The organism is Bacillus sp. A260 (assembly GCF_009861435.1).
Taxonomy (GTDB): domain Bacteria; phylum Bacillota; class Bacilli; order Bacillales; family Bacillaceae_G; genus Bacillus_A; species Bacillus_A cereus.
Window position 1 is genome coordinate 4592766 of record NZ_CP046398.1, and the last position, 115343, is coordinate 4708108.

Sequence of the window (115343 nt, forward strand, 5' to 3'; positions counted from 1 at the left end):
AACAAAAAAAGACGTGCATTCATTGCACGTCTTTTTGTTATTCTCCTATATAATGGATGTAAACATTCTTAAAGGAGACGAAACAATGATCGGGATACTAGCAGGAATGGGACCAAAATCAACTGGGCCATTCGTCGATACAGTTGTAGCAAGGTGCCAAACAATATACGGAGCAAAGTATGATATGGACTTTCCTCATATGATGATCTATTCGTGCCCAACACCGTTTTACATGGATCGCCCTATTGATCACGAAGCGATGAAAAAGGCGATTATTGACGGAGCACAAAAACTTGAAAGTACTGGCGCAAGCTTTATCGCTATGCCGTGCAATACGGCGCATCTTTATTTTGAAGAATTACAGCGTTCGCTTTCTATCCCGATTTTAAATATAGTCGATGAAACGTTACAAGCAATTCCTGAAAATACAAAAAGAGTCGCTCTTCTCGCAACAGAAGCAACTGTTCAAGCTGGGATTTACCAAGATGGGATTGCAAAACGTAATATAGAGTACATTCATCATGAAAAATGGCAGGAAATGATTAATCAAATCATTACTTATATTAAATCTGGGGAGGTTGAAGAAGCTCGCGAATTGTGGAATGCGCTCGTTTTACAATTGAGAGAGGAAGTTGATACGGTAATTATCGCATGCACCGATTTGAATGTGGTGGCGAGTGAGGATTTTGTTGATTCCTCTCAATGTCTTGCTAATGCGGTTGTTAGGATGTATCTATCAAATACAAAGAAATCTTCATAAACATAGAAAACATCCCTTTTGAAATGTGTTTTATGTTTTATGAAAATCATCCTAAAAACTTTTAACTTTCTTCACAATTCTTTCAAAGTAATCACACTTAATCTCGCTATATTAAATAAGTAGTTATTCATATAGGGAAGGTTAGGGGAACTGAAAGTATGAAAGTAAATCGTTCGCTTCATTACATTCTTTGGCGTTGGCATTTTTATGCTGGGCTTTTTATTACGCCGCTTCTTATTACGTTGTCACTGAGCGGAATTGGGTATTTATTTCGGGAGGAAGTTGAAGATTTCATCTATAAAGATTTATATTTTGGGAAGAGTGCTCAAACAGAATCTATTTCGATGTCTGATTCTATTTCCTTAACAGAGAAAAAATATCCACATTATAGCGTGGCGAAAATTAGTGAGTTTAATGGGGATTATAATACGAGACTTACAATTGCAAATGAGTATACTGGGCAACAAAAATATGTGTATTTAGACAGCAATAATCAAATTGTTGGGGATCAAAACGCAAGTGAAACATTTGCCAATATAATGAGGGAATTACATAGTTCTCTTTTAGTTGGTGGCACTGTCGTAAACTATACTGTAGAACTCGCGGCATGCTGGACAATCTTTTTAATCGTAACCGGATTGTACATGAGTATACGACAATTCAAAAACACACCATCATCCAATAAGCGAGAAAAAGCAAAAAGACGTCATTCTATTATCGGTATTATATTTACAATTCCTCTCTTTCTGCTAGTCGCATCTGGATTGCCATGGTCAGGATTTATGGGGAACCAAATTTATAAAATCGCATCGTCAAATGAATCACTCGGATATCCAAAATTGTACATGGCTCCGCCTGAATCAAAGGTAAAAGAATTGCCGTGGGCAACAAGAAAAGAAGCTCCGCCTGAATCAAATTCAAATGAACCGAAAGCAATTTCTGTCGATGAATTACAAAAAGGAATTGAAATAAAGAAGCCATATGTTATTTCACTACCAGCTGATCCGAAAGGTGTATTCACTGTTTCGAAATCGAGCGGTTCTGGTATTACAGGTATGCATGTTGCACCAAATGAAGAGATAACAGCTTACTTTGACCAATATAGCGGGGAGCTCATTTCAAAAACGGACTATCGTGATTATGGATTACTTGCACAATGGTTCACTTACGGTATCCCGCTTCATGAAGGACATTTATTCGGATGGCCAAATAAAATATTATGCTTACTAACGACATTATCTCTACTACTTCTCATTTATTACGGAATAAAAATGTGGTTAGCAAGAAAGCCGAAAGGAAAATTAGCAGCACCTCCAAAACAAAGAGATAAGAAAAGTATATTCGTTTTCTTTATCATGATGGTGATACTAGGCGCTGTCATGCCTTTATTTGGACTATCTGTTTTAGTTATTTTTGCAATTGAACTTCTTATATATGTATTTTTAAAAATACGATCATAATGAAAAAGCATTTGTACCATCGTGTACAAATGCTTTTTATTTACTGTTCTCTTTTTTTCTACCACTTATTAAAAAAACAATATCTACTATAATAATCAATGCAATGATAATTTGAGCTACATAATCCATCGTTGTAGGACCGCCGGTTTTATTCATCATCATATACATTCCAGTTACAAATGAAATGGAAAGTAGCACAAGTAATGTTACTTCAATATTGTCATATAGCTTTTGAAACAATCGCTTCATTTCCACCACCACCTTTACCATATTATAACAAAAAACCACTCTACATGAGTGGTTTTCTTCATCACTGCGCTGTTTTCTTTCGGTACATCTTCCCGTTCCAATAGAAGAATCGTGAAGTGAGGCCTCCGTACTTTACAATGCGCCGTGCCATTTTGTGCATATTCTTTTGTGCTGATACTTTTTGATCTGATAAATAAATACCAAGTAACCCTCGGCTTATAAGGCGATGAAACTTCGCATGAGGCAAATCACCAATGCTCTTCTCCGCTTCTTCTACAAAGTGTTTCATCCGATCTAATATCGCTTGCTCGTTTTCATAATAACTACAGAAATTCAAATCTCCGCCTATACGGTCTTCTTCTTGATCAATGAAATAATCAAGTAAGATATGAAGTCCTTGTACGTAAGGGAAGTACCCTTGTCTAATTTTCGCAATATCTTCATCATGTAACTCATCATGAAATGCATATGCTACAAGACAGAAAATTCCAAGTGTAGAACCGGCACATGCTGAAAATTCAAACCAACTCATCTCAGGTAAGTTTTCTTTATGTGCTTCAAACCAATTTTTCAGGCGCGGCTCTCTTTCTTCTAACTTCACGTGTTTATGAATTTGCAAATCACAATAATAACAAGCAAGTTCATGAAGAACAGGAGCAATTTTGTCATAGTGCTTCGTTTTCTTTAAAACATCTTGGCATGTTTCAACAAGTTCATCTAAATAACCACCATCATCTTGATCATCACGATAACGATAATAATTACCGCCACCTTCTACTTCAGGTGATAATGCCATTAACATCGATTCATGCAGTGCGGCAAAATCATTTGGATCAAGTGATGTACTGCGATCACATAAATTATCTAAATAGTCGCTGATCGTTTGATACGCTACGATAAAACGAATACATTCTTCTCGGTGTTCATTTGCTAGCAGAGCTAAAATGCCACCGCCCTCACAATGAAACGTTTTATGCTCAATACTTGCGATTGCCTGACTATGAAGCTCATCATTCGGAATATGGTAGGCACGCTCTTTCCACATCGCTAGCTCATGGTGTACAACCGGAAACACATCACGGTATACTTTCGCCATGAGCGTTATGGGATTACTCGGTACGTTCACTTCTTCCTTCATCTCCTCTATTAAATGTACAAATAATGATTTATTTGTTTGTTTTTACTATATTATTGACATGCATTTCAGTAAATGACTGAATATAACTCAAAATTTCATCACGCTCATACTCATTTAATAACTCGTGATAACAATTCGGCCATTCTTTAAAAGCCTTATCACTTATTTTAACATTATCAAACCAAGTGCGGACACGTGTTTTATCTACAAGTTTATCCTCACAAGCTTGCATTAGCAAGAGCGGAACATCCGGAAAATTATCTATTTTTTTATGAGCAATTTCGATAGACTTAATCAATTCACTATACCAACGTACTGATACTTTGCGCAAGAACAAAGAATCATTCTCCATTGCATCTCTCACTTCGTGGTTACGTGTTGACATTTCCACCGTAAGATTCGTTGCAAATTGCAATTTTGGAGCCACAACATTTAATATTTTTGAAGCAAATTGAAGCGGAGCAGAGGGTCCAGTCACTACCCCTAAACAAGGCGAACTCAAAATAATACCCTCTACATCTTCTCTCTTCGTTTCTTGCATCATACGAATGACAATAAGACCACCCATACTATGACCGAATAGAAAAATAGGTAACCTATACTTTCTTGCTTCTTTCACCCATAGTTTAACTTCCTCTATGTATTCATCAAATGAATCAATATGTCCTCTATTTCTTGAAGTCGTTCCATGTGACGGAAGATCCCCCATCACGACGTGGTAGCCGATATGATTCCACATTTCCGCAACGGCTTCGTAACGTCCGTGATATTCCATTGCGCCGTGCACAATAACAATGACAGCCTTTGCTTCCTCCGCTTCATAATTCCACATACGGCTCTCCTCCATTTCACTCTTTCTCATAATTTGATACACTAAAACTAGTCTCTAGGAAAGGAAGACTTTACATGATATATCCTTACAAAGAAAAAAAACCGAAAATTGCGAGTAGTGCTTTTATCGCTGACTATGTTACGATTACAGGCGATGTTTACGTTGGCGAGGAATCAAGTATTTGGTTTAATACAGTCATCCGTGGTGATGTGTCACCAACAATCATTGGAGACCGAGTAAATATACAAGACCAATGTACACTCCACCAAAGCCCTCAGTATCCTCTTATCTTAGAAGATGATGTTACAGTTGGGCATCAAGTTATTTTACATAGTTGTCATATTAAAAAAGATGCTTTAATTGGAATGGGATCCATTATATTAGATGGTGCTGAAATTGGCGAAGGAGCTTTTATCGGCGCTGGAAGCCTCGTTTCACAAGGAAAGAAAATTCCACCAAACACGTTAGCTTTCGGTCGTCCCGCGAAAGTCATTCGTGAATTAACAGCAGAAGACCGTAAAGATATGGATCGTATTCGCACGCAATACGTTGAAAAAGGTCAATATTATAAATCATTACAGAAGTAAATTTCCGCTGCCATAAGATTGGCAGCTTTTTTTATATAAAAACTAACTTTTTCTTTACAAAACATTATTACTCCCTCAACAAAATCTTATTAAAATAAAAGCTAATATCTCCATATATATGTAAACGAGGGAGGAGAATTTTCATGAAGGTCAGTGGATTATATAAAATAGAATGTTACATTTTTAAAGGAATTAATCGCTACTTTGATCAAAAAACATTAAATATCTTTTTCAGCAATATTACTCATATCGGTGGCGCGACTTTCTCCATCGCACTCACACTTTTCTTTTTAATTTTTGCAAAAGGTACTTTACATCAAGCAGCAATTGCAACTGCTATTTCTTTAGCAATTAGCCATATTCCTGTACAAATATTAAAAAGATGGTATCCACGAAAACGTCCTTATTTAACAATTCAGGATGCAAAATATCCAGTCCATCCATTAAAAGACCACTCTTTCCCGTCTGGTCATACAACAGCCGTTTTCTCTGTCTTCATTCCATTTATTTGCTATAATCCAAGCTTACTTGCTTTCCTATTACCGTTAGCATTATGCGTTGGTATTTCACGTATTTATTTAGGACTTCACTATCCGTCAGATGTATTCGTCGGTATGTGCCTTGGCACTTGCTCTGGCATCATCTCTTTTTATCAATTCATCCCACTTTTCACATAAAGGAGTGATATGATGAGAGTCGCCATTTTTACCGATACTTTTACGCCACAAGTTAACGGGGTTGCGAAAACGTTAGAGCGATTAACACGATATTTTCAGAAAGAACAGATCGCCTATTCTGTTTTCGCCCCTCAGCATACAGCTGAAGATAATTTTGTAGCGAATGTGAATAAGATGAGAAGTATCCCGTTAACAATATTATATCCAGAATGTCGTTTTTCTTTTCCTACTCCGCGTATTAAACGGGAACTACTTTCCTTTAAACCTGACATTATTCACATTGCCACACCTTTCAACATGGGACTTTGTGGATTGTATTATGCAAAAAAGTTAAACATCCCAGTTGTCGGTTCTTATCATACTGATTTCGATGCCTATTTACGTTATTACAAAATCGAATTCCTCTCCAATATGCTGTGGAACTATTTAAAATGGTTTCATAGTCATATGCAAAAAAATTTTGTACCCTCTCCTGAAACATTACATCAATTAAAACATAAAGGCTTTCAGGCCCTCTCTATTTGGGGACGTGGTGTAGATTGCACACTCTTTCATCCAGCTTACAATACAGACCTATTCCGAAAAAAATATAATATTACAGCGAAGTACGTCCTTTCCTACGTTGGACGAATTGCTCCTGAGAAAGATATTGATACGTTGCAAAATCTTATCGTTAAATCAGCACATACTCGAAGCGACATTCATTGGCTTATAACAGGAGACGGTCCTCTAGCAACAAGTTTACGTGAAGCTGTTCCGAAAACAAATATCACTTTTACTGGCTATTTACAAAGTGCAGATTTAGCTGAAGCATATGCTTGTTCTAACATAATGGTATTTCCATCAGCTACTGAAACATTCGGAAATGTCGTACTTGAATCACTCGCATGCGGTACACCTGTTATTGGTGCAAATAGTGGCGGGGTTAAAAATATTATTACAGATGGAAAAACGGGAGTTCTTTGTCCGCCTAAAAATGAAGATGCATTTCTATCATCCATTTATTTTTTATTACAAAATGAAGAAAAACTTGAGCAGATGGGAATAGCAGCTTCCTCTTTTGCGAAATCAAAGAGCTGGGATGAGATTTTTCGTGGCTTGCTTAACCAATATGAAGAAGTCCTTCAGCATAACGCATCAGAGTTGCTTGCTTAAATAGAAAAACTCCCTTCAAAAAAACGAAGGGAGTTTATTACATGGTCATAAATTTTAGTTTAATAAATGATACATAAGGTTAAGCATTGTTTTATTTCTATATTAATTATATCAAAAATAAACATAACTAAACAGACTTGTAATAAAAACCCATAAAAATTAATATATGGTTATACAGTATTTTAACTGTATAATGATTTTAAGAATTCCCCTTAAAATCAACTTACTCACATACCTTTATACAGCAATTGTTCCCCAATTCTGTATATCAAAAAAACCTTTCATTCATTTGAAAGGTCTTTTTGAGCCTGCACATATTCTTCTTTCGTATTTACATTTATAAACCAATCCGCATTCGCTTGTACATCTTCTCCAGAAACATACTTCACATTACATTGTGATAAAAGCTGCCCCATACTTCTTTTTTCTTCCTGAAGTAAAGCATAAATCTTTTCTTTCACGCGGTTATGATACGCCGCAAGTAGCGGTTGTTTTCTTCCATTAATAATAGGTACAACCGCATCATATTCATTGTTCGTTTGCTCTAGTAAAATGGTAAACCATTCATGCGACACGTTTGGTGCATCGCAAGGCATAATAGCGTACCAATCTGCTTCTATGTATTCCATTCCTGATACAATGCCGGCCAGCGGTCCATTCCCTTTATAGTGCGGAATGTCTTCTATAACAGGTACTTGTACGAATTGCTCTACTCGCTCTTTTATATCAGTATGGCTAATTACTACAATGTCTTGCAAAGTATTTCCCATCACTTTCACAATATGCTCAACAAAAGTAGTTTCCTTCCAAATTGCTAACGCTTTCGGCTCACCGAATCTACTCGACATACCACCTGCTAATACAATTCCAGCATACTTACTCATTGGCGATGCAGCTCAAATGTAATATGACCTAATTCCGGTAAAATTAATTTATTCATCGCAAGGCGAACCGCTCCGCTAGACCCTGGCATTGAGAAGACTACTTTGCGCCCAATTGTACCACCAATCGCTCTACTTAACATTGCGCTGCTTCCGATATCTTCTAAATAACTAATCATACGGAACAGCTCACCAAATCCAACAATTTCTTTATCTAATAACGCTGATACTGCTTCAATTGTGACATCGCGTTTCGTAATACCAGTACCGCCATTTGTTAATACAACATCTACATCTTCCTTATGATAACCAGCTAACACTGCTTGCTGAATACTTTCTTTATCATCTTTTACAATTTCATAAGAAGTTACTTTATGTCCCGCTTCTTTTAACAATTCATGTAATAGTTGTCCGCTCTTATCTGTTTCTTCCGTACGTGTATCGGAAATCGTAACAATCTTGCAACGCACTTCTTTTGGAGCTTGTTTTTTATGTTCAGTTACACTCATTTTTTATCTTTCCTTTCTTAAAAACTTTTCTTCATTTTATCATACATATCTTTACACAATTATGTATGAAGCCAATAATGCGCCATGATACAATATAAGTATACTAACCCATAAAAAGGAAAGTTCCCTTTCTTATACTCCTAGACTACACTTCTTTAGCTACTCTTTATATTTTCTACATAATAGAATTCAATTTTAAAACTTGTACTAAAAAATAAATTGGAGGTCTACCTATTATGGAACTTTATAAAAAATTAACAACAACATTTATCCTCTTATTCATCGCTTCAATCACTATCGGCTTTTCCTTAAAAGGCGCAATTCCATACGCTACATTAGTAAGTATTATATTCGCGACACTATTTTTACTAAGTAGTGCCTTTTGCGCAGGTAAAGCACGTCAAATGAAAGGTTGATTACATATGTTCCAGAAGAAATCAATCCTTTGTAAATCATGTGAAAAGGAAATACAAAAGGAGGACTTACATTGTTTGAATCAAACCGTATCCAGTTACGAAAGTTTTCCGAAGATGATATTCTAACATATTATAAATGGCATAATGATATAGACGTTATGAGTTCAACTACGCTCACTCTTGATAAATATTCCCTTCAAGACACAGAAAAACTTTGCCAGCAATTTATTCATTCTTCGGACTCTAAGAGCTATATCATTGAAGAAAAATCTACGCATCTTTCAATTGGTATTACTTCTTTAATTCATATTGATTCGTATAACCGAAACGCTGAATGTATTATTGATATTGGTAACAAGGATTACTGGGGGCAAGGTTATGGGAAGGAAGCTTTCACCTTATTATTGGATTATGCAATTTTAGAATTAAATTTACATCGCCTTTCTTTACGAGTATTTTCTTTTAACGATAGAGCAATTAAATTATATAAATCACTCGGTTTTCAACATGAAGGAACTTGTAAAGAAGCTATATTCCGCAATGGCAATTGGCATGACATTGAACTCTTCGCTTTATTCCAACGTAATTATAAATAAAAAAAGCTTTGCGCTCACCGCGCAAAGCTTTTTTTCATATATTATAGACCAGCTTGCTCTTTTAAAGCTGCTGCTTTGTCTGTACGTTCCCATGATAGATCTACATCAGTACGTCCGAAGTGGCCGTAAGCTGCTGTTTGTTTGTAAATTGGGCGACGTAAGTCTAGCATTTTAATAATACCAGCTGGGCGAAGATCGAAGTTGTTACGAACTAGCTCTACTAGTACGTCTTCAGATACTTTACCAGTGCCGAATGTATCAACTGAAATTGATACTGGTTGTGCTACACCGATTGCGTATGCAAGTTGTACTTCTGCTTTTTCAGCAAGACCAGCTGCTACGATGTTTTTCGCAACATAACGAGCTGCATATGCTGCAGAACGGTCAACTTTCGTTGCATCTTTACCAGAGAATGCACCGCCACCATGGCGAGCGTATCCACCGTAAGTATCAACGATGATTTTACGTCCTGTTAAACCAGCATCACCTTGTGGTCCACCAATTACGAAGCGGCCAGTTGGATTAATGAAGAATTTCGTTTCTCCATCCATTAATTCTGCTGGTACTACAGCTTTAATTACGTGCTCTTTTAAGTCGCGATCGATTTCTTCCCATGTAACATCTGGGTGATGTTGTGTAGAAATTACGATAGTATCAACACGTACTGGTTTACCATTTTCATCATACTCAACTGTAACTTGCGTTTTTCCATCCGGACGTAAGTATGATAATGTATCATCTTTACGTACTTCAGTTAAACGGCGAGCTAATTTGTGAGCAAGCGAGATTGGAAGTGGCATTAACTCTTGTGTTTCATTACATGCGAAACCAAACATTAAACCTTGGTCTCCTGCACCAATTGCCTCAATCTCAGCGTCAGTCATTTGACCTTCGCGTGCTTCTAGCGCTTGGTCAACACCCATAGCGATGTCAGCAGATTGCTCATCGATAGATGTTAAAACTGCACAAGTTTCTGCATCGAATCCGTATTTTGCGCGTGTGTAACCAATGCCTTGAATTGTTTCACGAACGATTTTTGGAATATCTACGTAAGTAGAAGTCGTAATTTCCCCCGCTACCAATACTAAACCAGTTGTTACAGTTGTTTCACAAGCTACACGTGCATTTGCGTCTTTTGATAAGATCGCATCTAAAATTGAATCAGAAATTTGGTCACAAATTTTATCTGGATGTCCTTCAGTTACAGACTCAGATGTGAACAGATGACGTTTTTTTGTCATGTGGTAAACCTCCCTACAGTAATTGTATATATTGTACGGAACTCATCCTTAATTTGCCACAAACTGCGACATACATTTATTCTCCCACACAAGCATACAGAAAAACCTTTCCTACTTTACATAGAGGAAAGGTTTAATTTGCTACTTGCATACTGCTTTTTGCCCTTCGCTCTTATCGTTCGAGACCTGTAGCCTCGCACAGGTTTTAGCACCTATTCACCTGTATTTACCACTACAAGTGAGGTTGCTGGGCTTCATCGGGCCTGTCCCTCCGCCAGCTCGGGATAAGAGAGTATCCGTCCCAACCTATACTAAAGAAATGATATTCATTTGTCAATTAATATTCACATTTTCCTGAAAGTTTTTCTCAATACGCCTGAAATGAAATATTAATAGGGAAATAATGCATTCACACAAACAAAAAGAAATAAATAGTATACATTATTTATATAATTGTGTTATACTCTTGTTGGGGATTACGAGAAATATTTCATTAAATGAAAAGGATGGTATATAAATATGAGTACTGTGAATGTCCAAATTGGTTTACACGAATTATTGAACGGAAGCAATGCACAGATTCAACTAAGTGTTCCGCAATTAGTGGAAAAAGTATTAATGCGAAATGAAGGGAAATTAACTTCGACTGGTGCCGTTTCTGCTTCAACTGGAAAATATACAGGACGTTCTCCTAAAGATAAATTTATTGTGAAAGAAGCATCGGTTGCTGACAAAATTGCTTGGGGAGCTGTGAACCAACCGATTTCTGAAGAACATTTTAATAAATTATATACTAAAGTTTTAGAATACTTAAAAGAAAAAGAAGAGTTATTCGTCTTCAAAGGATTTGCAGGCGCTGACCGCAATTACCGCCTACCAATTCAAGTTATTAACGAATATGCATGGCACAATTTATTTGTACATCAATTATTCATTCGTCCAACTGAAGAAGAATTAACAACTCATGAATCAGAGTTCACAATTGTTTCTGCACCGAATTTCAAAGCTGATCCAGCTGTTGACGGTACAAACTCTGAAGCATTCATTATGGTTTCATTCGAAAAACGTATCGTACTAATTGGTGGTACAGAATACGCTGGAGAAATGAAAAAATCAATCTTCTCTATTATGAACTTCTTATTACCTGAACAAGATATTCTTTCTATGCATTGCTCTGCAAACGTAGGTGAAGAAGGCGACGTAGCACTATTCTTCGGTTTATCTGGAACAGGTAAAACAACATTATCTGCTGATCCAAACCGTAAACTAATCGGTGATGATGAGCACGGTTGGTCTGATAACGGTGTATTCAATATTGAAGGCGGTTGCTACGCGAAATGTGTAAACCTTTCTCACGAGAAAGAACCACAAATTTTCGATGCAATCACATTTGGATCTGTTTTAGAAAACGTTATCATTAATGACCAAACACGTATCGCCGACTACAACGATACTACTTTAACAGAAAATACTCGTGCTGCATACCCTATGCATGCGATCGACAATATCGTACTGCCAAGTGTTGCTGGACACCCAAATACAATTATTTTCTTAACTGCTGATGCATCTGGCGTATTGCCTCCAATCAGTAAGTTATCAAAAGAGCAAGCTATGTATCATTTCTTAAGTGGTTACACTAGTAAACTAGCAGGAACAGAGCGCGGCGTTACTTCTCCGCAAGCTACATTCTCAACTTGCTTCGGTTCACCATTCTTACCACTTGATGCATCTCGCTACGCTGAAATGCTTGGTGAAAAAATCGAGAAACACGATGCGAAAGTATTCTTAGTAAACACTGGCTGGACTGGTGGCGAATACGGCGTTGGTAAACGTATGAACTTAGGTTACACTCGTGCAATGATTCAAGCTGCATTAAACGGTGAACTTGCAAAAACTGAAACAGCTAAACATGATATCTTCGGTCTTGAAGTTCCACTTCACGTACCAGGTGTACCTGACGAAGTGTTAATGCCTGAACAAACTTGGGCTGATAAAGCTGCTTACAAAGCAAAAGCAATCGAACTTGCAAATGAATTCAAAGCTAACTTCAAAAAGTTCGACAGCGTATCTGAAGACATTATTAACTTAGGCGGTCCAATCGCTTAAATTAAAACTTTCTGTTGGAATAACCCTTTACTCATATGAATAAGTGTCGTGTAACCGTAAAGTTTCGCGTACTCACCGACAAAACCCAATGCGGCTTAACGGTTACACACACTTACATAAAAAAGAAGCTTACGTGAAAACGTAAGCTTCTTTCTATATCTTATATAAAGTGAAACGCTAATCTCTTCATCTGTGACCTAGATTATAAAATTACAGCTTCGAATATATACATTATATCCCTACTCACTACATCTCTCGGGTTTCACATCGTATGGGGCTAAAAAAGGCCCTGACCGCTTCTATTCGTGACTGGATCATCTATTCCATCTAAAAAGAAGTCTTTTATCTTTTTAGCTCTTTGTTAGTTCTTTCTCATCTTTCATGCTATAGTAACCTAAATTCACAACGATTAAGAAATACCCACCCATAATCCCTACTGCAAACGCCCACATAACCATGTGGTGCTCAATTTCGTACATAATAATAGCACCCAAAATGGCAGCTGCAAAACGGTTAAACATACCGAGTGTCGGTGCTTTCGTTTTCTTTACAATACTATCTCCAAGCTTCTCAATTCTTCTGCCTAAAAGCCAAACGCAATACATACTTACAATAAGCCCAATTCCAGCGCCTAAAAAGTGTGCTGAAAACGGTGTTAACATCCAACCTAGTAACAAAATACCTAGTATATAATACGATTGGATTTTAAATGATCTTAGTGACATACTAATCATGCTGTACCTCTCTTCATTCGTTCTTATCTATCCAACAAAAAATTTCTTTCAAATTCATATTCCTTACATTCATTTCATTCAAATTAAAAACAACATAAACAGTATGTTTATGTTGTTTAAATGTTTTTAGAAAATAATATTATACAAGATTTCAAACATCATATTCTCATATTTTGTGACGGTTTTTCAAACTTTTTTCGTCCATTTATGAAAAAAATGATATCAATCTATGAACATACGGATATGATGTAATAAGCACACAAATAAAGGGGGCGTCTAATGATTTATTTTTTAATGGCTCTCATTCACCTCATTATCCCTGCACTTATTGGACTTTCATTGTATTGGTACACGAAAAATCATAGCATTTTTTACGCTGTCCTCGGTGTTCTTCTTCCAGGTATTATTCTTATTACACTCTTCCGTATTCCATTTTTAAACTTAATTCCACTTATTACTGCTATCTTGTTTCTCATCTTCTTACCAAAAATAAAAAAATAGGAAAGCAGATCATAGGTGATCTGTTTTCCTATTTTGATATAGGTTCCTCTGCAATAGAATGAACTTTTACTTTCTCCGATTTCACAAACCATAGACCGACAAAAATGATAATTCCACCGATGATTTGTTGAAACGATACATATTCATTTGCCCAGACAGCTGCAAATAGAACCGCTACAAGCGGCGTTATATACATATATACCATCGTATGTGACGCCCCAATTTTTTGAACACCAACATACCATATTACTAGACCAAATACTGTTACAAAGAAAATAGAATATAGTAAAGCAAATAGTGTCATTCCGTGAGTAATGTAAAATGGCATGACAAACACATGTGGACCACTTAACAATAATAGCGGAATCGCACCCACTAATGCAGACCATGCAGTAACACGTAATGCTGAATATTTTTTAATTAATGGTCCTGCTAAAACAGGATAAAGCCCCCAGCATATTGATGTAATAAGTCCAATTCCATTGCCATAAAAAGAACTAGTAAGTGAATGTCCTGCTACTAAAACTAAGGCTGCACCAACAAAGGCAGTCATAGAACCGATTAACTTTCGAGAAGAAAACTTTTCTTGTTTCAAGAAAATCGCAAATGCAGTTGTAAAAATAGGTGAAATAGAAATGAGTAAAGAGGCATTTGTAGCGGATGTATATTTGACAGTTTCCATAAATAACGTTTGATACAGTACAATACCTACAACGCTAACGATAATTAATCTAGGTATATCCGTTCGCTCCATATAAACCGACTTTTCAATACAAAAGGTAAGGAGTAACAGAAGCGGTGCCGCCGCCATCATACGAAGTACAGTAAACTCAATTGCTGTAAATTCTAAAAGTCCATACTTCGCAATTGTATAGTTAATCCCCCAAATAATAACAACACTTAAAATTAATAACTCAATTCCCCATCTTCTCATGCGTATCCCCTCCGCAAAGAAGATTATACAGAAAATTCAATCACATGTACATTTCATTATGTGAAAAAATCTTTTTATTATATGAAACGTTTTGGTAAATGAAATTATATCGGCGATTTTCTGAATATATCGGCGCAACTCCATTTATATCGGCGATTTCCCAAATATATCAGCGCAACTCCATTTATATCAGCGATTTTTTCAATATATCGACTTATCGACAATAATAGCGACTTATAAAATAAAAAAGGTGAGTCCAAAATACATTTTGGACTCACCTTTACTATACTCGAACGTGTAATTTCATATTTGGATTATAAAACTGGCTTGGGCTCTTCAACTGAAAAGTTCCTCCACCTTCATGCCAATCAACCGTTAACTTATCGTCCATAAATACAAGCTTTGTACGATCAGCGATAAAATTCATTGTGCTTGATTCAATATCCACATCGCGCTCATCTTTCTCTGCTACAGCTACTAAATCGATGATTCCGCTCATAACACAACCGCAACCTTCATTATCATAAAATAACTTTATATATTTCGCTTCACTTGGAATCGTATCCATAATCTTTTTATATGCTGCTTCTGTTACAGTAACGTACATATGTTAATCTTCATCCTCTCTTCTCTTATCATTCATATATTGTATCACCATTTTTCTTAAAAGTTATATACAGAAAATTAAGACTAATATACAATGTATGTGATAAAGTTTCAGCAATCGAGCTTTTATGAGTAGTTCATGCAGGAGAAAGGATGTTTACTATCTGTGTTCAAACTACAACGATATCCCATGTTATTAGGTGTATTTAGTAGTTTCTTCATTTCTAGCGGAATGCTATTACAGCATGTACTTCCCTATTCTCCTTCTATTAGCTGGATTCTAGGTTTTATTTGTTTCCTATCCGCTTCTTATTTTGCTACGAAGAATACAAACAACTCATAAAGCAAGAATCATCTTAAGGAGGATTATCAAACATGCCAGCCTTAAAAAAAATAGAGCAATCACTCGATCACTTATTCCAAATTGAAAAATACGGAAAAGATAGTGCCTTTAGTCGATTTATCCCAGCCGTATATGATCCTATCAAATTTCCTTGGCAACAATTTTTCGAAGCAAATTTTGTAGATTTATTTAACGGCCTTATGATGCACGGATCTGAAAATGTAAACAAAGTATTTTTAGCTGTATTCCCTACAGATGACGTTCTTGAAACATTCATTTCACAATCCACACCCGGTGATTTACTCTTTATGCATCATCCCCTTGTAATGGAGTGCGGTGATCCGCTTGGAAGATCAGGCCGCGGTTTCTTACCAATTCCTGAAAAATATTTGCAAGGAATAAAAGAAAAACAACTTTCTATATATACATGTCACGTACCAATGGATTTTCATCAAACACATGGAACGAGTATTTCAATTGCAAAAGCATTAAACGCTACTGTAGTGGACGACTTTGCATATGGAGGTCCAGAACAAGAACCAGTTGGCCTTATTTGTGAAATAGATGAAACATCAACAGAAGCACTCCAAAAACATCTAAAACAACTCTTCCAGATTCCTTACACAGACTTCGAAGGTAAACGACATGATTCCATCAAAAAAATCGCAATTATCGCTGGATGTGGCGATGTCGTATCTTTAATGAAGGAAGCAGAAGAAAAAGGTGCTGAAGCATATATTACAGGAGAAATCCATTGCCATATCGATAATGATTACGGCAGACATAAATACTCGCTCATTATGGATTATGTAAAAGAAACGAATATGTCTCTGATTGGTGTGTCACACTCTGCCTCTGAATATTTAGTGAAAGAGACATTGATGTATGATTGGTTTAAAGAGAATTTTGATGTGGATGTTATTTTACTTCCTCAGGAAAAATGGTGGCTCTAACACTACTTAATTCTCCTCCCGCTATCTTTTGAAATCTAGACACAAAAGACGATCTGCCACACAAAATTATAGAATTCATAATATGTATATATATTAGTTCTATTTTAAAAACTAGATTTTGAAAATATAGAAAGGAGAACATATATGTACCCACGTAATTTTTTTAGTTGCGATGGCAGACGCAACAGCGGTTCTAACGGAAATACTGGACCCACGGGGAACACCGGACCTACGGGGAACACTGGACCCACGGGGAACACTGGACCCACGGGGAACACCGGACCCACGGGGAACACCGGACCCACGGGGAACACCGGACCCACGGGGAACACTGGACCCACGGGGAACACCGGACCTACGGGTAATGCTGGACCTTCCGGAGCTGGTTTCCAAAGTACTACCACCTTTAGTCTAGCAGCGGCTCCCAACTATAAAAAAGGACAAGTTGTCACTTATACGGGCAGTGGCTATGTTGTAAAAAAAGATGCACCTCAAGGGTTTCCTAATATATCTCCAGATTATATCGTATTAGTAGAAAGTGGACCTACCGGTAGTACCGGGCCTACCGGCATCACTGGGCCTACGGGGAACACTGGACCTACGGGCATTACTGGACCTACGGGATCTGCCGATAGTGCTTCAGCAAAAAGTATTGTTTTTCAAGGAACAAATGCTGGTTTTCAACGTATAGCGGGTTCTCCTGGAATTGACTCCAATGTTATTCCATATGTCACTGCTGGAGCCGGTAGTATTGTCGGCTTTTCTGCGTCTATAAATATAAATAATTTACCTGCTGCTATTTATACGATTAATATTTGCAGAAATGTCCCAACAAACCTCACAACCCCTTCTTCTAGCTACATCCTATCTACTATTACCTTAACTACTACTGACAAAATTACCGGAACTATGGTATTTTCCATTAAACCAACGGATAGCGGAGCAGGACAAATTCAAGTATTTAATCCTACTCCGGCAGTAGGTCCCGCTACTGTAACTTGGACTAGTATTACAACTGGAAACCCAGTTGCAAGAGGAGATGCTATATCCCTTTATATTACCCCTGGAATTACTGCAAGTGCTGTATATTCTATTTTTCTAATTACCGATATATAGCAATTCATTTCATAAAAAAAGACCCGAGATTCGGGTCAACAAATAGAAATATAAATGAACTACAACAAATAACAGACAAAGCCATTATATATTTTTCATAGTAAAACATCCATTATTTTCTTTTTACACTATCAATATATTATTTTTCGTTATCGTCCTCTTTTTTAGAACGTCTACCTAAGAAGAACACAAAAACATCACTTCCAAATAAGTGATGTTTTTTGTAGTTAATGCAGTGGTAACATAACTTCAACCGTCGTTCCAACCCCAACTTCACTTTCAAAACTTATTTTACCGTTGTGGTCTTTAATAATTTTTTCTGTAACTACTAAACCTAGACCAGTTCCTGTTTCTTTCGTTGTATAAAAGGCTTCATTTAACTTTGGAATTTTATCTTTCGGAATGCCGCATCCCTCATCTTTCACTTGAACGATGATTCCATCTTTTACAGTAACTTTAATCGTAATTGTTCCGCCAACTGACATTGCTTCAATTGCATTTTTGATTAAATTAAAAAAGACCTGTTTTAATCGTTTTTCATCACATGTAATTGATGGTAAGTCTTTACTGTAAATACCTTGTATGTAAACTCCTTGTTTTAAAGCTGGCTTTTCCATAACTCGAATAACATAAGAAATAATTTCTTGTATGTTATGAGTTTCTGATTCTAGTGATTTAGATTTCTCAAATCCACTAAGTTCTGTAGCAATTATATGAATCCGATCTACTTCTTGTTTCATAATATCACTATAAATTTTATCCTCTGGATGCTTGTCTGCTTGTTTATTCACAAGTTTTTTTAAGTTTGCTAAAGGTCTTCTAATCTTATAACCAATAACCGTTGCCATCTTTCCAACAGCTGCTAGTTTTTCTGTCTGTTTTATTTCTTTGTCCATCATCTCAAGCGTACGAACGTAAGACTGAACCCTTAAAAATATAATCCAACATATGATAGTAAATACGCTATATAATGCCATTGGGATTAAAACGAGAGAAGATTGAATAATGATTCCTGTAAGAGCATACTTTCCGATAAGTATCGCTGGAACTAACCAGAAATATCTTTTATTCACAAAGATTGGTGCAAACAAAATAAAAAATCCTTCTACTATATTTCCACCGTCAAATTCTGCATCGCTACCATAATAAATCATAATGTTATGGATACAATCTAATACATTATAGCCAATTAGAATAATATACTTTACCGCAAAAGCATTCTTCCATTTCATAAAGTATATTCCAATGCAAAACAATACCACCATCAAAAAGTAAAGCCATAAACCTAAACCATCTTCAAACTCTCCTACACCTTCTTGCTCTCCACCGATTAACGGTACGATAAATTCATAGGCAAGATCATATACGAAAAATATAATAAAAAATAAACTTGAAAATGCTTTCAGCGCCTTTATTTCTTCATTTTTAAATATATAGCCTTTATTCATATGGTAACTCCTAGCTTTTCTTCCACTTGGATTTCAGTATTTCCACACTTCCTTGGGAGAATGATGTCTATTCTCGTTCCAGTATCTTTTTCACTTGAAATATGCAACTCACCAAGGTGCTCGGCGACAATTCGATTCGCTACCGTCAGTCCCAGACCAATTTTATCTTGTTTCGTTGTATAAAAGGCCTCTGTAACACGGGGTAAGTTTTCTTGCTTAATACCATGACCATTATCGATCACACTGATCATTACATATTCTTTCCCTTTATTTTCTAATTGTAAATGTAATATACCACCTTGTCCCATTGCCTCTAAAGCATTTTTTATCGTATATAAAAAGACTCCTCTTATTTTTCGTTCATCACATTCAACTTCTATTGTTTTTTCTTCCACATTAGAAATAAACTGAATGTTTAATTCATCTATTTTTTCACGAAGACTTGTTATTACTTGTAATACAATTTTTCCTACATCATGTTTCTTATAAATAGAAGGTTTGCATGTAGCAACTTCCATTAACTCACTTATCATATTATTCATATTTTCTATTTCAAAAATCATACGTTTATAAATAGGATCCTCTTCATGCTTCTCTCGTTGTAATTGCGTAAATCCTTTTAATGAAGCAAGTGGATTTTTAATTTCATGTCCAACCGTCGCTGCCATTTTTCCGATTACTGCTAATTTCTGTGATTCACTAGCAATCGCAATACTTTCCTTTACAGCTGAAAGATATTGTAAAAATCGGTTTAAAATGATATATGCAGCTATTAACATAAGTGTATACATAATAAGGAACATAAATGCTTTTACTTCCTCTAATACAAATAAATAAATTAAATATTTTCCTACAATAGAGGAAAGTAACAACACATAGAATTTTTTATTTAAAAATATAGGTACAAAGAAAATGAGAATAATTTCTATTATATTTGTCGCATCAAACGCCGCCTTATTATAAAAAACATACGAAAATATATTAGCGAGTTCTATCCCTATGTATGCAAATATCCATGCATATTTAACAAGATTTGCCTTCTCTTTTTTCATTAAATATATATTCACGCACAGTATTGCTACTCCGCAAATAACTTGCCATATTATGTTGTATCCCTTATCCATTATTGATTTATCTTCTAATACGATTGCATAGAAAATTTGATATACAATAACAATGACATATAACACCCATAAAAGGATTTTTGCATTTCTTTCTTCTTCTTTATATGATAGAAAACTTTCTTTCACTTCAACACCCCTTCAAAATAATATCTCGAAGAATACCATTTATTATAATAAATGATTTTCATAGACAAACAAAGATAAATCGAACATTTGAGGAAAATCATGCCAACTATGCAATATCTTCATGCTATATACAAGCATAAAAAACATAAACAATAATACGTATATTATGGGAGGTGTTTTTTATGGATGGCAAAAAAAATAAAAAGACCGAACAACTCCAATCTTTTACGCACGAAAATGAAGGAAAGGAGATGACAACAAATACAGGTGGTAAAATTTCAAGCAATGAAAACTCTTTAACTGCCAGTGATCGTTTCAGAACGATTAGGTAGTGCAGGGAACGCCAAATGGACAGTGGGAAGTAAATGATACTTTCTTAACAGGCTCACCACTCCTTTATGATGGATTACTTCTTATCGGCGGAGAGATGGATGATCATTTTCTTAACAAAGCAAGTTCATTTGTCGTAGAATCATATAATCACTTTAAGCCGATTGGCTCCTTCCAAAACGGCTCTTCTATTATTCAATCTTTAAATATCGAAGGAAAGCCTGGTGTTCTAATAGAACAAGACCCTACGAGGCTAGCAAATGAATTTATTAAAGCTATGACAAAACAACGCTTTTGGGATAGAGCATATTCATAAAATAGGGGGACATTTATGTTTGTTACTGTCGAGAAAGATGTGCATATTTTTGTGCAAGACGTTAATCCTGGTCCAGGTAGTAAGACTGTTTTCTTCGTTCACGGATGGCCTTTAAATCATCAAATGTACCAATATCAACTCAATGTTTTACCTGAGCATGGCTTTCGCTGTATCGCCATGGATATACGAGGGAATGGACAATCTGATAAGCCATGGACTGGTTACACGTATGATCGATTAGCCGATGATATCGCAATTGTTCTGGAAGCACTTCAAGTAGAGAACGCTACATTAGTCGGTTTCTCAGTTGGTGGTGCTCTTTCTATTCGCTATATGTCTCGCTATAATGGGCGCCGCATTTCTAAGCTCGCATTAATTGACGCTGTCTCCCCCTCTTTCGTTAAAAATCAAGAGTCCCCTTACGGTGTACCGAAAGAACAAGCAGATGCTCTCATTAATCAAATGTATGCTAATTTACCAAAATTTTTAAATGATGTATCTTTATCCTTTTTTAATAGAAACTTAGGGGCTGCAACCCTTGAATGGTTTTCTTATCTCGGTATGCAGTCCGCTTCTTATGCCCTTATAAAAATTTTACAAGCAGCTGCAAATGAAGATGTAACGAAAGATTTAAATAAAATTAACGTCCCAACAAAAATCTTCCACGGCGTTCACGACCAACTAATTCCTTACAAAAGTGCTGAGCTTACGCAACAACGAATTAAAAATTCTCAGTTACATGCTCTTACAAATAGTGGTCATGGTTCACCAATCGATCAAGCGGATGAATTAAATAAAGAACTGATAAAATTTTTACATGCATAACAACTACAATACAAGAACGAAAGTTAATATAATCGTTTTTTCACAAAACATAAAATTCACATATTTCTCACAAATACACAAATTAAACGATTACATTTTCATATATACTAAATGTACAGGTAATACTCCCTAAACCCAGCTTGTCTGGTTCCCCCGTTAAATACTATGAAAAAAGAACTTGTATCGTTATACAAGTTCTTTTTGTTTCTTTTATTTAAAGAGGATATCTTTACTATATTGATTTCCAACGAGTAAATCATATTGAAGCATTTTATATTGCTCTAACATTTCTTTTTGTTTCTTTGTTAAATTATTGATTACTTCTCCATTTTTATCAACTTTTAATTCATCTCTAAGCACTGGTATTTCCTTGTAAAGTTCCGATAAAAATTGATAAAATAAGGATTTATTTAATCCTGCATAATCAAAAATAAGATTAGAAAAATGAATTGGGCTTACTAAACCTAAATTATCATTTGGCATATCAAAGTTTGCATACATTAATAACGGAGTTTGCGCCATCGCTAAACGTTCGCTCGGTGTTTTTTCATTCGTTATATACCCATTTTCTTTATAAAAAGATTTATTTGTTCCTAATGATGGAAGATGATCTCCAAAGAATACTAATAATGTAGGTCTATCTAAATTATCTAGTTGCTCTATTAAATATTGAAGGGCCTCATCTGAACGTCTTAATCCTTCTGTATACGTCTCTAATTCTCCCTTTGATTCTTCATTTTCTAGACCGCTAATTTCTATTAGGTTTTCACCAAATCGGCCTTCTGTAAATGGAAAATGATTTTGCATCGTAACTGCATGAATAAATGTTGGCTGTTTTTGTTCCTCTAACTCAGCAATTATCTCTTTACTCATCGCTAAATCACTAATATAATCTCCATCAATATCCACATTTTTCATCGTGTCCTCTGCATTAAACTTATCAAATCCTAACACCTTATATACATCGTCACGTTTAAAGAATGTGCGACCAAATGAATGAATTGCACTTGTATAATAACCTTCTTTTTTCAACGCCGTAGGGATTGATGGAATTTCTTTCTTATTTGTAATAACCTGCTGATATGGTATAGAACCTGGCTTTAACAAACTCATTGAATAACTTGTTAATGCCTCAAATTCAACGTTCGCCGTATTTCCCCCAAATGTAGGAGAAATAGTTTGTCCACCAGGAAAGTTTTCTATATAATGATGTAAATTGGGTACAGGATCTTCACTAAAAGAAAGGTTAGTTACTTTCGTCGGATCCCAAAACGATTCACTCATTACAAAAATAATATTCGGTTTCTCTTTTTTCTTTTGGCTCCCTATATTTCCACTATATTGTTTTTTTATATCGTTTGCTATTTGAAGCATATTTTCTTTAGAATAATTTTTTGGTTTTTCCATAACTGTTGTATCTAAATTGCTAATAAACCCAAGTACAAAACCATTTGAAGCATAGTTCTCATTTTGATTCCACAAAACAAAATCTACACCTGATTTTTGAAATACTTTATTCATAAATGTATTCGCAAAATTACCGTACGCATATAGAACAAAAATAGATCCTACTACTAATAAGGCTCTTATTCCTAGATGAATCTTTACATTTTGAATATACCTTCTCATATATATCCCTGCTACAATACAAGCTACGATACTTAAGATAATGACAAAAATATAACTCCAACTAAAATAGTCCATCACCATCGGTATAACAGATTGCATATGCGTAATTTGTGTAAAATCAGAAGGATATAACGGATCACCTCTGAAAATAAGCTTCAAATAATTCACAATACATAAAATGACTAACGTACAGCTCGTTAAAACCATACTTAGAAAAACCTTACCTATTAAATTATATACAAGAATATATATTGCATAAATTACTACAAAACTTAATATAAACTGCATATTATAAAAGTAAATCCAATTCATTGCCTCTATGAAACTCATATTAACTTGCATGACAATATAAAATAACGCTACTGTATGAGCTAGCAAAAATAATATAAAATGCACTCGTAGGGATGCTCTAAGTATAGACATCTCTTTTTTATTGAAATGCGTAATATAAAACGTTATGCCCCATATGAAAATCATCATAACACTTAAAACAAGCTTTTGATTTAAATGATCTTTCATCATGTCTAAATTGAAAACCTTTAAAATCATAAACAGCATAGTTATTACTAATAAAGTCACCATACTACTTATAATGCTAGAAATTAATATATTTCTTTTTGGAAGATGAAAAAGTGTAGAACCATACTTCAATTCATTCCCTCGTTTCTATGTCTTAATTTCCCCCGCATCGAAAGAACTATTTCTATTAAAATAACATATATTACATATTTCGTCTGCATACTTGTTTCTATCATAAATGTATTGTCTTAATATTCCCTTAATCAACAGTTAAATTGTGGCATACAAATTACTCATTCTTGAAAAACTTAATTTCAGCATTCCACTTTATGATATAATAACTATGTTTTGGAAATCCTTAATACTATTAAAGATTTCACATAAAAATACGAAAGAATTAATAAAAAAGGAGTTGCTCATTTTTGCTTACTAAGTTTAAGAGTTTGCCTAAAGCGGTATATGTAATTTTGGCGCTTTCTTTCCTGTTGCACGTTTTTTGTTTAGTAAAACAGCCAGGATTAGATGGAGAGTTAGTCAAAGTAACATATGGTGCAAATGATGCCTTTAACTATTCGTTAACAGCTGAACAACTATTAAAACATGGTGTATTTGGTTATGTGTATTTAGAACCTAGTGAAGTTCCAGGAAAAAATGCATATATTACACCAGGTCAGCCATTACTATTAGCTGGCGCTATGATTATTTCTGATATTACATCAATTCCTTACTATTACGTAGCAACTGTTATTAACATGATCATGAACCTTTGCACAGTGCTATTAGTATTCTTAATAGGAAAAGAATTGTTCGAAAAAAACATTTATGGAATTGTTGCAAGTATTTTATATGCTATTTATCCAAGTAACTATACATACTTCCGTACATTGCTAACAGAAGTTCCATCCATATTCTTATTGGCGTTATGTGTATATGTATTTGTTCTCGCATGGAAATACAATAAAGTGAAATTCCATATATGGTTTGGAATTGTCGTTTCAATTTTACTTATGTTCCGTCCAAATCCAGCTCCAATGATGCTCATTCCTGTTCTTGTTGTGTTATTTACATATGGATTTAAAGACTCCATTCGAATCGGATTGTTATGGTTTATCGGACCTTTCTTTATTATTGGCGCATGGGTTGTTCGTAACTACTTAGCACTCAACCAATTTATTTTATTCTCAACCCAAGGTGCAGATCCACTAATTGCCGGTGCAGATCCATTTAATAAAATTGGATATGAAAATATAGTAAATGAAATGAGAGCTAAAGGCTTAGATGACAAAGGTGCATACGCAAAAGAATTAATCAAGAACGGATTTAAGACGGACTTCACTTATTGGTTCTCTTGGTTCACTGTCGGTAAAACAATTGAATTATTCAAAACAGCTCCTGCTGTAGACCAATACCGTATTCACAACTTTATGCAACTATGTCATAGAGTGTTTATCATCGGTACATTCTTGAGCAGCTTCTGCTTCATGCTAAATTCATTTAAACATAAACGCGTTATGATGCTAGTAGCAAGTTCTATTATTTACATTATCTTCTCAAACTTATTCTTAGCAATTAATCGCTATGGATTTTTCATTAATCCTCTTATGTGCTTAATTCTTGCATACGGATTAATTCACATTGTGCAGAAACTTCCATTCTTCCGCACTAACCAAGCATAATAAGAAAGAGGTCGTCCACCGTTGGACGACCTCTTTCTTATTCCCCACACTTTACACACGGCCAATTTGTCCATTCTGTAATTACACTTTAATTCCGTATGTATGTGTTTCTGTATTTGTCAAAATATCTTTCACAACACTACTCACTGTTTTATGTATAAATGCAAGTTTTTTACAACTATTACTATAACGAAAAGAACCCGCCACAAGACAGGTTCTTTTCGTTATTTTATGATAAAAGAGAAGATGATTAGCATGTGTATTATATAAAAGGAAGCAGCCATATTTTCCATACGATACATACGAGTACTGTAACTACAAAATCCAAAAAATCTAATCTCGGGCCTTTTTTCATATTCATATGAAACCATTTTATTTTTGTATATTTATGGATGTTTTTCTTTGCAAATCGGTAAATAAGCATTTGCATAATAAAAAATCCGGCCACAAAAATAAATAATAAGATGAGAAATCCAATCACAAAATTCCTCCTATTTTTGTAGCGTTTTTTCTACTATCCGATTTTTCAAAACCCACTCTTCAAACTGGGCACTTCCAAACTCCCAACTAAGGTCGCGAGCATGTACAGAAAAAACGTAATGACCAGCATATTCGTCCATAAATCTCCCTAACTCTACATCGTCTTTCTGAATACCGTATACTCCAAAATTAAAATACACATCCCATACGTCTTCATTCTTTCTCTTATAAGCAATCGATTCCATATCACATTCTGTCCCGAAATAATCAAGATGTAAATGTACGCTATCATCGTATTCGTACTCCATTTTATCACCCCTTATATTTGTACTTCTTTACCTCCAAAAAAATTCCTGCTATCTACACTCACATATGGGCACTTACCTACATATCATGCTTGTAGAGTGACTTCTGGGAGGTGTTATATAGTGAAAAAATTAATCGCGATTTTTTGCATCATATTACTAGCTGTTTTTACTTTTGCTGCTTGTAGTAGTAAAAAAGAAAGTACGAAAGAACAAACCCAAAACATTCGCGTCGGCGAAGTTACCCATTCTCTCTTCTATGCCCCATTATATGTCGGGATTGAAAAAGGATTTTTTAAAGATGAAGGACTAAATATTGACTTACAAACAACAGCTGGTGGCGATAAAACGATGACCGCCCTATTATCTGGCGGAATTGATATTGCTCTCGTCGGTTCTGAAACATCTATTTACGTTCATCAACAAGGAGCGAAAGACCCTGTCATTAACTTTGCACAACTTACACAAACAGATGGGACATTTTTAGTTTCACGTAAAAAACTAGACTCTTTTAATTGGAATGACGTAAAAGGTGTTACATTTTTAGGACAGCGTAAAGGCGGCATGCCGCAAATGGTTGGGGAATACGTTTTAAAGAAAAATGGTATTGATCCTCGCAAAGATACGAACTTAATTCAAAATATCGAATTTGCTAATATTGCAAATGCCTTTGCATCTGGTACAGGAGAGTTTGTCCAGCTCTTTGAACCGACTGCAAGCATATTCGAAAAAGAAGGTAAAGGTTATATCGTCGCTTCATTCGGAAATGAATCTGGTACTGTTCCTTATACAACATTCATGGCAAAAGAAAGTTTCTTAAAGAAAGATAAAGCTGCTGCTGAAAAGTTCACACGTGCGCTCTATAAAGCACAGCAATGGGTTGATACACATAGTCCAGAAGAGATTGCTGATACTGTTTCCCCGCTATTTAAAGACACTTCAAAAGACATTACAGTAAAAGTAATTGAACGGTATAAAAAGCAACATTCTTATGCGACAAATCCACTATTAGATGCAGAAGAATGGAAACAGCTCCAAACTATTATGAAAGACGCTGGTGAATTACAAAAAGAAGTCCCACATGAAGCGCTCGTCAATACAAAAATTGCCGAAAGCGTTATTAAGAAATAGAGGCGAAGTGTATGAGTTTTTTGCAAATACGTAACGTTTCTCACTGTTTTTTTGCAAAAGAGAATGCCAAACTTATTCTTGAAGATATGAGCTTACAAGTGGAAGAAGGCGAATTTATTTCTATACTCGGCCCAAGTGGTTGCGGTAAAACAACGCTCCTCTCAATCATTGCTGGGTTACTTGATCCAATTGATGGTATTGTCTTTTTAGATGGTGAACCAATTACAACGAAAACTTCATCTATGGGATATATGTTGCAGCAAGATTACTTATTCCCGTGGAAAACGATTGAAGAAAATATTATGCTTGGACTTCATATTCGAAGGATTTATGATGAACAAATGAAAGAACATACTTTAAACCTTTTAAAGCAAGTCGGTCTACACGGGGTAGAAGGACAATATCCTCGTGAACTATCCGGCGGTATGCGTCAACGTGCTGCTCTCGTTCGAACGTTAGCAACTGATCCGAAAATTTTATTACTAGATGAACCATTCTCCGCACTCGATTATCAAACGAAATTAAAACTAGAAGAACTCGTTTTCAACTTACTAAATAAATATAAGAAAACATCACTACTTGTTACTCACGATATTGAAGAGGCGATTGCGATGAGTGATCGTATTTATTTACTGCAAGCAAATCCTGGAAAAATCGCGAAAACCTTTATCGTCCCGGAAAGTATCCGTTCTTTATCACCGTTAGAAGCACGCCATCACTACGATTTCCCAGCCCTCTTTCAAGATATATGGAAGGAGCTGGAACGACTTGGATAATATAAAACAACTACATGAACAATTTCGAAAGAAAGAACGCAGGCGTGCTTGGATTGCTCGCTCACTACAGCTTTTACTACTTATTCTTTTCTTTGCACTATGGGAAATAGCTAGTAAAAAAGAATGGATTGATCCTTTACTCTTTAGCTCTCCTTCGAGTATTTGGGATCTCTTCTTAACGAAATGGATCGACGGTTCACTTTGGGTCCACATATGGACGACATTACTGGAAACAGGAGTAGGCTTCATTCTCGGAACAGTACTTGGTGCTATTATTGCCACGTTCCTTTGGTGGATGCCACTTCTAGCCCGCGTACTTGATCCTTATCTCGTCGTCCTAAATGCAATGCCAAAAGTTGCACTCGGTCCAATCATCATCGTTATTTTCGGTCCAAACATTTCATCTTCTATCGCAATGGGAGTAATCATTTCCATCATCATTACCATTCTCGTTATTTACAGTGCATTTCAAGAAGTCGATTCTAACTATATAAAAGTGATGGACACATTTGGTGCAAATAAATGGCAATGTTATAAGCAAGTCGTTCTCCCTGCATCCTTTCCAGCAATTATCTCAACGTTAAAAGTAAACGTTGGTTTATCCTGGGTCGGTGTTATTTTCGGAGAACTTCTCGTTTCCAAACAAGGACTTGGCTACTTAATTAGCTACGGATTCCAAGTCTTTAACTTCACACTCGTCTTACTTAGCGTACTACTCACATGTGTTCTTGCAACTCTTATGTATGTATTTGTTGAGGCATTTGAAAAAATTCTAATTGGAAAAAGAAAAAGAAGCTGACTCAAAACAGTACGCTATAGTCAGCTTCTTTCTTTTACCTTTTATCACACATTTTCGTTTCATTTGTAATGTTTCCATCCGCAACCGTAACTGTATGGAAACAGTCTTTCACACGTACTGTAACGACATTATCTTTTCGATCTATCACATGATAATCATTAAACTTTTCATTCAAAGCACTACGAATTTGCTCCCCTTCAAAAATCGGAAAACCGTGAGACATTACCCAAATGAGACCAGCAACAGCAAGAATCGTTTTCATACGTTTCATTACCTCCTCGAGAGTAAACTTATAGTCCCTACAACACGCGCATTATAATTGTGTCTAAATTGTGACATTTTTATACTAATTCTATTTTATACCTCCAGTTCCTTCTTCTTTTAAAGAAAAATACAGAATTTTCAATTTTATCAACATAAAAAAACGCAAAGAATTAAAAATTCTTCACGCTTTACTTTAACGAAACTATATCGAACACATAACTCACATTAGTCTCCACTTTGTTGTTCTATCGTTTTTGAAACATCATATAATCCCGACAGCACTTCCGCTCTCATTTTTACAAGCTCAGGAAACTGATAGAAGAAAGCAATTTTCTTATATTTTAACTCTGTACCTTCTTTCACCTTTTTTGAATCTTGTAAAATGAACGCTGTAAATGTATCTGCGATATCTTCCGTTACATTTGTTGTTCCATACAACGATACAAACTCATCATGCTTTTCTTTATAAAATTTAATTTGTGCCTCTTCACTTTCTTCTACTTTCTTTTCTGTCCACTCTTGCTCAATTGGTTTCCAAAATTCATTATAAAATTGGTTAATATACGAAGTTTTTCTCGCACATCCATTTTTCAAGAACACCGTTTTACATTTATTTCGATATGATGAAATGTCTTTCTCTTCATCAAACGCCTCTAAATATTTCCTATCCACTGGTACTTGTTTATGCCCAATCGTTAATACGTGAGCCGTTTCATGAATTAATGTTTTCATCACTTCATCTATATTCACCCCAGAATCGAGCACGTCTAAACTAAGCAACCAATCTCTCGGGTCATCCATACTTGGCATGACATGAGCAACAACGCCATCATAACCATCCGTTATTAGATCAAACCCTGTTATATTCTCACGATATTTCACTGGAATGAGAGTGCGATACATGTCCCATAAATTTTCATGATACTCTCTATCTTGCCGTTGGCTTAACAAATCACCTTTTGCTACTTCGTCATCTGCAAAAGCTTTATTCAATCTCTTACGATCCAATTTCTCAAAATAAGGATCTACAATTTCATCACCATCGATATAATAAGAAGCTAAAAAGAAATAATTGTCATCCTCTTCTTTTTTCTGTTCCGCCTCTTTCATATTCACACTTTCATACTCTTCTATGTCATAATCTTCTACTTTTTCAAGTTCTGAAAGTCCCTCTATCTTTTTATATACTTTTTGTAATGTTTTATCTCCTATTTGCGTGCACTCTTCTTCTGTTTTACAAATTTCTTTTTCTTTCGTAACCTCGATAGCACTATCGCATCCTGCAACTAAACTGCTTGCTATAATACAACACACTAACTTGCCATACAGTTTCTTCATACAATCCCCCATTATTCCATTCTACAAAATATCATAATCATTTTTTTGCGAATATGCGATAATTAATTATAAAAACTCCAAGGAGGCTTCTCATGATTCGTGCAATCTTATTCGACTTAGATGGAACACTATTAGATCGGCGCCAATCTTTAGAATAATTTATTTATGAGCAATATAATCGCTTCTCCTCACATTTGATGAGTATAGAGAAATCAGAGTATTGTTCTCGATTTCTTGAACTCGATAATAATGGCTATACGTGGAAGGATAAAGTATATGCTACTCTCCTTTCCGAATACAACATTACTACTTTAACGCAAGAGCAACTACTACACGACTATATTACAAACTTCCAACATCATTGTATTCCTTTCAAAAACACGCATGAACTACTTCAACAGTTAAAACAGCGAAACATTAAAATTGGTATTATCACAAACGGTTTTACTGAATTTCAGATGAGCAACCTTCGAGCACTACATATACATACGTATACAAACACCATTCTCGTTTCAGAAGCTGAAGGAATTAAAAAACCTCATCCTGAAATTTTCGAACGTGCTTTGCAAAGACTAGATGTGAAGGCAGAAGAATGTCTTTATATTGGAGATCATCCAGAAAACGATGTGCTTGGTTCTGAACAAGTAGGGATTCTTGGTGTTTGGAAAAAAGATTCGTTTTGGGGTGATTTTAAGCATTCACGTATCGTAGATGATTTGTTGGAGGTGCTTTCGTTTTTAGAGGTGGAGGTGGAGATAAAAATACAATAATAGTAATTAAATTATATCAACAATTTTCACAATATATTGATTTACCGACAAAAAATAATAAGAGGAGGCAGTTGTTCAAAAACGCCTCCTCTTATTATTCATATACTGTAAACTGCGGTTTACTCGGATGATCTTTTACTAGCGCATCATCTGGAAACTTTGAAACTTTTTGATATAAGGCAATGTCGCCGATACACCCTGCTGTTAGTAGAATTCCTAAAAATGAGAGTGGCTCCAGATTCATAGCTAATCCCAATACAATTGGCAAAATTCCAGTTGGTAAAAACGGAAGCATTAACACTTTCTTCATTTGCTTTACTGTAACCGCCTGTTTAGAATGAGCATATGCAACACCTAATTTCCAATTAACGCCCCATTTTAGTTCACTCCACGGAACACCTCCGATATAGCGAAAGCCAATTAAATGTATCGCTTCATGAATACAAACGAGAACAATCATTGCGATAATAAAAAGAAACATCGTTAATAATGTAACTTCGACTTGAACCCCACCTGAAAGAAATATATGCAAATAACCAATTCCAAACGACAAAGCAATTATTATAAAAAATAAAGAAAAGTTTAATTTAACCATCGAAACAGTAACAGTCGTTTCTTTTCTTTTATCCATCTTCCCCCTCCTAAAATGTAAATATATCTTTACAAAATTGTATAATATCCCCAAAATAATGTAAAGATATGTTTACATTTATTCTTACATACAAAAAAAGAAACCGGCTACTTTACTTCGTAAAACAGCCGATTTCTTCTATATGTTTCATCGTACGCGCTAATACGTCATCGCGCATTATAAAGCTAAATTTTCTATTCGTTTTAATGTTGTCAGGAATGTCTTTTAATAAAACAGACCCTTTCGTTTCTTCGTAATGCGTATGTTCTTCTACCGCACTAATTGTTGCAAAATAAATGTTTTTAATGATTATTTTGTCTTTTCCAGATACTTTGTATTGTCCTAAGTAAGTTAAATCAGAAACTATGCCGCCGGTTTCTTCATGAACCTCTCGAACTGCCGCTTCTTCCGGTGTTTCCCCTAGTTCTACTTTACCACCTGGAAATTCAAGACCGCGACGTAAATGATGCGTTAATAACCATTGATCCCCGTACCGGCATACAACCCAAACATGCTTTGGCTCAGGAGAAAATGGATAACGTTCAAACGATAATTGTACAGTGTTGTGGTAATAATCTTTAAATTTGTACATGCCATTACTCCCCTATTGATGGTTACAAGTTTTTCCTACCACAAATTGTAGCATATTCTCGCTTTTCTGCATAATATTATCCAATTACAATCCATTGATTATTCCCATTTGTGCGACTAATTCTTTCGTCTCATGATTTCCTAAATCGTAAATCATTTTATATGCTTTTTGTAGTTGTTCATCATATCGGTCATTATTTGAATCGTGATGATACTCAACAAATGGAACGTGGGAGCGTACAAATGACCCTAAATCTTCTACATATGCTTGATCAAAGTGCTCTCTTAATTCCGTAATTTCCTCATCATTTGCGGAAATCTCAAAATTATACGTATCCGCCGTCTTCACTTGTGAAATTTGACCATTTCCTATTGATATATAATATGTTTTTTTCGTCTCCATGTAACACCCTTCTTTCATCCTTTTATTTTCTATTGTTTTCATCAATTACAAAATTATGTAAAATAAAGAAAAGGAGGGATTTTATGTTTAAAATATTAATTATCGGTATTATCATCGTCCTAATCATCCTCGTACTCTCCGTCATGACAATTAATAAAGGCTATGCTTATAAACATTCCGTCGATAAACTAGAAGACAATCCTTATACAAAAAAGAATAAGGAGAATTCCTAATATGCTTCGTATACTTCGCATCATAGTAGCACTCACTGTGATCGTTATGTCGGCAATTGGATTATATACAGGTCAAAATAATTCTTTACCTCTTTCACAATTTCTATTAGGGGCTTTAATGTTTCTCATCGCATTTGAACAAATAAAGAAAAGGGAATCAGCAACTGGACTTATTTGTATTATTGCCGGTGCTTTCATTTGGATTGTTCTCATTATTACCTACATAAAATAGAGGAGGTCTTTTATGCTAAAATGGGGACGGATTACTTTATCACTTATTGCCTTATCTATAGCAATCTATGGATTTTTTACTGGTAATAGAGAAATAATCCCTTATATGTTCATCTTTTTAGGAGGTATGGCCCTCACCATAAGTTTAGAGGAAATATTAAAACAGCAAACAGGAGGTAGTGCGCTCGCTCTACTAGCAGGAGCCGCTGCTTTATTTATTGGTTTCACAGAAATATTCTAGTAAATGGTCTAAAGGGGGCTATACGATGCTAACTCTAACTATATTACGGATTTTTTTAGCATTTTTCATGCTTCTCTTACTCACTCTAAGCACTTATGTCCATTTTACCGATAATTTTTCACTTCTCCCATACGTACAATTTATTCTCAGTTGTTCCTTTATTCTTCTAGGAATTAATGAGTATCCCGTATTTTTTCGTTTCTAGTCTCATATTCTTCTTTTTAATATCAAACTCTTTCGCTACATGTAGAATAAAATTTCGATCAATTTAGCATTTATAATTATTTTCTCTCAGTAACTATTTCTTTCTACTTAAGGGGGATTCCATGTTAAAAAACATTCAAATTATAATCGCCACTATCGCTCTTTCTCTCGCCCTATTTAGCTTCTTTGCAAACTTCACTATTCTTTTACCTTACGTGTTTATCCTTTTAAGTATTATGTTTATCCTTTTTGGAATTGATGAAATGAAGAAACGGGAAAAAGCAAAAGCATTTGTTTATTTTCTCGGTTCTGCCTTTGTTTTATATGTTGGAGTATCTAATATATTTTCATAAAAAAGAAGAGTATGTTCGCTCTTAGTACAATAAAAAAACTGCCCTTTCACAGGCAGTTTTCCTTTTTATCCAAACACTTTCTCAAGTTCATCTTTATCTTGGCTTAACCAGAAGTTCATTAAGCGTTGTGCTCCTTCTAAGTCGTGAAGCTTCGCTTGACCACATTGTGTTTCATTTGCAGCTGGAATTTCTGTAATTTGAACCGCATCTTTTAATGTTAGTTCTAATAAATCAATGATTTCTCGTACTGTCGGTGTTCCGCTTACTACAAGATAATATCCTGTTTGGCAGCCCATCGGTGAAATATCGATAATATCAAAATGCGGATAACGATCAATATATTTACGTAAATTAAATGCTAATAAATGCTCTAACGTATGAATAACATCTGGTTTCATTGCTTGTTTATTCGGTTGGCAGAAACGAATATCAAATTTATTTACAATACCGTCACTACCTACATTGTGAACTCCGCAATGTCTTACATAAGGTGCCTTTACAATCGTATGATCTAATTCAAAGCTTTCTACTGATGGCATACAACATCTCTCCCGCTTTTAATTTAATTCCGTTATATCCAATATGATATAACGGAAATGCACATTAGTAAAGTATTATGTACAGTCGTGCTATAATACTTTAAGAATATGCTGAAAAGGAGACCGTTATGAAACAGATTTTTATTGGGATTATACGCTTTTATCAAAAATTCATTTCTCCGATGACACCACCAACATGCCGTTTTTATCCGACTTGTTCTCATTACGGATTAGAGGCGTTTCAAAAACATGGTGCACTCAAAGGTTTTTGGCTTACTTGTAAGCGTATATTAAAATGTCACCCTTTCCACCCGGGAGGATTTGATCCTGTCCCAGATAAAAAGGATGACAAAGTAAATTCTTAATTGTCGTAACCATTCACAACTAAATCTAATTTTCCTGTTTCAGGATCGATAACAAGACCGTGAACAGGTACTTCTTCTGGAAGTAACGGATGGTTGCGAAGTATCGATACGCTATGTTCTACACTTTCTTCTACACTAGAGAACCCTTGTAGGAATCTTTCTAAATCGATTCCAGAATAACGGAGTGTATCTAATTTCTCATTTGTTATACCGCGCTCTTTCATCTTCTCAATTGTACTGCTTGCCTGAATTTTTGCCATACCGCAATCGTGGTGACCAACTACACAAACTTCATCAGCACCAAGTTCATATACAGCAACTAAAATACTACGCATAATACTTCCGAATGGATGTGAGATAACAGCTCCTGCTACCTTAATAATTTTCACATCACCGTTACGCATATTCATTGCTTTTGGTAATAATTCAACAAGACGAGTATCCATACAAGAGATAATTACCATTTTTTTATTCGGGAATTTTCCTGTTTCATACTCTTCGTATTTTTTCTCTTCAACAAATTTCTCATTGTACTGCAAAATCTCTTCTAATGACTTCATAGTAAAGGACCCTCTTTTCTCTCGTTTACACTACATAAATAGTGTACCAAAATATGAAAAACTCAAAAAGGATATCGCTTTATAGTAAAAATAAGATGTTTTCAGATAATCGACATAATTCTTTCAAAATATACACACAGCTTTGTAACAAGTTTCACATACTTTAAACGTATTTTCACTATAAACTGATTGTAGATAATGTAAAAAAGGAGTGAATATTTATTATGTCCGACGTTCTGTTACTGAGTCGTTTTCAATTTGCAATTACTATTTTTTATCACTTTTTATTTGTACCTTTGACAATCGGACTTGTCATTTTAGTAGCATGTATGGAAACTCAATACGCCCGCACATTGAATCCAACATACCGTAAAATGGCAAATTTCTGGGGTAAATTATTTACAATTAACTTCGTAATGGGGATTATAACCGGGATTACGATGGAATTCCAATTTGGAACAAACTGGTCTGAGTACTCCAAATATATGGGAGACATTTTTGGATCACCTCTCGCAATCGAAGCACTTGTTGCCTTCTTCTTAGAATCTACTTTCATGGGAATATGGTTATTCGGTAAAGACAAAATTTCACCAAAGTTCCGTGCCTTCTGTATGTGGATGGTTGCACTTGGAACAAATATTTCCGCCCTTTGGATTATTACAGCAAACGGCTTTATGCAAAACCCTGTTGGCTACGTAGTACGTAACGGCCGCGCTGAATTAAATGATTTCTGGGCACTCGTTACGAATCCATACGCTTGGAATATGTTCTTCCATACTGTAGTTGGTTGTTATATTGTCGGTGCTTTCTTCGTTATGGCAATTAGTGCCTATCACTTATTACGTAAAAATGAAGTTGAATTCTTCAAAAAATCATTTAAGTTCGGCTTAATGTTAGGCTTATTCGCCGCAACAATTACACCGTTTATGGGACATCAATCTGGTGTATCAGCGGCTAAATATCAACCCGCAAAAGGAGCTGCGATGGAAGCAGTTTGGGAAACCGGAAAAGGACAAGGCTTCTCAATTGTTCAAATTCCTGATGTGAAAAACGAGAAGAATTTTGAATTCCTTACGATTCCAAAACTCGGAAGCTTCTTCTATACAAACTCATTTGATGGCGAAATTGTTGGTTTAAAGGATATTCCGAAAGATGAACGTCCAAATGTTAACCTCGTGTATTATAGCTTCCGCTTAATGGTTGCACTCGGTATGTTCTTTATGGCATTAACTTGGTATGGCTTCTATTTAAACCGAAAAGGAAAACTAGAAAACTCAAAACGTTATTTAAAAATTACAATATGGTCTGTCTTACTTCCTTATATTGCGATTAACGCAGGATGGATTGTCGCTGAAGTAGGTCGCCAACCATGGACAGTATATAAACTAATGCGTACAGCAGAATCTGTATCGCCTATATCTGTTCCACAAATTTGGTTCTCATTAATTAGTTTAATTTTATTCTACACTTTACTTTTAATCGCAGACGTATACTTAATGCTGAAGTTCGCGAAAAAAGGACCTGCCGCATTAGAAGAACCTGCTACTGAGGGAGGTGTGGCTCATGTCTCATGATATGCTTGCAATCATCTGGTTCGGTTTATGGGGCGTGATTTGGACAGTTTACTTCATTCTTGACGGGTATGCACTTGGTAACGGAATGATTTTTCCTTTCGTTACGAAAGATCGACAAGAACGAAATCAATTACAAGAAGCAATTGGCCCGTTCTGGGGCGGTAATGAAGTATGGTTAATTACAGCTGGTGGCGCAACATTTGCTGCTTTCCCAATCACATATGCTAATATGTTTAGTTATTTATATACACCGTTATTCTTAGTATTACTTGCACTATTTGCTCGTGCCGCTGGACTGGAATTCATGCATAAAGATGATTCACCAATTTGGCAAAAAACTTGTAAATGGGCATTTGCAATTGGCAGTTTCTTAATCGCCTTTTTATTCGGTGTTACATTTGCTAACTTGTATTACGGACTACAAATCGGAAAAAATGGCTATGAAGGAAATTTACTTAGCTTACTAAACCATTACGGTATTTTAGGAGGGTTGTTCTTCACTGCTATATTTGTCGTATCCGGTGCCCTTTGGGTCATGATTAAAACGACTGGTGAAGTATCTGATCGTGCTTATAAAATCGCAAGGCCATTTTCAATGGCAGCTGCTATTATTTTAGCTATCTTCTATGTAGCGACAGCTAATCGAACAAACTTATTCCAAAACTTTACGGAATATCCGGTACTATTCATTCTTCCAGTACTTGCAATGCTAATGAGTGTACTCGCACTAATTATGGTGTACAAACATAAAATTGGCCTTGCCTTCACATTCGTTTGCCTAACAATCGCAATGTTTATGACAACTGGCTTTGCAGGTATGTTCCCAAGAATGTTACCATCTCGTATTAACGATGCATACAGTACAACGTTATACAACGCAGCCGGTAGTCAATTAAACTTAAAAATTATGTTCTTCGTTGCAATGGTCATGGTACCAATCGTTATTGGATATCAGCTTTGGAGCTACAGTATATTTAAAAATAAAATTCATAAAGACTCTGCTAAAGGGTATCACTAAGGTAAAAAAAGACACTTCATTTGAAGTGTCTTTTTTATACGTATGATTTTCGATAAGATGTTATATTTCTAATCTAACAACTATACTACAGAAGAATCATTAACAGCTCACAGCTAGATTGTATCATAGGGCAACTTCATCATTTTATGCAATTTTACATACTGTACTATAAAGTAAACTGTATCCCCTGATCATTCGCATCATTATCCCATACATCAGCTGTACTAATCCCGCTAAACGTTTGTACTTTCATTCCTGTATTTGATGATCCCGATCCATTATAAGCCTTCGTCTTTTCAATCGGCTGTACGTTATATTTGTCACCTACATTAATTGTTCCATTGCAGTTTTCAATAATAACACCTTCCACAACTGCCGGCATTTTGTCACCCACTTTCATTTCTTTACTTTTATTTTATGAAAATCACCTAGAAAAATAGCATGTTTCAATAAGAAAAAGCACTCAATTTGAGTGCTTTTTCTTTAAGCATAAAGACAAGTTTGGAGACAGTTGACTTCTTCAAAATTTTATTAGGGGTAATATTTTGAAAAAGAAAGCCTTTCATATGTAGGTTAACACCACTGGAATATATAGTAAATTGATAATATTTATACGGAAGATTGCTAATGTTTAGTATAGATAGTTTACACTATGCTAACAGTGTAAACTATCTATACTAATAAAAAAAGGTGCCTTCAAAAAAGACACCTTTCAAAAACAGACACTATAAAACAGAATTATTTATTGTTATACGATTGTTAGATACAAAAAGTAGAGGGAAATGTTTGTATGAAATTCTGCTTTATAAAGTCTGTCTACAACTTATATTGTAATCCTCTTCATTTGAAAAAAAATATAATATGCACAATTGCATACAAAAAGAAAAAGCACTCTACTGAGTGCCTTTTCAACCATTTTACTTTTAATATATCGCTTTGAATATATTGTAACATACGTATCTATATATTTTATTGAGAAAATTCAAAATCCTTTTTCTTTCATTTTCACTTATAAAATCATGTAATATAAAAGGTATGTCAAATTCTTATACAAGTTGAGGTGTACTATATTTATGATGTATTTCGGAATTATTCCTCTTATATTATTTATTATTTTTCTTATCTCATATTTAAAAGATCCGCGAAAAATAATAAACGGCTTTTTATTTAATGCCTTTATCTGTTTTTTCCTTCTTTTTTGTGTGATTGTATCATTGAACTCAGATAGTGATGTCCTACGCTACATTATATTTTTACCTTTTTTAGCACTTCTCATTATGCTTCCTTTCGGTATTGTTGCTTTAATGTTTGGGCTATTTCTTAATGCTAGAATTTTAATGAAGCGAGAAGGACGACGGTTCACTAACTGTTTAACACTCCTTGCTGCTTTAGGGATGTTATTCTTTATGTTACTCCCTATTATAAATCCAGCAAGTTTGGTTTCATCGCATTTAGAGCCTATTTTTGCAGCTATTTCTCTTATAAGCATATATTTCTTTATACACTTATCTAACTTCTTAAGTGCATATTTTTTATACCAATTCAACAGACCAAGACGTAATCAAGATTTCATCATCGTTCTTGGTAGCGGCTTAATTAATGATAAAGTACCACCTTTACTTGCAAGCCGCATTAATAAAGCGATTGACTTCTATTGGAAACAAGCCGCTGTTAATACACCACCAACAATTATTTTTTCTGGTGGACAAGGTCCAGATGAAGGTCTTCCAGAAGCGGAAGCGATGCAAAGTTACGCTGTTGAAAAAGGAATTCCTCTTGAACATACAGTCCAGGAAAATCGCTCTGTAAACACATATCAAAATATGCTGTTCTCTAAAGAAATTATGGATTCTTTAAAACCAGAAGGTAAATATAAAAGTATTTTTACAACGAATAATTTCCACCTTTTCCGTGCTGGTATATATGCAAGACAAGCCGGTCTTAATAGCCAAGGAATCGGATCAAAAACTGCATTTTATTACTGGCCTAACGCAATGATCCGTGAATATGTTGCGATTGTCGTAATGGGACGCAAGCGCCATATGAAAATATGTGGAACTATTTTAGGTTTCGCTTTATTCGTATCAGTACTTAGTTTTATATTTTCTTAATAGCATCCCATCCTTTGAAAGGATGGGATTTCTTATACTGATTTCAAAAATATTTTAAAGATAATATGGTGATAATATTCCCTGCATACATCCATTAAAGGAGAATTTTTTCAAATTAAATGTTAAAATAAAATTTAGGTGTGAATTACGTAACAAATAAGAAACTAGTTTGAAACGAGGAAATTACATGGAGAAAATTATCAAAAACAAGCCCAATAAGCTAAGAATTGCTTCAAAAGCTTTGATGATTATTATTGGGGCATTTATCACAGCGTACGGATTAGAAGCAGTATTAATTCCAAATAACGTATCCGACGGTGGTGTAACTGGTTTAAGTATCGTTAGTTCAAGATTATTTGGATTGCCATTAGGAGCTCTAATCGCAGTTATTAACATTCCTTTCGTTTGGTTAGGGTATAAGCAAATCGGTAAAAGCTTTGCGATTTATTCTATTATCGGAATTGCTTCATTAGCAGTAGGTACCGTTGTCATGCACGGAATACCAGCTATTATTGAAGGCGATACATTATTAGTTACAGTTGTTGGTGGTATTATCATCGGTTTTGGTATGGGACTAGCATTACGTAACGGTGGGGCATTAGATGGAATCGATATGCTTGCTGTATTGCTTTCTCGTAAGTTACCATTTGGAACGAGTGACCTTATTTTATTCTTAAACATGTTCGTATTTATTTTCGTATCAACGGTATTCGGCCTGCAAGGAGCTATCCTTTCGGCAATTGCTTACTTTATCGCTTCGAAAGTGATTCATATCGTTGAAGTTGGTTTAAGTGGTTCAAAAGCATTTAAAATTATTACAAAAGAGCCTGAATTAATGGTAGAAACAATTCGCGATCGTTTAGGCCGAAGTGCAACATATAACGAAGTATACGGTGGTTATTCAAGAGAGAAGTTTAAAGAAATTTCATGTGTAATTAACCGTTTAGAAGAAAGTAAAATGAAAGAACTTATTAATGAAATCGATCCACACGCCTTTATTACAGTTTATGACGTAGCAGAAGTAAAAGGCGGTAACTTTAAGAAACGTGATATTCATTAATCGTTATGAAAAAGAGGGTGTGCCAAAATTTTGGCACACCCTCTTTTTATTATTAAGTTGCTATCGTTGTCAGTTTTTGTCGGTAAGTCGATATATTTCAATAATCGCTGATATATTTTTACTTCCTCCCTTATGCCTAAATCGTACCACATGAGAGGAATTAATTCCCATAACAAAAAAAGACCAAAAAGCAAATTCCACTTTTCGGTCTCTACACTATCTTCTCTTCGTAATTTTTCCTGAACCACCGACCCTCGTTTTCGGAGGAGATGTATTCCTTGGCGGCGTTTTAATAGATGATTTTGGCTTCACATCTGATCCGCTTGAACCGCCTGGTGTTTTTGTAATCTTACCCTTGCTTCCAGTAGAAGGTGGGGGCGTCGTATTACTTCCTTTTTCAGTAATACTCCCCTTATCACCTACTGATGGTTTCGAATCTACATTATCGCCTCGCTTAATGATAGACCCTTTCCCTTCCTTCGTAATTGGAGGTGGGGTTTTCTTTTCTTCTTTTGTAGGTGGTCTCTCTGGAATAACTGGTTTATGATTTTGTCTATCGTTATATCCTCGATAATCACCGTATGATGATTTTCGTGAACCGAATATATCGTTTAATATGCTACCCATAATATATCCTTGCAAGAAGGACGGTTGGTAATTTTGACGGACAAATTCTTTATTACTTATTTCAATTAACGTATCAGATGGTTTCTCTTTATCCTTTTGCAGGTTATAAATCTTATCAGAATAAACGAGGAACATTTGATTTTCGTCTTCTTTAGATGCTTGCTTCGGTTCTCTTTCGTTAATGAGTTCCTTCGCTACTTCAGGAACTGACCGATTGGCGGCCCTATACACGTAAGATTCTTGTTTACCTTCCTTGGCAACAGATTCAAGTGGATAACGGTCTTGAATCGACTTTGTCTGCCCGCCTTGACAACCTGATAAGGCATAACCAGCAACAACAAGTAATATAACGATAGCAAGTATAGGGATCACAAACGATTTAATCATGGTAAACAATCGGTTTGACATGATTACGCCCCCTTACGTTGCTCTTATAATTTGTACATCAGCAGGAATGATTGCTTCTCCCTCATACATCATTGTGCGACCATTTTGCCATTCAATACGCAATAATTTTCGATTATCTGATTGGAATTCCCATATATACTGTTCTTCTGAAGCTGAGAATGGAGTTTTTCCCATCACAACAACACGTCCGTTATATTGTTCTTCCATATGGTACTCGGTATCATCCATTTCAATTGTCGTCGGAATTTCATCAATTGAATCTAAGCGACCATCAATTGGTGTATATAATTTGTAATACGTATTTTCACGATCTTCAATTTTTAAATAACGAATGTCTTTTCCATCTTGCAATGTCAAAACAATTTCCTTACGCGAATGCATACTCGTTTTCCCAATTAATTCATACATAACTAATGAAACTTCAATCATATCGCCAGGAGCTAACGTTAAAAGACTCTTTTCCGGCTTCAGTGGCTCTGGGCTTTTCATTATATTTTTTATTCGTTTAAATAAACTCATAATCTACCCCTCCTTTTCTCTTTATAAACACGCACCTAAAATTAGTGCACCAACAATATGTAATGATCCAGCTAACATCGCATGTGCAACGCTGCCTTCTTTCGTACCTTCTTCTAAATCAAGACCAGACATTTTCTTTAATACGAATTCGATAAACATTTCTACCACTAATAAAATAACGAAAGAAACTGCTGATGCAAGGAGTGCTTGCCATAAATCATTTGCTTTCGTTATCGATTGGGATAAAATGTACCCCTGTGCAAATAATTTCATAATAAAACGAGTTGTTACAGCTGTATTTCCATTTTTGATTTCTTTTAAATCATTGTATTTTGTAAAAATTGAATCAACCCACATAATTGCAAATAAAAGTACTGCACTCGCTCCAGTCCATACAAGCATGGCAACTACATTCATCCATGTCATTGCAAAACCTCCTCTAAAATATAATAGAAAACCGACATGAATATATTTAGACATGTCGGTTCATTTGTCTTTATTCTATATTATTTCTCATACTGCTTCATAATACGAGCTAATTCATCGTCAACAGCAGAATTTTTGTTTAAGCTTGCGAATTCATCATCTAATGATTTTTCTTTCTTATAAACTTCACCGCTTGCTTCCGCTTCAGCCTCTAATTGAAGAGCTTTCTCTTCCATACGGCTTAAACCAGCTTTTGCTGAATTTGAATCAAATCCAGACATCGCCTGATTAATATTCTTTTGTGCTTTCGCCGCATTTACACGCGCTACAAGTGTTTCACGTTTATTTTTCAGCTCATTTAATTGCTTACGCATTTCTTCTAGCTTTAGGCGCAGGTTATCAGCAGCAGCTTTATTTTGCTCGTAGCTTGCTTTATACTCATTCATTTTTTGCTCTGCATTTTGTTTTTCTTCTAATGCACGACGCGCAAGATCTAAGTTATTAGCTTGAACAGCCATATGAGCCTGCTCTTCACGTTTTTTCACAAGTGCTTCTTGCTCTTCAAATAATATTTTGAATTTCTTCTCAAGTGCGATTTGAGCTGCTACACTTTTCTCAGCCTCTTGTACATCGGCTTGCATATCGCGTAAATATTGATCAGTCATCTTAACTGGATCTTCTGCTTTTTCAATTAACGAATACACATTTGACATTGTTAAATCTCTTAATCGTTTAAATACAGACATCTAAATTCCTCCTATGATATACCTCATATTTCAAATTCACTACTTGGAAAACTGAAAAATCTTCCTTTACAGTAAAGAATATTCATTTTACAGCCTATGTGTTTATTATAACAAAACTAATATGTCCTTACATGTTATTTCCAAAATACATCCATTATAATATGACATTTTATATACAATATTGCATTTACAATATATTATAATTATATCCATTTGGAATTAACTTACTTTTGTGCAATTTCACTAAATTACATAAGTGTAATGTTACTGTAAGCTAACTCGATAGTTGCATTCCAATATTTCTTATACACTAATACCAGAAGCAACAAACAAGCTTCTTCACTTGTAAGCAATAATACAAAAATTGTATTTACTATAAAACATATAAAAGGAGAAATCATCATGAAAAAATTAGTAGGAATCGGATTAGCAGCAGCAATTTCATTTGGAGCATTATCAGGTTGTTCTTTATTAGGAGAGAAAGCGAACGGTTTTGTACTGTACGGCTCAGAAGAACAAGTTCAGCAAATTACAGATAAAAACAAAAAAGAAGTGAAAGAAAAAGACTTCTATAAAATGAAAATGACAACATTAGATGGTAAAAAAGTTCTTGTGATGGATAAGAAAACTGGTGAAGAACTAGTGAAAAAAGAGTTACTTAGCAAAGTTGATGAAAAAGACAACACGAAACCACTTGATAAATTACCAGCTGTAACAACAGAACAAGGTGTATTATTTGCAAAAGAAAAAGTAGAAAATGCTGCACTTGATGGGGCAAAATTAAAATATGAAGGCAACACAATTATCGGAAGTGGTCGTGCATATACAGATATGTATGCGATTGTCGATGACGCAACTTACAGCAATGTAAAAGGTGATGAAAAATCTGTAGGTGTATTAAAATTTGATAAAGACCCAAGTAAAGAATTCCCTGGTTACAAAGGCGTAGAAGCTTCTCAACTTGTAAAAATTAAAAAGTAAAACAAAAAAGCTTTGCGAAATTCGCAAAGCTTTTTTCTATTTATTATGAGCAATTTGCTCCATATCCGGGCTACAAGTTTGCGACTGACATGACTTATTTAAAGAACATGCCGCGCATTTTCCTTTTTTACTTCTCTTTACAAAATTAACTAACGTATATGCTGCATAACCAAAAATGATAGCTCCAATTATAATATTGACCATCATCACAATACATCTCCTTCTAGAATCCGAGTAAGGATCCAACTTGGTATATAATGAGCGTTAATACATAAGCAACTACGAGTGGATAAACGACTGAGAAAATCGTCCACTTCGCTGATCCTGTTTCACGTTTAATAACAGCTACCGTCGCTAAACACGGAACATATAATAAAATAAAGAACATAAATGCATAAGCTGATAATGCTGTATAATGTGCTCCCATTACATTTCCAAGCACATCTTCTTTAACTGCATAAATAATTGCCATTGTAGAAACGACAACTTCCTTCGCTAAAAATCCTGTTAAAAGGGATGCTGCAGCTTGCCACGTTCCGAAGCCGAGCGGTGCAAATAATGGTGCGATAAATCCACCAATCATCGCTAAGTAGCTATCTCCCATATCAACGCCGAATCCTGATGGACCTGCATAGTTTAATAACCAAATAACAACCGAACCACCAAAGATGAATGTACCAGCTTTACGAACAAATCCCTTTCCTTTCTCCCACGTGCTTAGCCATAATGTTTTTGCTTGTGGCACACGGTAAGGCGGTAATTCAATTACGAAAATAGACTTTTCCGCTTTCAAAATTGTAAGAGACATAATTTTTGTAACTAATAACGCAAGAACAATCCCTGCAACATATAAAGAAAATACAACAGTCGCCTGACTATGCGGGAAAAATACGCCCGCAAATAATGCATATACAGGTAATCGTGCTGAACAAGACATAAATGGTGTTACTAAAATGGTAAGTAAACGTTCTTTTTCCTGTTCAATCGTTCTCGCAGCCATGATACCTGGAACGTTACATCCAAAACCGATAATCATCGGAATAAAAGCTTTTCCGTTTAAGCCGAAAAACTCCATAATTCTATCCATAACAACTGCAATTCGCGCCATATACCCTGAGTCTTCTAATAATGAAATAAAAAAGAATAGTGCAAAGATTTGTGGTACGAATACTAATACAGCACCAACACCGGCAATAATACCTTCTGTAACTAGTGCTTGAATAAAATCAGAAGCTCCAATACTTGTAAGTCCAGCCGTCACCCAATCCGTAAGCTGGCCACCAAAAAACTCATCTAACATATCCGATAAAGGTGTACCAATCCACGTAAACGTAACCTGAAAAATAAAAAACATAACTGCTAAAAAGATTGGAAGTCCTAAAATTTTATGTGTAATTAATCTATCAATTTTTTCTGAAAAAGGAATTTTTCCTTCTTTCTCATGCTTCATAACATTTGTTTTTAACTTTTCAATATACGCTTCACGAGTTTTGTAAATGTGCTCTTCTAACGTACAATCAAGTCTTCCTTCTAAGCGAGATCGAATGGCTATGAGTTCCTTATAAATTGGTAATGCTTTCATTTCTTTTTCTACTACTTCGTTATTGCTTAAAAATTGAAGTGCTAACCATCTCGGATGCTCGTAATTCGCTGTCTCTAAAAGAGCAACTACTTCTCCAATTCCTTCATCCATTTGTACACCATATGAAATAAGGAATGGCTTTTTCTCTTTTTTGTTATTTTCTTTAAGAGTCGTAAGCAGTTCTTCACAGCCTTTTCCACTTCTTGCAACAACAGGAACGACTGTTACACCTAATAGCTCTGATAATCGTTTTACATCAATGACAATTCCTCTTTGCTTCGCCACATCAACCATGTTTAAACCAATTGAGACTGGCTTACCAAATTCAAGTAACTGCAACGTTAAATGCATATTTCTTTCAAACTGCGAGGAATCTACGATATTTAACATATGATTAAATTCTTCTGTTAATAGAAAGTTTGTTACAACACCTTCATCACGTGAAACTGGATTTAAATCATAAACACCTGGTAAATCAATTAATGTTCCTTGTCTATCTTTTAATTTACCAACCTTTTTTTCTACTGTTACACCGCTCCAGTTTCCTACGTATTCATAAGAACCAGTAAGTGCATTAAATAATGATGTCTTCCCTGTATTCGGATTCCCTAGCAAAGCTACCTTATTCACGCTAATTCCACCTTTATCATTTTCGCGTCACAATGACGAATACTAATTAACTGTCCACGACACTCCAATGTACAAGGACCTTTGAACATCGCTTTCTGTTTCAAGCGAAGTTCGCTTCCTTCCGCAAGACCGAAAGCAGCTAGTCTACGCTTTAATAGCTGATCTAAAGACTGAATACTTTTTACTAACACTTTCTCTCCAATTTTAATATCTACTAAGCTCATAACCTTCCCCCTCAGAAGAGAATGATAATTATTTTCAAAAAAATTATACCACACCCAATTTCTCTTGTACTATACCCTTTTGCTTCATATTTATTAACATTTCGCTACAATTCTATTTCAATTATTGTCATACTGTATTCGTTTGCCATTCTCATCCATTTCGCTTACAATAAACAATAACAAATAAAGAATCTCGTTATCACTGGGGGAGCCATGCCGCTGAGAGGGAACACTTCGTTCCGACCCTTCGAACCTGTTAGTTAATACTAACGCAGGGATTGTGCAAACGTCCGAAATACATACCTCATTTTTATTTACGTATTTCGTATCCTCCTATGATATCTATTCTTTTTTGTACAACTTGGATTTAGGGGGAGACAACATGCGTAACACCAATTTACAAGCGATGATCGAATCTGCTATTCTTGCAGCCTTCGCCATGATTATCGATATTTTACCATTATCACTTAAACTTCCAACAGGCGGTTCTATCTCATTCGCTATGATTCCTATTTTTATTATTGCTTACCGCTGGGGCTTTAAATCAGCTTTCTTAGGCGGTTTAGTTTGGGGACTATTACAAATTGTCGTGGGAGATGCTTATATTTTAACACCTGTTCAAGCATTCATTGAGTACTTCATTGCCTTTGCTTTTATCGGATTTGCTGGCTTATTCTATCGTCCAATTCAAAAAGCACTTTTAACATCCAATGAAAATAGCTTAGAACAATCAAATTTAGGTAACCGTAAAGACAAACCTTCATCAAAACAAAATCAGGGTAAGAAAGTCCTTGCTTATATTATCCTTGCTACATTTATCGGTAGCTTTGCTCGCTATTTCTGCCACTTTATTGCCGGCATTATTTTCTGGGGACAATATGCGCCGAAAGGTCAATCAGCTGTGTTATATTCATTAATCGTAAATGGAAGTACAATGCTTGGTTCTTTTATTTTATGTACCGTTTTACTTATATTTTTATTTATCACTTCACCACGCTTATTCAAGAGCATCAGTGCTTATCAAATGAATACACAAAAAAAGGGCGCTTAATGAGCGCTCTTTTTTCATATCGTAATATCAATTAAAAATACAATAAATGCGCAAAAGAAAATAAATACCATTATACTTAGCCAATTGCTATGCACGGTTCATCGACTCCTTACATAACCTCATTTTCTAAACAAATTATACTGATTAAAAATAAAGATTAGGTAAAGATAATATGAAAATAAATTAAAAAAGCATAGATCATATTGTCTACGCTTTTTTCGGTAAATAGAAATAAAATAATACACCATCTTCTGTATTTTCTGCCCCATATTCAGCATCATGTAGTTCTAAAATATTCTTTGAAATGGCAAGCCCAAGCCCCGTCCCACCTTGTGAACGCTGACGAGCTGTATCCACGCGATAAAAACGATCCCAAATTTTATCTAATTGCTCTTCTTCAATATGAGTACCTTTATTTTCAATGCACAATTTTATACGATTCTTCTCATCTATTGTAGAAATAATAATATCCTCTTTATTTGGTGTATATCGTATAGCATTCGTAATGAAGTTCACGATGACTTGTTCAATCCGGCCTTGATTTGCAATCACTTCAAATGAACTTATATTTTTATGAATATGAAGTTCTTTTTTCTCTATTTCCACAGATAGATGTTCACATATGTCTTCAATTACTGTATCAATATAAAACGAATCCTTTTTCATTTTATATGTACCAGATTCAAATTTAGCTAACTCAAGCATATCCAAAATTAACGTATCCATTTTGTCTACTTCTCTCTCCATCGCCTGAAAATAATAATCCTTTTTATGCTCAGCTACCCCGTCTTTTAAAATAGAAATACAGCTTTTCATAATACTTAGCGGTGTTTTTAATTCATGTGAAACACCAGAAATGAATTCTTTTCGCGTCTTTTCTAACTTTCTTTCCTTTTCAATATCTTCTTCTAACTGCCCAATATGCGAATGGAGTTTATTTGATAGCACATTAATATTTTTCGATAAATCTCCAATTTCATCTTTTGAAGTAATCGGTATTTTTTCTGTAAAATCTAATTGTGCTATTTTCTTCGTCGTATCATTTATTTTTAATAATGGTTTTGCAATTTGTTTTGAATAATAAAACGAAGCTAAAAAAATAAGAACGACTACAAATGCAATGATATAGATGTAATAATCTTGCACCATTTGTACAGCTTCATCTACGGGCTGTAAAGAAGCCATCGCATAAATATATGTTACTGATCCATCTTTTTCTTTTATTGGTTTCATTAATAATTTATATTTTATATCATTCTTTTCATAGTCCATTGTCTTTGTTGAATACTCTATTTGATTACTCTCTTTTAGTAATACATCCGTTTGAAATTCTTTTATACTATCCAAAAATAAAGTATTTTTATAAATTGGATTTACGGGGCCTTTTACATCTGGAAACTGTACTTTCGTAACACGCCCTCCTATGTAAACATCTGGTTCTGGGGCAGCTTGCTCCTGAACGGCTGGCCTCTTCTCCTTAACAACTTGTTCCCCGGTTGCTTTCTTTTTCTCCTCATATAATTTTCTCATTTTCTCATTAAATGCTTTTTCTAGCGGTTTATTAGATCCGCTTAAATTCTGTTTAGATAAAGAAAAAGAGAATGGAATAAAACTATCTTCTTTTCTCACTCCAGAAAAATAAATTTCTTGCCCTAAAAAATGCTCTGATAATTTATTATCAATCTCCTCTATATTGACGAGATTACCTAAGGGAATTTTGAATATTTGTTGTCCAAAGCTCTTTTGTTGCCTACGATCTATCGTTACTTCAAAATAAAAATCATCTGCATGTTTTAAATTCCCGTTCTTATCTAATGTCGTAATCCACGTATTATTTTCTCTTAAAAAGTCTTGCTCTAGTTTCTGAATTTCTTCTGCATTTCCTGCATGATTTAAATAGTTCTTCTCAAAGGAATTTAAATTCACTTTAATATCTTCCACTTTTCGATTCGCATAATATTGTTTGAAAAATATCGTTTGTCCAATAAATATCGTCGCTAAAATTAACATGCATAATGCTGTTGTAAGAGTAAATAATTTTAGTACAATCCCTTTTCTCATATATTCCCCTCAAATTTATAACCAGTTCGTACTACAGTTGTAATATACTTTGCTTTCTCTCCTAATTTATTTCTTAAATTACGAATATGGCTATTCACCGTTCGATCATCGCCAGCAAATTCATATCCCCAAATTCTTGAAATGAGTTGCTCTCGCGTTAAAACGATTCCTTGATTTTTCATGAAATACGCTAATATTTCAAATTCTGTATGCGTTAAATTAATATCAGTTCGATTTACCGTAACAGTGCGTGACGGAAAATGAACGTGAATATCGTGGATTGATAATGTATCATCTTCATTCTCTAAAAGTTGCTTTGTCACTTTTCTGCTTTCTAACAACCTTTTCGCTCTTGCTAATAAAATTGGCGGACTATACGGCTTCGTCACATAGTCATTTGCCCCAAGTTCAAAACCAAGTAGCGTATCGTCTTCATCTACGCGCGCCGTTAGCATAATAATAGGCACCTCGGACGTCTTTCGAATCCTTCGGCAAACAGACCATCCATCGAGTTCTGGCAACATAATATCTAAAATAACTAAATCAACCTCTTCTTCTTCAAATACAACTAAAGCCTCTTTCCCGTCCCTCGCTTCAAACACTACATATTGCTCACTTAAAAAATAATCTTTTAATATTTCACGTAATATGTCTTCATCTTCAACAATTAAAATGTTTTTTGACATAACTGATATATCCCCCTCCGGTTTTCAGAAACTATAATTTCACTTTGAATAACTGCCAGTTAACGTCGCCTCGATAATATATCTATCTGGTGCATCCCCTATATAATCAAATGGGTAACAAGTTGTCAGTGTTAATATCGGTTCTTCTTTTTTTATAATAACAGTACGATCATCCGCATGAGTAATCCATGTCTTTTGAATTTCATATGTGTACGTTTTATTATCATACTCTAAAACAAGAGTATCCTTTTCTTTCAACTCTCCTAAATCTGTAAATACAGTATCTCGGTGTCCACTCAGTACAGTATGTCCTCCTCCAGATGGGGTTGTCGTTAAATCACTAACAAACATACCAACTCCTTTTTTCAAAGTCGTATCATCCGCTCCCCAATATATAGAAAACTTCTTCTTTATTTTCGGTATGTTTAACATCGCTACCTTTTCACCTTCTTTATGTTCTGTTTGAGAAGAAGGCACTTGAGAAGTTACAGGTGTTTCATGAGAAAGTTGAGTATCTTGTATATTTTTAAGGCTCTTTATTTCTTCTTTCGTTAATTCTTGAGCAGAGCTTTTTCCTTTATACCATTCCACAGCGTAATAGGATCCCATGAATAGCCCAATAGCCATCAATATGATACCGATATAATTGAGTAACTTCATTCTTCATCCCTCCATGCCAAAAATGGTAGGAGTAACCTACCATTTTTAATATATGAAATTATCCCATTCTTTATAGGAAAATATTTTATTTACGCTTTAATCTTATTGCGACGATTCAAACCAAATAATGTACCTACCGCTACAAGACATGCACTTAATCCCATCATTGCTACATTATTTGATGCTGTATTTGGTAATTTTTCACCTTGTACAACTGGCTTTGCTACTTCTTTTTTAGCTACTTCATTCTTTTGCTCGGCTTTTATCGCTGCTTCTTTTTTTGCCATATCGTTTTTTAACTGTTCTTGCGCTATTCTCTTTTTCTCTTCTTCACTTTTTTTCTCAGCTTTTATTGCTTCCTCTTTTTTAGCCATATCACTTTTTTCTTGTACTTGCGCTGCTTGCTTTTTCTCCTCATCACTCTTTTGCTGTTCCTTAATTGCTTCTTCTTTTTTAGCTTTATCTTGTTGCACTTGCGCTTCTTCCTTTGTTACTGTTCCAGTATCTGCACTCGCTACTGAAGAATATCCTACTGTTAAAAGTGCCATTGCACAAATTGGTAATAGTCTCTTTTTCATTTTCATTCTCTCCTTATATTTTATTCACATCAACTCGCACCGGATGTATTACTAGAATAAGCAAGAGATATAAATATAAGATGCAGATGAAATATATTTCATTTAAAGATTTCATTGTAGAAAAAGAAAAAAACATCGCAATATGTACGATGTTTTTTTCGGGTGTGTGTCTCAATTATTTACATGTTACTTTCGCGTGATTTGGAAGTAGAACGGGCTGGAGCGATAACTAATTGTCTCGGCTCAGTTTTCTTGAAGTGATTTTTGACGTTACACTTACGACGTTGAACAACCCACGCTTTAATAGGGTTTGTTAAAATAATCTTTTGCTCTTCGTTAGGGGCCTCTTCTTCAAACCTACAACTCTCGCTCCATTTATTCCATTTCATTGTAAATTTAGAAGAAGAATGATCATCTTCACGATCAAACAAGTGCAAAAAATCCATTTTTCCATCTAGCATTACGGTGTTACTAGTCGCTAAAAAAGAAAAGGTCGTCCAACGTTTCTCCATGCCCTCCTACTCCTTTTTCACATATAGAGTGCCTAAAACTTAATTTACCTAAAATATGCTTGCCTTTTACCTTACACCCATAGTTTATCCAAAATGCTATTATGCAACTATCGATTTGCCTTACAACTACCTTACATTTTTGTAAGAAACAAAAAAACCTTCACTCTATATAATGAAGGTTTCTTACTTTTTATCTATATGATCTCTCATATCATCAAGTCCAGCTTCTTTTAGCTGCGACATCATACCGTGCGAAATTGCTCCTAACACTAAAGTCATTCCAATTAATGAAATACGAATCGCAGGTACATCAATTACGTAAGCCAACAGGCCAAGAACAATTGTTAAAAGTAATGCTTTTATAAATGTTACACTTGTGTACTGTTTCTTCTTCATCATATTCACCCTTTGTGGAAGCGTTTTCTTAATATACTTAGTATATCATATCATCAGATGATTTTGTCGTTATCTTTGTAAAAAATTACTATCTCCTTTGACTTTTTCTATTCTATCCTTTACAGTCGAAATGTTCGCAAGTTTTACACTGTAGGAGGATTACAATGAATATTGAAATAAAAGACACTTTAATTTCTGAAGAACAATTACAAGCAAAAGTGAAAGAATTAGCACTTCAAATCGAACGTGACTTTGAAGGAGAAGAAATCGTAGTTATCGCCGTATTAAAAGGTTCATTCGTATTTGCTGCTGATTTAATTCGTCACATTAAAAACGATGTAACAATTGACTTCATTTCTGCATCTAGTTACGGAAATCAAACAGAAACGACAGGAAAAGTGAAACTACTAAAAGATATCGACGTAAACATTACTGGAAAAAACGTAATTGTTGTAGAAGATATTATCGATTCTGGTTTAACACTTCATTTCTTAAAAGACCACTTCTTTATGCATAAACCAAAGGCACTCAAGTTCTGTACATTACTTGATAAACCAGAACGCCGTAAAGTGGACTTAAAAGCTGAATATGTTGGCTTCCAAATTCCAGACGAATTTATCGTTGGCTACGGTATCGACTGTGCTGAGAAATATCGTAACTTACCATTTATCGCTTCAGTTGTAACGGAGTAATATAATAAAATAAGCTTCCATCAATTACTGATGGAAGTTTATTTTCTATCACGATTCGTAAAAGACAAAGGGAGAGAATAAAAATGACAAAGACAAAATTTGAAAAAGTACTCCTTATCGTAAATCCGAAAGCTGGTCAAGGTGACTTACATACAAATTTAACAAAAATCGTACCACCTCTTGCCGCAGCTTTTCCTGATTTACATATCCTTCATACGAAAAAACAAGGTGATGCAACAAAATATTGCCAAGAGTTTGCTAGTAAAGTAGATTTAATTATCGTCTTTGGTGGGGATGGAACAGTATTTGAATGCACAAATGGCTTAGCACCTCTCGAAACTAGACCTACACTTGCAATTATTCCAGGTGGAACTTGCAACGACTTCTCTCGCACACTTGGTGTTCCGCAAAACATTGCAGAAGCGGCAAAACTTATTACAAAAGAACATATAAAACCAGTTGACGTTGCAAAAGCAAATGGACAACATTTCTTAAACTTCTGGGGGATTGGTCTCGTATCTGAAGTATCAAACAATATCGATGCAGAAGAAAAAGCAAAGCTTGGTAAAATCGGTTACTATTTAAGCACAATTCGAACTGTAAAAAATGCTGAAACATTCCCAGTAAAAATTACTTATGACGGACAAGTATATGAAGACGAAGCTGTCCTTGTCATGGTTGGAAATGGTGAATATCTTGGTGGTATTCCATCCTTTATTCCGAACGTAAAATGTGATGACGGAACACTTGATATTTTCGTAGTCAAATCAACAGGTATTCAAGCATTTAAAGATTACATCGGAAAGAAACTATTCGAGGATTCAAATGAAAATGACATCTTCCACGTAAAAGCAAAATCCATTCATATTGAAACGAAAGAAGAAAAAGAAGTAGATACAGATGGAGAAAGTTCGCTTCATACACCTTGTCACATTGAATTATTACCAGGACACTTTACGATGATTTATAATCCTGCGGTTGTGTAAAGAAAAAAACGAGTGCTAGCACTCGTTTTTTCTCTTCTAATCTAGCTATGTCGTTGAATCATTTCTTGTATTTCTTTAACTCTCTCTAAAGTAATTCCATTTCTTTGTTCGATTGCTAAAGGATGCTCGGTTGGCTCTAATTCAACATACGGTGCCGTTCCAACTTCTCTTATATGTACATTTGTTTTTAAATTTAATGTTTCTGGATAAAATGGTATTTCTACAGATAACCAACCAAAATAAGGATCACTATTTTCTCGGCCTCTCTCATCCCACTTTTTTAATACTTCATCATAACTTTCTTTACTAAGTGATACCCACACAGTCCATATGAAGTTTTCGTGGTAGTCAATGATAGGAATCTCTAAACAACCTCTAATAAAGTAATGCTCATCGTCCATTACGCAAAGTTCTGATGTTAAATGGAAGCGTTCCTCTCTTTCATGGGGCGCTACCTCGTAATAATAATATGGTGCTTCACTTCCGTAGCATAGAGGTAGTGCAAAACGATGCATTTGTACTTTTTCTCCGGATTTTCTTCTTCTTTTCATTTATTATTCTTTCTCCTATCCTTTTCAGTCACAATCAAACGCTACCCAATTTCTCCAATGCGTGTTAGAATCCTTCTTCACAATAATACGTGGATCTTTCTTCTCTATTGCAGCGGCTACTGATTGGAAGAATTCATTTTCACTTACTTTTTCGTCTTCAACATGTTTCCATTCTTCCGTTTCATACGCTAGTTCCCAATTACCTTCTAAACCGAACTCTTCTAAAATCTCTTCTTTACTCCACCATAATAATGTTCTAACTTCTTCATTAGTAGCAAGCATACGCATAAAGTATGTTGGATAATGCTCTGTCGTTTGTACTTCTATTCCATTATTTATATAATCCTCTTCTGTAAATTCATATTCAAAATGCTGCTCACGAATTTTTAAACTGCCGTTATAAATATTCGGCATAAATTCACCTTCATCATTAAATAACTCATAATTGCCATCATTTAATTGTAAAATGCAATCATCACCCATTGAATGAGTAATTCTATCTCCATATACTTAAATATCATTACATACACCTAATGAACCTACACCAACAAGTTGAAACACCATTAACCAATCCTTAGTATCTTTAAAGAAAAGAGAGAATTTCACTTGCGAAATATCCATATATTCATTATCAAAGGCAGGAAATTCATAGTTACTTTGCTTTTTATCTAATAGTTTTAAAATATCTTTTTGCATATGTATCATCTTCACCCCGATATAAACAAAAATATTTTTTTAATTTCACTAGAGTATAACATAACCATACTTACCTGTGACATTCTAATAAAACTACTAAAAAATAGAAGAATGGCTTGTTTGCATACTCTAGTTCTTTTTATGTACAATGAAGGAAAGAAGCACCTTCATATAAGGGAGAGGACAAACTTTGTTCAACCAACAGTTAGTTAATTTACGCATTGATTTTGCATTTAAACAATTGTTTGGTACGAATGGTAGCGAAGATATTCTAATTGCATTTTTAAATGCTATGTTACAAGAGTCTTTAGAGTCGCCCATTGCTTCTCTACAACTAGAAGATCCACATTTACACAGGGAATATGAAGAGGATAAGTTATCTATTTTAGACATTTCAGCGACATTAGACACAGGAACAAAAGTCAATGTAGAAATACAACTCAATAATAATCACGATATGGTTAAACGCAGTTTATATTATTGGGGAAGACTATACACATCTCAACTACAAAAAGGGATGCCCTACAGTGCACTTCACAAAACCATCACCATAAACTTACTAAACTTCGTAATGTTTTCGGAACACCCAGCCTTCCATACAACGAGCATATTATGGAATACACAACAAAAAAAAATCCTGAGTGAAGACATAGAAATCCGCATTATAGAAATTCCAAAGTTAACTGAACAATGGCATGAAGAAAAAGTAAATCCGTGGAAAGATCCATTTGTTCGTTGGCTTTTATTGCTTTCAGCAAATGAGGATGAGCACTTAACTAAACTATTGGAGGATATTGCTATGAACCAAGACCCTATTTTACAAAAAGCAATAAATAAATGGGAACGTATGAGTCAGGATTCTTCTTTCCGACAAGCCTATGACGCAAGGGAGAAAGTTTTAATGGATGAAGCAGCAAAATTCGCCCATGCAGAGACAGAAGGAATTAAAAGAGGAATGGAACAAGGAATTAAAAAAGGGCTTGAAAAGGGTATTGAAAAAGGCATTCAACAGGGCATTCAACAGGGCATTGAAAAAGGTCGAAAAGAGGGAGTCCAACAGGGGCAATTTCAAATGATTAAGAATATGTATGATCTTGGTATACCACTTGAAACGATTGCTAAGGCAAGTAAATTAAGTTTGCATGAGATTGAGCATATTTTAGGACATAAATAGTGATAAAAAAAGAGCTTGAATAGTTTCAAGCTCTTTTTTATCAACTCTCCTCGATATCATCCAATTGAGTCTTATAACATTTATCACACTCTGGACTCGTAGGAAGAATCCCTCTTTCATCAGGTAATAAAACCCTCAAAACTTCTCGATCCATCTCTGCGAAAGACTTCATAATAATGGGATATCTTTCTCTAAAAAGGTTAACATCCATACAGTTTTTCCTTTATCGTTCATCAGTAGCACTTTATGGTTTAACTTCCAAGCCACTTCACTAACATGATGAAACATCTTTGTTAATACGCCTTAATCAATTTCAAGCCAACCCATTCCCATAGAAAGAAATAACACTCCATTTAAATACCATTTTCATGCACACCTCATTTTAACTAAAAAAAGCGAAAGAGAACATAATTTTCACTACGCTCTCTTTCGCTTTTTCAAAAACTGTATACCTTATTTTCATTTACTAACAATCCTGAAATAAGAACGAACTGTTAAGCAATAATAACCAATATAAATAACACTATACACCCCGATGCTAATTAGTAACGGAACTGCAATTTCATACGGAATAACTGTCGCTAATCCTTTGAGCGCAAATAAAGTGTGTAATATACCAACTACTAAAGGAATAAAGAAGATAAATCTCATTTGCTTCGCAATGGCTTTTTTCATTTCTTTTTTCGTGACACCGAGTTTTCGAAGAACGATGTAACGTTCACGATCTGCATGTGCTTCTGTTAATTGTTTGAAATAAATAATAGAGCCTGTTGCAAGTAAAAATACAAGTCCTAAGAATATACCACTAAACATCATTAACCCTGACGTTTCAATACCGCTGCGGAATATTGTATAGAAGTCACTGAATTGCTCTCTTCCTTCTGCATCTTCTTCCGATATTACTTTCTTTAATTTCTCCGTTAACACTTTACTATTTCTTTCGTCTTTCACATCAATATTTTTCACAGTATGAGAGCCAATTGTCTTCTTTGCTTGCTCATACACTTCATCCGGAACGACAACTAGAAGTTCATATAAGTTTGTAATGTTTTTTGCTTGTACATCTTTCACTTGTACTGGTGCTACTTCTTCAATTGGGAATGTAGCTTTTCGATTTTTATATACGCCACTATCTCTCTTACCTTCACTGTACATGCCATCAAATGCATACAATTCGTTCTTCTTTAAATCTAGAGTTTCTTCATTTAAATATTTTGCGATTGTATTAAATGATGATTGCGCGATAAGTTCTGTTGTTCTTGATTGTAATGAAGTGCCATCACCGTATTCTCCTACTACTTTTACCGTCTCTAATTCATATTGATGAATGACTTCATTCTGTCCTTCTTTTAAAATCTCATTTACTTTACGATCTAATTCCATATCTTTCTTTTCATAAGAATAACTAACTGGATGATATTTCTTCGCCTGCATATATGTGTTGTAATACATCGTTACAGAAGTTCCAACCGCCGTTAACGTTACTGCGCTTAATACGGCAATTGTTGCTAACGATTTTGCATTTCCTTTAATGCGGTATAGTAACTGAGACGTCGTAACCATTTTCATTCCGTTATAAAATGCGGATTTTTTATTTCGCACTCTTTTTAATACAAAAACGGTAAAGAACATAAATAATAAATACGTTCCAAGTACTGTCGCTAATAAAATGTAAAGTGCAAGGGGCATAAAGTTATCACCGCTCACATTTTTAATAGCCGTTACTGACAAGAAATAACCTGATCCAATTAATAATAAAGAAATGAAAGCCATTATTTTCGAACCTTTTGGCATGACTTCGCCTTCGTTATCTGCACGGAATAGCTCGATTAACTTAAATTGATAAATAACGCGGTATCCTTTAAACGATGTGTATAAAATGATGAGACAAAAAATAACTGTTGTATCTATAACCGCTCCAACTGGTACTTCAAAATGAACATTTACATGTAGCTCTAACATATTTAAAAGTAGCTTTAGGAATCCTTTTGAAAGTAAACTACCAATTACAATTCCGATTACTAATGATAATAAACCCATTAACATATTTTCATAAAACAGCATTTTACCTATTTCTTTTTTTCGAATACCGAGTAAAGAATAAAGACCTATTTCTTTCTTACGCTTTCGTGTAAAGAAACCATTCGAATATATAATAAATATTGCAACGAAAATAATGAGCATTACGCTCGCAAGCTGGAATCCTCGTCCAATGTTATCTCCAGCTTCACTTATTTGTGAATTGTATTGCAACGCCTTAAACGTAAAATAAATGACGATGCTAAAAATCATGGAAGCAAAGTATATAAAATAATCTTTAAAATTTCGTTTTATATTACGAAGGGCGATGCTAGATAAGCTCATTTGCCGCACCCCCAGAGATTGAAGACATCATATCAATAATTTGTTGGAAGAACTGTTTTCTTGTCATCTCTTTGCGATGTAATTCTTTATATAACTTTCCATCTTTAATAAATACAACTCGTTTACAATAACTTGCCGCAAACGCATCATGCGTTACCATTAAAATCGTTACAAGATCTTTTTCATTTAATGTCTTCATACTTTCTAATAAATCCGTCGCTGACTTCGAATCAAGCGCACCAGTTGGCTCATCTCCAAAAATCATACTTGGATTTGTTACAATCGCTCTTGATGCCGCGCAGCGTTGTTTTTGTCCGCCTGAAGCTTCATACGGATACTGATTTAAAATATGATCTATCCCAAACTTCTTTGCAATCTCCTCAACGCGAGATTCTACTTCTCTCGCCTTCACCTTTGATAAAGCAAGTGGCAATGCAATATTTTCTCGCACTGTTAACGTATCTAATAAGTTATAATCTTGAAAAATAAATCCTAAATGATTACGGCGAAAAAGTGCCAATTCATCATCATTCATCTTCACAATATCTTTTCCATCAATTAAAATCTCACCTTTTGAAGCCGTATCAATAGTAGAAAGAACATTCAAAAGTGTCGTCTTACCAGAACCAGACGGTCCCATAATACCGACAAACTCTCCTTCTTTCACTTGCAGTTGAATATCTTTCAACGCTTCAAACGTATTCCCGCCTGTATCATATATTTTCGAAATCCCTTTCGCTTCTAACATTGTTTTCATCTATTTGTACCTCCTGTTATAATTCGTGATGTTCTCTTTAAGCAACAGAATTCAGTATAGATACATTTTCTTAACAAATAGTAATGGGGTTTCTTAATATTTTCTTAAAAAGAAAAATCCAAAATCATAAGAATTGATTTTGGATTTAATATAGTTAAAATATTAAATTACATTTCGAACAAAAAGGAGCCGAATTCCCTTTTCTAATTTTCGCATCACATTTTGGGCAATATACATATCGCTCTTCTATCATTTGTCGCTCTATCATATGTAAGGATACTATTCTCATACTGCACATAATCCCAATTAATATAAGGCTAACAATGAGTAGCATACCTCTCGCCCTCCCCCTTTATCATTTTACCATAAAATAACAAACCCGATTCTCTCATCTAGAACCGGGTTTATACTTACAATCCTAACTTCACCTTCGCGCCATCAGGAATTATTTCTTCATCTATTTGTACCTTATCGTGCACAGACTTTCCTCTCGTAATTACATGCCAGTAGGAACCTTTTTGCAATGTATCCACTCCATCAATTGTTATCTCTTTTTCGTTTCCATCCTTATCATATGTGTTCACTGTGTATGCACGGCCTTTATTTCCACCTAAATCTTTTCCATCGTTCTCAATTACCGCATAACGATATTCTAATTTAAGAAACGGATTCATGGAATCTACTGTAGCACTCCCATTTAACAAATATGCCGCTCCTGCTATGATGACAAGTAATGATCCTAAAATAAATCTTTTCATCTATATTCCGCCTTTCATTATGTTTTTCTATAAGACCTTTCTAAGTATAGAGAGCATTTCTTAATAAAAACTCGTGCGGTTTCTTAACTTTTTCTTAATGTCACAGGGCTTTGCATCAGCACTTCGATAAATAAAGCCATATTAATAATAAAAGGAGGCTGCCGCCTCCTTTATTTACTCATCACTGTATTTCTTTTTTGTCTGTAAAAATAAAACACACTCACAATCAATGCAATACTCCCGCCAAAATACAAACCATACTCTATCGCAGCTGCTACAATCCTTTCAATATGTTGTCCAAATAAAGAACCGAGCACAAAATAAACGAGTGTCCAAACAAATCCTGTCGTATAGGAATACAAAGCATATATCCGAAATGACATGTTATTCATCCCAACTAAATACGGTACGATATGTCTTACAACTGGTATGAAATAGCTTGTAACTAACGCGTACTGTCCGTATTTATCAACCATTTCTTGTGATTTCATCAAATACTTCGCTTTTTTCTTTTTCATTAATTTATGGAGTACCTTCGTTCCAAAAACCTTCCCTAATATATATCCTAAAGAAAGCCCTGATACAACACCTAAATATGTTAATACGAATGAAGGAACAACACTTAATATACCTACTGAAGATACGAAACCACCACTCATAACAATCATTTCATCTGGAATTGGCATACCGATAATCCCTAACCATAAACAGAAAAATAAAGCCCAATAACCGTATTGTTCAATATAAGATAATAATTCATGTAATTCCATTATGCATATGCTCTCCTTAGTTCTTTTTTGCAACTAAAGACGTAGGCTGGCGGGAAATTAAGCCATACTTTTTCTAGTGTAATTTCAGGGAAGAAATGCTGTATAAACCCTTTTTTCACAAGTGAATATTGAAATGTAATGAACTCACCATTCTCATGTATCGCTTCCATCGCATTATTTAAAATGCGCTTTGAAACTTCTTCTGGTAAAGAAGTGAAAGGCAACCCTGATAAAACGTAATCAATGCATTCTATATTGTGCTCCCCCATATACTTCTTTATATTTTCAGCTGAACCGTGTACAACAATGACATTCTGCTCATCTTTAAACTTTCTTTTTAATTCTTTGAAAAATACTTCATTAATTTCAATAAGAAGAAATATCGTTTCCTTCTTTTTTCTCTTCATAATCTCTTTCGTAAAAACCCCTGTGCCAGGCCCTAACTCTACAATACATTTCGCTTTATTAAAATCAATTACATCAACCATTTTCTTTGCTAATATTTTTGAACTTGGCGCAATTGCACCAGTATGTTTTGGATGCTTTATAAATTCATGTAAAAATGTAATGAGCTGCATGTAAACCTCTCCTCATTCGTTCGATAGTTTTTAACTTGTGTCTAAGTATAACTATCGTTTCTTAATAAAAATTGAGGAAGTTTCTTAAGATTTTATGAAGAATAAAAAAAACAGCTATCGCGTGTAGCGATAGCTGCCCCTTATTACTTCGCACTCACGATCTTATAATAAGAACGAACCGTTAAGAAGTAATATCCAATATAGATGACACCGTATACTCCAATACTAATGAGAAGAGGAATCATAATTTCAAATGGTAATATATTTGATAAACCTTTTAGTGCAAATAAACTGTGTAAAATACCGATTACTAACGGAATAGCGAAGATAAAGCTTACTTGTTTTGCGATAGCTTTCTTCATTTCTTGCTTCGTTACACCAACTTTATGAAGGACAATGTAACGATCACGGTCAGCACTTGCTTCTGTTAATTGTTTAAAGTAAATGATTGAGCCTGTTGCTAATAGGAATACTAATCCTAAGAATAACCCAATAAACATCATTAAGCCTGTCGTTTCAAGCCCCATTTGGAATCCTGTATAGAAATCGTTAAATGGTTTTAAAACTTCTGATTCTCCAGCTGGCATAATGCTTGCTAATTTTGCTGTTAACTCTTTACTATTTCGCTCACCTTTTACATCAATATTTTTTACAGTACGCGTTTCGTTTACTTGTTTCACTTGCTCATATGTTTTATCAGGAACGACTACAAATAGTTCATTTAAATTTGTAAGGCTTCTATTATTTACACCTTTAATTTTTAATTCTTTTGACTCATTTCCAACAGGGAATACAGCTGTATTTCCTGTATAAAGAGGACCAAAATCAAGTTTCTCAATATATAAGCTATCATATACGAAAGCTTCATTCGCACTCAAATTTACAGGTTCTACATCTAAATGTTTCACATGTTTATTAAAGCTTGATTGAGAAATAAGCTGGTACTGATTCGTAACATTATAGTGTGTGTTCAGAACTTGATCAGCTCTTTCACCTTTAAATGTTCCTTTCACAGGAATCATTTCAACTTCTGATTCATATGTGACTGGGTGATTATTCTTCTCTCCAGCAAGTATTTCATTTACTTTTTTATCTAATGCTGCATCTTTTTTCTCATAGGAATAACTATACGGCGCAGCAACTTTTGATTGCGTAAATGTATTGTAATACATCGTAACTGACGTACCAACCGCTGTTAATGTAACTGCACTTAAAATAGCGATTGTCGCCAATGATTTCGCATTTCCTTTAATACGATATAGTAACTGCGATGTCGTTACCATATTCATACCATTATAAAATGCTGACTTATTATTTCTTGCACGTTTCAATACAAATACTGTGAAGAACATGAACAGTAAATAAGTCCCTGCTACTGTCGCTAATAAAATATATAATGCAACGACCATAAAGTCTGCATACATAACTGCTTTCATGTACATTAGCGCTAAAAAATAACCTGAACCGATTAAGAAAACTGAAATTAATGCCATGATGACAGATCCTTTTGGCATTGCTTCTCCTTCACGTTCTGCACGGAAAAGTTCAATTAACTTAAAGCGATAAATTAAACGATATCCTTGAAGTGATGTATATAAAATAATCACAAAGAAAATAATTGCTGTATCAATAATAGCAGCCATCGGTACTTCAAAATGAACATTTAAATTTAATCCCATCATATTTACTAATAACTCAAGGAATAATTTCGAAAGGACACTACCAATCGCAATCCCGATTACTAATGACATTAATCCCATTAACATATTTTCATAAAAGAGCATTTTACCAATTTGTCTTTTACGAATACCTAATAACGAATATAAGCCAACTTCTTTTTTACGTTTACGTGTAAAGAATCCGTTCGAATATATAATGAACACTGCTACGAAAATGATAAGCATCACACTGGAAACTTGGAACGCTCCGCTAATCTTTTTAGAAGCTTCTGCTGCTTTTTCCATTTGTGAATTATATTGCAGTGCTTTAAATGTAAAATAAATAACGATACTAAAAATCATAGATGCGAAATATACAAAGTAGTCTTTAAAGTTCCGCTGTATGTTGCGGAGGGCAATGCTAGATAAGGTCATCAGCCATACCTCCAGAAATAGAAGACATTACGTCAACAATTTTTTGGAAGAACTGTTTACGCGTCGATTCACCGCGGTGCAATTCTTTATATAGTTCACCATCTTTAATGAAAATAACTCGTTTACAATAACTTGCTGCAAATGCATCATGCGTTACCATTAAAATTGTTGAGTTATCATATTCATTTAATGACTTCATACTTTCAAGTAAATCTGTTGCAGATTTAGAATCAAGCGCTCCAGTTGGCTCATCCCCGAAAATCATACTTGGATTCGTAACGATTGCACGTGATGCTGCGCAGCGCTGCTTCTGTCCACCAGATACTTGATATGGGAACTGACTTAAAATATGATCAATGCCAAATTTCTTTGAGATTTCAAGAACGCGGCGATCAATCTCACTCGCTTTCACCTTTGATAACGCAAGTGGTAAAGCAATATTCTCTTTCACTGTTAACGTATCTAATAAGTTATAATCTTGGAAAATGAAGCCTAAATGATCGCGGCGGAATAACGCTAACTTATCATCATTCATTTTCACAATATCTTTTCCATCAATTAAAATTTCACCGTTCGTCGCATTATCAATTGTAGAAAGAACATTTAGTAAAGTCGTCTTACCAGAACCAGAAGGTCCCATAATTCCAACGAACTCACCTTCTTTTACTTGTAAGTTAATACCTTTTAACGCTGCAAATTTATTACCACCCGTGTCATATACTTTTTCAATATTTTTTGCTTCTAATACTGTTTTCATCTCGACATCCCTCATTTCTTCTATTCTCTATTTTCAACTATATACACTCTCTACTCTTGCCACTATCGATGTTTCTTACACAAACATGACAGTTATGTAAGGCACATAAGTAAAGAAATCAAAAAGTTAACGTAATGAATTAAAGTACTTTGTTACTATAACATTGGGATATCATACCATCCATTCATTCTCCTTACAGGAACATTACAATTTTGTAAGGTAAAAAATGCACCTACAAAGTTGTGCACGAAATGTCGGATGGAGCTATTTCGTTCCTGCTATTCTATGTACAGAGGAGGTCATAATATGGATTCACTTAAAAATATGAATGCTGCAATGCGCTATATTGAAGATAACCTTACGAATGAAATTGATTTTAAAGAAGTTGCGAGGCTAGCTCTTTGTTCTGAGTATCACTTTAAAAGAATGTTTTCGTTTTTAGCAGGTATATCACTATCTGATTATATTCGCTGTAGACGTCTTACTCTCGCTGCCTTTGAACTAAAAAACAGCAATGTAAAAGTCATTGATATCGCTATAAAATATGGATACAACTCACCAGATTCATTCGCTCGTGCATTTCAAAACTTGCACGGTATAACACCTTCAGAGGCCCGAAATAGTAGCCATTCTTTGAAGGCTTATTCACCAATGACCTTCCAATTATCCATTCAAGGAGGAAATGAAATGAACTATCGAATTGAAGAAAAAGAGCCCTTTCGAATTATAGGTATTACAAAACGAGTACCAATCGTTTTTAACGGTGTAAATAAAGAAATTGCTTCTATGTGGAAAAGTTTAAACCCAGAGTCTATTCAAACATTAAAGTCCCTTTCGAACATTGAACCTACTGGAATTATTAGTGCTTCTACTAATTTTTCTGAAGGAAGAATGGAGGAAAAAGGAGAACTTGATCACTATATTGGAGTAGCCACAACAAAGGATTGTCCAGAGCAATTCGCGCAACTTGAAGTCGCAGCTTCAACATGGGCTATATTTGAAGCTGTCGGGCCATTTCCTGATGCATTACAAAATGTGTGGGGGCGTATTTATTCTGAATGGTTCCCTTCTTCGAACTATGAACTAGCGGAAGGACCGGAAATATTGTGGAATGAACAGAAAGATATATCTTCTCCAAACTTTAAAAGTGAAATTTGGATACCGGTTTTGAAGAAGTGATTAAAAAAACAAAGCTGCTCTTCCCTAAAAGGAAAAGCAGCTTTATTTACATTTTCAACTCTTCTTTATAAATACTATATGACTTTATTGTTGATACGATAATACATATTAATATGATTCCAATCCCCATAAAAATATTAAATGGATCTGGAAGCAAAGCCCCGGCATATATACAAAGTGAACCTATTACAAATACCCTCGAAGCAAATCTATGTGTTTTTCTCCAAACTACAGGATTTTCTAATGTCCAGTCCATTCGAATGCCTACTAACCCGTTCGGCTTCGTTTGTTGCATGTAATTACCTAGTACAAGAAACAATGTTCCAAGTCCAAAATTAAATGCAATTGAGCCCGATGCAATATAATTAGACGCTGCTAATAGTGCAAATATGTTACATCCAAATCCGATAAAGAGAATGGCATAATTAATCGCTGAAAGAACTTTGGATTGCTGTGTAGACTTATCTTTTATGAATCCAAAAACTAGCCATATCATATAGAGCACTACCATACTACCTATCGAGAATGAACTTGCTTCTATTTTAGAAAAATATCCATCTACTACTCCTGCTGCATTATAATGGCGTGGAATTTGTTCTGGTAAATATGGCCATACAATATACCATCCAATTGCAATGCCAATAATTAAACTCCATGGTACTACGTGTCTTTTCATCCTCTCTCCCCCATAATTTTTTATTAGGCCCCTATTTCTTTTTTATAAGCAATATATGAATATCCCATCGTTAATCCTACTGCACCAATAATAATTCCAACCATTACGAAAGATTTCCACGCCACTGGTGCAAAAACACTTAAAATCATAATGATCCCCAATGCAACAAACACCTTTCCGCTAAAACGGTGCGTTTTTCTCCACACTTCTTCGTTACTTAATGTCCACGGTGTTTTTATACCTACAAAGTAGTTTGGTTTACATTGTGGTAAATAGTTTCCGATGACTATAAATAAAATACCCACTAATAATTCCGGCACGCGATTAATGAATAAATTGTATCCTAATCCACTTGTAATAATATCTATATTCCCTACAAATAGTAGCAGTAGTATCCCGTTATTCATCATCATAAAAGCTTTAGAAAACTTCTCGTAGTTCGCTTTCTTTGGATCAATCTTTGGTAACACGTTTAGAAAAATATATAAAACAATCATAATTCCAACCATAGAAAGCATTCCATACAATTTAGAAGAATATCCATCTACTTTACCGCCGCTCCAATGCGTTGCAATTGTATCCGGTAAATGTGGCCAAGCAAACGCCCAAGCTAAACAAGTTATAACAATTAATAAGATTGCAAAAAGATGCTTTTTCATTTCCCCTCTTCCCCCTTATTCGTAAATGTAAACACCCAAGTCAATAAATCTTGAAAGACCGTTGTGTTTAAAGAGTACATAACGAATTGCCCTTTCTTTTCATCTTGAATAAGTTCAGCATTTTTAAGTGCATTTAAGTGGTGTGAAATACTTGGTTTTGTCATATTGAAATGTTCAGCAATCTCACCAGCGGTTAGATCGCCTTCTTTTAATAAGTCTAAAATTTTTCGCCTTGTTGGATCTGCTAATGCTTTGAATGCTTGATTCAATGTCTTTCTTCCTTTCGATAATTAGACATTTAGATATTTATCTAAATATTAAACCAATTACCGTTATTTGTCAATTTCATCCAGCGCCCTTTTTACTTTTCTCACTTTTAACCTATACTGTTTACTAGCTTATCTTTCAACATAATGAAAAGACTTGAAACACATGATACACTATAGCTACAATTGTTTTTTTGAGGAGGAATATACATATGTATAAAATTTTAATCGTTGAAGACGATCCAAATATTTCATCATTACTGCAATCTCACATTCAGAAGTACGGTTATGAGGCTGTGGTAGCGGAGAATTTCGATGATATTATGGAATCGTTTAACGCAGTGAAACCACATCTTGTTTTACTTGATGTAAACTTACCGAAATTCGATGGTTTCTACTGGTGCCGTCAAATTCGTCATGAATCTACTTGTCCAATTATTTTCATTTCAGCGCGTGCTGGTGAGATGGAACAAATTATGGCAATTGAAAGCGGTGCGGATGATTACATTACAAAACCATTCCACTACGACGTTGTAATGGCAAAAATTAAAGGACAATTACGCCGTATTTACGGTGATTATGCACCAAATATTTCTGAACGTATCGTTGAAGTAGAAGGTTTAAAACTATTCCCTGAACGTCCAGAAATTCATTTTGGATCTGAACAAGTTCTTTTAACGAAGAAAGAGGCAATTTTAGCAGAAATGTTATTATCTAAATTCCCTCGTACAGCGAGCCGTGAAGATTTATTAGCTGCGCTTTGGGATGACGAAAGTTTCGTTGAGGAAAATACATTAAACGTAAACATTACACGTCTTCGTAAAAAGTTTAATGAGCTTGGCATTGAGAACTCTATTGAAACAGTACGTGGACTTGGATATCGCTTTAACGCAACTTGGAGTGAATAAGCATGAAGCTATTTTTACGTGATCATTTTGCATTTTTTCTACTGTACGTATTAAACTTCGGTATCATTTTCGTTCTTTATGATGCAGTAGACGGATTTCAAAATAATAAATTTTACTTCGTCGTTTTAAGTTTATACTTATTTATTTGTTTCCTCGCTTATCGTTACGTTCGCAATCGTAGAATGTACCATAGATTAAGTGAGCAACCAGAAAAAATGGAAGATGCGTTTATTGAAAGAGCAACTGCTCCGATGCCTCACGGTGTCAATGAACTCGTACGTACGCAGTACCGTCTATTCCAAAAAGAACTACAATCGTATGAAGTAAAACAACAAGAACATCAATTATTCATTAACCATTGGGTACATCAAATGAAGACACCTGTTTCTGTTATGCAGCTTATGGTGCTAGAAATGGAAGACGAGCATTTAATTCCAAAGTTTAAAAAAGAATTAGAGCGTCTAAACCAAGGACTTGATATGGCTTTATACATGGCTAGGTTAAATAACTTCCATGAAGATTTCCATGTCGAGACGATTTCATTAAAAGATACGGTAACAAAAAATATTAACGGATTAAAAGAACTATTCATTCGTAATGGTGTCTTCCCTGTTTTAGAAGTCCATTCTGATTTAAAAGTTGCTTCTGATGCGAAATGGCTAAAATTTATCATCTATCAGTTAATGACAAATGCTGTTCGTTACTCTGGGGAACGCGGAAAGAAGGTATTCTTATCTGCTTACCGAAACGGAAAAGATATTATTTTAGAAGTTCGCGATGAAGGTGTTGGTATTCCGCAAGAAGATATTCGAAGAGTATTTGAACCATTTTACACTGGGAAAAACGGTCGCGCATTCGGAGAATCTACTGGTATGGGCCTTTATATTGTAAGTAAAATTTGTGATTATTTAGGTCACTCTGTCAAACTAGATTCTGAAGTTGGTAAAGGAACGACGATTAAAATCATCTTCCACAACGCTGCAAATAATCAAGCAGAACATACGGAGAAGGTGACCGAAGCATGATCGTAACATATGCAAGCAAAATGTATGAGAACTCACTCTCATACATTTTTTGCAATACAACTACTTCTATATCTTCTAGCCGGAGGTATAATCTATGACATTTTGGCAATTTGCATTTAAAAACGTCACGCGCAACTCAAGAGCTTATTTTGCTTACTTTGTAAGTAGCTCCTTTTCCATTGCTGTGTTCTTTTCGTTTGCTGTTTACTTATTCCATCCGAAATTACAAAACTTTGACATGACCTCTGAAATTTCAGGATTAATGATATTTTCAGAAGTAGTAATTGTATTTTTCTCTTTCTTCTTTTTACTATATTCCATTGGTACTTTTTTAAAAGTTAGAAAAAAACAATTTGGTATTTTGACCATTTTAGGAATATCGAGAAAACAATTACATCGTCTTATTTTTATGGAGAATATGTTAATCGGGATTTTATCTATCTTTTTCGGCATGCAGTTTGGAGTTGTTTTTTCTCAATTTTTCTTATTAGTAACAGCCAAACTTACCCATGTTCCAGGAATATATTTATACGGGCCTACTAACGCGTTTATTTTAACAACCATTGTTTTCCTTAGTCTTTTTATCATTGTATCTGCATTCACACCAATGCTTATTCGTACAAAAAAAGCAGTACACCTTTTAAAAACAAATGGTGGAAAACAAAAAGAAAGAAAACCATCCATACTTGTTTCATTATTTGGTGCGATTTGTTTATTTGGTGGTTATGCGTTAGCTGGAAATCCTAAATATTTCGTATCAGTAAGCCCGCAAATCGGTGTTATATATATGGTTTCAAGTATTTTCGTTATCCCAACGCTTGTTACAATTGGAACATATTTCTTCTTTTCACAAATTAGTTTCTTACTTATTTATATTTTAAAGAAAAGAAGGAAGTTTTATATGAAACGGATTAATATGCTTTGGATTTCGGATTTAGCGAGCCGTATTCGAACGAATATTAATATGCTGTTTATTGTAGCGATGCTATCTACAATTGCTTTCACAATGATTACGTTTCTATATGGATTCGGGAAATTTATTAAGCTAGAGGTGAATAGAACTTCTCCTTTTCCAATTTCTTATTTTTCTTATGATGCGAACCCTTTTGTTACAGAGCATTTAAATTGGCTTGAGCAACAATTACACAAAGAGCATTTCCCCTATCAAAAAATAAAAGCTGATATATATGAAACACCACTAAAAGAAGATAAAGATATAGCTATTTATAATGACGTATACGCAATTAAGCAAAGTGACTATAACAAACTTGCAGATTCTTTACGAATGAAACAACTATTTATGGATGATAACGAAGCATATGTGCTAACAGGGACATCTTATAACACCATATTCAACGAATTTGAGCAAAGCTACAAAAGAGATTACATTACACTCTCTAGTACAAATACGAAATTACGAGTGAAAGGCTATGAGCATGTGAATGCAATTCCATCTGGCTTTTCATATCAAACGATAGTTTTGCCTGATGTTATCGTAAATAACTTACCTAGCACCGTAAAGCATATATCAGCATACAATTACAAAATTCAAAACTGGGAACAGACATATGAAATTGCTGATAATTTTATAGAAAAAGTGCAAAAAGATCGAAATAAATCCCAGTATGAAGGACCTCTTATTCGTTCCTTTGAATCAGCAGGATCGTTATACAAAATAACATCAGGCAGTGCTGCATTTTTCCTAATTGGGACCTTTTTAGGAGTTATTTTCTTCATTGGAGCTGGTAGCGTTCTTTACTTTAGAATGTATACGGATTTGACGAACGAACAAGAGAAATATATAACGATTTCTAAAATCGGTGTAACAGATACAGAGATGAAACGATCTGCAACCATTCAACTTAGTATTTTATTTTTCATTCCGTACATTATGGCATCCATTCATACAATGTTTGCAACAAAAATGCTACAAGATGTAATTGGTTTATCTCTGTTCAAAGAAGTTTCAGCCGTTCTTATTATTTTTGGATTCGTTGAAATCGTATTTTTCATATTCATTCGTTCACTTTATATGCAAAAATTATCACAATACACGAGTGGACAAAATATTTAAAACAAACTTGATGAAAAGAGTATTTCTTATGCTCTTCTCATCTTCACCCTATCAGGAGGTTCAGGTGAATGACATTTTGGCAGTTTGCATTTAAAAACGTGACGCGGAACGCCAGAGCTTATTTCGCCTATTTTGTAAGCAGTGCGTTCTCCATCGCAATCTTTTTCTCATTTGCAGTTTATTTATTTCATCCTAAATTGCATATGACAGACGTGAATTATTCTCTGAACATATTAATGACAATTTCAGAAGTTGTCATTGTGTTCTTTTCATTTTTCTTTTTACTGTATTCAATCGGGACCTTTTTAAAAGTACGAAAAAAACAGTTCGGGATTTTAACAGTACTTGGCATATCTCAAAAACAATTAAAGCGACTCATATTTATAGAAAATATGTTAATTGGTGCTCTTTCTATATTTTTTGGCATTCAACTTGGAGTTGTCTTTTCACAGTTCTTTTTATTAGTTACCGCCAAAATTACACACGTACCTGGTTTATATTTATATCCGCCTACAAGTGCTATCGTTTTAACTATCATCATCTTTCTTGGGCTCTTCATTCTCGTATCATCTTTTACACCGATGCTCATTCGTACGAGAAAAGCCGTACGTCTTTTAAAAGAAGGAACACAACAAAAAGAAAGAAAAGCATCCGTGCTCATCTCTCTATTTGGTGCGACGTGTTTAATATGTGGATATGCGTTAGCCGCAAATCCGTTGTATTTTATGTCGCTAGGTGACATCATTGGGCTTTTATACGCCGTCTCTAGTATATTTGTCATCCCATCGCTTATTGCAGCTGGAACATACTTTTTCTTTTCACAAATTAGTTTTTTACTTATTCGTATTTTAAAAACGCGAAGAACGTTTTATATGAAACGAATTAATATGCTTTGGATTTCGGATTTAGCAGCGCGCATTCGGACAAACATTAACATGCTCTTTATTGTAGCGATGCTATCAACACTCGCTTTTACAATGATTACATTCTTATACGGTTTTGGGAAATTTACAAAGTTTGATGCAATTAGACAAAACCCTTTCCCGTTTACGTATTTATCGCATACTGAAAATACATTAGCTGATGAACATTTAAACTGGTTAGAGCAGAAATTTAATGAAGGGCACTTTACTTATACAAAATTTAAAACGGATATATATGAGGTATCTTCAGCTGAAGATAACACGCAGCTCTATTACGCAATTAAACAAAGTGACTATAATGTACTTGCTAAAGCATTAAATTTGGAAAAACTCACGGTAAATAAGAATGAATCTTATATTCTTATGAAAGACTTAGATGATCAAGTTATTGGAACACTTCACAATGAAGAAAAGAAAAATACTCTTACACTTACTCAAAACAATTTACAACTACAAGTGAAAGAATATAAAAGTTATAGCCCATTCCCAAACAGCTTAATATACCAATTACTCATACTATCTGATGAAAATGTAGAAGCCTTATCCACAGTTTCCAAACAAATGAGTGTATATAACTTCAAAGTTACAGATTGGGAAAAAGCACATAATATCGGTTCATCGTTTATAACAAAAATCCATAACGATAATGTAGCAATTCAAGCAGAGCACCCACCTTTCCATGCAAGTGAAGCGAGCGATTCTCTATATAAGAAAAAACTAAATGTTGCCTCATTCTTCTTAATTGGTACTTTCTTAGGTGTTATTTTCTTTATCGGTGCTGGTAGTGTTCTGTACTTCCGAATGTATACAGATTTAACAAATGAGCAAGAAAAATATATAACGATTACGAAAATTGGCTTAACTGAGACTGAAATGAAACGTTCAGCGACAATTCAGCTTGCGATTCTTTTCTTCGTGCCTTACATTATGGCATCAATCCATACGATGTTTGCGACAAAGATGCTACAAGAAATATTACATCTCTCGTTCTTCGCTGAAATTACAGTCGTACTTATGATTTTTGGAACAGTTGAAATTTTATTTTTCCTTTTAATTCGTTCCTTTTATATGCAAAAATTATCACAACACATTAAGTTTTAAAAAGTAGAAAGGTGATTACTATGGAAGAAGTATTACACATAAAAAACGTCTCAAAAGTATATGAGGGAAAAGTCCCTCATACTGCTTTAAAAAATATAAATTTACACGTGGATAAAGGTGAATTCGTTGCCATTATGGGACCATCTGGTAGCGGGAAATCTACATTTTTAAACGTTATCTCTACAATCGATTCTCCGACTTCTGGTGATGTCGTGATTAACGGAAAAAAACCGCACACATTTCGTAGAGAGAAGTTAGCTATTTTCCGCCGCCAAGAGTTAGGATTTGTTTTCCAAAACTTTAACCTACTAGATACACTAACAATCGGTGAAAATATCGTACTACCTTTAACATTAGATAATGTTCCATTAAAAGAAATGGATGAAAAGCTTGATAACATTTCAAAAAAGCTTGGAATTGATCATATTTTGGACAAGCGTATTTTTGAAGTTTCCGGGGGACAAGCACAGCGTACCGCAGTAGCACGTGCTGTCATTCATCATCCTTCACTTCTACTTGCCGATGAACCGACAGGAAACTTAGATTCAAAAGCGGCAATTGACGTAATGGAGCTATTTACGAAATTAAATAAAGAAGAAGATGCAACGATTTTAATGGTTACGCACGATCCGTTTGCAGCAAGTTATTGTAACCGTGTTATTTTCATTAAAGATGGAGAGCTTTACAATGAACTACACCGCGGATTGTACCGTGAGAAATTTTATCAAGAAATATTAGATGTTTTAGCATTATTAGGAGGAAGACGTGGATGACATTTTGGCAATTCGCATTTAAAAATGTCTCACGTAATTCGAAAGCATATTTCGCCTACTTTGTAAGTAGTGCGTTTTCTATCATGGTTTTCTTTTCATTTACTGTATACGCGTATCACCCGCGGTTACAAAGTGTACAAAGTTTCCAAGAACGTGATCCTCTAATGAACTTAGCTAGTACAGCACAGCTTGTGATTGTTATGTTCTCGTTCTTCTTTCTCTTATATTCAATTGGAACATTTTTAAATGTACGGAAGCACCAATTCGGGATACTCACCATTCTCGGTATCTCACAGAGACAATTAAAGAGACTGTTATTTACTGAAAATATGATAATCGGGATATTGTCTATCTTTATCGGCATTCAAGGTGGACTTGTATTTTCTAACTTTTTCTTATTAGTCACTTCGAAATTAACAAACGCGAAAGGTCTCTATTTATATTGGCCAACAGAAGCGATTATCGTTACAACCGTAACGTTTATTATCTTATTTTTAATCGTTTCTACATTTACACCAATGTTTATTCGTACTCGAAAAACAACGAAGCTTATTAAGGGCGTTAACAAAGAGAAGAGCGAAAAAAAACCATCTATACTGATTTCACTATTTGCTTTAACTTGTTTAGGACTATGCTATTATATTGCTGGTTATCCGCAAGGCTACATAACGGAAAAAAATGCACAAAATGGATCTGTATTCTTAATTATGCTATCTATTTTACCGCTTGTAGTAGTTGGGACGTATTTATTTTTTTCACAAACATTTCTTCTCTTTATCTATATTTTAAAGAAACGAAGAAAGTTTTATTTAAAACAAATAAATATGTTATGGATTTCAGATTTAGTTTCTCGTACACGCAGTAATATTAATGTACTCTTTATTGTTTCTATGCTATCTGCACTTGCATTTACAATTATTATCGGGTTATTTGCTGCAAACAATAATACGAAAGCACCCATACTAGAACGATATCCAATACCATTCACCTATACATCAGAAGGTGTTAATGCATTTGAACAAAAGCATATTACTACGATTGAAACTGAACTTACAAATGCTAATTTTCAATATGACAAATATAAGTTTACCGTTTTAAAAGATACAGCTTCAAAAGAATCAATTGCCATTATGAAAATGAGTGATTATAACGCAATAGCACAGCAATTAAACAGACCAAAAATCACTCTCGATTCTTCACAAGTTTATAATATTTCTCGCTATTCACCAGTGTTATTAAATCTCGTGTCTAACCCATTTGCGAAGCAGAACACGATTACACTTGGCTCTAATAAAAAGGAATTTCAAATTAAAGGTTTTATTAATAGAGGAATTGAGCCTCCCTTTGCATTACCTCACTTAATTGTGATGCAAGATGAAGTAATTGAAAATATGATTCCTCATATTGAAACAATTACAGTCTATAACTACTTCGTGGAAAATTGGGAAAATGCAATTGTCCCAACAAAAAATATATTAAAAAGCTTAAATCATGATGCAGAAACCTTGTATGAAGCACATAAAAATGAAGAAGATTTCATTAAACCATTTTATATTTATACAGCTACGGATGAACTCGTTCATAGTAAAGGAAATGCAGTCGCTCAATTCTTTATTTGGGCATTTCTCGGCTTTATTTTCTTTATCGGAGCAGCTAGTGTTTTATATTTCCGTATGTATAATGACTTAACAACTGAAAGACAAAAGTATATTACGATTACAAAGCTTGGCTTAACTGAATCAGAAATGTTTCGCTCTGCAACGATTCAATTAGGAATTTTATTTTTCGTTCCTTATATCGTTGCTGGTGTTCACACATTATTTGCGGTTAAGTTTTTACAAAGCATGTTTTCTTTCTCCTTATTAAAAGAGACATGTATCGTACTCACCTTTTTCGGGATTATCGAGATCATTTTCTTCTTCTTAATCCGTTCTCTTTACATTAATAAATTATCACAGCATATAAAAATATGAATAAAATAGCCTTGTGCAATATGCACAAGGCTATTTTCAATAGTTTTTAATAATTAGCAGCAATATCCGCCGTAGCCGCCAGCATAACCGCCATAACCACCATAGCCACAACCGCCGCCTCCGCCGAAGCAGCTAGCACCGATGATAATTAATAAAATAAACAATACAATTAGAAGCGCAAAACCGCCTCCGCAACCATGTCTGCGGTTACAATCATCATGTCTGTGTTCACACTTTTCGCTCATTACCCTATTCCTCCTTTAGTATCATTCATAACAAGTTCACCTTGCTCTAAATGAGGGGATTCCATTTATATTATGTTTTCAGGGCGAATAGGAAGCTTGGCTTACCTAAAAACGGGCTTGTTTTAGGAATTGGGCTTTATTAAAAAGCGAATGAGCCTTATCCAGATGTAAGCATAAAACATTTGACATACTCTTAATTTCTTACTAATATTTAATTGAACGACCAATCAATTTTTTGATTATACATTCAAATTATATAAATTAGGAGTTGAATAGCATGACTGATTCTTTTATTGCAGAGGCTAGGCGTGAACAAATTATTCTTGCATGTATTGATACATTAGAAGAGGTTGGATATAACAACTTAAGCTTAACGAAGGTGGCAAAAAAGGCTAAGATTAGTACCGGACTTATTTCTTATCATTTTAATGATAAGCTTTACCTTATGAATCGCACATTACAATTTTTAGTTGCCAAGCAACATGAATTTATTAGTAATCGAGTGCTATTAGCTCAATCTGAAATAAATAAACTAGAGGCTTTTATTGAAGCGCATTTGGCTTATCAAGAAACTCATTACAAAAATAATATTGCCTTAATTGAGATTGTCTTTAATGCAAGAAATGAAGAGAACGTTCCTTATTACAGAATCGAAGACGAAGAGGAGGATGCCCTTAGAACGATGTTATTAGATATTTTGAAGACTGGTCAACAAAATGGCGTGTTTTCCGATTCTTTCCAAACCGACACATTAGCTTCATTTATTTTAGGAGCAATCGAAGAAAGAATGCTGAAGGCAAATTCATCTATATCCATAGAAAATTACTCAGATGAGCTCATAAAAATGGTGAAGAAACTCACTGTTTAAAACATGCCTTGATTAAAAAAATATATATGAAAGGATGAACTACACATGAAAAAGGCATCTGTCATTGGATTAGGTTTTTTAGAAAAATTACTTGCTATAGTAAGTCCAATCCTTTTAGGCGTTATTGGATATTTTTCACCTAAATTAATAGAGATTATAAAAAAGATTCCTCTCTTTTCTGATTCAAAAATTATAGAACTTTTAAATTTTATTAATCCCTTCTGGCTTCCTATTATCCTCATGCTAATTGGTGTTATTGCAGGAATTTTATTTTCTTTAATTATTTATAGTGAAGCTTTAAAAATGAACATTACTTCGGAAAGCATTCACGTAAATAAGGACGATCAAAAGAAACAAATCACCAGATTAAATGTAAAAGCCGTTTTTGTAGATAAGCGTCAAGTGGTTATCATTGATCAAGAAGACCGAGAATGGTTACGTGAAACATCTGACATTACCCCAAGCAAAATTAAAGATACTTTCTTAATGCACGGCTTCCCCTGGGTGGAACAAGATCCTTATAAACATGAGTATAGCTTATGGAAATTAGAGGATGAGCGATTTAATAAAAGCATAAATACTATTTTGTATGAAAGACGCAATGCCCTTCGAGAAGGAAACTCTAAAAAAAAGAAGCATTTACGCAAAGATTTGAATGAGCTAGGAGTCTTTGTCAAAGACGATGGAGAAGATCAGTATGTCCGTTCCATTAAGTAATAGAAAGCACAAAAAACGAATAAAACCTACAGAGAAATTACATTTCCTCTGTAGGTTTTATTCGTTTAAATCTGATCTCCTCTCCTAAAGAAACATATTCAACAAAAGAGCAAAACCAAATGCAATAAATGATAACAATGTCTCGAGTATCGTCCACGTTTTAAACGTTTCCTTCACCGTCAAACCTAAATACTCTTTTACAAGCCAGAACCCTGCATCATTTACGTGAGAAAACATTAATGAACCTGCACCGGTTGCAATAACGAGAAGCTCTAAATTCACACCAGACATGTGCTGAATAACTGGTGAAACAATCCCTGCTGCTGTCGTTAATGCTACTGTCGCTGAACCTGTTGCAATTCGAATTAAACCAGCTACCATGAAAGCTAATACGATTGGTGATAACGAAATATGTTCTGCCATTTGTGCAATAGCTGTTCCAACGCCACTTTCAATTAATATTTGTTTAAATCCACCGCCTGCACCAATTATTAAAATAATAGAACCGACAGGCAATAAACTTTCATCTGTTAATTTTTTAATCATCTTTTTATTAATACCTTGTTTGATACCAAGTAAATAAAATGCTGCGAAACATGAAATAAGTAAGGCGATTACTGGACTTCCTATAAACACGAAAAATTCAGTCAATTTTTTCGGTAATGAAATATATGGTGCAACTACTGATAAAATCATCAATACAACTGGTAGTAAAATAATAAAGAATGAAACTTTACGACTTGGCAAATCAGTTGAGACAGTCGTAACCCGAATAAGCTCTGGTTCATTTTCAGGTATCACCCTTTTATGTACCCACTTTGCAAATATCGGTCCTGCGATAATGGCTGTTGGTAACGCGATAATTAATGAATATAAAAGTACCTTTCCTAAGTTCGCGTTATAAATACCGATTGCTGTCATCGCCCCTGGATGCGGAGGCACGAGCCCGTGAACAATAGATAATCCTGCAATGACAGGTAACGCAATTAATAATATATTTTGCTTCGTCGTTTTTCGAATGGAAATAACAAGTGGTAATAAAATGACGATCCCCACTTCAAAAAACACTGGAATCCCTATAACAAATCCTGCAAATAACATAGCCCAAGGTAGTTTCTTTACACCGAAAAATCGAATAAAGAAATCTGCCACTTGCATACCGGCCCCTGAATCGGACATCATTTTCCCTAAAATTGTTCCGAGAGCTAAAATACCAACTAAATGCCCTAGTACACTACCAACACCAGTTTCATAGGCAGTCACTATTTTCGTTAAGTTCAGTCCAGACATGATAGCTAAAAACAAACTCGCAACTGTTAAACTAATAAATGCATGCCATTTCCACCATGATACCCCTAAAATAACAATCGCAATTGCAAGTAACGTGACGATTAATAAGTATATATCCATCTCCCATTCTCCTTACTTTATAAAAAAAGAGGGAAAATCCCCTCTTTTTTATACGTCATAATTCACTACATAATGCTGCATTTCTGTATTGTAGTAGCCTTCGCTATATTCAATTACTTCGCCAACTTCATCGTAAGAATAACGCATGCGTTTTAATAGCGCTGTCCCCTCTTTTTCACCTAGCGCTTCTGCAACGAAACTAGGCGCGAGTCCAACAGCGAATTCATCTCTGAAGTTTTCTAAATGAATACCTCGGTCTTCAACTAAATCATAAAGCGATTGCAAGTCAAAATCCGATAAATCTGAACTTGCCATTCCTGCTGAGAAATAGTGCGTATAATGAATGTACGGTGCATCATTTAACGTATATAAACGTTCAATACGAAAACTCTCCTTACCGAATAATCGAAATGGCACTGTTCCTTCTTCATTCTGCACAATTTCTGCTTTTAGCAATTTCTTCTGTACTTTATATCCTTCTTCCACTAACACTTCAGTAAATTTCTTACCCTTTGACAGTTTTGTCGCAGAAGTATTGCGGATGACTTTCGTTCCTTTACCGCTTTTCTTTTCCAAATATCCTTCTTGAGCGAGTTCTTTAATCGCATTTCGCACTGTAATTTTACTCACTTTGAACTCTTCTTCTAACTGCGGTTCGGAAGGGATATTCGTATGAATGGCATATACACCATGCAATATTCGATCACGAATAATATTTTTTATTTGCAAATATAATGGTCCTTTTTTTCTCGTTACGTTCACCGTTACACCCACTACCTTTCTACATCACCTACTGATGCCGTCATTGCCCGAAGTATATCCTTCTCTGATGACATTGGCGTATCACCGACGATTGTATGTGCTAGCATTCCAGCTGCTGACGCAAATGAAACAGCTTTCTCTGGTGCGAACTCCTTTATCTCGCCATGAATAATTCCGCTCGTATAAGCATCTCCAGCACCTATTCTATCATATACAGAAAACGTAAGTGTTTTTGCAAAAGTGAACGTTCCATCTTTACATATAAACCCGCGAAGCGAATGTGTATTATCACTGTTAATAGAGCGATGAGTACCAGCAATTGTAGCGATATGATACGTTTCAGCTACCTTTGGAATGAGATCCAGCAGCTGTGCCTCACGCTCCGTTTCTTCGGTTTTTATTCCTAAAACAAACATTGCATCTTTTTCGTTCATCATAACGATATCAGCAAGTCCCAGCATTTCTTCATAATGCGGTTTTGCCTGTTCATATCCGTCTTCTCCCCAAAGTGATGGACGATAATTACAATCAAAAACGACGGTTCCTCCGTTTTCTTTAACTGCTCTCGCTAAAGACTTCATATGATGGCGCACCGTATCATTCATCGCAAGTGTAATACCGCAAAAATGAACGATATCAATTTCCTTAGCAATTTCTTCAAATTGGTATATCTCTTCAGACGCCGTATTGAAGCTACTTTCTAGTCGATTCGAATACGTAACGCGGCTTGCACGTGCACCGAATCCATTTTCTAAAAAATACATACCTACATATTTACCACCTCTTGAAACAAGAGAAGTTTGAATTCCTAACTTTTGAATGTAAGATACAGCTGCATCTCCAACCGAATTTTCCGGTAAAGTTGAAATAAGAAGCCCTTCATGCCCTAAGTGAGAAAGTGCCGCTACAACGTTCACACCTGTACCTGAAAATGAGTAATTTAACGTGTTAGCTTGCGACAACAATTCATATCCAGGTACTTGCAGGCGCATCATTACTTCGCCGAACGCTGCAATTTTCTTACGCATATTGATCAACTAGCTTCTTCACGACTGCTAATAATTCACGCACATCTTCTACTTTCGTGTTACCAGTTTCTTTATCAATAATAGAAGAGTACACGTGCGGGATAACTTGCTCTACATTTGCCTCAAGCGCAATACGTACAATTGTTTCGAAGTTTTCTTTATCAATTCCGCCTGTTGGCTCTAATGCGAATCCTTCTTCCGCACAAGCTTTCGCAACTGCGCGATATTCTTCTTCATGGGCTAGCCCTTTCATCGGGAAGTACTTCAATGAATTTCCGCCCATATCACGTACAAGTGCAATCGCTGTTTTAATTGGAACGATTGCTTTTTCTTCTCCAGCCGCACTAATTGGGCCAGTAGAAATATTTACGTAACCTACTTTTCCTGTTGGCGATACTAAACTATTAATCCAGCTATCTTTTTCGCCAAGATTTGCACGTGTCGCTCCAACTGAAGGAAACACTTGGTTAATATGGCTACCAGGATAATGCTTCGCAATTTCAGCCACAACTGCCGCTTGGCGATTATCTCCTGCGCCTAGTCCGATTGATACAGCGTCATCAATTTCTTTTCCATATGCTTTCATAGCTGTAACAGCTTCTTCTACTGTTGGATAGTCTTTTGATAACACTCCCACTACTACATAACCTTCTGCTGCTTCAAAAATATCTTTCGCATTTTCTATATTGTTTGCCAATACATTTAATGCTACGCGGCCTTTATAAAAACGTTTTTGAATGTTTGTCATTTTAGTTTCCCCCTACAATTTCTCTCATTTTTTCTTCAATTACATGTATGTCATCACCTTGAAGTGGACGTGGATCGATATCAAAGAACCCTTGTCTTACTCCGTAATCACGTGTGTAAATTGCAATTTCCCCGTCGCGTAATGCAGCCACAACGTCTTTTGCCGATTTATTTAACTCTTTTTCGTTAATATGAATACGTGCTCTAAAGATTGCTCTTCCAGCTTCATCTTGAACGATCGTTACATTTACACCATTTAATTCTTTTAGCGGCATAAGTACTTTTAGCAATTCTTTTTCTTGCTCGCTCTTATCTTCTTTTACTCCGTACTCATCAAGTGCTTGAAGTAAACCAAAAGTTGTTTCTTTCCCAACTTTCATGCTTCTTCCGATACAATGTAATTGCACTTTCAGCCATTCAATATACTTTCTTTTACCGCCCACAATACCAGAAGTAGGTCCTTCAATTGCCTTTGAACCGCTATAAATAGCAAGATCTGAATACTTCACATATTTTTGAATGTCTTCTTCAGCTGCTGCATCCACGATAAGCGGTACTTTATTTCGCTGCGCAACTTCCCATGCTTCTTCAACAGAAATCATATTTTTTTGCACTGCATGATGTGATTTCACATACAGAATCGCTGCTGTATTTTCACCAATTGCATCTTCAATATGCTCTGCTTTCCCTTCATTTGCATAGCCAACTTCTACAAGTTTACCGCCGCCTAAGTAAATCATCGTTTCAACAGGAGCACCGTATTGAACGTTATGACCTTTTAACATAATCACTTCGTTTTTCGCGATTACTTCTTGATGAAGTCTTTCACTTTTACGGCGATTTCCTTCTGTAACGATACCAGCGATAGAAAGCGCAATTCCGCTCGATGCTGAATTCACAACGACCGCTGCCTCTGAATCTAGAATTCTCGCAATATGGTCTCCTGCTTTATCTACTAAATCAGCAATTTCCACATAATTTTGTCCACCATGTTTCATCGCATCCATTACTGTATCTGTAGGAGCAGATACACCTAAAATACTCATTCTACCGCTCGCATTAATTACTCTTTTTAATCCGTACTTAGCATTCAATGAATGACCCATTAATTACAACCCCTTTCGTATCAATCCTTCTTTCAGCAATGCGCTGATCCCCTTCTGAATCAATTAACGTAACCTTCTCATCTTTAACCGTAAATAAAGTTAAGTTTGCAATATCTCCTTCTTGAATACGGCCAAGCTCTGGTTTCTTAAGCCACTCTGCCGCATTTTTCGTAACCGCATCAATCACTTCTTCTAGCGGATAACCTAAGTAAAGGAATTTCGAAAGAACGTGAGCCATACTATATACTGGACCGTGTATACGATTCTTTCGGTAAATATCTGTACTAATTGTATGAAAGGCAATACCGTGACGCTTCGCCGCCTCTGCTACTTTAAAAGAAAAACTAGCATTACCATGACCAACATCTAAATGTACGCCGCGATTCACTGCATCTAGTAACACAGGTAGCGGTTTTCCTTCTTCATCAAATAAATTATTTTCTTTCCCGTTTAAGTAATGTGTAATAACATCATCTTTTTCTAAAAGAGGTACAACTTCCTCAATGCGAGGAGGCGCTGAACCGATATGTACCATAATCGGTAATGATGTTTCACGGGATAAAGAGCGCGCTACATGCAGCGGTTCAATTCCACTATCACAAACGACGCTTTTACTCATTCTCGCCTTTAACCCAACGATTACATCTTTATACTTTTCTACTGCTTCTATCACTTTCTCTTTATCTATCCATTCCATATTGGATAATTCATCAATTCGTTTCAAACCGATGCGAGAAATATTTAAAAAGGCAAATAAATTTGTCTTTGCCTGTTCTCTACTTTTTACTAAATCTGCAATGCGATCAGCTCCGCAGCTACCCGCATCAACAATTGTCGTTACCCCTTGCTTAACGCCAATTTCATCCACTTCATCGCCATACGGATCAAACTCTGGAAAAGCATGAACGTGTAAATCAATCCAGCCACTCGATACGTAAGTACCAGAGCAATCAAGAACCTTTCCACCCTCACCAGCACCAGCTTTCGTCACCTGTGCGATTTTATTATTTTCAATTACAATGTCAATCTCTTCCCCGTTCACACGTTTCACATTACGTAGTACGAATCGTTCTGTCATTGTACTTCCACCCTTTTCTATAAGAAGCCATAAGAATACGCTTACATTAAAGTTTCATTTTTATATCTCTTTCACACGTTTAGCGTAACACAAAAAAAGGGAGAAGTAAATATAACGTTATAATGTTTAAGAGCAAATAAAAAGATGCTCCTCCAAAATGCTAATAGTATAGGAAATTATATCAACGATTTTTCAATTATATCTACCGTAACTCACAATATATCAACGATTCGACAAAGAATATCGATTTATCGACAAAAAACATCAATCCCTTTCTTATATATACGAAGAGGTTGCTCCAAACAGAACAACCTCTTTTTCTATTCCTGAACCGTCACAATAACCCCATCCATATTGTTCCCGGAAATTTCATACTGCTTGTTTGCTGGAACGTTCACTTTCATATTCTCAGAAACTTTATAATAAGAAACAGTATATTTCTTACCTTCGACTTCAGTTGAAATCTCTTTTTCCTCTTTTAAAAACCCTAAATATTCCTCTAGTGTGAAATTCTTTTTTTGCATAATTGCGCTATGAGGTAAGCCTACATAACGTATATGCCATGGCTCATATTGAATGCCTGTAATGTTACTTTTATTTTTCGGATAACGTAATACAAAGCCATGCTTCCATACGTTCTCTTCAATCCATTTTCCTTCAGGCGCTTTCTCCATTTTCTTTTGAGTAGACCCAATGTCCAGTGATAATCCTAAGTTATGTTCACTGTATCCTGCTGGAAGTGCATAATCAGATCCCATTTTTTCATATAGCTGTTTTTGCTCTTGGAAATCTCTATAGCCACTACTAATCAAAAAATGGTTAACACTTTCTTTTCCAGCCGCATCGACAACGTTCAAAAACTTTTTCACAACATCCTTTGATAAACGAAGATTTCTATCAAATATTACATAGCCTCTCACTAATTCACTATTATGATTTACATTTATAATATCAGACCTAATACTATCTTTTTTTACTGGGTAATCCCTGTTAACTAATAATAAATCGCCCTTATAAATTTGTTCCTTCGTAATCTCTTTCCCATCGGTGTTTGCCGCCTTTACTAGCTCATCTTTCCCGACAATTTTAACGTCGATTTCCTTTTGAAATAACGGTGATATATAAACGCCTACACATACTGTGCATACTATAAAAAAAGAAATAAATACCCACTTTTTCATTTCTAGTTCCTCCTTAACGTAACTTACGTATAGAATAGAAAAAACTATTAAAATAAAAAGTGGGGTAAAGTTTAAATTTTTATTAAATTGTTACATTCTCGTCTTTTGGCAATCGTACTTCAAATATCGTTCTAACTACATTGCTCTCAGCAGAAATTGTACCGTTATGTTGCTCGACAATATTTTTCGCAATAAATAGTCCAAGGCCTGTCCCGCCACGGTTCTCAGTTCTTGCTTTATCACCTGTATAGAACATATCAAAAAGATACGGTAAATCTTCTTCCGGGATGCTATCTCCGTAATTCATAATTTGTACGACAACTTCTCCATTATCAACATACCCATTCATATCAACAAATTGTCCATCATAGCCGTAACGAACGGCATTTGTTAACAAGTTTTCAAATACTCTAGCTAACAATTTTCCATCACCGTGCATCGGTAAATGAGGAGCCACATTCAATCTAGCTTCTAAATGATGTTTTTCTAATAACGGATACAATTCCTCCTCTAACTGTATAAGCAACTCACTTATATCAATCGGCTTTTTATCCAGCTTTAGCATGCCATAATTCATACGTGTAATTTCAAATAGCTCATCAATTAAACTTTCCAGTCTTTGCGATTTTGTATATGCAATTGTGGAGAAATGTTTAATTTGTTCTTTTGTTAAATTTTCATCTTTAAGAATTAAATCTAAATATCCTAACACGGATGTTAATGGTGTTCTTAAATCATGAGCTAAATTCACAACAAGCTGATCTTTACTACTTTCAGCAAAGTCTCCTCTTTCAACAGCTTCTTTTAACTTTTCACTTGCAACATTTATTTCACGCGCGATATTTCCAAACTCATCATTTGATGAAACTTGAACTTTATTCGTAAAGTTACCGTTCGCAAGATGATGAATCCCATTAGAAATTTCATCAAAGTATTTTAAATACGGTTTTGTCAAAAAGAAGAAAAAGATAATAGATAACGGAATAAAGAAAATTAAAAAGAAATTAATGTCTCCAAATTCCCTTACCATTGACCTAAATTGTGCTAAAGGCTCTTCGTAGCGAACCATCGTTTTATAATACAGCTGCAATCCTTTATAAATTATATAAGTTACAGTTGCTGCAAGTACCATACTTAACGCAAATAAGGCAATCATTTTAAATCGAAAACTTTTCATCATATTAGCCATTAAAAGTATAACCTACTCCCCACACTGTTTTTATTAATTTATCCTTTCTTTTATCTTCTCCAAGTTTCTTCCGCAACGTACGAATATGTACCATTACTGTATTTCCACCTTCATAATAATCGTCTGCCCATACGTGCTGAAAAATATTTTCTACATTGTACACTTTCTTCGGATGACTCGCTAATAAATATAAAATATCAAACTCTTTCGGCGTTAATTCAATTTGCTCACCATATACATCAACCGTCCTACGCTCGGGATTAATTACGACTCCGCCTATTTCTAAAGCAGATTTACTCTCCGCTACTTTCGGTTGATTTAACGTAAAAAACCTACGCAGTTGTGCATTTACACGTGCAACTAATTCAATCGGTGTGAAAGGCTTCGTCATATAATCATCCGCGCCTAGTACAAGACCTGTCACCTTATCAAAGTCCGAAGTTTTCGCGCTTAAAAAAATAATCGGCATATGATGTTTCGTGCGAATTTGACGCGTCACCTCATACCCATCCATTTTCGGCATCATAATATCTAAAATTACCAAGTCGATTGGCTGCGTTTCAATAATATGAATTGCCTCTTCTCCATCAGCTGCTTTCACGACGTGGTACCCTTCTTTTTCTAAATGTATCTCAATTAAATCAGCAATTTCTGCCTCATCATCCGCTATTAAAATTGAAATGCGCTTCATTTTACTCCCCCTTTTTCATTCCATTTTTATACGCTCGATTGTAAACTAGTCTATCCAATTTGTACAATACAAAAAGGCTACTCGTTAGAGTAACCTTGGTAAATAAAATTATATCAGCGATTTTCCAATTATATCGACCGTAACTCAAATTATATCAGCAATTATTGAAATATATCGACTTACCGACAATGAACGACAAAATCCTCTCGCTATTTGCGGGCATCCTAATGAAACTTCCATTTACCGCTCAAACACAATCCGCTGCTTCGTAATTTCTTCCAATCTTCCGCGATCTACTTCATACTCAGCATCAACGCTTTGCGGCACCATCACTTTCCCGCCCTCAAGCATCACTTCCGGCCAAATAATATCCTGCTCCCAATGTCTACTAGAAGCAGATATATCTCCTGGAATCGTAAAGTTAGGCAATGACGCAAGAGCAACATTTTGCGCTCGTGAAATCCCCATCTCTACCATACCACCGCACCAAACGGGTACGTTATGTTCCATACAATAATTATGGATTTGGATTGATTCTGTTAATCCGCCCACTCGCCCTGGTTTAATGTTCACAATTTGGCAGCTGCCAAGCGTAATCGCAACGCGTGCATCTTCTAAACTATGAATACTTTCATCTAAACAAATCGGCGTTTCAATTTTCTTTTGCAATTCCGCGTGATCAAGAAAATCGTAATCCGCTAACGGTTGTTCAATCATCATTAATTGGAATTCATCTAGTCGTTTCAGCCTCTCCGTATCCCCTAATGTATATGCTGAGTTTGCATCAGCCATTAACGGGATACCTGGGAACTCTTTACGAATCTCTTTCAATAATTCGTAATCATGCTCTGGCTTTATTTTCACTTTAAAGCGCTCGTATCCTTCTTCTGCGTACTTCTCGATTTGTTTTAACATAACTGGAATCGTATTAAGGCCAATTACAACGCCGACTTCAATTTCATGACTAGTTCCGCCAAGTACTGTCGCTAGCGATTTCTTTTGACGCTTCGCATATAAATTCCAAACAGCCCCCTCTATTCCGGCTTTTGCCATTCGGTTTCTTTTTATATGTTGAAATAGACCCGGTACCTCATTCGGATGAGAAATTTCAGCCTTTAATAAATCAGGTATTAAAAAGTCTTGCAGTACATGCAGCGCTGTCTTCACCGTTTCTTCCGTATACCACGGTTCAGAGAATGCAACGACTTCCCCAAATCCGATGTACCCGTCCTTATCCTCTAATTCAATAACGATACTCTCACGCTTTTCGTAAGTCCCGTAGCTTGCAGCAAACGGGATTACGAGTGGCATTTCCGTTATATACAGTGTCGCTTTTTTTATTTCCACCTACATCTCCTCCACTAATTGTCTTAACTCTCGTCTTAACAATTTTTTCGAAGCGTTACGTGGTAATTCCTTTAAGAAACATGCTTTCTTCGGCACTTTATATTTCGCTAACTTCTCCTCGCAAAAATGAAGAATTTCTTCTTCTGTTACCGCCCCGCTTTTCACAACAAAAGCAGCTGGTACTTGTCCCCATTTATCGTCAGCCATGCCGACAACGCCAGCTTCCGCTACTGCCGGATGGGAGAGTAACACTTCTTCAATTTGAGCTGGGTATATATTCTCTCCGCCAGAAATAATTAAATCACTGCGGCGATCTAATACGTATAAAAACCCTTCTTCGTCTAAATAACCGAGGTCGCCAGTATGAAGCCATCCGTTTTGAATAGTCTCTCGCGTCGCATCTTCACGGTTAAAGTAACCGCCTGTTACGTTCGGTCCTTTTACTACAATCTCACCTTCCGCAAATGGTGGCACTACTACGCCATCTTTTTCAATACGAAGTTGGCACTGAAATAGTGGTTTTCCAGCTGATCCTACTTTCGTTAACATGTAATCTGCGGATAACGTACAAATTTGCGAAGATGTTTCTGTCATACCGTACGTTTGATATACAGGAATTCCTTTTTCTACACATGCTTCTAATAGTGGTTTTGGCGCTGGTCCTCCGCCAAGTAATATGCATCGTAAAGAAGATGGATATGTCTCTGCCCCAAGTCGCTCTAATAAATCAGTTAACATTTTAGAAACGACAGAAATAATTGTTACTCCTCTCGTTTGAAGTGCTTTATGAATAAAATCAGCATCATATTTCGGAACAAGTAAAATACGCATGCCATACATAATGTTTTTCATTAAAAGAGATAGCCCGCCAACATGGAACATCGGCATGCAGGCTAACCAACAATCATCATCACGAAGTCCTAAATTAAGCGACGAACCGACTGCGCTTGCCCAATGATTGCCGTACGTTAAAATAACGCCTTTCGGTTTGCCTGTCGTCCCAGACGTATAAATAATTGTCATCGCTTCTTCTAAAGAAAACTCTTCTTGTATAGAGGCTTCCTCTTTTGGTCCATTCATCACTTCGGCTAATGAATAAACAGGAACATCTTTAGCATCAAAATCTTGATCCGTTACTAAACAAACAACTTCAGCATCATCCATTTGCCAAAGTAGCTCTTCTCTTGAAAGACGCGTATTTAAAAGCACAGCTACTGCACCTACATAAGATAGGGCGTGAATAACTGTAATCATCTCCATACCATTTTTCATCAGAACAGCCACCTTTTGCCCTCGCTCCACTCCAACATGCGTGAGGTGTTCACAAACAGATACTACTTTTTCATGCAGCTCCATAAAAGTAACTTTCTCTTCCTCTATTTCAATTGCAGTGCGATCTGGTGTTAAAAATGCACGTTGCATTAACCAATTTGGCATCGTCTCCATCATTCATTCTCCTTTCATGAAAGAAAGAGACTTGATATGATATCAAGTCTCTTAGTTGTTTTGTTTCCGGTTTGGTCTTATCCAGCTACAGCAGCTAGAATGCTCGGTGGCTGCTTTCGCTTTTGGTTTCATCCAGCTACAGCGGCTAGAACAGTCGGTCGTTTCACGCCTTCCTACGAGGCAAAAAGCGCCTCTACGTCAGGAGTTCCAACGCCCTCTTGTTCTAAGCAAGCCGCTTCCGCTTTTGGTTTGATCAAGGGAAACGAGGGAATTGACCGAAGTCCGGACTGCGTTTTTCTTTGAATGCGTCACGACCTTCTTTTGCTTCGTCAGTTGTGTAGTACAATAACGTTGCATCTCCAGCTAGTTGTTGAATACCAGCTAGACCGTCTGTGTCTGCGTTGAATGCAGCTTTTAGGAAACGAAGTGCCATTGGGCTGTTTGCTAAAATTTCTTGTGCCCATTGTACTGTTTCTGCTTCAAGCTCTTCTAATGGTACTACAGTGTTTACTAAGCCCATATCAAGTGCTTCTTGAGCGTTGTATTGACGGCATAGGTACCAAATTTCGCGAGCTTTCTTGTGGCCTACCATACGAGCTAAGTAACCAGCTCCGTATCCACCGTCAAAGCTTCCTACTTTAGGACCTGTTTGTCCGAATACAGCGTTGTCTGCAGCGATTGTTAAGTCACATACGATATGAAGTACGTGTCCACCACCGATTGCATAACCTGCTACCATTGCGATAACTGGTTTAGGAATTGCGCGAATTAGACGTTGTAAGTCTAATACGTTTAAACGAGGGATTTGGTCGTCACCTACATATCCACCATGACCGCGAACTTTTTGGTCGCCGCCAGAACAGAATGCACGTCCACCTTCACCTGTTAAAATGATAACGCCAACATTTGCATCATCACGAGCTTGTGCAAAAGCGTCGATTAACTCCATTACCGTTTTAGGACGGAATGCATTATGTACTTCAGGGCGGTTAATCGAAATCTTTGCGATACCATTGTATGTTGAATAAATAATATCTTCGTAATTGCCTTCTTTTACCCATTCAATAGCCATTACAACTACCTCCTTGTATATTTCTGATCTCCTCTATAAGTGTAACTTCATTCTTAACTGAAAAAAGCATCACTGCATAGTTTTTAGAAATCCCTTTACTATTGTATCAAACTTTTCCGGTTGTTCCACATGAATTGCATGGCCAGCACCATCAATTTTGACAAATTTCGCGTCAGAGATGCATTTTTCAATATTTTTTAATATACGAAAGAACTTTTCATCATACTCTCCGTTCATTAAAAGAACAGGTATTTTTAAGTTTTTCAGCTCATCCCACCATGAAGGCTGAGCCCCCGTTCCCATGCCGCGCAAGCTATTTGCAAGTCCTTTTGGATTGTTAGCAAGTCGTTCTTTTCGCACCGCTTCTTGTACGTTTTTTGCTAAACGTTTTTGCGTTTCAAAAAGCGGAATATTTTCCCACATAGATACAAAACTTTCTATGTCTTCTCGCTCAATTTTATCGGCAAGTCGATCATCTTTTTCACGACGTTCTTTTCTATCTGCTTCGTTTTCGAGCCCAGCTGTACAATTTTCTAATAAAAGAGAGTGTACATAATCTGGATATAGACATGCCATCGTAATCGCCAGTCTTCCTCCCATTGAGTAGCCAAGTATATGTGCTTTTTCAATATGAAGGTAATCTAGTAGTTCTTTCATTTGCAATGCCACATTTCGGATATCATAATGCGCAACATTTTCAGGACTCTCAGTCTTTCCGTGTCCAACAAGATCCACTACAATAACTTGAAACTGCTCACTCCATGAAAAGATAAAAGAACGCCACGTTTCCATGCTTCCCGTAAAACCATGAAGAAGTAGAAGTGGTTCCCCGCTTCCGACTACTTCATATTCATACGATACACCTTGCAGCGTTACGTTCATTTTGATTCACCTTGCAACGATGTAGTAATTACGTCCTGTGTTTTTGCCCATAACGTACGGTGCAATGTTAAGTTTTCATCACGATTCGTACAAATTTCCACAACGTGTAAACCTTCTGTCGTCGTTCCTTTTCGAACTTCTTCTCGGAATTGCTCCCAACCATTTACACGGCTAAATGAACCGCCGTACATTTTGACAACGTGCTCATAATCAAGTCCAATTGGTGTTCCAAATAATGATTCAAAATGTTCCTTTTTCTCATACTGTGGTAAGAATGAGAAAATACCCCCACCATCATTATTTACAACGACAATTGTTATATTTAATTCATGTAATTTCGCTGCTAACAGTCCATTTAAATCGTGATAAAATGATAAATCACCAATTACTAATACAAGTGGGTCGCAAATAACGCTTGCTCCTAGAGCTGTCGAAATGATTCCATCAATACCATTTACACCACGGTTTGCCATCACATGGATGTTTTTATCCGATGTGAAGAAGAATGAGTCTGTATCACGAATTGGCATACTATTGCTCGCAAATAACGTTGCGTCTTCTGGTAATACGCGCACAATATCTGTAATAACCTTTCCTTCAAATGCAGTTTCATATGTTTCCATTTCACGAAGCGTTTCCTTCGTTTTTTCGTTTATATGTTGCCACATTAGGGACCAATCATTCTTTTTCATAACTGGCATTTTTTCTATTAATGCCTTGCAGAATTCAATGTCACTTGCTTGCACAACTTCTGTCGCAACAAGAGCTGGATCTCTCCATTGTCCTGATTCATCGACAACGATATGAACTGCTTTTGTTTGTTTTTTTATGAACTGCGTTAATGATTTAGAAACAGGCATACCACCAAAGCGAATTAAAACGTCCGGTTTCCATGTTTCTTTTAACTTTTCATTTCGTAAAAATGTATCATAACAGTCAATTACCATCGTTTTATCGTGGTGTCCGCTACGAATATTAGAAAGTGGGTCTGCTAATATAGGATAGCCAGTTTTTTCAGCTAGTTGCGTTGCAAACATTGCAATTTCTGCATGACTATCATCTCCACAAATAATAAGCCCCTTTTCCATATGTGAAAGGCGCCCTACAAGAGAATCTACATATTCACTCGGCATCACCGCGTTTCCTTGCTGAACTACTCCTGTATATTCACTACGTCCTTTATCCCATAAGCTTTCTAGTGAGAAATCAGGGATAAGTGGCTCGCGAACTGGAAAATTAAGATGAACAGGACCCTGCGGCGCTAAACAAGCATTTGCTACTATACGCTGCGTCGTCATACGAGCGTAATGATACATCGCTTCACTTGCTTCTGGCAGTGCCATCTCTGTAAATTGTTTCACAAAAGTACCGTATAAATTAAATTGATTCATTGCTTGTGGTGCACCAACATCTCTTAATTCATGCGGTCTATCCGCTGTTAAGACGATAAGTGGGACCCTTGAATGAAAAGCTTCACATACAGCTGGATAATAGTTCGCTGCTGCTGTTCCTGACGTACATAATAATGCTACTGGGCGTTTTTTTGCTTTCGCAATACCGAGCGCGAAAAATCCTGCTGATCTTTCATCCACATGTAAATATGTGTTCATTCCTTCGTGTTGTTCCATTAGTAAAGCAATCGGCGTTGACCGTGAGCCTGGACTAATGACAACATCACATACATCTAGACGCGTCAGTTCATCCACGAACGCGCCTAAATAATATGATAATGCTTCTATATGATTGTTCATTTCATTAATTCCTCCAAAGCACCAAGCATCGGTCTAAACTTCAAACTTGTTTCTTCATATTCAAGCTGCGGGATTGAATCAATTACAATACCACAACCGGCAAATAAGGATGCTTTCTCGCCGTTTAATAATCCGCAGCGCAGCGCAACCGCAAATTCACCATTTCCTTCATCATCTATCCAGCCAATCGGTGCACCATACAACCCTCTGTCTAACAATTCAACATCACGGATCAGTTTCATCGCTTCCAAACGAGGTGTCCCGCCAAGAGCTGGTGTTGGATGTAATTCTTCTACCATTGTTAAAAGACTCGCATCGCCTTTTGCTTCTACAGGCGTATATAAGTGAATTAAGTTTTTCGTTGTTAATAAACCTGGGCTTTCCGGAATATTAACGTATTCGCAATGTTCATTTAGTACCGAGCGGATCATGTTAACAACATACCCATGTTCAGCTAAATTCTTTTCATCATGAAGAAGCGCATTACTATTTCGCTTACTTTCTTCTATAGAATGACCATGACCGATTGAACCCGCAAGACACATCGATGTAAATTTCTCATCTTCTTTGCGAATTAATCTCTCAGGCGTCGCTCCTAAGAAGCATGCTCCTTTATAATCAAAAGAAAATACGTAACAATCCGGTTGACCAATGCGAAGTGCTTCTAAAACAAGAGCAGAATCAATCGACTGATTCATCTCTACTTTTAGTTCCCTCGCCAATACAACCTTCTGCACGTTACCCTGCTTCATCTCATCTTGTACTTTTTCAATTGCTTTCATCCAGCCTTTCGGATCCACTTCTACTTTAGAAATAACAGTCAATTTCGATCCGTTTAGCGCACATTTACTCTCTCCCAAAATCTTCTCTTCTAAAGAAATCATTTCGTTAGAAAGAGTTTCTGCACAATCTGTTGCTGAAACAAATGTATTCATCGTTAACCATGCTTTTTCATTTTTTACAGTTAATAAAAATGCTGGTAGTGAAAATGTCGTATCTTTAAATTCTTTCCATAGGTCCGTTTTCTCTTTTTCTGGATCAAATGAAAAACCACCAAATAAAAGCGGACCCGTTCCAAATTCATATTCATCTCTTTGGACAAATGCATTCTCTTTTACTTTCTCCCACTCGTCGCGAGCGGTTTGAAAGCGCTTATGAGAAGAATTTGCTATAGTGAAAACAGAGCCAATTCCTGCAAATATTACATGCTGAGCCGGGTCTGCAAAATAACATCTATTTTCGAATGAAATCCTTTTTCCTGCTGCATAGAACAGAAGCGGATCCACCCAGTCTATTTGTTTTACAAAACTAACCAATGTTTTTTCGTTAGTTGCACGCTTGATAGCTGCAATAAGAACTTCTTGCAAGCCTTTTTGTTTCGTTTGAATCACAATTGTCTCCCCCCTATGGGCGAAAAATAGTCATAATTACGCTTGATTTTAAGATACACCTCAAACGAAAGGCCTGTCAACGTTTAGCATTTCTGAGAAATTCACCTTCTCTTCCTAGAAAATAAACGTTGACACTAAATGATGCTTTTTCTACACTTAGTTGTGTACAATATGTGACCAAAGGAGGATTCAACATGGAAATGAACGTCAAAACGAATTCCTCTCCTACGGCGCCAAAGCCAAGTAAGCAAACCGGCTGGCGCATCTGGTGGAGTTTACTACGTCCCCATACATTAACAGCAGCTTTCGTGCCTGTTTTCATCGGAACAGCATATTCGATGCAGGTCGGAGGTATAAATCAAATACATCTTCCTCTTTTCCTTATGATGCTTCTTGCTTGTCTTCTCATTCAAGCAGCAACAAACATGTTTAATGAATACTTTGATTATAAAAGAGGACTCGATCACGAAGGTTCAGTTGGTATCGGCGGCGCTATCGTTCGCGATGGCATTCAGCCAAAAACAGTGCTTAACTTAGCATTTGGATTTTTCGGCATCGCAATACTATTAGGTGTTTATATTTGTATGAATTCTAGCTGGTGGCTTGCTGCAATCGGTCTTGTTTGTATGGCTGTTGCTTACCTTTATACAGGTGGCCCACTTCCAATTGCATATACACCATTTGGAGAGTTGACAGCCGGATTATTTATGGGTGTCATTATTATTGGGATTTCATTCTTTATTCAAACTGGAACTGTAACATCAGAAGTCATTTTACTATCTATTCCAAGCTCCATTTTAATTGGTGCCATTTTACTAGCGAATAATATCCGTGACTTGGATGGCGATAAAGAAAACGGTCGTAAAACGTTAGCAATTCTCGTCGGACGTGAGCGAGCTGTTGGTGTACTTGCTTCGATGTTCATCGTTTCCTACATTTGGACAATTGCTTTAATTATCGTGGGCATCGTATCACCATGGATGCTTATCGTATTTTTAAGTGCTCCGAAAGCATTTAAAGCGACGAAAGGCTTTATCGGCAAAAGCATTCCGATGGAAATGGTACCTGCGATGATTGCAACAGCAAAAACAAATACAATCTTCGGTTTCCTAATGGGAATCGGATTATTACTTGGATACTTTCTATAAAAGGAGCTGCTTATGCGGCTCCTTTTTCATATCTAAAATTCATCTCATAATTCCTACTCTCAACGCTCATACTATGTAAAGAAACTGAATTGTAGGAAGGTGGACGACTATGTTAACTCCACAACAAGTAGGTCAATTTAAATCCATTTTAGAAAAACAAAAACAAGAACTAGAGCAAACGATACAAACTCATGAAAATACAGATCGTGCTTCTGAACGTGACTCAGTAGGAGAACTGTCTAGCTATGATAACCATCCAGCTGATATGGCTACAGAGCTATATGAACGTGAAAAAGACTTCGGGCTTATTGAACTTTGGCATAAACAGCTTGATGACACGAAACACGCCTTGCAAAAAATAGAAGCGGGTACGTACGGCATTTGCGAAGTGTCTGGCGAAGAGATTCCATTCGAAAGATTAGAAGCAATGCCGACTGCTACAACATGCGTTCAGCACGCGACAAATAAATTAAACATGGATACGCGTCCAGTTGAAGAGGAAGTGTTATCCCCTTCTTTCCACAAGCATGATGAGGACCATTCTGTTGAGTACGATGCGGAAGATGCGTGGCAAGATGTCGCAAATTACGGAACATCTGAAACGCCGTCTGATTTAGAAAGACAAGATTCAAAAAACTATAATGGCATGTATGTAAATAGTGAAGAAAACGTAGGCTACGTGGAGGATTTTGAAAACTTTATCGGTACGGATATGTACGGGAAAAACCCACAAGTTTTCGCTACAGAAGAGCATGAAGAATATGAACAAATGCTTGATGATTTTGAAGAACGTACCTTCAAAGGTGAATTATCTTCAAATGAATCTAGTTCCAAAGAATAAAAAAAAGCATTCCGAAAATCGGAATGCTTTTTATCGCTAGCTAATTAGTTTTTTGTAACGTTAGCAGCTTGTGGTCCACGGTTACCTTCAACGATTTCGAAAGAAACTTCTTGACCTTCTTCTAAAGTTTTGAATCCGTCACCTTGGATAGCTGAGAAGTGAACGAATACATCGTCTCCACCTTCAACTTCGATGAAACCGAAACCTTTTTCGCTGTTGAACCATTTAACTTTACCTGTTTGCATGTCATGTACCTCCTAAATAAAAATGAAACTATGAATCCACATGAAAAGGTGGATATAAAGGACATGAATGTATAACAAGCTTACAGCCTTTAATTCAACGTGCTTTATTTCCGTACCACATTATGTAGCTCAATAGTGATTTCACTATATCACGCTATATCCAAAACGTCAAATGAGAACACTTTCATTCCACCATTTTTTTATAATTTTAATATAATGTTGAATTTCCATATTCATATATTATCCCGCCATTTGTGGACAGCTTGATTGGCGGGAGCTGATAATCAGTTTTGGCTGGTTCCACTTTATTTGAAAATTAACAAAACTAAAGTATTCTAATCCTATTAAATTCTGTACAATATAAGTATCTATTACATACGAGGTGAAAAAAATGAGAGCACACGAAATCGAGTATAAGTTATATGGCGATGATATGCAGTTTGTTGAAATTGAGTTAGATCCAGAAGAGAGCGTGATCGCAGAAGCTGGCGCAATGATGATGATGGAAGATTACATAGAAATGGAAACAATCTTCGGTGATGGTTCTGGCCCATCTGGAGGTTTATTCGGAAAATTAATGGGCGCTGGTAAACGTCTCGTTACAGGCGAAAGTATGTTTATGACTGTATTTACAAATACAGGTCACGGCAAGCGCCACGTCTCATTTGCTGCTCCTTATCCTGGTAAAATTATTCCTGTAGATTTAACAGAGTATCAAGGAAAAGTAGTTTGTCAAAAAGATGCCTTTCTTTGTGCCGCAAAAGGTGTTTCCATCGGAATTGAATTTACGAAAAAAATAGGAACTGGTTTCTTCGGTGGTGAAGGTTTCATCATGCAGAAACTTGAAGGTGATGGCCTTGCTTTCATGCACGCAGGTGGAACTGTATATAAACGTGAATTAAAACCTGGTGAGAAACTTCGCATTGATACAGGTTGTCTCGTTGCTATGACAAAAGACATTAACTATGATGTCGAGTTCGTTGGTAAAGTAAAAACAGCTCTATTTGGCGGCGAGGGTTTATTCTTCGCAACATTAGAAGGTCCTGGAACAGTTTGGATTCAGTCCTTAACACTTAGCCGCTTAGCAGCACGCCTTACAAGCCCAGCAGCGCAAAGTACTGGCGAAGGTAGTGTATTAGGTGGACTTGGTCGTTTATTAGATGGGAAAGAGTAAACTGTGCCCTTATGTAGGCATGGCCATCAACTAATAAAATAATAAAATTAAAACACCCTTGCTTGCAGTAATGCAGTGAAAGGGTGTTTTAATTTACGTCTACAAACGAGAAAAAGCAGTTAAAATAAAGTAATAAGGTTTACTTCAGGAAAATAAGGTATATTATATTTGTTGAATAGATTCTCTTTAGAGACAAGAAAAGTAGGTGAACAAAGTGGGAAAATATCAATTGGATTCCAAAAGTCAGGTAGCTGTGGCAAAGTTCCATGAAAAACAGAAACCTGCCAAATTTGATAAAAAGCAGCAACTTGAAAAATTGCGTACGGAGTATTTGAAAAAGAAGCAAAAACAAACAGATAAATAATACGTTTTGTTTTTCAAATTTTTCTGTATATAGTGTAAACAAACATAAGAAAATAGGTAAGTTATTCATCGTTCAAATATATACAGACTATTTTTTCAAACCTCTTACTTATGCAACTAACGTATGCGTCAGTTCATTAAGAATAACTAAAAAAGTCGATTCCTTGAGATGAAAAAGAGTAAACAGTGCCCTTATCAGGCACTGTTTTATTTTGACGTTATAATTTCCTCCACTGATTTAGATAAGCGATACAAGCTATTCCCCACCTCCAAAAGAATGAATCAAGTTCCTCACTGCATATATTAAACTATACTTTTTCTTAAGGAGGGCTTCCTTAATGCGTACTCCTTTATCCTTTGATAAAGACACTGCCATACTGTTAGCTTCTTGTTGTGAGTTAACGTATGAACAATATAAACAAAATGGCATTTTCGAAATACCAGATGGTTTTCAATATGTACAAGGGTTTCAAGGAAAGGCCATTCAAACAACAGAATGGTTCGGATTTATATTAGAATCTGAGGATACAATTATTGTTGCCTTCAGAGGCACTCAAACAGACCCCGATTGGATTATTGATTCTCTCGTCAATCAAAAACCTTATCCTTATGCTTTAAATGGCGGAAATGTCCATAACGGTTTTCTCTCTATTTATGAGTCTTGTCGTGATTCTATTATGGATATGCTCGTATCATTGCCAGCACATAAAAAACTGCTAGCTACTGGGCATAGTCTAGGTGGCGCGCTTGCCACATTACACATATTAGATGCACGTATAAATACTGCCTTCGCACAGTATGGACTTTATACATTCGCTTCTCCAAAAGTAGGAGATATCGCTTTTCGAAATTATTATAAACTACAAGTAGCTAGTAGCTTTCGTTTCGTCAACTTGTTCGATGTCGTCCCACTTCTCCCTCCCCGAAACATAAATTTTAATGATCATGATTGGGAGTATGCACACGTCCATCACAACATGACATTTACAAAAAACACAAAATCCATTACAAATAATCATTCCATTACAACATACAAAACATGTCTGACTTCTCATTTTTAACCAGTAAACAATTGGAAATAAAATATTCGTATACTATAATAATGTATGAAGTTATTTTTGGATGAGGGGACCTTACATGTTAAAATTTATCTTCGCACTTTTTCTTATTGTAATTTTTACGGTTACAGGTTTCTTTACATTTTCATACTTTGCGACAGGAGAGTATGATGGGGCAGGTATCATATATACCACTGTTCCATTTCTTTCTTAAGCAAAATAAATAAAACGAGCTTAATTTTATTAAGCTCGTTTTATTTATTAATATCCATTTTTGTTGGTAAATCGATAATATATCTCCCAATATAGCAACCTCTTTAAAACTGTTTAACTGCATTACCGATACCCCAAATTTCATTACTGTACTGCAAAATCGTTCGATCGCTCGCAAAATGACCAGACTGTGCAATATTTAAAATAGACATTTCTAGCCACTTCGTTCGGTTCTCATAAGCTCTACCAACAGCTTCTTGTCTTTCAGCATACGGACCAAAATCTCGCAGAACGAAATATTCATCGTTTTGAATAACGAGAGAATCGTAAATCGCTTCAAATTCAGCTCCCGATTGTGCAAAGAAACCATTTGTTAATTGATCAACTACTTTTTTAATGTGCCTATTGTGGTGATAATAATCACTTGCACGATACCCACCATTTTGATAGTAATGAAGAACCTCTTCGGCTGTTAAACCGAAAATAAAACAGTTATCCTCACCGACCCGGTCTTTTATTTCAACGTTAGCACCGTCTAGCGTTCCGAGTGTAATCGCACCATTCATCATAAATTTCATATTACCTGTTCCCGATGCTTCTTTACTCGCCGTTGAAATTTGTTCACTTACATCCGCTGCTGGGAATATATCTTCAGCTAAAGAAACTCGATAGTTTTCTAGAAAGATAACTTTCATATATTGACTGACATACGGGTCATTATTTACTTTTCTTGCGAGTTCATTTATTAATTTAATAATTTTTTTCGCGTAATAATAGCCAGGTGATGCTTTCGCTCCAAAAATAAAAGTACGCGGATAAAATGTAAAACTAGCATCCTCTTTCAAACGGTTATACAAATATAAAATATGAAGAACATTTAATAATTGTCGTTTATAAGCATGTAATCTTTTCACTTGCACATCAAAAATAGAATTTGGATCAATGGTAATCCCCATTGTATTATGAATACGCTCCGCTAAAATCTCTTTACGCTCTTGTTTTACCTCTGCAAATTTCTCTTGGAAACTCGCATCATATTGAACTAATTGTAGCTCTTGAAGCTTAATCGGTTCTTTCTTCCACTCCGTTCCAATCGCCTCTGAAATGAGATTTGTTAACTGTGGATTTGCTTTCATAAGCCAGCGCCTATGAGCAATTCCATTCGTCTTATTATTAAACTTATCTGGATAAAATTCATAAAACAATCGCATTTCCCGCTGCTTTAATATTTCCGTATGAATTTTTGCTACACCGTTTACGCTATGGCTACCGACAATCGCTAAATGAGCCATTTTCACAAGGTCATGTGCAATAATCGCCATTGCTTCAATACGATCCCACTCATACGGATACTGTTCCCACAGTTCATGACAGAAACGTTCATTAATCTCTTCAATAATCATATAAATTCTCGGTAATAACGGTTTAAAAATGTGAATTGGCCACTTTTCGAGCGCTTCTGATAACGTCGTATGATTCGTATAAGAAATCGTCTGCGTCGTTATGTGCCAAGCTTCTTCCCATGCTAACTTTTCTTCGTCTAGTAAAATACGCATCAGTTCCGGAATTGCTAAAACCGGATGTGTATCGTTAATGTGGATCGCAATTTTTTCATGTAGTTGACGAAGGTCACCATATCTTTCTCTATGCATTCGAACAATATTTTGCAAACTTGCTGATACGAGGAAATACTGTTGTTTTAAACGAAGTATTTTTCCCTCATCATGCGTATCATCTGGATATAAAAACTCCGATACAGCCTCTGTTTCACGCTTATATTTCAAAATATCTTTGCAGTTTTGCGGGAAAGGAACTGGTTCAGCATTCCAAAGTCTAAGTGTATTTACAGTACTCGTCTCATAGCCAACTACCGGCACATCATATGGCACGGCCATAATGACTTCTGCATTTGTATGCCTAAACTCTAAACGCCCGTCAATTTCTAGCGGTTCAACACTGCCGAAATAACTTACTTCTACAGCTTGATCATGCCTTCTTACTTCCCATACGTTTTCATGAAGAAGCCACTGTTCTGGAAATTCAACTTGATAACCATCAACAATTTTCTGATCAAACAAACCATGTTTATAACGAATTCCACAGCCGTGTCCTGGCAAGTTTAAAGATGCAAGTGAATCGAGAAAACAGGCTGCTAAGCGTCCAAGCCCACCATTACCAAGGCCTGCATCTGCTTCCACTTCTTCTAACTCTTGTAACGAAATCCCTAGTTCAGATAACCCCTGCTCGCATACATCTCGAATACCTAAATTCAAGATGTTACTTCCAAGCAAACGTCCAAGCAAAAACTCAATAGACAAGTAATACATTTGCTTTTGCTCTCCGGATCGATAACTCTCGTTCGTTGCAATCCATTGACTATTCATATACTCACGTACCATATGGCCGAGTGTATTATATTGATCACGAGTTGTAGAATCTTTAAAACTTTTACCATACATCGTCTCTAACTTTTCTAGAAAAGTTGATTTAAAACTTTCAACATGAGTAAACATTTTTTCACCACCTACATGTTATTCCATGAGACTTTTATACAATTCCTTATAAGCAAGAGCCGATTGCTCCCAGCTATAATCTTCAGTCATCGCTTGTTTTACAAGCTGCTCCCACACTGGTTTATCATGATAGAATTCAATTGCACGATGAATCGTATGCAGCATGTCATGTGCATTAAAATTCGTGAAACTGAAACCATTTCCTTCTCCAGTTTCTTCATCATAAGAATGTACCGTGTCGTTTAACCCACCTGTTTCTCTTACAATTGGAATCGTACCGTATGCTAATGCGATAAGTTGTCCAAGTCCACACGGTTCAAACAGCGATGGCATTAAAAACAAATCGCTTCCCGCATACACTTGGTGAGCTAATTCTTCATTAAATCCGATATAAACTTTTACCTTCTCCGGATACTCATATGCCATCCACTCAAAGAATTGCTCATATTCCGAATCACCTGAACCTAAAATAATACATTGTACATCTTCTTCCATTATTTCGCGGAATACAGTACGTACTAAATCAAGACCTTTTTGCTTCGTTAATCTCGTTACCATTGAAATAATTGGTGTATCCTCTTTTTCTGGCAAACCAAAATAACGCTGCAAGGCGCGTTTATTTTCACTCTTTTCATATATTGACTCTGCATCATACTGGGCCTTAATATACGAATCCGTTTCTGGATTATATACGCTCGTATCAATACCATTTACAATGCCGCTAAGCTTATCATTATATTTTCGCAGTAATCCATCTAACTTCTCACCGAAAAATTCATATTGAATTTCTTCTTTATACGTCGGGCTCACCGCTGTAATTTGATCCGAAGCAATAATACCGCCTTTCATAAAGTTTACGTTTCCATAAAACTCTAGCTGCTCACTATGAAAATATTCATCACCAAGCTCTAACAAGTCGTACATCACTTCAGGAGGAAATACACCTTGGAACTGCAAGTTATGAATCGTATATACCGTTTTAATACGCTCATATAACGGGTTATCTTGATACTTTTCACGAAGTAAGAAATTAACCATAGCCGTATGCCAATCATGGCTATGAAGAACATCCACTTCAAAATCAAGGTGCGGAATACACTCTAACACTGCTTTTGAGAAATAAGAAAAACGCTCTCCGTCATCGTAATGACCATACAGAGAATCTCTCTTAAAATAATATTCATTATCTATTAAGTAATACGTAATTCCGTCTTGCTCACCTTTTAAAATTCCACAATATTGATTTCTCCACCCAAGAGGGACGTTAATTACTTTATGTAACGTACATCCATCTCTTAACTTTTGCGGAATGAGACTATAATTCGGAAGTATAATACGAACGTCCACTCCTAATTTTTTTAGCTCTTTTGGGAGCGCACCCGCTACATCAGCTAATCCTCCCGATTTCACAAACGGTACACATTCTGATACTGCAAATAAAATATTCACTTGTTGTCCCACTGCGCGAAAAGTTTTTATTACTCCTCTTGCAGCTTCCTCCCTTCGAGTTTTCATTTAAATTAAAACTTTAATCAGTGGAGGAAAAAGCCCCCACTGATTCTTTAGGAATAACTATTAATCGTACTGTTTTGTACGCTTCCTTTTTCTACAACATACGGCTCATCGGCGCTTCCTTTTAATACGACACCGTCGCCAATTTTCACGTCTTTATCAATAATAACACCGTCTATTATACAGTTATCTCCAATTTGGCTCTTTTGCATAATAATACTGTTACGAATAATTGAACCTTTTCCAATTTTAACCGAACGGGAAACAACACTGTTTTCGACTTCCCCTTCAATAATACTGCCATTTGCAATCATTGTATTTTTCACGACTGCACCCTTTAAATAACGAGTTGGTGGCTCATCTTTTACTTTCGTAAAGATCGGTGCTTCTTTCTTAAATAATTGCTTCCAAATAGCAGGTTGCAAAATTTCTAAGCTATGTTTATAGTAACTTTCAATCGAGTCAATAATTGCTACATATCCAGTATGTTCATATGTAGCAATATGTAATGATTTCCCGCGCTTTTCTCTCACTACATCAAATAAACTGTATTGTTCCACACCTTTATATGACTCAAATAAGTCTAACAATAATTGTTTCTTTAACACGTATGTTTGAAGCGAAACCCCTTCATGGCAAACTTCTGTAATATCAGCTGCCGTATGTATATGTCGCTCTAACACCGCTTGAAAATTTAATGCTGTTACGAGATGGCTATTCGTAATAACAACGTACTCTTCTCTGCTTCTTAGAAAATAATCAATATGTCTTCTAAAGTGTGCAAAAGACCCAAATTCATCTTGGTCACATTGGCAGTTTGGCGGGAATAAAAATAGTCCGTCTCGTTTTCTATCTAAATCCCACTGTTTTCCTGAACCAACATGGTCCATTAACGAACGATTTTTATGGCTTGTAAAAACTGCCACACTATGAATACTAGAATTCACCATATTTGAAAGCATGAAATCAATGAGTCGATAACGGCCCCCAAACGGTAACGCCGCTAGTGAACGATGCCCTGTTACTTTCTTTAAGGAAGGAAAACTTCCCGTTGCATTAATAATTCCTAACATTTTTTCTCCCATTCATTTCATCCCCCTTTTCTATTTCCCTTCAGCAATTAATACTACATCGTCAACATTCTTTTCTGGACGAATGATTGTTCCATCTTCGATAACCATTTCTGATCCAACAATCGCTCTTTCAATCACAACATTTTTACCAATCTTAGCCCCTGGCATAACAACAGAATCAATCACCATACTTCCTTCTTCCACCGTCACTCCTTGGAATAACACAGAATGCTTCACGTCCCCTTCAATGACGCATCCTTCGTTAATAAGCGATTCTTCTACTTTCGCCTTTTCAGCAATATATTGAGGCGGTTCGTTTGGATTGACAGAGTAAATACGCCAATTACGATCGTTTAAATTCAGTGATGTTTCATCGCGAAGCAAATCCATATTCGCTTCCCATAAGCTCTTCACCGTTCCAACATCTTTCCAATATCCTTCAAACGGATACGCCATTAACTTCTTCCCTTCATCCAATAAAAGCGGAAGTACGTCTTTTCCGAAATCGTTACTAGATTCAGGGTTTCTTGCATCCATCTCTAAATACTCTTTCAAAATTGACCAATTAAAAATATAGATTCCCATTGATGCAAGATTACTTCTTGGAAATTGTGGTTTCTCTTCAAACTCAACAATCTCCATTTCTTCATTTGTATTCATAATGCCAAAGCGACTCGCTTCATCCCAAGGTACTTCAATAACAGAAATGGATACGTCCGATTCTTTCTCAATATGGTAATCTAGCATCTTACTGTAATCCATTTTATAAATATGGTCGCCTGATAAAATAAGAACATACTCTGGTTCATATTGACTTAAATAGTTTAAGTTTTGATAAATGGCACTTGCCGTACCTGTGTACCACTTCACACCTGAAGACTCCGCATAAGGAGGTAATACTGTGACTCCACCGCTTACTCGGTCTAAATCCCATGCATTGCCGATTCCGATATAATTATGAAGTTCTAGTGGTTGATATTGCGTTAAAATCCCAACCGTTTCAATACCAGAATTTGCGCAGTTACTTAGCGTAAAATCAATAATGCGATATTTACCACCAAATGGAACAGCTGGCTTGGCTAAATTTTTTGTTAATGCACTTAATCGACTACCTTTTCCCCCTGCTAGTAACATTGCTACGCACTTTTGTTTTTGAGCCATCTTGTTTTTTGCTCCCCTTTCTCGTCTTCACTGGTCGTAATATGGATACGCCAAATGGTGGAATTGTAATCTCTACATGTGCTGCTTGATTATGGTACGGTTCTAGAATTGTCTTAAGACGTTTCTTATTCACTTGCCCCGAACCGCCATATTGCTGTGCATCACTGTTTAAAATCTCGTTATAATACTCGAAATCTGGTACACCTACTTTATAGTTTTCATATGTAGCTTTCGTAAAATTACATACGACAACTAACGCATCTTCTTGTTTATCCCCTTGGCGGATAAAAGAGAAAATACTTTGCTCATTATTATTAGCATCAATCCACTGAAAACCTTCAGGTGAATGGTCAAGCTGCCAAAGTGGTTTTGAGCGCTTATACAATGCTATGAGCTCATTAAAGTAATCATGCATATAACGATGCATTTCAAAATCATGTAAATTCCAATCTAAATCTTCAAGGTCTTTCCACTCATCAAACTGTCCGAATTCTCCTCCCATGAAAAGTAACTTCTTTCCTGGGTGAGTAAAGAAATATCCATATAATAAACGAAGTTGAGCAAACTTATCCCAGTAATCACCTGGCATTTTATTTAATAACGACTTTTTCCCATGAACGACTTCATCATGAGAAAGCGGTAATATGAAGTTTTCAGAGTACGCATATAGTAAAGAAAACGTCATTTTCTCATGAATGTGTTTCCTATATTCAGGCGCACACTCCATATATTTCAGCACGTCATTCATCCAGCCCATGTTCCATTTGTAATTGAATCCAAGCCCACCTTCATACGTTGGAGTTGTTACAAGTGGCCAAGCTGTTGAATCTTCTGCCGTCATAAGAAAATCTTCATCCTCTGCAAACACCGCTTCATTTAACTCCCTTAAAAATGAAACAGCATGCTCATTACTTTGCTCTTGTCCTTCTTTATTCCAGTACAACATGTTCGCAACTGCATCAACTCTGAAACCATCAATATGGAAATATCTCATCCAAAATAACGCATTTGAAATTAAGAAATTACGTACCTCTCTCTTTCCTAAATCAAAATTGACAGTTCCCCATACTGGATTTTCTTGTACATCTTTATCTTTATATTCATAGGTCGGTGTACCATCAAACAAATATAAACCGTGAGCATCTTTACAAAAATGCCCCGGCACCCAATCTAAAATGACACCGATTCCATATTTATGACATTCGTCGACAAAATGCATTAAATCATGCGGCGTACCAAATCTACTCGTCGCTGCATAATATCCCGTTCCTTGATATCCCCAAGAACGATCATATGGATGCTCAACAAGCGGCATAATTTCAATATGTGTAAATTGATGTTCCACCACATATGGAATGAGTTCTTCTACCATTTCCCTGTAAGAATACAGTGTTCCATCTTCTTTCTTTTTCCAAGAACCAAAATGCAATTCATAAACTGTCATCGCTTCTTTATAAATCGATTTTTTCTTTTTCTTACGATTCCAGTTTTTATCATTCCATTCATATCCTTTTATATCAAAAACTACAGATGCCGTATTCGGTCTTACTTCTGCATATACAGCATACGGATCTGCCTTTAAAATGACGTCACCAGCCAACGTTTCAATCGCATATTTATATATTTCTCCTTCTTCAATATGCGGTATAAATAAGGACCAAATGCCTTCTTCTGTCACTTGTAGCATCTTATGTTGCTCATAATCCCACTCATTAAAATCCCCAACAACACTCATTGCTTTCGCATGAGGAGCCCACACTGTAAATCGTACCCCTTGAATCTCATCTTCCGTCACAACATGCGCGCCAAAGATGTTATAACTTTCATAGTACTTTTCTGTATGAAACTCATCTCGTTTCACTTCTTCACAATTTATTACATTCAATATGCTCACCTCACTTAGATGACAGAATTTTTTATACTTTAACTATTTCTGCGAAAAACTGCAATATCCTTGTTAATTTATAAAAAACATTCGTTTTTTTCTTAAAAATGTTAGTTTTTCTTCACATTTCCGTGTAAAATATCGAATTTTGACGAATATTCATTGTAAACGCTTCATTCTACTTCTATATTTCCTCCTATTATTTTTTTCTCAACCTTTATTTTATTAGGTTTATACTATTTTTCATGCTATTTTCCACTCAAAATCAAAACAAAATAATCTGTAATAAAAAATGTTTCTCAACATTTTTTGTCATATTTTTATTGAAACGCGAAATTCATAAGCATATACTTGTTCTCAATAAAGAACTCTGATCTTTCGTAACTATAATTCATAGCGGACTACTATGTTTACTTATTTATCCTTGTTGCGAACGGTTGCTATACAAATTTAACTAGGAGGCTTTCTTATGTCATTAAAACAAAAAGTAGGAATGGGAATTATCACCGCTTCACTTGGCTTATCCCTTACATTCGGCGGTGTATTCGCCTATTTCAGTGATTCAGAAACATCAAGTAACTCATTTCAAGCTGGAACACTAGATCTTTCTATTAATCCAAGTGTAATCGTTAATGTGAAAGATTTAAAACCAGGTGATTTTATTGAAAGGAACTTCAAGCTTGAAAATAAAGGTACATTGGATATCGCAAAAGTAGCACTTGAAACATCATATGAAGTTACAGATGCAAAGCAAAATAATGACGGTGAAGATTTAGGTGATCACATTATCGTCAAGTTTCTAGTAAATGATGGACAGCCATCTAATCCAAACGATGATCATGAGATTGTGTGGGAAACAAAACTATCACAATTAAAAACTATGAAACCTGAAGATGTCGCTACGTCTCTAGAACGTCATAACTTAATAGATGGTATTAAATCTGGTGAAACAGATTACTTACACGTCCTCTTCTCATTTGAAGATAACGACCGAGATCAAAATAAATTTCAAGGTGATTCCCTGCAGCTAAACTGGACATTCCATGCTGAGCAAACAGCTGGCGTGGAGAAATAATTTTTAAAAATATAAATTACCGGAGGCCTATAAATGAAAAAGAAAAATCGTTTTGTTACCGGAATTGTAACAGCTGGCGTTTTGTTTTCAACTGCTATTCCGTTCAATGTACTTGCTGAAAATCCTATTAACCAAATTGAATCTTCAAATGCTCATTCTATATTATCTAAGCTTTCTAAAGAACAACGCCTGGCATTACAAACGGTAGATGCCAACCCTGGTTTTACAATTTCACCAGATATTAATACGAGTAGTTCTGAGCCTGTAAATATCATCGTAGAATTTCAAACTGCTCCAGTAAAGATTAATGAATTAAAACAAAAAGAAAAAGGATTACAGTCTGCTCCTGAAAATATAAAAGCACGTATTGATCAAGAACATGAAGAATTCGAAAAAGGACTAAAACGTCTTTATCAATTCAGCCCATCAGTAAAATCAGGAAACTTCCAGTCTGTACAAATTAAACGTTCTTATAAGCATGCGATAAATGGTGTTGCGATGACATTACCAGCAAATACAGTAGAAGAATTGTTACGGATTGGCGTTGTAAAACGCATTTGGAAAGATTACGAAGTGAAATTAAATTTACCAAAACAAGCTGAGCAAAAAGCACCTCAAAAACTAACAGATAGCATCCCGCAAATTGGAGTAGATAAGTTACATAGTGAGGGCATTACCGGAAAAGGAATTAAAGTTGGTGTATTAGATACAGGTATTGATTACAATCATCCTGACTTAAAAGACGTATATAAAGGCTATCGCGCGAAACCTGGTGAGGACTCTAGCAAAGTAGACCCAAACTCAGTAAAGGGTTGGGACTTTATTAATAACGATGCAGATCCAATGGAAACTACTTATTCAGAATGGCAACAATCTGGTGCTCCTGAATTTGATAGCCGTGGTTCTTCCTTCTACACAGCCCACGGCACTCACGTAGCAGGTATCGTTTCTGCACAAAAGAAGAACCAATCTGATTCAGCAGTAAAAGGTGTTGCACCTGGCATTGAACTGTATAACTATCGTGTACTCGGCCCATACGGAAGTGGAGATAGTTCAGGTATTATCGCTGCAATTGATAAATCTATTTCTGACGGTATGAATGTTATTAACTTATCGTTAGGTGATGATAGCAACAATCCACTCGATCCAACATCTATCGCTGTTAATAATGCAATGCTTTCAGGCGTTGTTACAGTCGTTGCTGCTGGTAACTCTGGACCAAATCCATCAACACTCGGATCACCAGGTGCTTCGCCATTTGCAATTACGGTTGGAGCAAGTGATAGCTCTATTTCCTTACCGAAACTATCAGGTCATGCTGGACAATTACAATTTCCTAACCTAATTCTATTCGGCAAAAACTTCACTGATAAAATAGAAGATTTCAAGGGACAAACTTTACCTATTGAATCTGTAGGAATTGGTACGCCTGACGAGTTTAGTAAAAAAGATGTAAAAGGAAAAATCGCTCTCGTTGCACGCGGTACACTGTCATTTGATGAAAAAATTGCTAATGCAAAACAAGCAGGTGCAAAAGCCGTTATTATTTATAACAATGTGGATGGAGAAATTCCTTTCTACGTTGGCGAAAGTACAAAATACATTCCAGCATTCCGCCTAACGAAAGAAGACGGTGAAAAACTAAAAGCTCAAATCGAACAAGGTAGCACCTCCTTAACTCTCGATGAAATTAATTACATTCAAACAGAAGGCGATCATCTTGCAGACTTTAGCTCACGCGGTCCTGTTACAGCAAATGATGATATTAAGCCTGATATTACAGCGCCTGGTGTCGCTATCCTTTCAACAGTTCCTGAATATATTAACGACCCGCAAGAGGGTGAAAACTACGCTGTTTCCTATGAGCGTATGCAAGGAACATCTATGGCTTCCCCTCATATCGCTGGCGTTGCTGCTCTAATTTTACAAGAACACCCAGACTACTCTCCGTTCGATGTAAAAGCGTCTCTTATGAACACAGCTAATGATTTAAAAGAAAAATATTCCGTATATGAAGTTGGAGCTGGGCGAGTAGATGCTTACAACGCCGTTCGTACAGAAACAAGCTTTAAAGTATTAGATACGACACAAACTGTTGTAAATGATGAAGTAATTGAAGTACCCGAAGAAACTGGATCTATTGCATTCGGTAAGTTTTATCAAAAAGACGGTGAAGCTCTTGAACAAAAACGAAATATAAAAGTAACTAATCATAATAAACAAGAGAAAAAAGAATTTAAAACAGAAATTTCTTATACACCAGCATCGTCTACTATTAACGATGCTGTCGCAAACGGTGTAAAAATCTCTGCTCCAGAAACAATTACTCTTGATGCTGGCAAAACAGGTGAAATTGAAGCAAAAATTAATGTTCCAGCCGGTGTGAAACAAGGCCGATATGAAGGGTACATTCATATTACGAACACAAAAAATAAAGAAGAAACATATCAAATCCCGTTCTCTATTCGTGTATCAGAGCCTGGTATTGAAAATGCAATACTATCAAGAAAAGCAATTTCAACTGATACATCTAAATTCAATCCATACGGTGAATCGTATGTTCACGGAGCATTCCAATTAAACAGCGAACTTGAAACGTTAGATCTTATCGTAAAAGATTCCAAAACAAATAAAGCTCTTGGCTTCATTGGAACATTAAACACGAGTGGCCTAAAAACTGATTTGTATTACTACTTAGATTCATTCTTTAATGGAAAAGTGTATCCTTTTACAAATGATCCTGCAAAACCAATCGGTGATGAGAAAATTAACTTACCAGAAGGAGACTACACAATTGAGTTTGTCGGTTATGATAAGGCTGGGAAAGCACTTGTAAAAGGTGATTATGTTGTAATTGATAATACACCACCAGAAGTGAAATTAACTGGATTAAAACCTGGTATTTACGAGTTAAATGAAGAAAATTATACAGTAGAAGATGGCAAAAAAGCACTATGGATTAAAGGAAATGTATACGATTCAAACGTTGATTACTTAAAAGGAAAAGGATTAAACATTACGCAAGAAGCGAATGGCGTTATGTACTATGACTATTCTCCATACTTGCATAAGTTTTTACCGATTAATGCAAATGGCGACTTTAAAGTTGGCATTACACCTGACTCCTTCAGAACGGAAGGTCCAATGAACACAGGCGTATATATTTTCGATTATGCAACTGCAGGTCCTGACTATCCAAACGGTGTAAATAACTACTGGTTTATCCCGCAAGGTGCTCAATATGCAAAAACTAGTTACGATAAAAAAGAATTATATAAAAATGACGAGTTCACAGTAACACTAAACGCGAAACACGTAAAACAATTTGTTGCTGGGCAATTTAATGTAAACTTCCTAGAGAAGAACTTCAAATTTGCAAATGCGAAATTTAATCCTGCTTTTGAAAAGCTACTTTCCCAAAAAGGGGTAACCGCAAAAGTAAATGAACCGAAACTAGAGGCAGGCTCTGTTACAGTTGGCGGAGCTATCGATGATAAAAATTTTGCTGGATTAGATGGTGATTTCCCGTTCATTGATGTAACTTTCAAAGTAGAAAATGATGAGTTTTATGAAGCAAACGCTCAATTAGAATCACCAATTTTTGTTTACTGGAAACAAGGTGAATCAGAACCAAATAGAATGCGTGTACTTCAAGATCAAACATTCTCAGTTATGTCCTTAAACTCATTAGTAGAAGGAAATATTAAACCTGGTGCATTCTTAAATGAACGCGGATATTTAGATGAAAAGTTCGATTATACAAAGCTTGACGTAAAAGTATATGCGACTGATTCTTACCGTCATAAGTTTGAAGGCTCACTAGATAAATACGGATACTTCAAATTAAATGGACTTCCTGTTAATAAACGCGACTACAACTTATATGTAGAAGTACCAGGGCATTTAATAAGCCGCCTAACTACGAAACTAGGTACTGAAAAAGACGGCAAGCTACTTGGCCAATATTATTATGCACGCCTTGATGAAAACCTTGCAGGTGATGTAAATGGCGATAAAGTAATTGATATAAAAGATGCTGAAATTATCGCTAGCAACTATAGTAAAAAAGGACTATCTGTGAAAGACGGCGACCTTAACAAAGATGGTATTGTCGACGAAAAAGATATTCGCTTCGTTGAAAAGAACTTCTTGAAAAAAGGTCCAGATGCATCTAAATCACAAACACCTGTTGAAAAATCAAAAAGCGGTACACTGGCAGATATTTTAAAGAAATTAGGATTAACGCCTAAAAAATAATAATAAAGAGCACTCTACTTAAAGTAGGGTGCTCTTTTCTATAAACGACCCTGATCCAGCAAAAGGGGTATATTGGGGATATACAAGGGAAACCGGAAAAGGAATTTATATTAAATTATATGAATTCAGAGGTAGGAAGCAGTGTCCCGCCCCTGAATGATTTAGCAATTATTATAGTACTGGTGCCATTGTTTCTTTTAATACTTTTACAGAATGAGCGAACTTCGCTTTTTCTTCTTCATTTAACTCAAGCTCTACGATTTCACGTACACCTTCGCGGTTAATTACAGCTGGAACACCTACGTAAGCATCTTTCTCACCGTATTGGCC

Annotated in this window: 117 protein-coding genes, 4 pseudogenes and 2 riboswitches (1 of these 123 only partly in view); of the genes and pseudogenes, 49 read left to right on the forward strand and 72 right to left on the reverse strand. The window is 35.7% G+C overall.

The window, feature by feature from the left end; translation table 11 throughout:
* Positions 1-85: 85 nt before the first annotated feature.
* Both GD442_RS23320 and GD442_RS23325 read left to right on the forward strand, forming a co-directional pair.
* A complete protein-coding gene (locus tag GD442_RS23320; RefSeq protein ID WP_071740521.1) occupies positions 86-760 on the forward strand; it encodes an aspartate/glutamate racemase family protein in 675 nt (224 codons plus the stop codon).
* A gap of 158 nt (positions 761-918) precedes the next feature.
* Complete coding sequence (locus tag GD442_RS23325) at positions 919-2220, forward strand: PepSY-associated TM helix domain-containing protein (protein ID WP_071740520.1); 1302 nt, start codon at positions 919-921, stop codon at positions 2218-2220.
* 36 nt (positions 2221-2256) lie between these two features.
* Here GD442_RS23325 and GD442_RS23330 read toward each other — a convergent pair whose 3' ends face one another.
* Genes GD442_RS23330 through GD442_RS23340 form a run of 3 tightly spaced genes read right to left on the reverse strand, consistent with a single transcriptional unit; the run spans position 2257 to position 4439 of the window.
* Positions 2257-2490 carry a hypothetical protein gene (locus GD442_RS23330; protein ID WP_118961730.1) on the reverse strand — a complete coding sequence of 78 codons (234 nt, stop codon included), beginning with the start codon at positions 2488-2490 and terminating at the stop codon, positions 2257-2259.
* Between the two features lie 40 nt (positions 2491-2530).
* The gene (locus GD442_RS23335; protein WP_001102461.1) at positions 2531-3595 is read right to left on the reverse strand and encodes a tetraprenyl-beta-curcumene synthase family protein; all 1065 of its coding nucleotides are present in this window, start codon (positions 3593-3595) and stop codon (positions 2531-2533) included.
* 40 nt (positions 3596-3635) lie between these two features.
* A complete protein-coding gene (locus tag GD442_RS23340) occupies positions 3636-4439 on the reverse strand; it encodes an alpha/beta hydrolase (protein ID WP_086401163.1) in 804 nt (267 codons plus the stop codon).
* Between the two features lie 74 nt (positions 4440-4513).
* Between GD442_RS23340 and GD442_RS23345 the strand changes: the two genes are divergently transcribed.
* The 3 genes from GD442_RS23345 (at position 4514) to GD442_RS23355 (ending at position 6858) form a co-directional block, all read left to right on the forward strand.
* A complete protein-coding gene (locus tag GD442_RS23345) occupies positions 4514-5026 on the forward strand; it encodes a gamma carbonic anhydrase (protein WP_086401162.1) in 513 nt (170 codons plus the stop codon).
* Positions 5027-5169: 143 nt separating this feature from the next.
* The gene (locus GD442_RS23350; RefSeq protein ID WP_000868582.1) at positions 5170-5703 is read left to right on the forward strand and encodes a phosphatase PAP2 family protein; all 534 of its coding nucleotides are present in this window, start codon (positions 5170-5172) and stop codon (positions 5701-5703) included.
* 12 nt (positions 5704-5715) lie between these two features.
* Entirely contained in the window at positions 5716-6858 is a 1143-nt protein-coding gene (locus GD442_RS23355) for a glycosyltransferase family 4 protein (protein WP_086401161.1), read from the forward strand.
* A 281-nt stretch (positions 6859-7139) separates the two neighbouring features.
* Here the strand turns inward: GD442_RS23355 and GD442_RS23360 are convergent, their stop codons facing one another.
* Together GD442_RS23360 and GD442_RS23365 are read right to left on the reverse strand one after the other, a co-directional pair.
* Entirely contained in the window at positions 7140-7742 is a 603-nt protein-coding gene (locus tag GD442_RS23360) for a molybdenum cofactor guanylyltransferase (protein WP_000049593.1), read from the reverse strand.
* On the reverse strand, positions 7739-8248 hold the full coding sequence (locus tag GD442_RS23365) for a MogA/MoaB family molybdenum cofactor biosynthesis protein (protein WP_000117124.1): 510 nt from the start codon (positions 8246-8248) through the stop codon (positions 7739-7741). Before GD442_RS23365 ends, GD442_RS23360 begins: the two co-directional genes overlap by 4 nt.
* A gap of 236 nt (positions 8249-8484) precedes the next feature.
* Between GD442_RS23365 and GD442_RS23370 the strand changes: the two genes are divergently transcribed.
* Together GD442_RS23370 and GD442_RS23375 are read left to right on the forward strand one after the other, a co-directional pair.
* The gene (locus tag GD442_RS23370) at positions 8485-8664 is read left to right on the forward strand and encodes a hypothetical protein (RefSeq protein WP_086401160.1); all 180 of its coding nucleotides are present in this window, start codon (positions 8485-8487) and stop codon (positions 8662-8664) included.
* Between the two features lie 71 nt (positions 8665-8735).
* Complete coding sequence (locus GD442_RS23375) at positions 8736-9260, forward strand: GNAT family N-acetyltransferase (RefSeq protein ID WP_159365212.1); 525 nt, start codon at positions 8736-8738, stop codon at positions 9258-9260.
* Between the two features lie 41 nt (positions 9261-9301).
* Here GD442_RS23375 and metK read toward each other — a convergent pair whose 3' ends face one another.
* A complete protein-coding gene (gene metK / locus GD442_RS23380; RefSeq protein WP_000163123.1) occupies positions 9302-10501 on the reverse strand; it encodes a methionine adenosyltransferase in 1200 nt (399 codons plus the stop codon).
* A gap of 169 nt (positions 10502-10670) precedes the next feature.
* Positions 10671-10792: riboswitch (SAM riboswitch) on the reverse strand.
* A gap of 228 nt (positions 10793-11020) precedes the next feature.
* On the opposite strand from metK, the gene pckA reads away from it, so the two are divergent.
* The gene (pckA, locus tag GD442_RS23385) at positions 11021-12607 is read left to right on the forward strand and encodes a phosphoenolpyruvate carboxykinase (ATP) (RefSeq protein WP_000108802.1); all 1587 of its coding nucleotides are present in this window, start codon (positions 11021-11023) and stop codon (positions 12605-12607) included.
* 350 nt (positions 12608-12957) lie between these two features.
* Here pckA and GD442_RS23390 read toward each other — a convergent pair whose 3' ends face one another.
* Positions 12958-13341: an ATP synthase subunit I gene (locus GD442_RS23390; protein ID WP_000624926.1), complete on the reverse strand. Its 384-nt coding sequence runs from the start codon at positions 13339-13341 to the stop codon at positions 12958-12960.
* A 279-nt stretch (positions 13342-13620) separates the two neighbouring features.
* Here GD442_RS23390 and GD442_RS23395 point away from each other — a divergent pair, with 279 nt between their 5' ends.
* Positions 13621-13842: a hypothetical protein gene (locus tag GD442_RS23395; RefSeq protein ID WP_000639042.1), complete on the forward strand. Its 222-nt coding sequence runs from the start codon at positions 13621-13623 to the stop codon at positions 13840-13842.
* A gap of 28 nt (positions 13843-13870) precedes the next feature.
* Here the strand turns inward: GD442_RS23395 and GD442_RS23400 are convergent, their stop codons facing one another.
* Together GD442_RS23400 and GD442_RS23405 are read right to left on the reverse strand one after the other, a co-directional pair.
* The gene (locus GD442_RS23400) at positions 13871-14776 is read right to left on the reverse strand and encodes a DMT family transporter (protein WP_086401159.1); all 906 of its coding nucleotides are present in this window, start codon (positions 14774-14776) and stop codon (positions 13871-13873) included.
* A 283-nt stretch (positions 14777-15059) separates the two neighbouring features.
* Entirely contained in the window at positions 15060-15383 is a 324-nt protein-coding gene (locus GD442_RS23405; RefSeq protein WP_000289570.1) for an iron-sulfur cluster biosynthesis family protein, read from the reverse strand.
* Between the two features lie 374 nt (positions 15384-15757).
* Between GD442_RS23405 and GD442_RS23415 the strand changes: the two genes are divergently transcribed.
* Together GD442_RS23415 and GD442_RS23420 are read left to right on the forward strand one after the other, a co-directional pair.
* The gene (locus tag GD442_RS23415) at positions 15758-16678 is read left to right on the forward strand and encodes a Nif3-like dinuclear metal center hexameric protein (protein WP_001111125.1); all 921 of its coding nucleotides are present in this window, start codon (positions 15758-15760) and stop codon (positions 16676-16678) included.
* A gap of 144 nt (positions 16679-16822) precedes the next feature.
* Entirely contained in the window at positions 16823-17794 is a 972-nt protein-coding gene (locus tag GD442_RS23420; RefSeq protein WP_086401158.1) for a collagen-like domain-containing protein, read from the forward strand.
* Positions 17795-18021: 227 nt separating this feature from the next.
* On the opposite strand, the gene GD442_RS23425 is transcribed toward GD442_RS23420, so the two are convergent.
* Together GD442_RS23425 and GD442_RS23430 are read right to left on the reverse strand one after the other, a co-directional pair.
* Entirely contained in the window at positions 18022-19242 is a 1221-nt protein-coding gene (locus GD442_RS23425; RefSeq protein ID WP_159365213.1) for an ATP-binding protein, read from the reverse strand.
* Positions 19239-20492, reverse strand: coding sequence for an ATP-binding protein (locus GD442_RS23430; protein WP_000664892.1), 1254 nt, complete (start codon positions 20490-20492; stop codon positions 19239-19241). The genes GD442_RS23425 and GD442_RS23430 overlap by 4 nt, the downstream gene beginning before the upstream one ends.
* Before the next feature lie 303 nt (positions 20493-20795).
* On the opposite strand from GD442_RS23430, the pseudogene GD442_RS23440 reads away from it, so the two are divergent.
* Positions 20796-21138, forward strand: a pseudogene (locus tag GD442_RS23440) (catalase); the annotation flags it as partial.
* Positions 21139-21153: 15 nt separating this feature from the next.
* Positions 21154-21963 (forward strand): alpha/beta fold hydrolase, encoded by an 810-nt coding sequence (locus GD442_RS23445; RefSeq protein ID WP_000498278.1) that lies wholly within the window; start codon positions 21154-21156, stop codon positions 21961-21963.
* Between the two features lie 210 nt (positions 21964-22173).
* Here GD442_RS23445 and GD442_RS23450 read toward each other — a convergent pair whose 3' ends face one another.
* Positions 22174-24243 (reverse strand): LTA synthase family protein, encoded by a 2070-nt coding sequence (locus GD442_RS23450; protein WP_086407814.1) that lies wholly within the window; start codon positions 24241-24243, stop codon positions 22174-22176.
* Positions 24244-24533: 290 nt separating this feature from the next.
* Here GD442_RS23450 and GD442_RS23455 point away from each other — a divergent pair, with 290 nt between their 5' ends.
* A complete protein-coding gene (locus tag GD442_RS23455; protein WP_000956221.1) occupies positions 24534-25787 on the forward strand; it encodes a glycosyltransferase family 39 protein in 1254 nt (417 codons plus the stop codon).
* A gap of 81 nt (positions 25788-25868) precedes the next feature.
* On the opposite strand, the pseudogene GD442_RS28190 reads toward GD442_RS23455, so the two are convergent.
* From GD442_RS28190 to GD442_RS23465, 3 genes and pseudogenes are all read right to left on the reverse strand, one after another.
* Positions 25869-25940, reverse strand: a pseudogene (locus tag GD442_RS28190) (DUF2196 domain-containing protein); the annotation flags it as partial.
* Positions 25941-26049: 109 nt separating this feature from the next.
* Positions 26050-26268, reverse strand: coding sequence for a hypothetical protein (locus GD442_RS23460; protein WP_086407815.1), 219 nt, complete (start codon positions 26266-26268; stop codon positions 26050-26052).
* A 10-nt stretch (positions 26269-26278) separates the two neighbouring features.
* Complete coding sequence (locus GD442_RS23465; protein WP_000455579.1) at positions 26279-26575, reverse strand: DUF3986 family protein; 297 nt, start codon at positions 26573-26575, stop codon at positions 26279-26281.
* A gap of 120 nt (positions 26576-26695) precedes the next feature.
* On the opposite strand from GD442_RS23465, the gene GD442_RS23470 reads away from it, so the two are divergent.
* Genes GD442_RS23470 through GD442_RS23480 form a run of 3 tightly spaced genes read left to right on the forward strand, consistent with a single transcriptional unit; the run spans position 26696 to position 29278 of the window.
* Positions 26696-27703 (forward strand): ABC transporter substrate-binding protein, encoded by a 1008-nt coding sequence (locus GD442_RS23470; RefSeq protein WP_086407816.1) that lies wholly within the window; start codon positions 26696-26698, stop codon positions 27701-27703.
* Between the two features lie 11 nt (positions 27704-27714).
* Positions 27715-28479 (forward strand): ABC transporter ATP-binding protein, encoded by a 765-nt coding sequence (locus GD442_RS23475; RefSeq protein ID WP_000009035.1) that lies wholly within the window; start codon positions 27715-27717, stop codon positions 28477-28479.
* A complete protein-coding gene (locus GD442_RS23480) occupies positions 28472-29278 on the forward strand; it encodes an ABC transporter permease (protein ID WP_000368771.1) in 807 nt (268 codons plus the stop codon). Before GD442_RS23475 ends, GD442_RS23480 begins: the two co-directional genes overlap by 8 nt.
* A 34-nt stretch (positions 29279-29312) precedes the next feature.
* On the opposite strand, the gene GD442_RS23485 is transcribed toward GD442_RS23480, so the two are convergent.
* Both GD442_RS23485 and GD442_RS23490 read right to left on the reverse strand, forming a co-directional pair.
* Positions 29313-29540, reverse strand: coding sequence for a hypothetical protein (locus GD442_RS23485; RefSeq protein WP_000849112.1), 228 nt, complete (start codon positions 29538-29540; stop codon positions 29313-29315).
* A 227-nt stretch (positions 29541-29767) separates the two neighbouring features.
* On the reverse strand, positions 29768-30880 hold the full coding sequence (locus GD442_RS23490) for a recombinase family protein (RefSeq protein ID WP_159365215.1): 1113 nt from the start codon (positions 30878-30880) through the stop codon (positions 29768-29770).
* Positions 30881-30972: 92 nt separating this feature from the next.
* Here GD442_RS23490 and GD442_RS23495 point away from each other — a divergent pair.
* Positions 30973-31650 (forward strand): annotated as a pseudogene (locus tag GD442_RS23495) (HAD family hydrolase).
* Between the two features lie 94 nt (positions 31651-31744).
* Here GD442_RS23495 and GD442_RS23500 read toward each other — a convergent pair.
* The 3 genes from GD442_RS23500 to GD442_RS23510 all read right to left on the reverse strand — a co-directional run bounded on the left by GD442_RS23500 (position 31745) and on the right by GD442_RS23510 (position 33275).
* Complete coding sequence (locus tag GD442_RS23500; RefSeq protein ID WP_000361287.1) at positions 31745-32281, reverse strand: DUF3267 domain-containing protein; 537 nt, start codon at positions 32279-32281, stop codon at positions 31745-31747.
* A 112-nt stretch (positions 32282-32393) separates the two neighbouring features.
* Entirely contained in the window at positions 32394-32873 is a 480-nt protein-coding gene (mutTA, locus tag GD442_RS23505) for an antimutator 8-oxo-(dGTP/GTP)ase (RefSeq protein ID WP_000276385.1), read from the reverse strand.
* Positions 32874-32957: 84 nt separating this feature from the next.
* On the reverse strand, positions 32958-33275 hold the full coding sequence (locus GD442_RS23510; RefSeq protein WP_000448409.1) for a hypothetical protein: 318 nt from the start codon (positions 33273-33275) through the stop codon (positions 32958-32960).
* 83 nt (positions 33276-33358) lie between these two features.
* Between GD442_RS23510 and ytzI the strand changes: the two genes are divergently transcribed.
* The 4 genes from ytzI (at position 33359) to GD442_RS23530 (ending at position 34537) form a co-directional block, all read left to right on the forward strand.
* The gene (ytzI, locus tag GD442_RS23515; RefSeq protein WP_000472794.1) at positions 33359-33508 is read left to right on the forward strand and encodes a YtzI protein; all 150 of its coding nucleotides are present in this window, start codon (positions 33359-33361) and stop codon (positions 33506-33508) included.
* A gap of 1 nt (position 33509) precedes the next feature.
* Positions 33510-33740 (forward strand): DUF3953 domain-containing protein, encoded by a 231-nt coding sequence (locus GD442_RS23520; protein WP_000944458.1) that lies wholly within the window; start codon positions 33510-33512, stop codon positions 33738-33740.
* A 12-nt stretch (positions 33741-33752) separates the two neighbouring features.
* Positions 33753-33980 carry a DUF3953 domain-containing protein gene (locus tag GD442_RS23525; protein WP_086407817.1) on the forward strand — a complete coding sequence of 76 codons (228 nt, stop codon included), beginning with the start codon at positions 33753-33755 and terminating at the stop codon, positions 33978-33980.
* A 326-nt stretch (positions 33981-34306) separates the two neighbouring features.
* Positions 34307-34537, forward strand: a complete 231-nt coding sequence (locus GD442_RS23530) for a YczI family protein (RefSeq protein WP_000916668.1) — start codon at positions 34307-34309, stop codon at positions 34535-34537.
* Between the two features lie 65 nt (positions 34538-34602).
* On the opposite strand, the gene luxS is transcribed toward GD442_RS23530, so the two are convergent.
* The gene (gene luxS, locus GD442_RS23535; RefSeq protein ID WP_001141371.1) at positions 34603-35076 is read right to left on the reverse strand and encodes an S-ribosylhomocysteine lyase LuxS; all 474 of its coding nucleotides are present in this window, start codon (positions 35074-35076) and stop codon (positions 34603-34605) included.
* Positions 35077-35204: 128 nt separating this feature from the next.
* On the opposite strand from luxS, the gene yidD reads away from it, so the two are divergent.
* Positions 35205-35441 carry a membrane protein insertion efficiency factor YidD gene (gene yidD / locus GD442_RS23540; RefSeq protein ID WP_000809334.1) on the forward strand — a complete coding sequence of 79 codons (237 nt, stop codon included), beginning with the start codon at positions 35205-35207 and terminating at the stop codon, positions 35439-35441.
* Here yidD and GD442_RS23545 read toward each other — a convergent pair.
* Positions 35438-36001 (reverse strand): beta-class carbonic anhydrase, encoded by a 564-nt coding sequence (locus GD442_RS23545; protein WP_000838169.1) that lies wholly within the window; start codon positions 35999-36001, stop codon positions 35438-35440. The genes yidD and GD442_RS23545 overlap by 4 nt on opposite strands.
* A 224-nt stretch (positions 36002-36225) precedes the next feature.
* On the opposite strand from GD442_RS23545, the gene cydA reads away from it, so the two are divergent.
* Positions 36226-37575, forward strand: a complete 1350-nt coding sequence (gene cydA / locus GD442_RS23550) for a cytochrome ubiquinol oxidase subunit I (RefSeq protein WP_001286188.1) — start codon at positions 36226-36228, stop codon at positions 37573-37575.
* Positions 37565-38593 carry a cytochrome d ubiquinol oxidase subunit II gene (cydB, locus tag GD442_RS23555; protein ID WP_086407818.1) on the forward strand — a complete coding sequence of 343 codons (1029 nt, stop codon included), beginning with the start codon at positions 37565-37567 and terminating at the stop codon, positions 38591-38593. Before cydA ends, cydB begins: the two co-directional genes overlap by 11 nt.
* Before the next feature lie 166 nt (positions 38594-38759).
* On the opposite strand, the gene GD442_RS23560 is transcribed toward cydB, so the two are convergent.
* Complete coding sequence (locus GD442_RS23560) at positions 38760-38993, reverse strand: spore germination protein (protein ID WP_002001299.1); 234 nt, start codon at positions 38991-38993, stop codon at positions 38760-38762.
* Between the two features lie 673 nt (positions 38994-39666).
* Between GD442_RS23560 and GD442_RS23565 the strand changes: the two genes are divergently transcribed.
* Both GD442_RS23565 and GD442_RS23570 read left to right on the forward strand, forming a co-directional pair.
* The gene (locus tag GD442_RS23565; protein ID WP_000990094.1) at positions 39667-40704 is read left to right on the forward strand and encodes a YdcF family protein; all 1038 of its coding nucleotides are present in this window, start codon (positions 39667-39669) and stop codon (positions 40702-40704) included.
* A gap of 187 nt (positions 40705-40891) precedes the next feature.
* Complete coding sequence (locus GD442_RS23570) at positions 40892-41764, forward strand: YitT family protein (protein ID WP_000411246.1); 873 nt, start codon at positions 40892-40894, stop codon at positions 41762-41764.
* 216 nt (positions 41765-41980) lie between these two features.
* On the opposite strand, the gene GD442_RS23575 is transcribed toward GD442_RS23570, so the two are convergent.
* The 4 genes from GD442_RS23575 to GD442_RS23590 form a co-directional block, all read right to left on the reverse strand.
* Entirely contained in the window at positions 41981-42799 is an 819-nt protein-coding gene (locus GD442_RS23575) for a DUF4247 domain-containing protein (RefSeq protein ID WP_000071190.1), read from the reverse strand.
* A 12-nt stretch (positions 42800-42811) separates the two neighbouring features.
* Entirely contained in the window at positions 42812-43318 is a 507-nt protein-coding gene (locus GD442_RS23580) for a DUF4178 domain-containing protein (RefSeq protein WP_000051739.1), read from the reverse strand.
* A 21-nt stretch (positions 43319-43339) separates the two neighbouring features.
* Entirely contained in the window at positions 43340-43744 is a 405-nt protein-coding gene (locus tag GD442_RS23585) for a DUF350 domain-containing protein (RefSeq protein ID WP_000220087.1), read from the reverse strand.
* 80 nt (positions 43745-43824) lie between these two features.
* Positions 43825-44490, reverse strand: a complete 666-nt coding sequence (locus GD442_RS23590) for a PspA/IM30 family protein (protein ID WP_000110280.1) — start codon at positions 44488-44490, stop codon at positions 43825-43827.
* Positions 44491-44892: 402 nt separating this feature from the next.
* On the opposite strand from GD442_RS23590, the gene GD442_RS23595 reads away from it, so the two are divergent.
* The gene (locus GD442_RS23595; RefSeq protein ID WP_000737468.1) at positions 44893-45471 is read left to right on the forward strand and encodes a lipoprotein BA_5634 family protein; all 579 of its coding nucleotides are present in this window, start codon (positions 44893-44895) and stop codon (positions 45469-45471) included.
* 36 nt (positions 45472-45507) lie between these two features.
* On the opposite strand, the gene GD442_RS23600 is transcribed toward GD442_RS23595, so the two are convergent.
* Genes GD442_RS23600 through GD442_RS23610 form a run of 3 tightly spaced genes read right to left on the reverse strand, consistent with a single transcriptional unit; the run spans position 45508 to position 47907 of the window.
* Entirely contained in the window at positions 45508-45678 is a 171-nt protein-coding gene (locus GD442_RS23600) for a FeoB-associated Cys-rich membrane protein (RefSeq protein ID WP_000989598.1), read from the reverse strand.
* 16 nt (positions 45679-45694) lie between these two features.
* A complete protein-coding gene (feoB, locus tag GD442_RS23605) occupies positions 45695-47683 on the reverse strand; it encodes a ferrous iron transport protein B (RefSeq protein ID WP_048538821.1) in 1989 nt (662 codons plus the stop codon).
* Positions 47680-47907 carry a FeoA family protein gene (locus tag GD442_RS23610; RefSeq protein WP_000060512.1) on the reverse strand — a complete coding sequence of 76 codons (228 nt, stop codon included), beginning with the start codon at positions 47905-47907 and terminating at the stop codon, positions 47680-47682. The genes feoB and GD442_RS23610 overlap by 4 nt, the downstream gene beginning before the upstream one ends.
* Positions 47908-48101: 194 nt before the next feature.
* Positions 48102-48203: riboswitch (TPP riboswitch) on the forward strand.
* A gap of 86 nt (positions 48204-48289) precedes the next feature.
* Here GD442_RS23610 and thiT point away from each other — a divergent pair.
* Positions 48290-48958 carry an energy-coupled thiamine transporter ThiT gene (gene thiT, locus GD442_RS23615; RefSeq protein ID WP_001246588.1) on the forward strand — a complete coding sequence of 223 codons (669 nt, stop codon included), beginning with the start codon at positions 48290-48292 and terminating at the stop codon, positions 48956-48958.
* A gap of 207 nt (positions 48959-49165) precedes the next feature.
* On the opposite strand, the gene GD442_RS23620 is transcribed toward thiT, so the two are convergent.
* The 6 genes from GD442_RS23620 to GD442_RS23645 all read right to left on the reverse strand — a co-directional run bounded on the left by GD442_RS23620 (position 49166) and on the right by GD442_RS23645 (position 53854).
* Positions 49166-51019, reverse strand: a complete 1854-nt coding sequence (locus GD442_RS23620; protein ID WP_086407819.1) for a sensor histidine kinase — start codon at positions 51017-51019, stop codon at positions 49166-49168.
* Positions 51016-51705, reverse strand: a complete 690-nt coding sequence (locus tag GD442_RS23625) for a response regulator transcription factor (RefSeq protein WP_000041862.1) — start codon at positions 51703-51705, stop codon at positions 51016-51018. The genes GD442_RS23620 and GD442_RS23625 overlap by 4 nt, the downstream gene beginning before the upstream one ends.
* Positions 51706-51744: 39 nt before the next feature.
* Positions 51745-52365, reverse strand: a complete 621-nt coding sequence (locus GD442_RS23630; protein ID WP_053563488.1) for a class D sortase — start codon at positions 52363-52365, stop codon at positions 51745-51747.
* A gap of 89 nt (positions 52366-52454) precedes the next feature.
* Entirely contained in the window at positions 52455-52943 is a 489-nt protein-coding gene (locus tag GD442_RS23635; RefSeq protein ID WP_000746708.1) for an LPXTG cell wall anchor domain-containing protein, read from the reverse strand.
* 179 nt (positions 52944-53122) lie between these two features.
* Positions 53123-53455: a hypothetical protein gene (locus GD442_RS23640; RefSeq protein ID WP_000415613.1), complete on the reverse strand. Its 333-nt coding sequence runs from the start codon at positions 53453-53455 to the stop codon at positions 53123-53125.
* Between the two features lie 183 nt (positions 53456-53638).
* Positions 53639-53854, reverse strand: coding sequence for a hypothetical protein (locus tag GD442_RS23645; protein ID WP_002001286.1), 216 nt, complete (start codon positions 53852-53854; stop codon positions 53639-53641).
* Between the two features lie 161 nt (positions 53855-54015).
* On the opposite strand from GD442_RS23645, the gene hpt reads away from it, so the two are divergent.
* Together hpt and GD442_RS23655 are read left to right on the forward strand one after the other, a co-directional pair.
* The gene (hpt, locus tag GD442_RS23650; RefSeq protein ID WP_001019294.1) at positions 54016-54543 is read left to right on the forward strand and encodes a hypoxanthine phosphoribosyltransferase; all 528 of its coding nucleotides are present in this window, start codon (positions 54016-54018) and stop codon (positions 54541-54543) included.
* 83 nt (positions 54544-54626) lie between these two features.
* Positions 54627-55529, forward strand: a complete 903-nt coding sequence (locus GD442_RS23655) for a diacylglycerol/lipid kinase family protein (RefSeq protein ID WP_000167901.1) — start codon at positions 54627-54629, stop codon at positions 55527-55529.
* A gap of 41 nt (positions 55530-55570) precedes the next feature.
* Here GD442_RS23655 and GD442_RS23660 read toward each other — a convergent pair whose 3' ends face one another.
* Both GD442_RS23660 and GD442_RS23665 read right to left on the reverse strand, forming a co-directional pair.
* On the reverse strand, positions 55571-56080 hold the full coding sequence (locus GD442_RS23660; RefSeq protein WP_000830215.1) for a DUF2199 domain-containing protein: 510 nt from the start codon (positions 56078-56080) through the stop codon (positions 55571-55573).
* A 24-nt stretch (positions 56081-56104) separates the two neighbouring features.
* Positions 56105-56776 (reverse strand): annotated as a pseudogene (locus GD442_RS23665) (DUF7003 family protein).
* Positions 56777-56966: 190 nt separating this feature from the next.
* On the opposite strand from GD442_RS23665, the gene GD442_RS23670 reads away from it, so the two are divergent.
* A complete protein-coding gene (locus tag GD442_RS23670) occupies positions 56967-57950 on the forward strand; it encodes an Rpn family recombination-promoting nuclease/putative transposase (RefSeq protein ID WP_000483115.1) in 984 nt (327 codons plus the stop codon).
* Between the two features lie 459 nt (positions 57951-58409).
* Here the strand turns inward: GD442_RS23670 and GD442_RS23675 are convergent, their stop codons facing one another.
* The 8 genes from GD442_RS23675 to GD442_RS23710 form a co-directional block, all read right to left on the reverse strand.
* Positions 58410-60314 (reverse strand): ABC transporter permease, encoded by a 1905-nt coding sequence (locus GD442_RS23675; protein WP_000059440.1) that lies wholly within the window; start codon positions 60312-60314, stop codon positions 58410-58412.
* The gene (locus tag GD442_RS23680; protein WP_000855633.1) at positions 60301-61071 is read right to left on the reverse strand and encodes an ABC transporter ATP-binding protein; all 771 of its coding nucleotides are present in this window, start codon (positions 61069-61071) and stop codon (positions 60301-60303) included. Before GD442_RS23680 ends, GD442_RS23675 begins: the two co-directional genes overlap by 14 nt.
* Before the next feature lie 154 nt (positions 61072-61225).
* A complete protein-coding gene (locus tag GD442_RS23685; protein WP_000924676.1) occupies positions 61226-61405 on the reverse strand; it encodes a hypothetical protein in 180 nt (59 codons plus the stop codon).
* Between the two features lie 76 nt (positions 61406-61481).
* Complete coding sequence (locus tag GD442_RS23690) at positions 61482-61829, reverse strand: YxeA family protein (protein WP_000819388.1); 348 nt, start codon at positions 61827-61829, stop codon at positions 61482-61484.
* 170 nt (positions 61830-61999) lie between these two features.
* Positions 62000-62599, reverse strand: coding sequence for a DedA family protein (locus GD442_RS23695; RefSeq protein ID WP_000418943.1), 600 nt, complete (start codon positions 62597-62599; stop codon positions 62000-62002).
* The gene (locus GD442_RS23700) at positions 62599-63177 is read right to left on the reverse strand and encodes a class I SAM-dependent methyltransferase (protein ID WP_001176066.1); all 579 of its coding nucleotides are present in this window, start codon (positions 63175-63177) and stop codon (positions 62599-62601) included. Before GD442_RS23700 ends, GD442_RS23695 begins: the two co-directional genes overlap by 1 nt.
* A 143-nt stretch (positions 63178-63320) precedes the next feature.
* Positions 63321-65270, reverse strand: a complete 1950-nt coding sequence (locus GD442_RS23705; protein WP_000176152.1) for an ABC transporter permease — start codon at positions 65268-65270, stop codon at positions 63321-63323.
* Positions 65257-66027: an ABC transporter ATP-binding protein gene (locus GD442_RS23710; RefSeq protein ID WP_000859655.1), complete on the reverse strand. Its 771-nt coding sequence runs from the start codon at positions 66025-66027 to the stop codon at positions 65257-65259. The genes GD442_RS23705 and GD442_RS23710 overlap by 14 nt, the downstream gene beginning before the upstream one ends.
* 306 nt (positions 66028-66333) lie before the next feature.
* Here GD442_RS23710 and GD442_RS23715 point away from each other — a divergent pair, with 306 nt between their 5' ends.
* On the forward strand, positions 66334-67206 hold the full coding sequence (locus tag GD442_RS23715; RefSeq protein ID WP_086401989.1) for an AraC family transcriptional regulator: 873 nt from the start codon (positions 66334-66336) through the stop codon (positions 67204-67206).
* Positions 67207-67252: 46 nt separating this feature from the next.
* Here GD442_RS23715 and GD442_RS23720 read toward each other — a convergent pair whose 3' ends face one another.
* The 3 genes from GD442_RS23720 to GD442_RS23730 are packed head-to-tail and all read right to left on the reverse strand — an operon-like array spanning position 67253 to position 68810.
* Positions 67253-67882, reverse strand: a complete 630-nt coding sequence (locus GD442_RS23720; protein ID WP_000820683.1) for an SdpI family protein — start codon at positions 67880-67882, stop codon at positions 67253-67255.
* Between the two features lie 23 nt (positions 67883-67905).
* Complete coding sequence (locus tag GD442_RS23725) at positions 67906-68541, reverse strand: SdpI family protein (RefSeq protein WP_000716355.1); 636 nt, start codon at positions 68539-68541, stop codon at positions 67906-67908.
* Entirely contained in the window at positions 68538-68810 is a 273-nt protein-coding gene (locus GD442_RS23730; RefSeq protein ID WP_001070523.1) for an autorepressor SdpR family transcription factor, read from the reverse strand. The genes GD442_RS23725 and GD442_RS23730 overlap by 4 nt, the downstream gene beginning before the upstream one ends.
* Positions 68811-69019: 209 nt before the next feature.
* Here GD442_RS23730 and GD442_RS23735 point away from each other — a divergent pair, with 209 nt between their 5' ends.
* From GD442_RS23735 to GD442_RS23760, 6 genes are all read left to right on the forward strand, one after another.
* A complete protein-coding gene (locus GD442_RS23735; protein WP_000276738.1) occupies positions 69020-69715 on the forward strand; it encodes a response regulator transcription factor in 696 nt (231 codons plus the stop codon).
* Positions 69716-69717: 2 nt separating this feature from the next.
* Positions 69718-70740 (forward strand): sensor histidine kinase, encoded by a 1023-nt coding sequence (locus tag GD442_RS23740; protein ID WP_000765341.1) that lies wholly within the window; start codon positions 69718-69720, stop codon positions 70738-70740.
* Between the two features lie 94 nt (positions 70741-70834).
* Positions 70835-72814 (forward strand): ABC transporter permease, encoded by a 1980-nt coding sequence (locus GD442_RS23745; RefSeq protein ID WP_086401990.1) that lies wholly within the window; start codon positions 70835-70837, stop codon positions 72812-72814.
* Between the two features lie 68 nt (positions 72815-72882).
* Positions 72883-74838, forward strand: coding sequence for an ABC transporter permease (locus GD442_RS23750; protein WP_086401991.1), 1956 nt, complete (start codon positions 72883-72885; stop codon positions 74836-74838).
* Positions 74839-74858: 20 nt separating this feature from the next.
* Positions 74859-75611, forward strand: a complete 753-nt coding sequence (locus tag GD442_RS23755) for an ABC transporter ATP-binding protein (RefSeq protein ID WP_000393250.1) — start codon at positions 74859-74861, stop codon at positions 75609-75611.
* Positions 75608-77584, forward strand: a complete 1977-nt coding sequence (locus GD442_RS23760; RefSeq protein ID WP_048538812.1) for an FtsX-like permease family protein — start codon at positions 75608-75610, stop codon at positions 77582-77584. Before GD442_RS23755 ends, GD442_RS23760 begins: the two co-directional genes overlap by 4 nt.
* Positions 77585-77637: 53 nt before the next feature.
* Here the strand turns inward: GD442_RS23760 and GD442_RS23765 are convergent, their stop codons facing one another.
* Positions 77638-77829: a YjcZ family sporulation protein gene (locus GD442_RS23765; protein ID WP_001290392.1), complete on the reverse strand. Its 192-nt coding sequence runs from the start codon at positions 77827-77829 to the stop codon at positions 77638-77640.
* A 277-nt stretch (positions 77830-78106) separates the two neighbouring features.
* On the opposite strand from GD442_RS23765, the gene GD442_RS23770 reads away from it, so the two are divergent.
* Both GD442_RS23770 and GD442_RS23775 read left to right on the forward strand, forming a co-directional pair.
* Positions 78107-78697, forward strand: coding sequence for a TetR/AcrR family transcriptional regulator (locus tag GD442_RS23770; RefSeq protein ID WP_063548889.1), 591 nt, complete (start codon positions 78107-78109; stop codon positions 78695-78697).
* 45 nt (positions 78698-78742) lie between these two features.
* The gene (locus GD442_RS23775) at positions 78743-79414 is read left to right on the forward strand and encodes a YqeB family protein (protein WP_000710354.1); all 672 of its coding nucleotides are present in this window, start codon (positions 78743-78745) and stop codon (positions 79412-79414) included.
* Positions 79415-79498: 84 nt separating this feature from the next.
* On the opposite strand, the gene gntP is transcribed toward GD442_RS23775, so the two are convergent.
* The 15 genes from gntP to GD442_RS23850 all read right to left on the reverse strand — a co-directional run bounded on the left by gntP (position 79499) and on the right by GD442_RS23850 (position 96495).
* A complete protein-coding gene (gntP, locus tag GD442_RS23780; protein ID WP_086401994.1) occupies positions 79499-80824 on the reverse strand; it encodes a gluconate permease GntP in 1326 nt (441 codons plus the stop codon).
* A gap of 48 nt (positions 80825-80872) precedes the next feature.
* Positions 80873-81598 carry a GntR family transcriptional regulator gene (locus tag GD442_RS23785; protein WP_000539278.1) on the reverse strand — a complete coding sequence of 242 codons (726 nt, stop codon included), beginning with the start codon at positions 81596-81598 and terminating at the stop codon, positions 80873-80875.
* The gene (locus GD442_RS23790; protein ID WP_098213920.1) at positions 81598-82614 is read right to left on the reverse strand and encodes a sugar kinase; all 1017 of its coding nucleotides are present in this window, start codon (positions 82612-82614) and stop codon (positions 81598-81600) included. Before GD442_RS23790 ends, GD442_RS23785 begins: the two co-directional genes overlap by 1 nt.
* The gene (dagF, locus tag GD442_RS23795) at positions 82607-83362 is read right to left on the reverse strand and encodes a 2-dehydro-3-deoxy-phosphogluconate aldolase (RefSeq protein ID WP_000181907.1); all 756 of its coding nucleotides are present in this window, start codon (positions 83360-83362) and stop codon (positions 82607-82609) included. The genes GD442_RS23790 and dagF overlap by 8 nt, the downstream gene beginning before the upstream one ends.
* Before the next feature lies 1 nt (position 83363).
* Positions 83364-84467 carry a DgaE family pyridoxal phosphate-dependent ammonia lyase gene (locus tag GD442_RS23800; RefSeq protein ID WP_086401996.1) on the reverse strand — a complete coding sequence of 368 codons (1104 nt, stop codon included), beginning with the start codon at positions 84465-84467 and terminating at the stop codon, positions 83364-83366.
* Positions 84445-85545, reverse strand: a complete 1101-nt coding sequence (locus GD442_RS23805; protein ID WP_000139930.1) for an amidohydrolase/deacetylase family metallohydrolase — start codon at positions 85543-85545, stop codon at positions 84445-84447. Before GD442_RS23805 ends, GD442_RS23800 begins: the two co-directional genes overlap by 23 nt.
* A 320-nt stretch (positions 85546-85865) precedes the next feature.
* Complete coding sequence (locus GD442_RS23810; protein WP_000759407.1) at positions 85866-86726, reverse strand: D-Ala-D-Ala carboxypeptidase VanY; 861 nt, start codon at positions 86724-86726, stop codon at positions 85866-85868.
* Positions 86727-86808: 82 nt separating this feature from the next.
* Positions 86809-87915 (reverse strand): sensor histidine kinase, encoded by a 1107-nt coding sequence (locus tag GD442_RS23815; RefSeq protein WP_000002598.1) that lies wholly within the window; start codon positions 87913-87915, stop codon positions 86809-86811.
* A complete protein-coding gene (locus tag GD442_RS23820; protein ID WP_000822487.1) occupies positions 87908-88606 on the reverse strand; it encodes a response regulator transcription factor in 699 nt (232 codons plus the stop codon). The genes GD442_RS23815 and GD442_RS23820 overlap by 8 nt, the downstream gene beginning before the upstream one ends.
* A 240-nt stretch (positions 88607-88846) precedes the next feature.
* Entirely contained in the window at positions 88847-89953 is a 1107-nt protein-coding gene (gene menC, locus GD442_RS23825; protein ID WP_086401997.1) for an o-succinylbenzoate synthase, read from the reverse strand.
* On the reverse strand, positions 89954-91399 hold the full coding sequence (locus tag GD442_RS23830) for an o-succinylbenzoate--CoA ligase (RefSeq protein ID WP_000449571.1): 1446 nt from the start codon (positions 91397-91399) through the stop codon (positions 89954-89956).
* 253 nt (positions 91400-91652) lie between these two features.
* Positions 91653-92471 carry a 1,4-dihydroxy-2-naphthoyl-CoA synthase gene (gene menB, locus GD442_RS23835; RefSeq protein WP_000963881.1) on the reverse strand — a complete coding sequence of 273 codons (819 nt, stop codon included), beginning with the start codon at positions 92469-92471 and terminating at the stop codon, positions 91653-91655.
* Positions 92472-92540: 69 nt separating this feature from the next.
* Complete coding sequence (gene menH / locus GD442_RS23840) at positions 92541-93353, reverse strand: 2-succinyl-6-hydroxy-2,4-cyclohexadiene-1-carboxylate synthase (protein WP_001103345.1); 813 nt, start codon at positions 93351-93353, stop codon at positions 92541-92543.
* Complete coding sequence (gene menD, locus GD442_RS23845; protein WP_001059195.1) at positions 93350-95104, reverse strand: 2-succinyl-5-enolpyruvyl-6-hydroxy-3-cyclohexene-1-carboxylic-acid synthase; 1755 nt, start codon at positions 95102-95104, stop codon at positions 93350-93352. The genes menH and menD overlap by 4 nt, the downstream gene beginning before the upstream one ends.
* Positions 95101-96495, reverse strand: a complete 1395-nt coding sequence (locus GD442_RS23850; RefSeq protein WP_000616739.1) for an isochorismate synthase — start codon at positions 96493-96495, stop codon at positions 95101-95103. The genes menD and GD442_RS23850 overlap by 4 nt, the downstream gene beginning before the upstream one ends.
* 194 nt (positions 96496-96689) lie before the next feature.
* Between GD442_RS23850 and GD442_RS23855 the strand changes: the two genes are divergently transcribed.
* Together GD442_RS23855 and GD442_RS23860 are read left to right on the forward strand one after the other, a co-directional pair.
* Positions 96690-97643, forward strand: coding sequence for a 1,4-dihydroxy-2-naphthoate polyprenyltransferase (locus tag GD442_RS23855; protein ID WP_000425770.1), 954 nt, complete (start codon positions 96690-96692; stop codon positions 97641-97643).
* Between the two features lie 109 nt (positions 97644-97752).
* Positions 97753-98484 carry a yteA family sporulation protein gene (locus GD442_RS23860; RefSeq protein ID WP_071740500.1) on the forward strand — a complete coding sequence of 244 codons (732 nt, stop codon included), beginning with the start codon at positions 97753-97755 and terminating at the stop codon, positions 98482-98484.
* A gap of 44 nt (positions 98485-98528) precedes the next feature.
* Here the strand turns inward: GD442_RS23860 and cspD are convergent, their stop codons facing one another.
* Positions 98529-98729, reverse strand: coding sequence for a cold-shock protein CspD (gene cspD, locus GD442_RS23865; protein WP_001193054.1), 201 nt, complete (start codon positions 98727-98729; stop codon positions 98529-98531).
* Positions 98730-99120: 391 nt separating this feature from the next.
* Here cspD and GD442_RS23870 point away from each other — a divergent pair, with 391 nt between their 5' ends.
* The 4 genes from GD442_RS23870 to GD442_RS28305 all read left to right on the forward strand — a co-directional run bounded on the left by GD442_RS23870 (position 99121) and on the right by GD442_RS28305 (position 101538).
* Complete coding sequence (locus GD442_RS23870; protein ID WP_001201257.1) at positions 99121-99903, forward strand: TIGR00266 family protein; 783 nt, start codon at positions 99121-99123, stop codon at positions 99901-99903.
* A 214-nt stretch (positions 99904-100117) separates the two neighbouring features.
* Positions 100118-100267 (forward strand): hypothetical protein, encoded by a 150-nt coding sequence (locus tag GD442_RS27900; protein ID WP_000521639.1) that lies wholly within the window; start codon positions 100118-100120, stop codon positions 100265-100267.
* A 337-nt stretch (positions 100268-100604) separates the two neighbouring features.
* Positions 100605-101327: a lipase family protein gene (locus tag GD442_RS23875; RefSeq protein ID WP_001260111.1), complete on the forward strand. Its 723-nt coding sequence runs from the start codon at positions 100605-100607 to the stop codon at positions 101325-101327.
* Positions 101328-101403: 76 nt separating this feature from the next.
* Positions 101404-101538, forward strand: coding sequence for a hypothetical protein (locus tag GD442_RS28305; protein ID WP_000911075.1), 135 nt, complete (start codon positions 101404-101406; stop codon positions 101536-101538).
* A 103-nt stretch (positions 101539-101641) separates the two neighbouring features.
* On the opposite strand, the gene glgP is transcribed toward GD442_RS28305, so the two are convergent.
* The 5 genes from glgP to glgB all read right to left on the reverse strand — a co-directional run bounded on the left by glgP (position 101642) and on the right by glgB (position 109681).
* Complete coding sequence (gene glgP, locus GD442_RS23880; RefSeq protein WP_000494099.1) at positions 101642-104050, reverse strand: glycogen phosphorylase; 2409 nt, start codon at positions 104048-104050, stop codon at positions 101642-101644.
* An 18-nt stretch (positions 104051-104068) separates the two neighbouring features.
* A complete protein-coding gene (gene glgA, locus GD442_RS23885; protein WP_086692120.1) occupies positions 104069-105499 on the reverse strand; it encodes a glycogen synthase GlgA in 1431 nt (476 codons plus the stop codon).
* A gap of 113 nt (positions 105500-105612) precedes the next feature.
* A complete protein-coding gene (gene glgD, locus GD442_RS23890) occupies positions 105613-106647 on the reverse strand; it encodes a glucose-1-phosphate adenylyltransferase subunit GlgD (protein ID WP_000504168.1) in 1035 nt (344 codons plus the stop codon).
* A gap of 18 nt (positions 106648-106665) precedes the next feature.
* On the reverse strand, positions 106666-107796 hold the full coding sequence (gene glgC / locus GD442_RS23895) for a glucose-1-phosphate adenylyltransferase (protein WP_000057619.1): 1131 nt from the start codon (positions 107794-107796) through the stop codon (positions 106666-106668).
* Positions 107744-109681, reverse strand: coding sequence for a 1,4-alpha-glucan branching protein GlgB (gene glgB, locus GD442_RS23900; RefSeq protein WP_063548917.1), 1938 nt, complete (start codon positions 109679-109681; stop codon positions 107744-107746). The genes glgC and glgB overlap by 53 nt, the downstream gene beginning before the upstream one ends.
* Before the next feature lie 469 nt (positions 109682-110150).
* Here glgB and GD442_RS23905 point away from each other — a divergent pair, with 469 nt between their 5' ends.
* Together GD442_RS23905 and GD442_RS23910 are read left to right on the forward strand one after the other, a co-directional pair.
* Positions 110151-110756 (forward strand): CalY family protein, encoded by a 606-nt coding sequence (locus GD442_RS23905; RefSeq protein ID WP_000053927.1) that lies wholly within the window; start codon positions 110151-110153, stop codon positions 110754-110756.
* Between the two features lie 33 nt (positions 110757-110789).
* Complete coding sequence (locus GD442_RS23910) at positions 110790-115013, forward strand: S8 family serine peptidase (protein ID WP_159365216.1); 4224 nt, start codon at positions 110790-110792, stop codon at positions 115011-115013.
* 171 nt (positions 115014-115184) lie between these two features.
* Here GD442_RS23910 and GD442_RS23915 read toward each other — a convergent pair whose 3' ends face one another.
* Positions 115185-115343: the final stretch of an L-lactate dehydrogenase gene (locus tag GD442_RS23915; protein WP_000715339.1), read on the reverse strand. It continues 786 nt past the right edge of the window; 159 of the gene's 945 nt are visible here — the last part of the coding sequence; its start codon lies beyond the right edge, outside the window — the gene reads right to left on this strand; the stop codon is at positions 115185-115187.

Excerpts from the sequence above, each read along its gene's own strand:
- GD442_RS23320 (WP_071740521.1), top strand. The coding sequence starts at position 86 with ATGATCGGGATACTAGCAGGAATGGGACCAAAATCAACTGGGCCATTC.
- GD442_RS23325 (WP_071740520.1), top strand. The coding sequence starts at position 919 with ATGAAAGTAAATCGTTCGCTTCATTACATTCTTTGGCGTTGGCATTTT.
- GD442_RS23330 (WP_118961730.1), bottom strand. The coding sequence starts at position 2,490 with ATGGTAAAGGTGGTGGTGGAAATGAAGCGATTGTTTCAAAAGCTATAT.
- GD442_RS23340 (WP_086401163.1), bottom strand. The coding sequence starts at position 4,439 with ATGTGGAATTATGAAGCGGAGGAAGCAAAGGCTGTCATTGTTATTGTG.
- GD442_RS23345 (WP_086401162.1), top strand. The coding sequence starts at position 4,514 with ATGATATATCCTTACAAAGAAAAAAAACCGAAAATTGCGAGTAGTGCT.
- GD442_RS23350 (WP_000868582.1), top strand. The coding sequence starts at position 5,170 with ATGAAGGTCAGTGGATTATATAAAATAGAATGTTACATTTTTAAAGGA.
- GD442_RS23355 (WP_086401161.1), top strand. The coding sequence starts at position 5,716 with ATGAGAGTCGCCATTTTTACCGATACTTTTACGCCACAAGTTAACGGG.
- GD442_RS23360 (WP_000049593.1), bottom strand. The coding sequence starts at position 7,742 with ATGAGTAAGTATGCTGGAATTGTATTAGCAGGTGGTATGTCGAGTAGA.
- GD442_RS23365 (WP_000117124.1), bottom strand. The coding sequence starts at position 8,248 with ATGAGTGTAACTGAACATAAAAAACAAGCTCCAAAAGAAGTGCGTTGC.
- GD442_RS23370 (WP_086401160.1), top strand. The coding sequence starts at position 8,485 with ATGGAACTTTATAAAAAATTAACAACAACATTTATCCTCTTATTCATC.
- metK (WP_000163123.1), bottom strand. The coding sequence starts at position 10,501 with ATGACAAAAAAACGTCATCTGTTCACATCTGAGTCTGTAACTGAAGGA.
- pckA (WP_000108802.1), top strand. The coding sequence starts at position 11,021 with ATGAGTACTGTGAATGTCCAAATTGGTTTACACGAATTATTGAACGGA.
- GD442_RS23390 (WP_000624926.1), bottom strand. The coding sequence starts at position 13,341 with ATGATTAGTATGTCACTAAGATCATTTAAAATCCAATCGTATTATATA.
- GD442_RS23395 (WP_000639042.1), top strand. The coding sequence starts at position 13,621 with ATGATTTATTTTTTAATGGCTCTCATTCACCTCATTATCCCTGCACTT.
- GD442_RS23400 (WP_086401159.1), bottom strand. The coding sequence starts at position 14,776 with ATGAGAAGATGGGGAATTGAGTTATTAATTTTAAGTGTTGTTATTATT.
- GD442_RS23405 (WP_000289570.1), bottom strand. The coding sequence starts at position 15,383 with ATGTACGTTACTGTAACAGAAGCAGCATATAAAAAGATTATGGATACG.
- GD442_RS23415 (WP_001111125.1), top strand. The coding sequence starts at position 15,758 with ATGCCAGCCTTAAAAAAAATAGAGCAATCACTCGATCACTTATTCCAA.
- GD442_RS23420 (WP_086401158.1), top strand. The coding sequence starts at position 16,823 with ATGTACCCACGTAATTTTTTTAGTTGCGATGGCAGACGCAACAGCGGT.
- GD442_RS23425 (WP_159365213.1), bottom strand. The coding sequence starts at position 19,242 with ATGAATAAAGGCTATATATTTAAAAATGAAGAAATAAAGGCGCTGAAA.
- GD442_RS23445 (WP_000498278.1), top strand. The coding sequence starts at position 21,154 with ATGTTTGTTACTGTCGAGAAAGATGTGCATATTTTTGTGCAAGACGTT.
- GD442_RS23465 (WP_000455579.1), bottom strand. The coding sequence starts at position 26,575 with ATGGAGTACGAATACGATGATAGCGTACATTTACATCTTGATTATTTC.
- GD442_RS23475 (WP_000009035.1), top strand. The coding sequence starts at position 27,715 with ATGAGTTTTTTGCAAATACGTAACGTTTCTCACTGTTTTTTTGCAAAA.
- GD442_RS23485 (WP_000849112.1), bottom strand. The coding sequence starts at position 29,540 with ATGAAAACGATTCTTGCTGTTGCTGGTCTCATTTGGGTAATGTCTCAC.
- GD442_RS23490 (WP_159365215.1), bottom strand. The coding sequence starts at position 30,880 with ATGAAGAAACTGTATGGCAAGTTAGTGTGTTGTATTATAGCAAGCAGT.
- GD442_RS23500 (WP_000361287.1), bottom strand. The coding sequence starts at position 32,281 with ATGGATAAAAGAAAAGAAACGACTGTTACTGTTTCGATGGTTAAATTA.
- mutTA (WP_000276385.1), bottom strand. The coding sequence starts at position 32,873 with ATGTACAAATTTAAAGATTATTACCACAACACTGTACAATTATCGTTT.
- GD442_RS23510 (WP_000448409.1), bottom strand. The coding sequence starts at position 33,275 with ATGGAGACGAAAAAAACATATTATATATCAATAGGAAATGGTCAAATT.
- ytzI (WP_000472794.1), top strand. The coding sequence starts at position 33,359 with ATGTTTAAAATATTAATTATCGGTATTATCATCGTCCTAATCATCCTC.
- GD442_RS23520 (WP_000944458.1), top strand. The coding sequence starts at position 33,510 with ATGCTTCGTATACTTCGCATCATAGTAGCACTCACTGTGATCGTTATG.
- GD442_RS23525 (WP_086407817.1), top strand. The coding sequence starts at position 33,753 with ATGCTAAAATGGGGACGGATTACTTTATCACTTATTGCCTTATCTATA.
- GD442_RS23530 (WP_000916668.1), top strand. The coding sequence starts at position 34,307 with ATGTTAAAAAACATTCAAATTATAATCGCCACTATCGCTCTTTCTCTC.
- luxS (WP_001141371.1), bottom strand. The coding sequence starts at position 35,076 with ATGCCATCAGTAGAAAGCTTTGAATTAGATCATACGATTGTAAAGGCA.
- yidD (WP_000809334.1), top strand. The coding sequence starts at position 35,205 with ATGAAACAGATTTTTATTGGGATTATACGCTTTTATCAAAAATTCATT.
- GD442_RS23545 (WP_000838169.1), bottom strand. The coding sequence starts at position 36,001 with ATGAAGTCATTAGAAGAGATTTTGCAGTACAATGAGAAATTTGTTGAA.
- cydA (WP_001286188.1), top strand. The coding sequence starts at position 36,226 with ATGTCCGACGTTCTGTTACTGAGTCGTTTTCAATTTGCAATTACTATT.
- cydB (WP_086407818.1), top strand. The coding sequence starts at position 37,565 with ATGTCTCATGATATGCTTGCAATCATCTGGTTCGGTTTATGGGGCGTG.
- GD442_RS23560 (WP_002001299.1), bottom strand. The coding sequence starts at position 38,993 with ATGAAAGTGGGTGACAAAATGCCGGCAGTTGTGGAAGGTGTTATTATT.
- GD442_RS23565 (WP_000990094.1), top strand. The coding sequence starts at position 39,667 with ATGATGTATTTCGGAATTATTCCTCTTATATTATTTATTATTTTTCTT.
- GD442_RS23570 (WP_000411246.1), top strand. The coding sequence starts at position 40,892 with ATGGAGAAAATTATCAAAAACAAGCCCAATAAGCTAAGAATTGCTTCA.
- GD442_RS23575 (WP_000071190.1), bottom strand. The coding sequence starts at position 42,799 with ATGTCAAACCGATTGTTTACCATGATTAAATCGTTTGTGATCCCTATA.
- GD442_RS23580 (WP_000051739.1), bottom strand. The coding sequence starts at position 43,318 with ATGAGTTTATTTAAACGAATAAAAAATATAATGAAAAGCCCAGAGCCA.
- GD442_RS23585 (WP_000220087.1), bottom strand. The coding sequence starts at position 43,744 with ATGACATGGATGAATGTAGTTGCCATGCTTGTATGGACTGGAGCGAGT.
- GD442_RS23590 (WP_000110280.1), bottom strand. The coding sequence starts at position 44,490 with ATGTCTGTATTTAAACGATTAAGAGATTTAACAATGTCAAATGTGTAT.
- GD442_RS23595 (WP_000737468.1), top strand. The coding sequence starts at position 44,893 with ATGAAAAAATTAGTAGGAATCGGATTAGCAGCAGCAATTTCATTTGGA.
- GD442_RS23600 (WP_000989598.1), bottom strand. The coding sequence starts at position 45,678 with ATGATGGTCAATATTATAATTGGAGCTATCATTTTTGGTTATGCAGCA.
- GD442_RS23610 (WP_000060512.1), bottom strand. The coding sequence starts at position 47,907 with ATGAGCTTAGTAGATATTAAAATTGGAGAGAAAGTGTTAGTAAAAAGT.
- thiT (WP_001246588.1), top strand. The coding sequence starts at position 48,290 with ATGCGTAACACCAATTTACAAGCGATGATCGAATCTGCTATTCTTGCA.
- GD442_RS23620 (WP_086407819.1), bottom strand. The coding sequence starts at position 51,019 with ATGAGAAAAGGGATTGTACTAAAATTATTTACTCTTACAACAGCATTA.
- GD442_RS23625 (WP_000041862.1), bottom strand. The coding sequence starts at position 51,705 with ATGTCAAAAAACATTTTAATTGTTGAAGATGAAGACATATTACGTGAA.
- GD442_RS23630 (WP_053563488.1), bottom strand. The coding sequence starts at position 52,365 with ATGAAGTTACTCAATTATATCGGTATCATATTGATGGCTATTGGGCTA.
- GD442_RS23635 (WP_000746708.1), bottom strand. The coding sequence starts at position 52,943 with ATGAAAAAGAGACTATTACCAATTTGTGCAATGGCACTTTTAACAGTA.
- GD442_RS23640 (WP_000415613.1), bottom strand. The coding sequence starts at position 53,455 with ATGGAGAAACGTTGGACGACCTTTTCTTTTTTAGCGACTAGTAACACC.
- GD442_RS23645 (WP_002001286.1), bottom strand. The coding sequence starts at position 53,854 with ATGATGAAGAAGAAACAGTACACAAGTGTAACATTTATAAAAGCATTA.
- hpt (WP_001019294.1), top strand. The coding sequence starts at position 54,016 with ATGAATATTGAAATAAAAGACACTTTAATTTCTGAAGAACAATTACAA.
- GD442_RS23655 (WP_000167901.1), top strand. The coding sequence starts at position 54,627 with ATGACAAAGACAAAATTTGAAAAAGTACTCCTTATCGTAAATCCGAAA.
- GD442_RS23660 (WP_000830215.1), bottom strand. The coding sequence starts at position 56,080 with ATGAAAAGAAGAAGAAAATCCGGAGAAAAAGTACAAATGCATCGTTTT.
- GD442_RS23675 (WP_000059440.1), bottom strand. The coding sequence starts at position 60,314 with ATGAGCTTATCTAGCATCGCCCTTCGTAATATAAAACGAAATTTTAAA.
- GD442_RS23680 (WP_000855633.1), bottom strand. The coding sequence starts at position 61,071 with ATGAAAACAATGTTAGAAGCGAAAGGGATTTCGAAAATATATGATACA.
- GD442_RS23685 (WP_000924676.1), bottom strand. The coding sequence starts at position 61,405 with ATGCTACTCATTGTTAGCCTTATATTAATTGGGATTATGTGCAGTATG.
- GD442_RS23690 (WP_000819388.1), bottom strand. The coding sequence starts at position 61,829 with ATGAAAAGATTTATTTTAGGATCATTACTTGTCATCATAGCAGGAGCG.
- GD442_RS23695 (WP_000418943.1), bottom strand. The coding sequence starts at position 62,599 with ATGGAATTACATGAATTATTATCTTATATTGAACAATACGGTTATTGG.
- GD442_RS23700 (WP_001176066.1), bottom strand. The coding sequence starts at position 63,177 with ATGCAGCTCATTACATTTTTACATGAATTTATAAAGCATCCAAAACAT.
- GD442_RS23705 (WP_000176152.1), bottom strand. The coding sequence starts at position 65,270 with ATGACCTTATCTAGCATTGCCCTCCGCAACATACAGCGGAACTTTAAA.
- GD442_RS23710 (WP_000859655.1), bottom strand. The coding sequence starts at position 66,027 with ATGAAAACAGTATTAGAAGCAAAAAATATTGAAAAAGTATATGACACG.
- GD442_RS23715 (WP_086401989.1), top strand. The coding sequence starts at position 66,334 with ATGGATTCACTTAAAAATATGAATGCTGCAATGCGCTATATTGAAGAT.
- GD442_RS23720 (WP_000820683.1), bottom strand. The coding sequence starts at position 67,882 with ATGAAAAGACACGTAGTACCATGGAGTTTAATTATTGGCATTGCAATT.
- GD442_RS23725 (WP_000716355.1), bottom strand. The coding sequence starts at position 68,541 with ATGAAAAAGCATCTTTTTGCAATCTTATTAATTGTTATAACTTGTTTA.
- GD442_RS23735 (WP_000276738.1), top strand. The coding sequence starts at position 69,020 with ATGTATAAAATTTTAATCGTTGAAGACGATCCAAATATTTCATCATTA.
- GD442_RS23740 (WP_000765341.1), top strand. The coding sequence starts at position 69,718 with ATGAAGCTATTTTTACGTGATCATTTTGCATTTTTTCTACTGTACGTA.
- GD442_RS23745 (WP_086401990.1), top strand. The coding sequence starts at position 70,835 with ATGACATTTTGGCAATTTGCATTTAAAAACGTCACGCGCAACTCAAGA.
- GD442_RS23750 (WP_086401991.1), top strand. The coding sequence starts at position 72,883 with ATGACATTTTGGCAGTTTGCATTTAAAAACGTGACGCGGAACGCCAGA.
- GD442_RS23755 (WP_000393250.1), top strand. The coding sequence starts at position 74,859 with ATGGAAGAAGTATTACACATAAAAAACGTCTCAAAAGTATATGAGGGA.
- GD442_RS23760 (WP_048538812.1), top strand. The coding sequence starts at position 75,608 with ATGACATTTTGGCAATTCGCATTTAAAAATGTCTCACGTAATTCGAAA.
- GD442_RS23765 (WP_001290392.1), bottom strand. The coding sequence starts at position 77,829 with ATGAGCGAAAAGTGTGAACACAGACATGATGATTGTAACCGCAGACAT.
- GD442_RS23770 (WP_063548889.1), top strand. The coding sequence starts at position 78,107 with ATGACTGATTCTTTTATTGCAGAGGCTAGGCGTGAACAAATTATTCTT.
- GD442_RS23775 (WP_000710354.1), top strand. The coding sequence starts at position 78,743 with ATGAAAAAGGCATCTGTCATTGGATTAGGTTTTTTAGAAAAATTACTT.
- gntP (WP_086401994.1), bottom strand. The coding sequence starts at position 80,824 with ATGGATATATACTTATTAATCGTCACGTTACTTGCAATTGCGATTGTT.
- GD442_RS23790 (WP_098213920.1), bottom strand. The coding sequence starts at position 82,614 with ATGCGTAAGAAAATTGCAGCGTTCGGCGAAGTAATGATGCGCCTGCAA.
- dagF (WP_000181907.1), bottom strand. The coding sequence starts at position 83,362 with ATGACAAACATTCAAAAACGTTTTTATAAAGGCCGCGTAGCATTAAAT.
- GD442_RS23800 (WP_086401996.1), bottom strand. The coding sequence starts at position 84,467 with ATGGGTCATTCATTGAATGCTAAGTACGGATTAAAAAGAGTAATTAAT.
- GD442_RS23805 (WP_000139930.1), bottom strand. The coding sequence starts at position 85,545 with ATGACAGAACGATTCGTACTACGTAATGTGAAACGTGTGAACGGGGAA.
- GD442_RS23810 (WP_000759407.1), bottom strand. The coding sequence starts at position 86,726 with ATGAAAAAGTGGGTATTTATTTCTTTTTTTATAGTATGCACAGTATGT.
- GD442_RS23815 (WP_000002598.1), bottom strand. The coding sequence starts at position 87,915 with ATGGCTAATATGATGAAAAGTTTTCGATTTAAAATGATTGCCTTATTT.
- GD442_RS23820 (WP_000822487.1), bottom strand. The coding sequence starts at position 88,606 with ATGAAGCGCATTTCAATTTTAATAGCGGATGATGAGGCAGAAATTGCT.
- GD442_RS23830 (WP_000449571.1), bottom strand. The coding sequence starts at position 91,399 with ATGGAGACGATGCCAAATTGGTTAATGCAACGTGCATTTTTAACACCA.
- menB (WP_000963881.1), bottom strand. The coding sequence starts at position 92,471 with ATGGCTATTGAATGGGTAAAAGAAGGCAATTACGAAGATATTATTTAT.
- menH (WP_001103345.1), bottom strand. The coding sequence starts at position 93,353 with ATGAACGTAACGCTGCAAGGTGTATCGTATGAATATGAAGTAGTCGGA.
- menD (WP_001059195.1), bottom strand. The coding sequence starts at position 95,104 with ATGAACAATCATATAGAAGCATTATCATATTATTTAGGCGCGTTCGTG.
- GD442_RS23855 (WP_000425770.1), top strand. The coding sequence starts at position 96,690 with ATGGAAATGAACGTCAAAACGAATTCCTCTCCTACGGCGCCAAAGCCA.
- GD442_RS23860 (WP_071740500.1), top strand. The coding sequence starts at position 97,753 with ATGTTAACTCCACAACAAGTAGGTCAATTTAAATCCATTTTAGAAAAA.
- cspD (WP_001193054.1), bottom strand. The coding sequence starts at position 98,729 with ATGCAAACAGGTAAAGTTAAATGGTTCAACAGCGAAAAAGGTTTCGGT.
- GD442_RS23870 (WP_001201257.1), top strand. The coding sequence starts at position 99,121 with ATGAGAGCACACGAAATCGAGTATAAGTTATATGGCGATGATATGCAG.
- GD442_RS23875 (WP_001260111.1), top strand. The coding sequence starts at position 100,605 with ATGCGTACTCCTTTATCCTTTGATAAAGACACTGCCATACTGTTAGCT.
- GD442_RS28305 (WP_000911075.1), top strand. The coding sequence starts at position 101,404 with ATGTTAAAATTTATCTTCGCACTTTTTCTTATTGTAATTTTTACGGTT.
- glgP (WP_000494099.1), bottom strand. The coding sequence starts at position 104,050 with ATGTTTACTCATGTTGAAAGTTTTAAATCAACTTTTCTAGAAAAGTTA.
- glgD (WP_000504168.1), bottom strand. The coding sequence starts at position 106,647 with ATGGGAGAAAAAATGTTAGGAATTATTAATGCAACGGGAAGTTTTCCT.
- glgC (WP_000057619.1), bottom strand. The coding sequence starts at position 107,796 with ATGGCTCAAAAACAAAAGTGCGTAGCAATGTTACTAGCAGGGGGAAAA.
- GD442_RS23905 (WP_000053927.1), top strand. The coding sequence starts at position 110,151 with ATGTCATTAAAACAAAAAGTAGGAATGGGAATTATCACCGCTTCACTT.
- GD442_RS23910 (WP_159365216.1), top strand. The coding sequence starts at position 110,790 with ATGAAAAAGAAAAATCGTTTTGTTACCGGAATTGTAACAGCTGGCGTT.